We start from the raw sequence: 113,505 nt of genomic DNA, 5'->3' as shown, positions 1-113,505 counted from the left end.
CGACGGATTTCATCGAGGCCGTCGGCGCCGAATATCTCGAGGGCGCTTTTGGCACGTCTTCGGGGACGACCGAGACGGAGTCGACCAAGTATTTCTACGCCAATTACGAGGCTTTCTCGGGGGGCATCGCGCCGTCGGCGCCCGCCGCCGACCGGTCCTATGATGCCGGTGCTATTGTCGGGCTGGCCGTGGCCAAGGCCGGCAAGGCTGAATCCGACGCCATCCGCGATGCGATCCGTTCGGTGGTCGATCCGGCAGGCGAGACGATCTATGCCGGACCCGAAGAGTTCAAGAAAGCACTGGCGCTGATCAATGAAGGCAAGGCGATCAATTACCAGGGCGTCATCGGCAATGTGTCGTTCGACCAGTATGGCGACATTTCCGGTCCGTTCCGGCTCTGGCAGATCAAGGGTGGCGAAGTCGTCACCAATGGCCAGATGACCGCCGCCGATGTTGCCGATGTGAAGGCTTCCATGCAGTAACCCGGCCCCCCGGGGGCGGTTACGCCTGCAGGAATACGAAAGAGGCGCCATCACGGTGGCGCCTCTCACCCCGTCGGAGGCAGTTCCGTCCTGACTGGAGCGAGTTTTACCGCGCGAAGCTGGAGATCCAGTGGCGGTAGAGGTTTTCCCGCATAAGCGAGAGGCTCGCCTCGGCAGCGGAAAGATCGTCGAAGATCCGGTCTGCGTCGTCGCCGATATGAGTGCGGAGCATCTCTTCACATTGTTCGATATCATACCAGTCGGCAAGAGTGCCGGTATCCAGCTCGGCATGGAACTGGAAAGAGTGTGCCGTTCCGCCCCAGACCATGGCCTGAACATTGCAGTGGTCGGAAGATGCAGTGACCTCGGCACCCGGCGGCAAGCGGCTCACCTCCGCACTGTGCCATTGAAAGCACCCGAATTCTTCGGACAGGCCATCGAACATCGGCGGATTGCCGCGCTTGCCCACATGCAGCAACCCGACCTCGGATTTGGCCGCAGGAGCTACCTCGCCGCCGAGCACGTGCGCCAGCAACTGATGGCCGAGGCAGATTCCGAAATAAGGCAACTTGCGTTCGAGGACCGCCTCGCGGATCAGGTCGATCTCGCGTGACAGCCACGGCAGTTCACACGCCTCCCAGACCTGCATCGGGCCGCCCAGAACCCAGAGCCCGTCGATGCCGTTCAGCTCGGCGTCGCCGATCTCGTCGGGCGCCGTACAGGCAATCACCTGATGCCCGTCGCGGGAAAACAGCGGCCTGAACCCGCCGGCATGTTCTTTGCCGGAGTGCTGAATGATGAGGATGCGCATCGGCGTAACCATGTAAGAGTTCGACGTCAGCCCCGGCAAAGGGGCAATCGCTTTTGCAGTCTGTATTGCGGGCCTCAAGCCGTCTGCAGGGTGCGGAGACTGTCGGCGAACGTGTCGCTTGCCATCAGTGTCCTGCAGCGGGCGAAGCGGCCATCCGCATAGGCACGAAAATCGTCGGCCGGATTGCCATTGGCCAGTTGTATCAAACCCCAGAGCGTCCACAAAAGATCGCACATCGCCTTGTAGATGATCATCCGCGCCCGGTCGGCGGCTTGCGGCTCACCGCAGGCATAGGCCTCGAGCAAGGCCTGATCCTGGGCGGCATCGAATTCTCCCTCCACGGAAAGATCGCCCAGATCCCACATCGGGTCGTTCATCCCCGAATATTCCCAGTCGACGATGTAGATCTGCTCGCCGGTATCGAGGAAGTTCTCGCAAAGCGGATCGCAATGGCAGGCAACCAGCGGGACCGGGTTTCGCGCCAGGGCCGCGCGGACCGATTGGGCTTCGCTGACCACGTCATGGTAGCCGTCCGGCAGTGCCACATCCTTGGTCGAAAGGATGCCGAGATACTCGTCGATCATGGCAAAGAGCTCGAATGTGAAGGGAAACTTCGCGCCGGACGTGTGCAGCCGTCGAAAGGCTTGGCCGGCGCGGCGGACGGTGCCGATATCCGCACGGAAACCGGCAGGGGTCATGGTTGCGGCGCCATCGATGAACCGGGTCGCCATGACCCCGGTCTCAGGATCGGCAAAAATGACCTCGGGGCTGACGCCTGCATCCGCCGCAGCCCGGGCGGAAACCGCCTCGTGCGCCCGGTTGATGTATTCCTCGGTTCCGGCACCGGGCAATCGGACACAAGTGTCGCCGACCCGGAACACCAGGTTGGTCAGACCGCCCAGCCGTTCGACCGGGCCGGTGTAGTTCACGAGCGACGGGATTGCGGAGAGGCTGGCGCGCAGCCGGTTCTCTGTTTCATCTGGCATGGCGGTGCGCCTCCTTTTCCTCGTTCAGCTCTTGTGACACAGTTCCACAAAGTCATTGAAATGGCTATGGTAACCGGTAACGGAATGACAGTGGAGCGTGACATGACGACGGATGACAAGACTGCCCGCCTCGGCGCTGTGTACCAGGCTGACAGCACGGAAGATGTCGCGCGGGTCTACGATGCCTGGGCGGAGAACTACGACAGCGACATGTCTCTCGCCGGTTACCGCCATCCTGCCATTTCGCTCGCGCTGCTGGCTCGGTTTGTCTCGAAGGACGCCGGGCCGCTGCTTGATGCGGGTGCCGGGACCGGGCTGATCGGGGAATGGCTGGCGATAACGGGTTACACGCACGTCGAGGGGCTCGATCTCTCCAGGGGCATGCTTGCGGTGGCCGAACGCAAGGGTGTCTACAGGGCGCTGCACCAGGCGGCGCTCGGCACGAGGCTGCCATTTGCCGACAACCATTTCGCCGCGATCATCTCCGCCGGGGTTTTCACATCGGGCCATGTCGGTGTTGAAGGCCTCGACGACCTGCTGCGGATCTGCAAGTCCGGCGGCGTGATCGTGCTGACCATCAAGGACGTCTTGTGGCAGGCAAGCTTCCGTCAGCGTCTCGCCGAGCTTGAAGCGAATGGCGTATGCACTCTGATCGATGATACCGGCCCCTATGTTTCGATGCCCGGCGAGGCGGGCACCACGCCAAGCCGCTGCATTGCGCTGAAAGTCGCCTGATCCGGATTTGCCGGTTCAGGCTTTCACCCTGGCGTTGGCCGGATCGATGAAAGGTTTCAGGCCGATCCGCGCGGAAAAACGCTCCATCGCTATGACCAGTTCGTAGTCTCCGTCTTCAAGGAAGTCGTCGGAGACGCCGTCCTGGTTGCGGACATAGCCATAGCCGACGCTCTTGCCGATGGTGTAGCCGTAACCGCCGGAGGTCAGGTAGCCAACGGGTTGGCCATTGCGCAAAATGGTTTCGCGTCCGACCAGGACGGCGTCTGGATCGTCGATGACGAACCCGGCGAAACGCTTGGTCAGCGGCTGGCCGGCAATTGCCGCCAGAGCCTTCTGGCCGACAAATCCGGTGTTCGAGTTGCGCCGTACCGCCCAGCCGAGGCCCGCCTCGTGGGGCGTGTCGTTGGGGGTGATGTCCGAGCCCCAGGCCCGGTAGCCTTTTTCCAGGCGCAGGGATTCGAGCGCCCGGTAACCGACCGGACGGATATCCCAGGGTTTGCCCGCATCCATCAGCGCGTCGAAAATCTCGCCGGTGGCGCCGATCGGCATGTGCAGTTCCCAGCCGAGCTCGCCGACATAGGTTACCCGCAAGGCGCGGACGGTATGGCCGGCAATGTCGATTTCACGGACATGGCCAAAGGGGAATGCAGCGTTGGAGACATCCGCCGACGTGATCTTTTCCAGAACATCGCGGGCATGCGGGCCCATCAGCGACAGCGTGCCATGGGCTTCGGTGATGTCCTCGATCCTGACATCGGCGCCTTCTGCTATGTGCTCCCGGATCCAGGCCAGATCGTGGGTGCGGAACCCGGTGCCGGTGACGATGTAGAACCGGTCATCTGCGAGGCGCGCCACGGTCAGATCCGCCTCGATGCCGCCCCTGGTGTTGAGCAGCTGGGTGTAGGTCAGGCGTCCGACCGGCTTGGTCACATCATTGGCGCAGATATGGCTCAGCGCCGCGAGCGCATCAGGGCCGCTGACCTCATACTTGGCAAAGGAAGACTGATCGAAGATGCCAACCTTCTCGCGGACATGACGGTGTTCATCGCCGACCGCGTCGAACCAGTTCTGGCGACCCATGGTGGGGATGTCCCGCGGCTCCATGCCCTCGGGCGCGAACCAGTTGGGGCGTTCCCAGCCAAGCTTGGACCCGAACACGGCGCGATGGGCCTTGAGCCGGTCATAGAGCGGGGAGACGATGCGCGGCCGCCCGCTCTCGTATTCGACATGGGGAAAGCCGATGGCGTAATGCTTGCCGTAGGCTTCGAGCGTGCGGTCGTTGACCCATTGCCGGTCCCGGTGCATGTCGGCAAAGCGGCGGATATCAACGACCCAGAGATCAAGCGGCGCCTCGCCGTCGATCACCCATTGCGCCAGCACCCAGCCGGCGCCGCCGCCCGAGGCAATGCCGAAGGCGTTGAAGCCGGCGCCGACGAACATGTTGATGCATTCGGGCGCCGGGCCGAGGATGAAGTTGCCATCCGGGGTGAAGCTTTCCGGTCCGTTGATCATCTGCTTGACGCCGACATGTTCAAGTGCGGGAACACGTGCAATCGCCTGTATCATGTGCTGCTCGAAATGGTGGTAATCATCGTCGAACAGCTGGAACTCGAAATCGTCGGGGATATCGCCGGTGGTCCAGCCCTGCGGGTTGGGTTCGTAGCCACCGAAGGACAGGCCGCCGACCTCTTCCTTGAAATAGGTGCGGCGGTCGGGATCGCGGATGGTCGGCGCATCGGCTGACAGGCCGTCGATCTTCTCGGTGATGACATATTGGTGCTTGACCGGCTGGAGCGGCACATTGATTCCGGCCATGGCGCCGATCTGGCGCGCCCACTGGCCGGCGCAATTGACCACCTTTTCGCAGGCGATGTCGCCCTTGTCGGTCTTCACGGCAAGAATGCGGCCGTCCTTCATGCCGAAACCGGTGACGCGCACGTGTTCGAAGATCTTCGCGCCATGCATGCGCGCACCCTTGGCCAGCGACTGGGTGATGTCGGATGGACTGGCCTGGCCATCGGTGGGAAGCCAGCTGGCGCCGACAAGATCATCGACCTGCATCAGTGGGAACATTGCCCTTGCTTCCTCAGGCGAGAGCAGATGCATGTCCATGCCGAAGCTCTGCGCGGTGGTGGCCAGCCGCCGGTATTCGGTCCAGCGGTCCTGGTTGGTGGCGAGCCGGAGGCAGCCTGACATCTTCCAGCCGGTTTCAAGGCCGGTTTCCTGGTCGAGCCGTTTGTACAGATCGACGGAATATTTGAGCACCTTGGTGATCGATGCCGACGAGCGCAGTTGTCCGACGAGGCCTGCAGCATGCCAGGTCGAACCGGAGGTCAGCTGGCCCTGCTCCAGAAGAATGACATCCGCTTTGTGGTCACGGGCAAGATGGTAAGCCGTCGAACAACCGATGATGCCGCCGCCGATAACGACGATTTGGGCCCGGTCAGGGAGTGTCATGATGATGTCTTTCCATAGGTCGAATGGTACTGGTCGAGAGCCGCATCCAGACGGGTGAGGTTCTCTGCGGTATAGGTTTCGTAGTCGGCACCGGGGGCCTCGAGGTAGAGTTCCGAGACCAGGCTCCACATGGTTTCGCGCAGCAGCGAGGCGCATTGCATGGCGTTCAGCGAACGGGTAACGGCAGCATCGGGCGGAAACCCCAGCGCCACCTCGAGCAGGGAATGAGCCTCGTCTTCGCCCATTTCGGCGTTTGATGCAGCCCCGGCGATGTCGAACATGGCGGTTGAAAACCCGGCATATTCGAAATCGATCAACCAGAGCCTGTGCCCGTCATCAAGAAAATTGGCGGGCAGCAAATCATTGTGTCCGAAGACAATCGGCAGGGGGCATTGGGCGGCTTCCAGCTGATCTGAAAGTTCAAGCCAGCCGGCCAGCCGGTCAGCCATTCGCGAACCGCCGCTGGCGAGCGTTCGGGCATAGTCGCGAATGACATGGAACACCCAGAACATGAAGCCCGGGCCCTCGACATGACGCGGCATGGATGAATGGAAATCGCGGATGAGGCGGCCGACGCGCTCAGCGTTGGCACGCACATCGGCGGCATCGAAAGTGCGGGCATCCAGGAAGGCCGAGACCATGAGACCGGGCTCGGCGTATTCCACGCGGGGAGCAAAACCTGCCTCATGTGCTGCACGTGCGGTCATGACCTCCCGGCGGCGATCGACGTGATGGAACGGGTAATCCTGGCCCAGGCGGACGACATGGCGTCCGGCGGCATCCCTGACCAGCCAGCTTTCATTGCTCAATCCACCCGTCAGCGGCTCGATTTCGATGGAGCCGGAAAAACAGGGCAGGACGCGGATGCGGTCGGTAGAGGCGTTGTCGGTCATGGGTTACTCCAGGCCCAGGCGGCGTCTGGCATGGATGGCGCCGGCCGAGATCAGGCGGTCTGCGATAATGGCAATGGCGGCAATCGAAAGGCCTGCGACGAGGCCGCGGCCGGTGTCGGCCTTTGTCAGAGCGATATAGACTTCCTGGCCAAGATCGCGGGTTCCGACCAGGGCGGTGATGACCAGCATCGACAGGGCAAACATGATGGTCTGGTTGAGGCCGAGCAGGATTTCGGGCAGCGCCAGCTTGAGCCGGATGCGGGTGAGGATCTGCCATTCGGTGCAGCCCATGGCGCGGCCGGCCTCGATCAGTTTGGGATCGACCTTGCGGATGCCGAGCGCGGTGTAGCGGATGGCCGGCGCAATGGCGAAAGCCACGACCGCGATCATTGCGGTGAAATCGCCGACGCGGAACAGCATCACCGCCGGCATCAGATAGACGAAGCTCGGCAAGGTCTGCAGCGTGTCGATGGCAACCTGTACCCAGCTCCAGACCCGGTCACGGGTGGCCGAATAGATGCCGATGGGCAACCCGATCAGTGCTGCGAGCACAGCGGAAATGCCGCAGAGATAAACGGTGATCATGGCCTTTTCCCATTGCCCGGTCACGGCGATGAACAGGGGAAGGCAGGTGGTGAGCAGTGCCAGGCGCCAGCCACCGAGCCGGAAACCTGCAAAGCCCAGCAGTGCGGTTACGCCGAACCAGGGCAGACCGCCCAGGAAACGTTTGAACGGAATCAGCACGTTGAGCAGCATCGCGTTCTTGATGGCTTCCAGAGTGTCAAAGAAGTTGATGTTGATCCAGGTGACGACTTCCGACCAGAAGGTGCCGGTCGACAGCTGCAAGGCCTCGGGATAGGTGCGTATGGCAGGGATCATGTAGCCCAGCGCCGATGTGAAGAGCACCAGCGCCACACCGGCCATCAGATAGGGGTGCCGGGCTGCAAATCCCGAGGCATTGTTTTCCGGCGACGGGGCCGAGAGCTTTTCGGCGGCTGCCTGGCTGAGGCGATCCATGGCGATTGCAAGGGCGACGATGGCGAAGCCGGCCTCGAGACCGGCGCCAAAATCGAGCCGGCGCAAAGCGGCGAGAACGTCGAAACCCAGACCGCCGGCACCGATCATCGATGCGATGATGACCATGTTGAGCGACAACATGATGACCTGGTTCATGCCGACCATCAGGCTTTCGCGTGCTGCGGGCACCATGACCCGCCAGGTCATCTGGCGTTCGGTGCAGCCGACCATGTGGCCCAGATCTATGATTTCGCCCGGGACCGCGCGCAAGGACAGAATGGCAATGCGGATCATCGGCGGGGTCGCGAAGATCAGCGTGGCAATGACGGCCGCCGTCGGGCCAAAACCGAACAGGAACAGCACCGGCACCAGATAGGCAAACACCGGGATTGTCTGCATCAGGTCCAGGAGCGGCATAATCATCCGCTCAAGCCAGCGCCAACGCCAGGCGGCGATGCCGAACAGCAGCCCGAAAAGGACGCCGAGCGGGGCCGCGACGAGGATCGAGGCGAGGGTGATCATCGCGCTGGTCCACTGGCCGAACACGGCCAGGAACAGGAAGCAGGCACCGGACAGCAAGGCCAGAGGCCTGCCGCCGAGCCAGTGCCCGAGCAGCATGACAAGGCCGATGACGGCAATCCAGGACAAGGGCGGTACAATCTGGATGGCCGAAGAGCCGCTGCCTTCGAGGAAGCCGGTGGAGAGCAGGCTGGCTGCCAGGGTGTAGGGCACATCCAGAACAGCGGAAATGAAGCGGGTCAGATCGGTGAAGCTGAACAGGCCGAAACTCGCCTCGTCGATCAGCCATTTCATAGCCGCGCTGATCCACTTGGCAAGCTTGATGACATGTTCCTTCGGATATTCGAACGCGGCCGGCAGATAGGGCCCGGCGAACAGCCAGAAGACGATGAAGCCGCCCAGGACCGTGAGCCATGCGAGCGGCAACCGGCTGGTCATCGGCTGACGCTGCCTCGCATCGGTTCCCGTCATGGGTGGGTTCGAGCTGGTCATGCTCAGCCCTGCAACATCAGCGAGACAACCGCGTCGCGGTCGAGCCGGCCAACGAGTTTGCCGGTGTCATCGGTCACGCCGAGATGGCTGACGCCATCGAGAAACAGCGGGGCAGCATCGGCGATGTTGGACCGGTCGGACACTGTCGGGCCTTCCGCGTCGCCGGGCTTTGCCGCGACCATCAGGCTGCGGGCGCGGATGACCTTGGCGCGGGCCACGCTCCGGGTGAATTCGGCGACATAGGATGTGGCGGGAGTGAGAACGATATCCTCGGGTGTACCAGCCTGGACGATTTCGCCGTCCTTCATGATGGCGATCCTGTCGGCCAGCCGAATGGCTTCGTCGAAATCATGAGTGATGAAGACGATGGTCTTGTGCAGCACGGTCTGCAGCCGCATGAACTCGTCCTGCATCTCGCGGCGGATCAGCGGATCGAGCGCCGAGAAGGGCTCGTCGAGAAACCAGATCTCGGGTTCGACGGCGAGCGAGCGGGCGATGCCGACGCGCTGTTGCTGGCCGCCGGAGAGCTGCCGCGGAAAGGCGCTTTCCTTTCCGGCGAGGCCGACGAGCTCGATCATCTCGCGGGCACGGGCCTCGCGTGCGGCGCGGCTCATTCCCTGGATATCGAGCGGAAAGGCCACATTGTCGAGCACGGTCAGATGCGGCAGAAGCGCGAAGTGCTGGAACACCATGCCCATCTGGTGGCGACGGATTTCGATCATCCGGGCCTGCGAGACCTTCAAGAGGTTCTCGCCCTTGAACAGCACATCGCCGCCGGTGGGCTCGATCAGCCTGGACATCAGCCTGACGAGCGTGGATTTGCCGGATCCCGAAAGACCCATGATGACGAAGATCTCACCCTCGCGGACGTCAAGATCAACCCGGCGAACCGCCCCGACAAGGCCGGCTCTGGTGATTGCATCCGTTTCGGGTTGGCCGTCATGGGCTGTGAGAAAGCCGCTAGCGTCGGCGCCGAACAGTTTCCAGACATTGCGGCAGACAAGCTTGGCTTCGGGAGTGGTCATGGATTACCCGGTGGGGAACACTGTTGTCTTGGCGCCGGATCCGGCCCGGGACAGAGCCGGGAGGATGCGTTGCGGGGTGACCGGCAGCCGGTCCCAAAGATCCGGCTGCCAATGCGATGCGGGTTCGGAAACAGCCCGCTTAGAGAAGGATCACTTCTTGATCCACTCCGACCAGCGGGCTTCATTGGCGGTCATCCATTCACCAACGACCGCAGAGACGGTCTTTCCGTCGAGATCGACCTCGGTGATCATCTTGCCCATTTCGTCATTGTCGATGGTGAAAGCCTTGATCGCGTCATAGGCGCCCGGCCACTTGTCCTTCACGCCGGCCCAGCCAACCTTCCAGATTTCGCCGAACGGTTTGCCGCAGTCATAGGCGGCATCCGGGTTGATGCCCGCTGAAGCATCATTGTAGCACTCGGAGGAGTATTCCGGGAACTCGATCCATGCGCCATCATATTTTGCGGGCGCCCAGTGCGGAGCGTAGATCCACAACATGATCGGCGCCTTGCGCTGATAGGCGCTTTCAAGTTCCGCAAACAGGGCCGCATCGGTGCCGGCGTGAATGACTTCGAAGGGCAGGTCGAGAGCCTCGACACGTTCGTCGTCAAAGCCGCCCCAGGTCACCGGTCCGCCAAGATAGCGGCCCTTGGGTGCAGTTTCCGCGGTCGAGAAGGCCTCGGCGCAGGCTTCGTCCTTGAGCGCTTCCCAGTTCGGAAGACCGGGACATTTCTCGACCATGTAGGACGGGTACCACCACTCTTCCTTTGCCTTCATCCCGGTCGGGCCGAAGTTCTCGACCTTGCCGGTCGCCGTGGCGGCGTCCATGGCTTCGCGGCCGGTGGTTTCCCACATTTCCATGGCGACATGGAGGTCGCCTGATTCCAGCCCGGCAAACTGGGCGAGATAATCGGCCTGGACGTATTCGATGGAATAGCCGGCCTTCTTGAGCACTTCGCCCATGATTTCGGTGGTGATCAGCTGGCCGGTCCAGTCATGGAGCGTCAGCTTGATCGGGTCTGTGGATTCCTGTGCCATTGCCGACGCGGACATGCCAAAGCACGAAGCGCCCGAGATTACGAGCGCTGCGGTGATTTGCCTGAATGTGCGGACGGAAAAGAGATTGGCTGAATGCATGTCGAGCCTCCTGTTCACCCTGTTTTATCCCGCATTCAGGTACATTCCCCGCAGAGCCGAAAAAGGTCAGACGGCAGCGCACCCGTGCGCGACTTGTTAACCTCTTGATCCCACACCACACCCCCTACCTTGTCAATCAATTCTGTGGCTATTTTTTGCTTTGATGACCGGATTGTTTGGTTTTGATTGATAAGGAGGCGGGTCTCGCCTAAAAACAGAGCAGATCAGGAAGGCCTTCATATGCTGTCCAAACGTCACACAGAGATCATGCGGATACTGGCTGATGAGGGCACGGTCACGATTTCCGGGCTCGCAAGCAGGCTGGGTGTTTCACTCGAGACCGTACGCCGTGACGTGCGTCCACTGACCGACAACGGATCGGTGCTCAAGATCCACGGTGCGGTCGGACTGGCGGGGCAGGTCGGCGAAGCGCCGTTTCAGCGCCGGATGCGTGAGAATGCCGACGCCAAGCGACTCATTGCGCGGGCCATGGCGCAGATGATCCATGACGGCGATTCAGTCATGCTCGATACAGGGACCACGACCAGCTTCGTGGCGCGGGAACTGCTCGGTCACCGCAGGCTCACCGTCGTCACCAATTCGTCCGATATTGCCAGGACGCTGGCGACGGTGAACGGCAACAAGGTCTACATGGCCGGAGGCGAGCTCAGGAGCGATTCCGGTGCGGCGTTCGGGGTCTCGGCGATCGAGTTCATCGCCAAGTTTTCGGTCACCCACGCGATCATCTCCGCCGGTGCGATCGACGCTGGATCGGGAGTGATGGACTTCGATCTCGAGGAGGCCGAGTTTGCGCGGATGATGCTGTCGCGCGGCGCTCACAGCTACGTGGTGACCGATCACACCAAGTTCGGCCGCCGTGGCCTGGTGCAGGTGGCGGGATTTGAGGCTATCGGCAATCTGGTGACTGACGAGCCGGTGTCCGACGAGATCGCAGCCACGCTGGAAGGCGGGGGAACGCGGCTGATCATCGGGGATCGCGCCGCGGTACCAGTAAGTGAGGCGCCGGGCGAATGAGACCTTCTTTCGTTGGCTCCACCCGCCCGTGCGGACCCGTCAGCGACGGATGATCATCTCTTCCGGGCCATAGGGGAAATTGGTGATGTTTTCCGCCCCGGTTTCGGTGATGATGAAAATGTCATGCTCGCGATAGCCGCCGGCACCCGGCATGCCTTCCGGGATCATGATCATCGGCTCCATGGAGACAACCATGCCGGGCTCAAGCACCGTGTCGACGTCCTCGCGCAGTTCCACGCCAGCTTCACGGCCGTAGTAGTGCGAAAGCACTCCAAAAGAGTGGCCATAGCCGAAGGACCTGTATTTCAACAAATCCCAGCCGCGGTACATGTCATTGAGTGCCAGGGCGATGTCCGAGCACTTCTTGCCCGGTGCCATCATGTCCGAGCCCGCTTTCATAACCGCGCAGTTCTTTTGCCACAGATCGAGATGGGCATCGGATGCCTCTTCGCAGAACAGGGTTCGTTCAATGGCGGTGTAGTAGCCGAAGATCATCGGAAAGCAGTTGAGCGACAGGATGTCGCCGCGGGCGATCTTCTTGTTGGTGACGGGGTTGTGTGCGCCGTCTGTCATGATGCCTGACTGGAACCAGGTCCAGGTGTCCATCAGTTCGACAAAGGGAAAGCTCGTTCCGATCTCGCGGACCATGGCCTGAGTGGAGGCGAGCGCCACTTCGTATTCCGGCACACCTTCAGCCACCGCCTCCATCACCGCGCGGGCGCCGACGTTGCACACACGCGTGCCTTCGCGGATGAGCGCGTGTTCCTCGGCCGATTTCATCGTGCGCATCCACATCGAGGCTTCGGCCACATCGACGAATTCCACACCCGGAAACGCATCGCCGAGCAGCTTGCGGAAATCGAGCGAGACGTGGTCGAACTCGATGCCGACACGGCGCGCGCCGGAGGGGATCAGAGATTTCAGCGCCGTGAAGAAGTTGTCCCGGCGCCAGTCGGAATAGATGATGTTGTCGCCATGGCTGCGCCGCCAGGGCTGGCCGCCGTCAATTCCCGCCGAGACGGTGGTGGCATTGTCCTGGGTCAAGACGAAGCCGAACTTGCGGCCGAAATAGCAGTAGAGAAAACCCGAGTAGTAGCAGATGCCCTGGTAGGAGGTGAAAACCGCGGCATCGATGTTCTTGGTCGCGAGATGGGCGCGCATCGCGTTCTGACGCCGGTCCATTTCGGCAGCAGAGAATGGCGACCATTCCTTGTCTCCGTTCTTCCATTGGAAGACGTGCAGCATATCGTCAGTGCTGTTTGGCTTTGTCATGTCGGGGATCGCTTCAATTGGGCCTGATGGCCCGCGACCCTATTGCCGCGGACGTTGGCCTGGCCGGGAAGTGAAACCGGCTTTTGTATTATAGGCCATCTGTCCTGTCATGCAGCTACAGAATTTGACATGGTCTGGTACCAGAGCGACACCGGAGCCCGGGCTTTTGTCAGCCCGGTGACAGGCCACGCAGGCGTTCGGACCGGCGGCGCAGCAATTCCACGACAGTCAGCAACATGATCGAAATCACCACAAGGATGGTGGCCACCGCGAGGATGGTCGGGCTGATCTGCTCCCGAAGGCCGGTGAACATCTGCCAGGGAAGCGTCTTCTGTCCGGCCGAACCCACGAAGAGAACGACAACCACTTCGTCAAACGAGGTGATGAAGGCAAACAGGCCTCCCGAGATCACGCCCGGCAGGATCAAGGGCATCTGTACCCGGAAAAACGTGGTGACCGGATCGGCGCCCATGTTGGCGGCAGCCCGGGTGAGGGACTTGTCGAAACCCACCAGTGTAGCGGTCACGGTGATGATGACAAAAGGAATGCCAAGTGCCGCATGGGCGAGGACAACCCCGACATAGGTGCCCTGCAGGCCGATGCGCGAGTAGAAGAAATACATGCCGGCCGCGGAAATGATCAGCGGCACGATCATCGGTGAAATCAGGATCGCCATGATCGCCCGCCGGAACGGCACATGCGGCTGCGACAGGCCGATTGCAGCCAGTGTGCCCAGCGAAACCGAGATAAGTGTCGCCGCCGGAGCAATCTGCACCGAGTTTTTCAGAGCCTGCTGCCAGTCCGGGTTGGTGAAGAAGTCGCGGTAATGCTTGAGCGAGTAACCCTCGGGGTCAAACGACAGCATTGCCGGGGTGAAGGTGAAGAAGTTCTCGGCGTTGAAACTCAGCGGGATGATCGTGAGAATTGGCGCGATGAGAAAAAAGAAGATCGCGCCGCAGATGAACTTGAAGGTGTTGTGCCAAAGCACCTGGCCTGGCGTGGCATAAATCGGCGTGCCGGCGCGGTAGCTGCCGGTGAACAGCCAATAAGACAGCCACGACAGGACGAAGCCGACGATCACGCCGCCGACGATACCGGCTGGGCCGGCGATCATCAGGCCTGCAAGCGCAAACAGTGCGGTGGCTGCGAGGATGCCGGTGCGCGTCGAAGGAACAAAGCTTGCGAGCACCCATGCAAGAGCGACGCCGCAGATCACGCCGAGGATGGCGCCCAGCAGCGACACTCCGTTGGCTGTACCGACAAGGAAACCCATCGCGGCGCCAGCGAGTGCCATAAGTGGCAGGACAAAGCGGACAAGATCGACTGCAGGCTTGGTGTATTTGCTCATTGTTCTTATCCCAGGCTCACATTGTCGATGCCCACAATCCGGTCATAGACCCAGTAGAGCAGCAGCACGACCGCCAGCAGGATCGTCCCCAGCGCGGCCGCGAGGCCCCAATTGAGCGAGGACGAGATATGGTAGGCGATCCGGTTGGAAATGAAGGTGCCCGTCGTGCCACCCACCAGTTCTGGGGTGATGTAATAGCCGATGGACAGGATGAAGACGAGGATCGATCCGGCGCCGATGCCGGGCACTGATTGCGGGAAATACACCCGCCAGAACGCGGTCCAGTTGGTGGCGCCCAGCGATTTTGCCGCCCGCACATAACTCGGCGGGATGGTTTTCATCACCGAATAGAGCGGCAGGATCATAAAGGGCAGCAGGATATGCGTCATGGCGACGATGGTGCCGAACTGGTTGTTGATCATCACCAGCCGGTCCCCGTCGCCGACGAGTCCGAGCCAGACCAGGATATCGTTGATGACACCCTGTTGCTGCAGCAGCACCTTCCAGGCGGAAGTCCGCACCAGCAATGATGTCCAGAAGGGCAGCAGCACCAGGATCAGCAGCAGGTTGGAGGTCCTGAGCGGCAGGTTGGAAAGCAGATAGGCGATCGGATAGCCGAGCCCATGATGACCATGCTCATGAACATCGTGCGGCCGAACAGCAACATGTAGATCTGCTGGTTTTCGGGTTGAGCCTCGACGCCCGCCGGCGTCAGTTGGAGATCGACAGAGGAAAGGAAATAGCCTGCGGTGTAGGGCGAAGAGAAGGCCTTGATGGTACCCCAGATCTGCGCATCGGCCCAGTCCTCGTCGATGTCGAGAAACTGTTCGCGCAGCGAGATGGCCTCGAATCCGTCTACCGCGCTGTCGGCTGTCTGCAGCATCTCTGCCCCGGAGCCCGAATAAGCGGCGACGGCGGAAGCGGGCTGCGCGACCAGATCACGATAGAGCATCGTGTAGATGAAATCTTCCGGCTGTTCTTCCGCCAGCACGTCGTTCTTGTTGGCCACGATCCGCTGCCAGGACTGCCAGGCGGAGGCGGTTTCGGGCAAAATTTCGGCCACCCCGGGCGACTGCATCATTGCCACCCAAACCGCCGGATCTTCCCATTTCGGGTCGAGAGCCTCGAACTGCTTGGTGTACTCGTCAGTGTCCATCCGGCCGATGCCGCGACCGGTCTTGCGCAACAGGGACGACATGCCGGTGGTTTCGTAATTGAGCCGGGACCCAAGGCGTGTATGGGTCTTGAATTCTTCCGCCTCCGACAAGTCCACGTAGAGCGCAGCGTAAACGTCGTCGCTCGGTGCAGCGGCATTGCCGTCTTCGTAATCCCACTGCTCCAGTGCGATCACGGTACGTGGAATGGTCTCGGAGACGATCTCGTTTTCGACCGAGCGGAACAACATGTCCGCGATCGGTGCGATGAAGCTTATCAGAACGAACAGCAGCAGAGGGGCGACCAGCGCCAGGGCCCGCAGTTTCTGGCGGCGAAGCGCGATCTGCAGGCTTTTCTTCAACGGAGTGCCGTCAGCAGAAAGCATGGGGCCAGTTGAAGGGCTGTTCGTGGCATCGGTCATGGGCCGGCTCCGTCCTGCTATCGCGTCAAATCATGCTGCAAACTTGGTGTGGAAGGGGCCGGCTGGCGGCCCCTTCCGATCTTTCTCGTCGATTACTGTGCGAGCCAGGCCTGGAACTTGGCGTCCAGGTCGTCGCGGTAATCAGCCCACCATGTGTAGTTGTACAGGAAGGTGTTCTTCGAGTTTTCCGGATCCGTCGGCATGTGCGGAGCCATATCGATGCCGAGGTCGGCATGCTGACCTACCAGCGGTGCAGACGACTTACGCGCCGGACCGTAGGAGATGTACTTGGCCTGGTCGGCCAGACGCTGTGTGTCGGTGGCGAACTTGACGAAGTCCTTGACACGAGCGAGGCGATCTTCGGGAAGACCGGCCGGGATGATCCAACCGTCAAGGTCGAACACCTGGGCGTCCCAGAGCATGGCGACAGGCTGATCCTGCTCTTCGATCAAGCTGAAAAGACGGCCATTGTAGGTCGAACCCATAACGACTTCGCCGTCAGCGAGAAGCTGTGGCGTATCCGCGCCGGCAGACCACCAGACGACCTGGTCCTTGATGGTGTCGAGCTTGGCCAGCGCCTGTGCCTGGCCTTCTTCCGTTTCAAGCACGTCATAGACGTCCGCCTTGGCGACACCGTCGCAAAGAAGGGCCCATTCCATGTTGTTGATCGGACGCTTTTCGAGCGCGCGCTTGCCCGGGTATGCTTCGAGGTCAAACACGTCGCAGATGTCGGTCGGCGGGGTGTCGCCAACCATGTCGGTGCGGTAGCCGAATGTCGTGGAGTAGACGATCTGCGGGATGAAGCAGTCGCTGACGATCAGGTCGCCGAAATCGTCGGATGCCGATGAACCATCATCGCCCGCGGCCAGCAGCTCATCGGGATCATATTCCATTGCCAGGCCTTCGTCGCAAAGGCGGATGGCGTCCGCAGCAACCACATCGACCAGATCCCAGGTGATGTTGCCTGCCTCGTTCATGGCGCGGAGCTTGGCCACAGCTTCGTTGGAGCTTTCGTCCCAGATCACTTCGACATCAGGATGCATAGCCTTGTAGGGCTCGGCATAGGCATTGATCTGGCTTTTCTGGTAAGCGCCGCCCCAGCTGACAATGGTCATTGAGTCCGCCATGTCGGCGGCATGGGCATGGGCGCCGGTCATCGCAAGTGCGGCTCCGCACATCAGTGTTGCGAGTTTGGATTTCATATCTGTTCTCCTTGTTAGGATACCCGTTTATGGTTCCCCCCATGGATCGGGCCGTCGCTTGGGGGTGTGGTCTAAGGCTTAGGCGTCGAGCGCCCGGCAGTCCTGAGGACGCCAGCCGATCTCGATCATTTCGCCGGGTTTGAGCCGGCGTTGGTCGGGTGCATTACGGGTCTTGACGATGAAATCGTCCTTGCCCGCTACCCGCAGCCGGGTACGGTAGATGTCACCCATGTAGATGAACTCCAGCACTTCGGCCTTCAGCGTGTGCGCGTCCGGTAACAGACGTTCACGGTTGAATTCGACCCGTTCGGGGCGAATTGAAACGAGGGTCCTGTCGCCGACATTGTTGACATTGACAGGAACGGTGTCGATCAGATCGCCATTGTCGAGCCTCACAACCGCGAGGTCCTTGTCGATCTTCTCGACCTTGCCCATCAGCGTGTTGTTTTCGCCGATGAACTGGGCAACGAAGCTGTTCTTCGGTTGCTCGTACAGCTCATCCGGCGGGGCGAGCTGCTGGATCCGGCCATCCTCAAAGACAGCGACGCGGTCCGACATGGTCAGCGCCTCGGTCTGGTCGTGTGTGACGTAGACGACCGTGATGCCGAGATTGTCGGAGATGTGCTTGATCTCGAACTGCATGTGCTCGCGCAGTTGCTTGTCGAGCGCGCCGAGAGGTTCATCCATCAGAACCAGTTCGGCTTCGAACACCAGTGCACGGGCCAAGGCAATGCGCTGCTGCTGTCCGCCGGACAATTGTGCCGGCCTTCTTCCGCCGAAATCGCCCATCTGCACCATGTCGAGCGCCCGCTTGACCTTTGCCTCGCGTTCGCTCTTGCCGATCTTGCGAACTTCAAGCGGGAAAGAGAGGTTCTCGGCCACCGTCATGTGCGGGAACAGAGCATAATTCTGAAAGACCATGCCGATGCCGCGCTTGTGCGGAGGGATGTTGTTGATCTCCTTGCCGCCCAGCCTGATCGCACCGTTGGTGGCGGTTTCAAAACCCGCAAGCATCATAAGGCAGGTCGTCTTGCCGGAGCCCGAAGGCCCGAGCATGGTCAGGAATTCGCCCTTGGCGATGGAAAGGTTTAGATCCTTGACGACGAGGTTTTCGCCGTCATAGCTTTTCTGTACACCGTCGAACACGACGAACGAGTCATCCGTGTTGGTTGAGACCAAAACACGCTCCCTAACTTGCTGCGGGCTGTTGCGCCCTTCCCCTTGTCAGAAGACCCAAGCGCTTCATTGCGCCATGACCCTCCTGTCGATTACGTTGGCGTTCCGTAAAGAACGCTCTTAATGGTTACAGATCATGGCACAGCTGTCCACCCGCACCGCACAATGAATCGAAAATCACCGAAATTGCTGGCTTTTTGCGCGATTTTGGCGGCATTCCGATCAGCTCGGGTTTGATATGGCGATCACGCGAATTGCAGCGGTATCAAGCCTTGAGGCCGGATTTTCGATCGGCTGGAGCCCTGCCGAAGCGTCAGTTTACACGAGAGCGTCTGCGGCAGGATTTCCGCACAGAAGAGGTGATCATACCCGCTAAAGGTGCACTGCACCATCGAGTTAACTCAATTATTGCGTGCAAGACTGGCGCCGTAGATCTCGCGCAGGAGTTTCTGTTTCATGGCCGTTTCGTAGTCCTCGAACTCGGCGGCAACGATGACAAAAGCACCAGGCCCATAGGCGACTTCGGATTGATAGTAGGACACTGGATCCGGATCTGCGCCCTGGATGACCAGCCCGTTGACGGTGACATTGCTGAAGTCGAAGTTCCGGTAGGCGAGATCGGGTCCAAATCCTTCGTTGTTGACGCCGTCGCCGGAGACGTCGATCACGGCACGGGCGCATTGCAGTGGCGCGTTGCGCAACCGGGTTGAGGCATGACCCAGAGCATAGCCCAGCGCGGTCGGGAAATTTTCAAAGACCCGTTGATGAGCTTCTATGCGTCCTGCAAAAGCGAGAATATCCGCATCGGTTGACAGCAGTACCCATGGGGTGATCGTGGCCTGCTGGTAACGGCCGCTCCATTCCAGTGCGGTGGCCTGTATGCCTCCCGTTTCCCTGATTGCCTGCCTGACCTGCGGATCGCGCAAAGCGCCTGCGAGACCGCCGGTTTGCAAGGCGAACTCCTCGGTGTCCACGCTGGATGACACATCCAGCGCAAGCAAAAGCGAAAGCCCGCAAATCGGTTGGGCAAAGGCCTGCGGTTGAGAAGATCCCGTCAAGGCTGTCAGGCCTGAGAAGAGAATGGCTGATATGACCGGAACTCGGATAACTGAACCTTCCGTTGGTCTTGGCATCTGCGCCGATGCCTCAGATGTCTGGGCCGATCATGCCGGACGCGACGGCAAAAGCCAAATGTGACCACCAAGCTTCATCTTTTTCAGGCCTGGGCCAAGCGTGGTCAACCGGTGACGAGTTCCGCGTTGCGGTGTGCTTCGAGCCCCGTGCTGAACTCCGCGATCAGGGATCGGACCACCTCCCTGTGCGCTTCCTTGGTGCTCGCGCCTCCTGCCACCGCGGTGGCGTAGACAGAACGTTGCCGGTCTGCACTGGTGCCGTCTTCGACAATCCTCCGGACGGCCTGTACTTCAGCCCAGCAGCCCAGTTCGATTGCATCTTCGCGCACAAGTTCTATCAGCTCCTCAAGCAGATCAGCAAAGTCTTCAACAGTCCCCTTGCCGAAATCGATCAAGCCGTTGGAAACGCCGTAACGCTGCGCGCGCCAGCGATTCTCGCCGACAAGAAACCGGTCATGGATCCGCCATCTCTGGTTTCTCGTCCGCAGGCGCCAGAGCATGTGCATGATCGACTGGGTCAAGGCGACAATGGCCAGCGTATCATCAAGCCGCGGCGAGACATCGCAAATCCGCGACTCCAGTGTCGGGAAGCGGTCTGAGGGCCGCAGGTCCCACCAGATCTTGGTGCAATCCTCTATCAAGCCGGTATCGATGATTATCTGGACGGACCGGCGATATTCGGACCACGACGAAAAGCGCGGTGGCAAGCCGGTTCTGGGCAGATTGTCGAACACTGTCAGCCTGTAGGAATTCAGCCCGGTATCGTCTCCCTTCCAGAAGGGAGAGGAGGTTGAAAGGGCGAGAAGATGGGGCAGAAAATATGGAAACTGGGCCATCAGATCGATGCGGGTTTCATCGTCGTCAATACCGACATGAACATGCATCCCGCAGATCAGCATCCGCCGCGCGACGCCGCCAAGATCGCGCTCGAGTTCACGATAACGTTCCTTGTCGGTGAAATGCTGCTTGTGCCAGTCCGCGAAAGGGTGACAGGAGACTGCAAGCGGAGCCATGCCGTAATTGCCGGCAATCCTGGCGATTACCGATCGCAGATGCGCGAGGTCCCGGCCTGCCTCGGCCACGGTCTGGCAGACTTGCGTACCCACTTCGATCTGGCATTGGAGGAACTCCGGGCTGACCTGCCCTGCAAGTTCCGCCGCGCAATCGGCCATAAGGGATTCAGGGGCCGCAACAAGGTCGAGCGTCTCGCAATCGACAAGCAGGTATTCCTCTTCCACCCCGAGGGTGAAGCTGGGTTCAGGATAGCTCATGGGAGGATTTGAACCTGAAAACGATCATGGCGCAAGATGGGTCTGTGACGGTTGAGTCGACGGGCCTGAAGGACACCGCAAACTTTCCTAAAGCAGGTCTTTCGGTGTCCGGCCGTTGAAAAACGCGTCGAGATTGTCGAGCGCCCTGAAGCCCATGGCGTCACGGGTTCGCACTGTGGCGCTGCCGATATGGGGCAGCATGAAGATGTTCCTGTGCGCCGAAAAGGAGGGGTTGCCGCCGGGCTCGGTGACAAAGCAGTCGAGACCGGCCGCTGCGATGTGACCGCTCTCGATGGCCGCGAGCAGGGCGCTTTCATCGACCAGCGCCCCCCGTGCGGTGTTGACGACAACCGCGCCGGCTGGCAGCAATGCCAGGCGTTCTGCATTCATCAGGCCGGTGGTTTGGGGTGTCGCCGGGCAGTGCAGTGACAGGAAGTCGGCCTTCTCCAGCAGGCTTTCCACCGATGCATGGTAGGTGGCGCCGTGCTCCTGGTGAGGTGGCAGGCGGGTGCGGTTGTAATAGTGGATGTCCATGTCGAAGCCGCGCGCCTTGCGGGCGAAGGCCTGACCGACGCGTCCCATGCCGACAATGCCCAGACGCGCCCCCGTGACCTGCTTGCCGACCATGAAGGAGGGGCTCCAGAAATTCCAGTTGCCTGACCGGACCAGATGGTCGCCCTCGGCAGCATGGCGGGCAGCGCCCAGCATGAGCAGCATGGCGATTTCGGCTGTGGCGTCGGAAAGCACATCCGGCGTGTTGGTAACAACGATGCCACGGGCTTTCAGGGCGGGAAGATCGCAGTGATCAACGCCGACCGAATGGTTGGCGATGATCTTCAGGCGCGGATCGAGCTTCCTTGCAATTTCGGCTGTGAACCGTTCCGAGTGACAGGGAATGATGGCATCGACCTTAGCGCTCATTGCCACCAGATCGTCGTCCGAACTCAGGCCATCGTCGAAATTTATGATGGCGTCGTAGTCGCGGGCCGCACGTTCAAGGGTCGCGTCGGAGAGCCTTCGCGTGACCCAGAGCTTCGGCTTGCCAGTCATTCCTTGTTCCTGCGCACGCATTCATCCCAAAAGTCGTAGATTGCCATCCCAAGCACGACAATGATGATCATCATGAACGGAAATCCGCCCCAGAAGCCGGCGAAGCCCGTGGAGATACTGTGCGACAAGCCAACCACGAAGATGACAAGCAGCGCTGTCCCGATGAAGCCGGCAAGCAGTTTAACAGTGTAGGACATGATTTTCTCCTTTGGCGGGCTTCATGCTGTTTCCTCTGCCAGTCTGTCCTGCAACCAGCCGGCAGTCCTGAGCAGCCGGTCATCCTTCTCGGCAGGTCCGATCAGTTGCACGCCGATCGGCAAGTCGTTGTCGCCGACCAGTAACGGCAGGGTGACCGATGGCAGGCCCGCGAGCGTCCACAGTGTGCAGAAGACCGGGTCCCCGGTGCCCTGCTCGGACAGTGGAGCCTCGCCCGCAGCGCTTGGTGCGATGATGGCATCGAATTCGACGAAGAAATCCGCGAAGAACTTTTCGGCTGAAGCCTTGACGGCAAGTGCGTCCTCATACTGGGTCTTGCTGATCCGTCGGCCGCGCTCGACAACGCCTTGCAGGAGCGGACTTACCTGGCTCCAGTGGGCGTCAAAACTGTCGGCCAGATGCATGCAGATTTCGTACTCATGGATGGTGGCCTGTACCGCAACCAGCCCGGCCATGGTATCGGCCGGCTGGAGCCGCGTTATCTGTTCGCCGAGAGTTTCCATGACTGCCTCCAGGCCCTCGCGGGCGTCGCTGGCAAGGCGATCGTGAAACGGCATGTCGAAAAAGGCAAAATCGGGTTCCACGGGCGCCGTTTCCGCCGCGCCTCTGGCCATGGCTGGTCTTGGCCTTGCAAAACTTGCCGGATCGGTCTGGTCATGGCCGCCCAGGGCGTCGGCAAGCAGCGCGACATCACCGAGTGAGCGGGCAAAAACACCGACCTGGTCGAGCGAGACCGAGGTCTGCAGGATCCCGCGGCGCGAGATGATGCCCCTCGTCGGCTTGAAGCCATAGACACCGCAGAAGGATGCGGGGCGGATGACCGAGCCGTTTGTCTGGGTGCCAACCGCCAGCGGCACGTGGTGGGCTGCTACCGCTGCGGCGGATCCGCTTGAAGAGCCGCCGGGGGTGCGATCGGCATCGTGCGGATTGCGGGTGTGGCTGGGATTGAGGAAAGCCAGCTCGGTGGTCACCGTCTTTCCCATGATCACAGCGCCGGCATCGCGCAACCGTTCAACGATCCCGGCATCGGCGTCGGGCCGCCTCCCGGCAAAGATAGGTGTGCCGCGCTCGGTCGGCATGCTGGCGGTATCGACGATGTCCTTGAGGCCCACGGGTACGCCATGCAACGCCCCAATGCCGAAGCCTGCACGCTTGATCCGGTCCATCTCCGCTGCCTGCTCAAGAGCCTGCTCCGGATCAAGATGAGCCCAGGCATGGATCGCCCCGTCGGTCTGCTCGATCCGGGCAAGGCAAGCCTTGACCAGATCGACCGAACTGATCAGCCCCTGCCTGATCTGCTGGGCAGCTTCCTGTGCTGTCAGCGATGCGGGATCCATCTTCACGGGATGTACACACCGAAGAGATAGTCGGGGAACCACAGTGCGATACCGGGGAACTGGTACATGATCACCATGGTCAGGATCACGATGCCGAGATAGGGCATGATCCCGCGGAAGATCTCCATGAGTTCGATCTGCTTCTTGAGCACGCCTTTGAGATAATAGGCCGACATGGCCATGGGCGGGGTCAGGAACGAGGTCTGAAGATTGAGCGCCACCAGCATGGCGAAGAAGTAGGGGTTGACCCCGAAAACCTCAAGCAGGGGCAGGAAGATCGGCACGAAGATGATCAGGATCTCCGACCATTCCAGCGGCCATCCAAGCAGGAAGATGATGACCTGGGCGAGGATGAGGAACTGCCAGGGTTCGAGGTCCATGCCGCCGACCCAATGGGCGATGATGTCGTGCCCGCCAAGATAGGAGAAGACGGAGGCAAAGGTCCAGGAGCCAACGAACAGCCAGCACACCATGGCCGTGGCCTTGGCGGTCAGGAAGACGCTTTCCTTGAGCTTCTTCCATGACATCGACCGGTAGAGGATGGCCAGAACGATGCCGCCCAGCGCGCCCATTGCAGCGGCCTCGGCAGGTGTCGCGAGACCGCCGAGGATGGACCCCAGAACAAGCGCGATCAATACCGTCAGCGGAACGAAACTGACGAGCAGGTTCCAGTAGATCTCGCGCGGCGGCGGGACGTCATCCATCTGGGGCTTGGGCGCCAGGCTGGGGGTGATCCAGACCCGAACCATCACATAGACGATGTAGAGGCCAGCGAGCAGCAGGCCTGGAAAGACCGCAGCCGCATAAAGCCGCAGCGGCGACAGGTCGGCGATCGCCGAGTAGACGATCAGCATGATCGAAGGCGGAATGAGTATGCCAAGCGTGCCACCCGCACAAATCACGCCCGAGGCGAAGCTCTTGTTGTAGTTGGCGTTGGCCATGGCCGGGAACGCCAGAAGGCCCATCAGCGTCACCACGGCTCCGACGATCCCGGAAGCTGTCGAGAACACCGCGCAGGTGAGAAGTGCAGCAATCGCCAGGCTGCCGGGCAGGTTGCGCGCGGCCATGTAGAGGGAGAAGAACAGCTTGTCGACGATGTTGGCCCGTTCCACCACATATCCCATGAACAGAAACAGCGGGATGGCCACCAGAGTGGGATTCTCCATCACCGAATAGGTATTCTGGTTCAGGAGATAGAAGATGTTGTTGTTGAAGATGTCGGTGAAGGTCTCGATCGGGTGACCCTGATGGTAGGCGTAATAGCCAAAGCCGACACCCATGGCCAGCAGGGTGAAGGCAATTGGAAAACCCAGCAAGACCAGCACGATAAACAAGCCAAGCATAAGCAGGGCGACTTCGGGATTTGTCATCTCTTACTCTTTCTCACAGCGCCATGCGAAATTTCTATTTGCCAGGAATGACGGAGCGGATCGTGTCCATGTCCGCTTCCGTGAGCAGGTCTTCGGTCTCTTTCACGTCCGCAAGCCTTTCGGGCCAGACGCCGTGCCGCATCGCGATGACACAGCGAACGAGCTCGGCCGCGCCCTGGATCATGAGCAGTGCGCCCGACACCGGGATCAGCGACTTGAAGAAATAGATCTGGATGCTTGCCGGGCTGTTGAAGCTCACTTCCTTGTAGCGCCAGCTGTCGGAGGCGATTTCATAGCCGAACCACACCAATGCGAGGATGCCGGGGAAAAAGAAGAGGAAGTAGAGCACGAAATCGAGGGTGGCCTGCACCCTGACCGGGAACAGGCGGTAGACCACGTCTGCCCTGACATGGGTGTCCTGAGCCAGAGCGTAGGCGCCGCACATCAGAAACAGTGCGCCATACATCTGGATCATCATGTCGAAGGCCCAGACGGTCGGAGCATTGAGCACGTAGCGCACGAAAACCTCGTACGAGACCGACAGGGTGAGGATCAGGATACACCAGCCGAAGGCCCTGCCGACCCAGAGGCTCAAACCCTCCACGGCGTAAACAAATTTCATGAGTTGCCCCTCCAGAATAGCCGGGGTGTTTGTCGCCCACCCCTAGGCGCTGGACGTCCGGGGATCGCAAGGAGCCCCGGACTATCCGATTGTCACGCTTCCAGATCAGCCGAAGTAGTGCTTGTAGGCCTGCTGATAGTTGGGCTGGTTCAGGTTGAGATAACCCATGACATTCTTGGCGTAGGCCATCTGCGATTCCATCACCTTGGCGAAGAAGGGGTCTTCATCGGCAATCCGCTTGGTGACCACATCCCATGCTTCGAGCTGTGCGGCCATCACGCTGTCGGGCGTACGGAAGACGCTGACGCCATCCTGCTCCTGAAGCTTGACGAGGTCGTCAGCGTAGCGCTTGGTGTTGCCCCAATAGAAGCCTGAGTTCTCGGCCATGGACGCGTTGCGGATGATCGCCTGGTGTTCCGGCGACAGCGCGTTGAACTTGTCCTTGTTGATCGTGACCTCGAAGCACTCCTGGCTCTGGTGGTAGGATGCAAGGTGGTAGAACTTCGAGACGTCCTGCATGCCGAAATCGCGGTCGGAGGTCGGGTTGTTGAACTCCGCGGCGTCGATCAGGCCGGATTTCATCGCCGGCTGGATTTCGCCGCCCGGCAGCTGCACCACGGACATGCCCATTTCGAGGAGAACGTCAGCAGCGAGGCCAACGGTCCGGTACTTCAGCCCCTGCATCTGGCTGGCGTCGGTGATCTCCTGCTGGAACCATCCCAGCGGCTGCGCCGGCATCGGCGAGTTGAAGAACGAGACGACGTTCAGACGGAGATTGCTCATCAGCTCGTCGAACAGCTCCTGGCCGCCGCCGGCATAGATCCAGCCCAGCATTTCCTGGCTCGACCAACCAAAGCAGGGGCCGGTGCCGAAGAGCGAAGCCGCCTTGGACTTGCCGTACCAATAGGCCGACACGTAGTGCGCTGCATCGAGCACGCCACGGTGGACCGCGTCCTGCATCTGGCTGGTCTTGACGACGGCGTCGACGGACAAGACTTCGATGACCAGGGATCCGCCTGACATTTCGTTGACACGGGCGGCAAACGACTGAGCGTTCTCGAGAAAGATACCGCCGCCCCAGGCGGCCTGCATCTTCAGCGTGGTCGGTGCGTTCTGGGCGATTGCCGGGGTTGCGAGAGCGGCAGCACCGGCGACAGCCGAACCGCGCAGGAATCTTCTGCGGTTGAGTACGTTGGACATGTTTCCTCCCAAGGAAATATTTTGCTTAACAGTTTTTCGGTGCTGTCTTTATTCGTTCCCTCCGCTTGTTCTGGCTCGATCGGATCGAGCTGAACAATATGACAGCAAATTCATAGTGTCATTTGAATGCATTGATGGCAAGCGCACGATCCTTGCCCCCGCAGGTTTTCACGCTGCAATTCAAGCTCATCCATTGGTCTTTAGTCGCATATGCGATTACGTTGGACTTACACGGCGGATGGCGGTCTGGGTCAAAAACGGACCGACCAACTCAAAGGCAATGGTGCTTGCGACTGCAACGGCGAGCAACTGCTCTCCAATTTCTGGAAAGCGCTCGCTGGCCACGAGGGCCATGCCGATGGCGACGCCCGCTTGTGGCATCAAGCCCAGTCCGGTCATTCTGCTTTCATGATGGGGCAGTCCGGCCAGGCGGCCTCCGGCCCAGCCGCCAAGCAGCCGGGCGAACGCGCGCAAGATGAAATAAGCAGTGCAGATGTAACCCACTTCCATCAGGTTTCCGGTCTTTAGGGAAGCGCCGGCCATGACGAAGAACAGCAGCATGAACGGCCACTCGATTCGTTCGATCTCGTGGAACGGGCGGTCGTGGTGGCGAGCCAGGTTGACGATGGTGGTGCCGCAGACCATGCCGGTCAGCAGGAATGATACCTGGAAGTGCAACGCCAGGCCCGCGCACAGAAAGACCAGGCCGATGGCCTCGATGAGCGTCGGTTCGCCGGGCTTTATCCGCCCTGTTAGAAATGCTGCGGGCAAACCGATGGCAAGCCCCAGCGCGATGGCTCCACCTACCTCTGTCGCCCCGTGGATCAGTGCCATTGTGGCATTTTGATCGACCATGATTCCGGCCAGTGTCATTGCCATCGAAAAGGCAAGCAAGCCCCAGGCGTCATCAATGGCGACAATCCCGAGCAGGTTTGTCGCAAACCTGCCCTTGGCTCCGGCCTGGGTAATGACGTCATGGGTTGCGGCAGGATCGGTGGCGGCCGACATGCCTCCCAGAAGCACCGCGATCCCCACTGGCAGACCGATAAGCCAGAGGCCGGTGGCCACCACAACGACCGACACGGCAACGAGGGTCAGCGATATGATCATGATCTCACGGCCATGAGATTTCAGTGTCTCGGGACTCAGACTGCCACCCAGCAGGAAAGCGACCATGGTCAGGGCTGTCGGAGCATAAAACTCGTCGGACTTGTTGAAGTCATGCGGTAGCCAATCAAGCAGGGGTGGTCCGACGACGGCTCCCAGCAGGATCAGCAGGGTGACACGGGGAACGTGAACGATGCGGCCGATCTTGTCGAGCAAAAGCCCGGCAAGAAACAGAATGCCGACCGCGATGAGTATTTCGGAATTGGCCATCGGTTCCCGCCCTTGGTGTCAGAAGATCATGCGATAGGGAATGAAAAAGCGGCCCGGGAAGTGCCGGACCGCTCGCAATCGGGTCGAGATGGCCTTCAGGGCCTTGTCATTCCGGCCATGTCGACGGCGGCCTTGGAGGAGAGATCCTCGAGGCTGTCATAGGCAAGCTGGATGGCGTAACGCGGATTGTGGGCGTAGGCGCCGGGTTCCTTGGCCAAGAACTGATAGTTATAGGCAGCCCGCAACAGCCGCGGCGTCCAGCTCTTGTAGCTGTTGGGGAACTTGGCTTCGTCCGGATCCGCCTGACCGTTTCCGTTCAGGTCATTGAAGAAATACGGATAGGCGTGCGCATCATACACCACCGGCTTGCCGACCACGTCTTTTGCATACAGCAGGATGGCGTCGCCAAGTCTTTCGTGCAGCGTGCTGATTTCGGCGCTGATGCCTTCTTTTGCATCGCCATCGCCATCAATATCGGCTGGGGTCGTGCGAATTGCGCGGACTGTTTCCGCGCCCTTGTGGCAGGCCACGCATTGATCAATGGCGACGACCTTGGTGGTGTGCGGATTGTGGCATGTGGTGCAGCTGTTGAAATCGGGCACATGGGCGAATTTTTCAGCGTAAGTCTTGCCCTCATACTGGTAGCCGCCACGCACAGCGCCGCCGAACACGGTCGCGGCCGAGGCGGCATAGTGCACGTTGATGAAGCCAAGTTCTGCGTTGATTGTGTCATTCTCGCTGCCAGCTATGGAGGCGTTGACGGTGTCGCCCGATGCACGGCCCTGGTGACAGACCATGCAGATCGCTGAGGGACTGGCTTCGGTCATGATTTCACCCGAAGGGAAGGTGATCTGCTCGAGACTGCTTGCAGCCTGGTTGTGGCAGGCTACGCAATCAACGGGCGATTCGATCGTGCCGGGCGCGTCGACCTTGCCGGCCATCGAGCCATCCGCTCCGAGAAAATCCAGCAAACCGGGGCCGGAATGGCAGGTGGCACAATCCTCGGGCACCGCGCCATCCTTGTTCCAGTGAACAAAGGATTCTGACTTGCGGTCGCCGTGTGGCGAGGCCATCCAGCTTTCGACGATTGCGGTAATCGGCGATGTGTCCTGCGCGTGACCGGCAGGGATGGCGATGATGATCAGCGGGATCAGGGACAGTAAAGTTCGAATTCGGAACACGGCAGACCTCCAGCGGTTCAGACAAATGAATGTTTCCGGCAATTCTGGATGCTCTTCTTGTCCCCCGATAATGACGCCTGATCGCGTGGCTGCATTGATCTCGCTCAATGGAGGCACGGATTGATCCTGATAGTGTCCTTGTACCGTGATTGATCAACAGGGTCTGCTGGTGCTCTCCCAGCGACCTTCTGGTTGGCTGCCGGTAAGGAAGAAACAGAGGGTGGGGCCAGGACGTGTTTCCGGGGTTGAGGACTGACCATACGAGGTTGCCCGCGCAGGTGATCCATGCCGGACCTGCGGTCAGTCGCGTTGCGCTGCTGGGCGCTGATCTGCCGGGACTTCGGCCCCGGCTAATGTGCGACCAGGGCAGCAATGTCATGTGCGGGCAGACGCTGTTCCACGATCGTCTTCATCCGGAAATTGTCTTCGTTTCTCCGGTGTCGGGTGTCGTCGAGTCGATCACGCTCGGACCGCGGCGCAGCCTCTCGGCCCTGGTGATCCGACTGGAAGCCGGCCAGCACGAGCCAGATCCGATCACCATGCCGATGTCGTCTGCCACGGAGGTGCGCGCGGCGCTGCTCGCCAAGGGCTTCTGGCCCGCCTTCCTGACCCGCCCCTTCGGGCGGATCCCCGCACCCGACGCGGAAGCCGAGGCGATTTTCGTGACGATGACGCCTGACAACCCGCATGCGCCTGATCCGCGCGTGGTACTCGCCGACGAGCAGGATGTCTTTGTGGCGGGCCTCAAGGCCGTGGCGTTGCTGACGGCAGGGAAGGTCCATGTCTGCCAGACTCCCGGAACAGACATCGCTGCCGGTCTTGGTGACCGCATTCGCGGCGCCTTCTTCGCGTCTGGCGGGGCTTCCGGCCTGGCCGGGACCCATATTCACCGACTGCATCCGGTCGGTCCGGGGCGCTCGGTTTGGAGCATCGGCTATCAGGATGTCTTGTCCATCGGGAAGATGGTGATGACAGGTGCTCATGATTTCAGCCGCGTTGTTGCCCTGACGGGACCCCGGGCCCGCGCGCTGCGGCTTGTCCGGACCATCACCGGCGCCAGCCTGACTGAGCTGACTGGCGGAGAAGCCCTGCCGGATCCTCGCGGCCTGCCGCCCTGTGTTCTTTCCGGCTCTGCGACAAGTGGACGGCGGGCAGCCTGGCTCGGCCGCTATCACCAGCAGATTACCTTGCTGGATGATGTCCCTTCACGGCGGGAGCCTTCCGCCAAGGGCCTGGTCAAACGGCTGCGCCTTGTATCTTCGCGGCCGGCACCGGTGATACCCACAGCAGCACTCGAAAGCGCCTTGGACTTTGGTGTTCCGGTCATCCCGTTCCTGCGCGCCTTGAGCGTTGGTGATGCAGAGACTGCAAGTCGCCTAGGATGCCTGGAAATGGTCGAAGAGGATCTGGCGGCTGTTTCTCTCGCCTGCACCAGCGGGGCTGATTACGGGCGGATGCTGCGCCATGTGCTTGATGAACTGGCGGAGGATGCATGACCGGCTGGCTCCTTGATCCTCATCTCATGCGACAGCGCAGCGGATGGTCGCCCGCGCGAGTCACGCTGGCCCAGTTGATTGCGCTGGCCGCCCCCGTGGGCGTCAGTGTGGCTGAGCGCGGGGCAGCTCAGATTGGCGTTCTGACAACGGCTCTGGTCACCTGTCTCATCTGGGAAATGGCCTTTGCCCTGATCCGCCGGCGGGCGCTGAGCTGGCATATGGCGACATTGGCTCTGATCTTCACGGTTCTGGCGCCCGAGGCGCTGCCGTTGTGGCAGGTCGCCATGGCTGCGAGTTTCGGGGTTGTGTTCGGCGAACTGGTGTTTGGCGGGCGCGGCTATGGCATCGTACCGGGGGCAGCGGCGGCTGCCGGGTTCCTGGTGTTTTCCTTCACCGGGGCGGGCTTGGCGACGGTGAGTGGCGCCATGGCGCTCGCGACGCTTCCCGGCGCGCTGCTGCTGCTGCTGGGAGGCCTGATCTCCTGGCGGGTGCTGGTCTCGGCGGTTGCCGTGCTGATTGCTTTCGGTCTGGCGCGAGATGGTGCGGACAGCTTGCTGCTGGTGCTGACAACAGCCTTGTTCGGGCTGGTTTTCCTCGTGGCGGATCCCGTGGCTGCCGCGTCCACTCAGCCGGGCCGGCTGGTGTATGGTGTTCTGGTCGGCCTGCTGATTGTCCTCTTCGATACAATTGAGGGTCCGGCGATAGCGCCGGCGGCCATCGTGTTCGCTTGTCTGCTTGCGAGCCTGTTCGCGCCGCTCATCGATTATCTTGATGTAAAACTGGCGGTCAGACGGCGGGAGGCGCGCCATGGCTGAGCTGTTATCACCCGTTCGAAAGTTCTTCGCCCGCTCGAACGATGACCTGGTCAAGATCATCGGCATGGCGGTTCTTGTTGCCCTGGTATCCTCTGCAGCGGTGTCGGTTACCTCGGTCATGCTGAAACCCTACCAGGAGGCCAACCGGGCGGCCGAACGGCAGGCGCGTATCGATCAGATGCTTGATACGCTGCCTGGCATGCGTGACCTGATGATGGAATCGGGTGTCGATACGCTCGAAACAAGGCTGGTCAACCTGGATGATGGCAGTTTTGCGAGCAGCGAGGATCCGGCTGGTTTTGATCTCGACGCGGCGCTGCAAGATTCTGAGGCAAGCATAGCGCTTCAAGCGGATGCAGACATTGCGGGCATCAAGCGCCGGGCAAATCTGTCGCCGGTCTACCTGCTGCAGAAGGATGGCGACCTGAAGCTGATCGTTCTGCCGGTCTATGGCGCAGGCTACCAATCCACCATTCGGGCCGCGCTGGCGATAGAGGCGGACCTGACGACCATTGCGGCGCTGGCGATCGTGGAGCAGGGCGATACGCCCGGATTTGGCGCGCGGATCGAGGAACCGGAATGGCTTGCGCTCTGGCCCGGCAAGAAGATTGCCGACGAGACCGGGGCTGTCCGGATCGAACTGGTGCGCGGTGGGGCTTCGACCCCCTATGAAGTCGACGGGATATCCGGCGCCACGCGTACCAGCAACGGGATCACCAACATGTTGCGGTTCTGGCTGGGGGACCAAGGGTTTGGCCCGTTCCTGTCCAGGCTCAGGCAGGAGGGGCTCTAGGATGTCGCTCAAACATCACCTCATCAGCCCGCTGATCGGGAACAACCCGATTACCCTGCAGATCCTGGGTATCTGCTCGGCTCTGGCGGTAACGACCACCCTGTCGACAGCCATCACCATGTCGGTGGCGTTGACGGTGGTGCTCTGCCTGTCGGGCGGCGTGATCAGCCTGATGCGGCACCACATCCCGCCATCGATCCGGCTGATCATCCAGATCACCATCGTGGCTTCGATCGTGATCGTGATCGACCAGTTCATGCAGGCCTTCATGTTCGAGATGAGCAAGCGGCTGTCGATCTTCGTCGGGTTGATTGTGACCAACTGCCTGGTGCTGGGACGTGCGGAAGCCTTCGCCATGCGCAATCCGGTGGTGCCAAGCGTGCTTGACGGGCTTGGAAACGGCCTCGGGTACAGCCTGATCCTGCTGATCGTCGGGACGTTGCGGGAGTTTCTCGGAACCGGCGGTTTGTTGGGTGTGCCGCTGGTCAAAACCGTAGCCGAAGGCGGCTGGTTCGAGCCACTTGGCCTGATGCAGTTGGCACCGAGCGCGTTCTTCATCCTCGGACTTATGGTCTGGCTGGTGCGGGCGTTGCGTCCCGAGCAGGTGGAGCGGCCCGAGTTCCGGCTGGAAACCGCGGAGGACCGCCGGCCATGAGCGAGTTGCTGATCAAATCGGTCTTTCAGGAAAATCTTGCACTGTCCTTCTTCTTGGGGATTTGCACCTTTCTCGCCGTCTCCAAGCGGGTCGATACTGCTGTCGGCCTTGGGCTGGCGGTCATCGTGGTGCAGGCGATCACCGTCCCGCTCAATTACCTGATCTTCAACCTGCTGCTGTTGGAGGGCGCATGGGCCTGGGCCGGGTTGCCGGAAGTCGATCTGACATTCCTGAAGCTGGTGAGCTTCATCGGCGTCATTGCCGCGATGGTGCAGATCCTGGAAATGACGCTGGACCGGTTCGCGCCGCGGCTCTACCGGGCGCTCGGCATCTTCCTGCCGCTGATCACGGTCAATTGCGCGATCCTCGGCGGCAGCCTTTTCATGGTCGAACGCCGCTATGATTTCGGGGAGTCCGTGGTCTACGGCATCGGCAGCGGCGTCGGCTGGGCACTGGCGATCATCACCTTCGCGGCCATTCGCGAGAGGCTCAAATACAGCGACATGCCGAAAGGCGTAGAGGGGCTGGCCAGTGCTTTCATCGTCACCGGCCTGATGTCACTCGGCTTCTCGGCCTTTGCCCTGGTGACGCCATGACAGAGATCGCTCTTGGTATTGTCCTGCTGACGGTGATCGTGCTGGTGCTGGCGATCACGGTGATGTTTGCCCGATCGATCCTGTCGCCCTCGCGCCCTGCCGTGCTGACAGTGAACGGATCGAGCGAGTTCGACGCAAAGACCGGGGTCAAGCTGCTGACGGCGCTGAACGACAATGGAATTCTCGTGCCATCCGCTTGTGCCGGCGCGGGTACGTGCGGGCTGTGCCGGGTCAAGATCCTCAAGGGAGGCTCCGCACCGCTGCCAACGGAAGCTGCCCGGCTGACCAAAGCGGACCTGAAGGACCATGTTCATCTTGCCTGCCAGGTGGTAATGCGCGGTGACATGGAGGTCGAAGTCGACAACGACCTGATGTCGGCGGAAAAATTCGTCTGCACGGTTGAAAGCGTGCGGGCACTGACACCGCTGATAAGGGAAATCGTGTTGCACCAGCCCGACGGCATGGAACTCGATGTCGAGGCCGGATCCTTCGTGCAGGTTACCGCTCCGCCATTCGAGCACGACTATGCGGATTTCGATGTGCCGGATGCCCATGCCGAGGTCTGGAAAACGCTCAGGGCACTCAAGGTTTCCAGTTCCGAACCCGTGACCCGTGCCTACTCGGTCTCGAACCGTCCCGAAGATACGGAGGCGGGGCGGATCGTGCTCAACATCCGGCTGGCACTGCCACCGCCGTCGCGTCCCGACGTCATGCCCGGCGTGGTTTCCTCGTGGCTGTTCTCGCTCAAGCCGGGAGACAAGGTCGACACCTCCGGGCCGTTCGGCAGCTTCCGGGCACAGCCCGGCGAGGCTGAAATGATCTTCATTGGCGGCGGCGTCGGCATGGCGCCGCTGCGCTCGATCATCTTCGATCAGCTCGAGCGGCTCAAGAGCGACCGCCGCATCAGCTACTGGTATGGCGCGCGCAACAAGGCTGATCTGCCCTATCAGGACGAGTTCGACGCGCTGGCGGACAAGCATCCGAACTTCGGCTGGACGGTGGCGCTCTCCGATCCCCGTCCCGAAGACAACTGGCAGGGAAGCACCGGATTCGTGCACATGGTGGCCTGGGAGAACTATCTCAGGGATCATCCGGCACCTGAGGCCTGCGAATACTATCTTTGCGGGCCGCCGCTGATGATCCGCGCGGTGCTGGCGATGCTGGATGATGCCGGCGTCGACAAATCCCATATCTTCACAGATGATTTCGGAGTCTGATGCCATGCGGATGACACGACGCAGTTTTCTTGTCTCGACCGCAGCCGCGATGGCCTGGACCATGAGGCCTGCAGCGGCCGGGACGGTTGCGATCGGTGGTCCGGCATTCGGCAGCACCTGGCGTGCGGCCTTGCCGGAGGCAAGCCATTCGGCCGCAGTACGCAGTCTGGTTTCTGCCGTCGTCAGCGAGATCAATCAGGCGATGTCGCCCTATCTGGAGCAATCCGAACTCTCTGTTTTCAATCGCACCGAAACGGTTGACTGGCAGAACTGTTCGACCCCGCTTGCCGATGTCGCGGGCCACGCGCTCGAGATCTCCCGGCTGACCGAAGGCGCCTTCGATCCGACGATCGGTCCGCTGGTCAATCGTTTTGGATTCGGGCCTATCCATGGAGAGCGGGCGCATCCGGCAGACCTGTCGGTTTCGTCGAACGGATTGCGCAAGCGATTGCCCGGCCTGACGCTGGATCTGTGCGGGATCGCCAAAGGTTATGCGCTAGACCGGATCATCGAGGAGCTGCCGGCTGTTGGAGTGGATTCGGTGATGTTTGAGCTTGGCGGCGAGGTTCGCACACTCGGTCGTCATCCGGACGGGCGGGCCTGGCGGGTCGGCATCGAACGGCCGGACGCCAAGCCAGGTCTCGTCGAGCATGTTGTTGCACCTGGTCCTCTGGCTCTGGCGACATCGGGAACCGGAAGGCAATACATCAGCCTGGGCGAGGGCGGTGTCAGCCACCTGATCGATCCGCGCTCCGGCCGTCCGGTCGACGCCCTGCCGGCATCGGTGTCGGTGCTGGACGCATCCGCAATGCGCGCTGATGCCCTGGCGACCGCGCTGATGGTGATGGGGATGGAGCGGGGAGCGGCATTCGCCGAGACCCATTCCATTCCGGCGCTTTTTGTCCGGTTTGAGAAGCGTGGCAGCCACGAGATCATGACCGGCGGCTTCGACGCTTACGTGATTGCCTAGGAGGAACAGGCGATGGAGACATTTCTGCTCGCATTTGGACTGGTTCTGCTCTCCGTGCTGGGGCTGGCGCTGGGTGTGATTTTCGGACGCTCACCACTGAAGGGTTCGTGCGGCGGTCTGGCTTGCGCCACCGGGCTGTCGTGCAGTGGTTGCCGCAAGGGTGGGACCGATGAGTGAGCGGCCGCGGATCAGGACCTATATGAGCCGTGAACTGATCACGCTGATGCCAGAGATGGAGATCAACCGGGCGATGAACCTGCTGATCGACAATCGGATTTCCGGCGCGCCGGTGCTCGATGCGACCGGAAATCTTCTCGGCATGCTGTCCCAGAAGGACTGCTTCAAGGCGGCGCTGCATGCGAGCTATTACCGGGAATGGGGCGGCAGTGTTGCCGACTATATGTCCTCCAATCCGGTGTCGCTGGATGCGGATCTCGATCTTGTGGAGGCTGCCGAAGTGTTTCTGGCGAGTTCTTTCCGGCGCTTTCCCGTGATGTCGGAGGGGCGGCTGGTGGGTCAGATCAGCCGATCGGACCTGCTGCGGGCACTGGCCGGCAACTGGCAATAGGCTCAATCAGCCCAACAGCCCGGCCACAGCCTGGGCGATGATGTGTTCCTCGTCGGCTTTGACAATGAAGGCCTGTCTTGCGCTTTCTGGGGCGGTCAGGCGACTAGCTCCTGCGGCATTGGCGGCTGCGTCGAGACTGAAGCCGAGCCATTCAAGCTTTTCGAGAACCATGGATCGGATCGGTGCTGCGTTCTCGCCGATGCCGCCGGAGAAGACCAGTGCGTCGATGCCGCCAAGACTCGCCGCCGCGCCGCCGATCTCCTGAACCAGCCGGTCGACAAACATCTCAACCGCAAAGCCGGCATCGGGTTGCTCGCTCGACAGAAGCGTTCGCATGTCGCCTGACAGGCCGGATACGCCGGAAAGCCCGCTCTGGTGATAGAGCAGCTTGCCGACGGCTGCGGTGTCGCCGCCATGTTGTTCGACCAGCCAGAGCACTGCGCCAGGATCGAGCCGGCCCGGACGCTGGCCCATCATCAGCCCGTCAAGCGGGGTGAAACCCATCGACGTCCAGACACTTTTTCCATCGATCATGCCGCAGATCGAGCAGCCATTGCCGAGATGGCAGGCGATCACCCGGCCCGAGGAAAGGCCCAGGCCAGAAAGGCTGGCGGCGACATGCTCATAGGACAGGCCGTGGAAGCCATAACGAATGAGTCCATCCCTGGCATAATGGCGCGGCAGGGGCATTTCACGGCGCACTGCGGAGATGTCTGAATGGAACGCGGTGTCGAAACAGGCGATCTGCGGAACATACGGAAGGGCCTGTGTGGCCGCGTCGATGCCCGCCAGATTATGCGGCTGGTGGCCAGGCGCCAGAGGTGAGAGTTCTGAGATGCCCGAGCGGATCTCTGGGGTGATCCTGACAGGGGCATTGAACAGTTCGCCGCCGTGAACAATGCGGTGGCCGACACCCTCGATCGCTCCCGCGCGAGGCAGGACGATCTCATTGATCAGCCGCGGCAGCACCTCGGCGTGGCCCTGATCGGGGTCGCCGAATTCCAACTTCTCACCGGCCGACGTTTTTAGCCGTGGCGTCTGGTCGTGGCCGATTGCCTCGACCAGTCCGGAGAAGCTGCGTTCGAGCCGGTCTGTGAATACTGCAAACTTGATCGAAGACGAGCCGCAATTGAGCGCCAGCAGATTCTTGCCCGAGCTGTCGGTCATCCCGATCACGTCCTTTTTAGTTAGCACCGGCGAGGCCGGGTGTTTCGCAGATGCCACCTTTGTGCCGCTTCGCGCGCGATGCGCAACCAAAAATCCGCGCTGGCCTGCCTGACGAAGGTGAATTGGCCTGATTGCCGGGCAAAAGGACGAGATCGCGAGGATTGTGCACAGCAAGTATTACGCTGTTGCCAAGGCGGGATGGGCGTTTTATCATTTGGTCAAAAATAATGACGGGTGCAGCTTAAATCTTTGTCAAACAGGAGCGTCAGCCATGACAAGAACAACCATGTCCAGCCATCCCAATCTCCTCAAACGCCGCCAGGTTCTCGCAGGTGCCGCTGCCGGTGCCGCAGCGCTCGCCATGCCGGGCTTCATGGGCCGGGCGCGCGCCGAAGGGCCGCTCAAGGTCGCCGCGATCTACACGGTTCCGGTCGAACAGCAGTGGGTCAGCCGTATCCACAAGGCCGCCAACGCGGCCGTCGCCCGCGGCGACATCGAGTATGTGTTTTCCGAAAACACCTCGAATAATGACTACGAGCGCGTGATGCGCGAATACTCCGAAGCCGGTCATGACCTGATCATCGGCGAAGTCTTTGCGGTCGAGGATGCGGCTCGCCAGGTGGCCGCCGATTATCCGGAAACGGCCTACCTGATGGGCTCGAGTTTCCTTCCCAAGGACGATGCACCGAACTTCGCTGTGTTCGACAACTACATCCAGGACGCATCCTACCTGTCCGGTATCATCGCAGGCGCCATGACCAAGTCAAACAATATGGGCATGGTCGGCGGTTTTCCGATTCCGGAAGTCAACCGGCTCATGCACGCCTTCATGGCGGGCGTGAAGGAAACGGCACCTGACACCAAGTTCCAGGTTGCGTTCATCGGTTCGTGGTTCGATCCGCCGAAGGCCAAGGAGACCGCTTTCGCGCAGATCGATGGTGGAGCGGACATTCTCTACGCCGAACGCTTCGGTGTGTCCGATGCGGCGAAGGAAAAGGGCATCCTTGCGATCGGCAACGTGATCGACACCCAGGCAGACTACCCCGATACGGTGGTGGCCTCGGCGTTGTGGCATTTCGAGCCGACGCTCGACCATGCCATCGAGATGGTCAAGGCAGGCACGTTCAAGGCCGAGAATTACGGGGTCTATTCTTTCATGAAGGAAGGCGGCTGTTCGCTGGCACCGCTCGGAACCTTCGAGGGCAAGGTTCCCGAAGAGGCGATGAAGCTGGTCATGGAGCGGGAAGCCGCAATCAAGGACGGCTCCTTCGTGGTCGAGATCAACGACGAAGAGCCCAAGTCCAGCTGATGGACGCCAACAATGGCCCGGAGGCGGAGACGGTTCTCCGCCTCTCGGGCATCACCAAGAGATTTGGCCCGCTGGTCGCCAATGACGGCATTTCGCTGTCGCTGAAGCGCGGCGAGGTGGTGGCGCTGCTTGGCGAAAACGGCGCCGGCAAGACCACGCTGATGAACATCCTTTTCGGCCATTACACCGCCGATGAGGGAGAGATAGAGGTGTTCGGCAAGACGCTGCCGCCTGGAGACCCGCACGCGGCGCTGGCTGCCGGCATCGGCATGGTGCATCAGCATTTCACGCTTGCCGATCAGATGACGGTGCTCGAAAACATCGTGCTTGGCACGCGTCCGCTGTGGTCGTTCAACCTGGGCAAATCAGCCGCCCGGGATAAGATCCGGCGTCTGGCCGTGGACTACGGGCTTGAAGTCGATCCGGACCGGATGATCACCGAATTGTCTGTCGGGGAGCGGCAGCGGGTCGAAATCCTCAAGGCGCTCTACCGCGAGGCGCGGATTCTCATTCTCGATGAACCGACCGCGGTGCTGACGCCGATGGAAACCGAGGCGCTTTTTGCCACGCTCGCAAAATTGGTCGCGGCGGGGCTTTCGGTGATCTTCATCTCGCACAAGCTCGGCGAAGTTCAGGCGGTTTCCGATCGCGTGGTGGTTTTGCGGGGCGGCAAGCTCGCAGGCGAGCGCAAGACTTCCGAGGCGACACGCAGGGAACTGGCCGAACTGATGGTTGGCGGGCAATTGCCGGTCAACAAGATCGGACCAGCATCGCCCCGGAATTGCCTGTTCGAACTCAAGGGTGTTTCGACGCGAAGCCTGGGCGGCGCGGCGCTCAAGCAGATTTCCATGCAGTTGCGCGGTGGCGAGATTACCGGCCTCGCGGGCATTTCCGGCAATGGCCAGGCTGCACTGGCGGCGCTGATTTCGGGGACCTTGGAATCTGTGGAGGGTGACATCCTCGTTCATGGCGAGAAGGCCGAGCGATGGTCTCCCGGCGCGGCGCTGGAGCGGGGCCTGGGGCGGATACCGGAAGACCGGCATGCAACCGGCATGATCGGCGACATGAGCGTGGCCGAGAACGTGATTTCAGAGGCCTATCGCAGCCCACGGTTCTCGAGGTTCGGGTTTCTGAACTGGAAGGCCGCGGCAGACTTCGCAACTGACATCATCAAGGCCTACGACGTCAAATGCCCGTCGCCGGATGCCCGAGTGCGGCTCTTGTCCGGCGGCAACATGCAGAAGCTCATTCTGGGCCGGGCGCTTGACGGGGATCCGGACATCATTCTCGCCAGCCAGCCGACCCGCGGGCTTGATGTCGGGGCCGTCGCCTATGTGCATGCGCGGTTGATCGAGGCGCGCGACCGGGGGGCTGCAGTGCTGCTGATTTCCGAGGACCTCGATGAGATCCAGACGCTGTCTGACCGGATCCTGGTTATCCACCGGGGCCAATTGTCGAGGCCATCCCTGCGGGGCGAACTCAGCGTCATGCAGCTCGGCGAACTGATGGCCGGGCACGGGCACGACGAGGGGGCGAGCCATGCGGCTTGAACCGAGACCGGCCAGGTCAGCCGCGGCCAGCATCTTGTGGCCGGCCGGGGCAATCCTGGCGACCGTGGTGTTTTCCTCGCTGCTGGTGATGATCGCCGGCGCGTCGCCGCTGACGGTATTCTGGCTTGTCTTGAAGGGCGCGGCCGGATCGCAGTTCGCGCTTCTGGAAACCCTGACTCGGGCGACACCGCTGATCTTCACCGGGCTTGCCGTGGCGGTGGCGTTCCGAGCCAAGCTCTGGAACATCGGCGCCGAAGCACAGCTTTATCTTGGAGCGGTGATGACCGTGGTGATTGGCACGGGTGCTGTGACCCTGCCATCGGCGGGGCTGATTCCACTGATCATGATCGCCGCGATGCTGACGGGTGCGCTTGCCCTGCTCGGCCCGGCGATCCTGAAGACAAAGTTTGGAGTCGACGAGGTGGTGACCACGCTGCTCTTGAACTTCATCGTGCTGCTGTTCGTCTCCATGCTGCTTGAAGGCCTGCTGAAAGATCCGATGGGTCTTGGCTGGCCGCAGTCCAGGCGGGTGATCGAAGAAGCGCAGTTGCCGCGGCTGATCAAGGGCAAGCGGCTGCATTTCGGGTTCGTCCTCGCCATCGCTTCGGCCATCGTGGTCTGGGTGATCATGAAGAAGACAACGCTGGGCTATGAGATGCGCGCGGTCGGACACAATGCGGAAGCGGCACGCTTTGCCGGCATTCCGGTCAACCGGGTGATCGTCAAGACAGCTCTCTTGTCGGGCGGGCTTGCGGCGCTGGCCGGGTTTTCCGAAGTCGCCGGTCTGAAAGGCAACCTGACGCTCGATTTGTCGCCGGGCTACGGCTACACCGGCATTGTCGTCGCCATGCTGGCGATGCTCAACCCGCTCGGAGTCATTGCCGCCGCGATCTTCGTGGCCGGCATCTTTGTCGGCGCCGATGCGATGAGCCGAAGCGCCAATGTGCCGAGTTACATTGCCGAGGTGATGGTGGCGACATCGCTGCTGACCATGGTCGCGGCGATCATGCTGATGCGCTACCGCGTGCGCTGGAGGTGAATGTGAAATATCGATTCTTAGCAGCGCATCCCCACCCCCCTCTGTCACCTGCGGTGACATCTCCCCCGCAAGGGGGGAGATTGGCCGATTGCCATTCTGCGCTCAGCCCGATGGTCTCACGCGGTGCAGTTTTTGAGGACAAGAGCGGCATGTCCGCATGCCTCCTATCTCCCCCCTTGCGGGGGAGATGTCGGCATCGCCGACAGAGGGGGGTAGCTCACCGCGTTACCAGAGGCTGGCTATGATGGAAGCCTTCGAGATTCTGTTCACCGCCAGTTTCTGGGTTGCGGCGATCCGTATTGCCTCGCCGCTGATCTTCGCCACCATGGGTGAACTGATCTGTGAGCGGGCGGGTGTGCTCAATCTGGGGATCGAGGGCATCATGGTGGCTGGCGCGTTTTCCGGCTGGTTTACCGTCTACATGGGCGGGGACCTGTGGACCGGCGTACTTGTCGCCGCGCTGACCGGGGCGATGTTCGGGTTGCTGCACGGCTTCCTGACCGTGCCGCTCGGGCTGTCGCAGCATGTGACCGGTATCGGGATCACGCTGCTTGCGGCGAGCCTGACCTATTTCACCTACCGGATCCTGCTGCCGGAAGTGTCCTCGCCGCCGAAGATCGAGCCGTTCCAACCTTTCGCGGTTCCGGTTCTGTCGGATATCCCGGTGCTCGGTCCGGCGCTGTTCAATCAGACGCCGCTTACCTATCTCGCCTATTTCACCGTCGCCGCTGTCGCATTCGTCTTCTACCGGACGCCGGTTGGCGTGGCGGTACGGGCGGTCGGCGAAAACCCCTCCGCGGTCGAGGCGCAGGGCATATCGGTGACCGCCGTGCGGATCGGCGCGGTGATGGTCGGCTCGGCGCTGATGGCAATCGGCGGAGCGTTTCTCACCATGTCGGCGTTCAACTCGTTCTTCTTCGAGATGATCAACGGACGCGGCTGGATCGCCATCGCGCTGGTGGTGTTCGGCTCCTGGCGGCCGGGCAAGGCGCTGATCGGCGCCATCCTGTTTGCAGCCTTCGATGCCTACCAGGTGCGGCTGCAGCAGATCACCGGCGGTGTCATCCCCTACCAGATCTTCCTGATGATGCCGTTCGTGCTGTCGATCGTGGCGCTGGTCGTGGTCGCCCGGCGGGCGACCTATCCGAAGGCGCTGATGATCCCCTACCAGAAAGGCGAGAGATGAGTTTTGACACCTTGCTCAAGGGCGGTGTGCTGCCCGACGGGACGACCGCGGACATCGCCATCAATGACGGGCGGATCGCGGCGATCTCGCCAGCCATCGAGGCGGAAGCGGGCGAGATCATCGATATCACGGGCGATCTGGTTTCGCCGCCCTTCGTCGACCCGCATTTTCACATGGATGCGACGCTGTCCTACGGACTGCCGCGGATCAATGCCTCGGGCACACTGCTGGAGGGGATCGGCCTCTGGGGTGAACTCAAGCCGCTCCTGACCCACGAAGCGGTCAAGGAACGGGCGCTTGCCTATTGCGACTGGGCCGCTTCGATGGGCCTGCTCGCCATCCGCACCCATGTCGATGTTTGCGATGACCGGCTGCTGGCGGTCGAGGCTTTGCTGGAAGTCAAAAAAGAGATCGCGCACTACATCGATCTGCAACTGGTGGCATTCCCGCAGGATGGGCTGTACCGGTCATCGACGGCCCGCGCGAATACAATCCGGGCACTCGATCTTGGAGTGGATGTTGTCGGCGGGATTCCGCATTTTGAGCGCACCATGGCGGATGGGCGCGCATCGGTGACGGAGCTTTGTGAAATTGCCGCTGAACGCGGTCTGATGGTCGACATGCATTGCGACGAGACCGATGATCCGTTGTCGCGTCATATCGAGCAACTGGCCTACGAGACGCAGCGGCTGGGGCTGCAGGGCCGGGTGGCGGGGTCGCATCTCACCTCGATGCATTCGATGGACAATTACTACGTCTCCAAGCTGCTGCCGCTGATTGCGGAGGCCGAGGTTGCGGCAATTCCCAATCCGCTGATCAACATCACGCTGCAAGGCCGCCACGACACCTATCCGAAGCGACGCGGCATGACGCGGGTGCCGGAAATGCTCAAGCATGGAATCCGGGTCGGTTTCGGTCAGGATTGTGTGCTTGATCCGTGGTATTCGCTGGGCACGGCCGACATGCTTGACGTCGCCTTCATGGGATTGCACGTGGCGCAAATGACCAGCCCTGAGGACATGCGGCGTTGCTATGAGATGGTCACCACCGAAAGTGCCGCGATCATGGGGCTCGAGGACTATGGCCTTGAGGCCGGCAAGCGCGCCGATCTGGTGGTGCTTGATGCGGGCAACCCGATCGAGGCAATAAGGTTGCGGGCAACGCGGCTGATGGTGATGGCACGCGGCAAGGTCATCGCCCGGCGTGAGCGATCGCCCATGCGGCTTGATATTCCTGGCCGTAAAGCTGACATTGATCGCCGCTTCAGGATTGCTGATCCAAGCTGATCCCGTCTGATCCGGATTGAAGCACATCTTAAGAAACAGGGTTAATACTTACGTAAGGGCGTTTGGCTACACTGTGCAGAGTTGTTCTGCGTCAAGGGTATCCAGTCATGGCAGCCGCCAAGCGTAATCTGTTCAGTCTGTTTCGTGTCTCGCGCAAGCTCGTTTTGCTGTCAGGCGGGTTTCTTTTTGTCCTCGGAGCTTCCGGAACGGCTGCGTTGGTGTTCGCCCCGGCAAACATGATCCCGGGGTTCCAGGAAGAGGCCGGCGGTCATTGCCGGACGGTGTATCAGTCCGAATTCCGGCGCGGCAAGGAAAAGCGGCTGATCGCCCTTGTCGCGGGCGACGATGCCGAGCCCAGGGACCGGGTCAAGACAGGCATGCGCCTTGCGCGCCATCTTTCCGAAAAGCTCGATCCCGATCTCATTATTGTCCAGGTCGCCGATCATCGCGGACCGACTACAAGAGCCGAACTTCGCGGTTCCGCGATCGGTGCTGAAATCGTCTACGCGCCGGTTCCTACGAGGACGCTTGCCGTGTCACAGCCGTGGGAAGTGCGTTACATCAACACAGTGCCAACCAGCACCGGCTACTATTTCGGCGAACGGGTCGATATGCCCCAAACCGAGATCGAAGCCATCGCCCATGAAATCGAAAAGATCGAGGGCTGTGATGGCGACCAGGTCGATGAGGAGGCCCAGACCGTAGCAGCAAGCGAGCCGGCGAAAGCCGCCGGGCATTGATGCCCGGCTTGGGGTTCTGACTATTCGCTGCGCGTCTTGCGGGCTGGGAACAGGATCACATCGCGGATGGACGGCGCATTGGTCAGCAGCATGATCAGGCGGTCTACGCCGATGCCGAGGCCACCTGCCGGCGGCATGCCCTGGTCGATAGCATCAAGAAACTCGTCATCGAGCTGTTTCTCGCTCTCGCCGCGGGCATGGGCCTGCTCGAGCTGTTCGACCATGCGCTTGCGCTGTTCTTCCGGGTCATTGAGCTCGGAGAATGCGTTGCCCAACTCCCAGGCGTTGCAGTAGGTCTCGAAGCGTTCAACCAGGCGCGGTTCGCCCGGCACTTCCTTGGCGAAGGGCGAAATGTCCTTGGGGAAATCGATCACATGGGTTGGCTGAATGAGTGAGGCCTCGACCTTTTCCTCGAAGATGAACGCCAGGCATTCGCCCCAGGTCCAGTCGTCCTCGATCTCAAAACCTGCCGCTTTGGATGCTGCCCTGGCCTCCTCGTCGGTGGCGATCGCGCGGAAATCTATGCCGGTCGCATCCTTTACCGCATCGGGCATGGCAACCCGGCGGAACGGTCCCTTGAAGGAGAGTTGCTCCTCACCGTAGGTGATGTCGGTGGTTCCATGGACCGCCAGGGCCAGCTTTTCGAACAATCGTTCGACCAGCCCCATGATGTCTTCATAGTCGGCATAGGCCCAGTAGCATTCCAGCATGGTGAACTCGGGATTGTGCCGGGTCGACACGCCCTCGTTGCGGAAGTTGCGGTTGACCTCGAAGACCTTGTCGGTCAGCCCGGAGACAAGCGCACGCTTGAGGTAAAGCTCGGGCGCAATGCGCAGGTACATGTCGAGCTTGAGCGTGTTGTGGTGTGTCTTGAAAGGCTCCGCCGTTGCGCCGCCATAGACCGAATGCAGCATCGGGGTTTCAATTTCCATGAAACCTTCGTCTTCCATGAAGCGGCGGATGCCGGAGACGATCTTCGAGCGTTGCTGGAAGCGGAGCTTGGAATCCTCGTTGGTCAGGATGTCGAGATGGCGCTTGCGGTAGCGCAGTTCGATGTCGGAAAGACCATGCCACTTTTCCGGCATCGGCAGCAGCGACTTGGTAAGCATGGTGATCTCGTGGGCGTTGACCGTGAGTTCACCACGCTTGGTGCGCCTGACTTCACCGGTGACGCCGATGATGTCACCCAGATCGATCAGCGGCAGGAGATCGCGCGCCGCTTCCGGCGTAGTATCCTTGTGGCTGAAGATCTGCACCTTGCCCGAGGCATCATGGATATCCATGAACATGCCGGAATTGCGCGAGGAATAGACGCGCCCGGCGACCGTGATGATCTCGCCGGTCAGCGTATCAGGTTCGATGTCAGCGTATTTTTCCGCCAGCTCCTGGTTGGTCATGGTGCGGTGAAAATGCGCCGGATAGACCTCGGCGACCGTCTCGCGCAGTCTGGCGAGCTTTTGGGCGCGCACCTCGGTGACGTCGGAGGAGAGGCCGGCTTCAGGTGTCTTTTCGTTCATTGTTCTACCCGTTGTTGGCTTTGGCTGCTTCAACGCCGGCCTTGACCGCTGTTTCGGCCTGCTTGAGGCGCTGACGCACGACCGAGCGGCCGAGAATGGACATGGAGTCAAAGAGCGGCAATGACCGCGACGAACCTGATACCGCAATGAACAGGGGAGCCAGCAGGTTTCGAAGCTTGATGTCGCTGCGCTCGGAAATGGCGCGCAGTTCCGCCTCGATGGTTTCCGCGTTCCACTCAAAAATCTTTTCCAGGTCCGGCTGAACCGTCTGAAGAATGGTCAGCACGTCTTCCAGCGACACCTTCTTGATGTTGGAGAAGTCCGCCGCGGTCAGGCCGAGGTCACCCTTGAGCAGGAAGCCGGTCAGATCCGGCAGGTCGGAGAGCTTGGTGATGCGGGACTGCGCCAGTTTCATGCCTTCGCGGAAACGGCCGTTTTCCTGGGCCCAGGCCAGAACGCGTGCGACGAAATCCTCTTCGGAAATGCTCTCGCGCAGCCAGCGGCCGTTGAGCCAGTCGAGCTTCTGGAGATCGAAGATCGCGCCGGCCTTGGACAGGTTCTCCGGGTCGAAATTGGCGACCAGCTGATCCATGGTCAGCAGTTCCTCGCCTTCGGCGATCTGGATGAAGAACAGGCCGAGGAAGTTCATCAGCGCCTCGGGAAGGAAACCGAGTGCAGCGTAATAGGAGATCGAAGTCGGATTCTTGCGCTTGGACAGTTTCGACTTGTCGGCGTTGCGCATCAGCGACAGGTGCATGAACACCGGTGGCTCAAGACCCAGATACTGGTAGATCAGGATGTGCTTGGGGACAGAGGCCAACCATTCCTCGCCGCGTGCAACGTGGGTGATCTTCATCAGGTGATCGTCGACCACATTGGCCATGTGATAGGTGGGCATGCCGTCGGCCTTGAGCAGGACCTGCATGTCGACGGCTTCCCAGGGAATTTCGACCTCGCCGTAAACGCCGTCGACAAACTTGCAGGAGCCTTCGGTCGGGATCTTCATCCGGACCACCGATGGTTCACCCGCATTCATCCGTTCGGTGACTTCCTCGACGGTGAGGCTCAGGCAGCGGCCGTCATATTTCGGCGGCTTTCCGGCCGCGCGCTGGGCGGCGCGCATCTCGTCAAGGCGCTCGGGCGTACAGAAACAGCGAAAGCCGTGGCCGTTTTCGACGATCTTGTCGACATAGGGGCGGTAGATGTCCTTGCGTTCGCTCTGCCGGTAGGGGCCGTACGGACCGCCGATATCCGGGCCTTCGGACCAGGACAGGCCGCACCATTTCAGCGCGTCGAGAACCTTCTGTTCAAACTCCGGCGTCGAACGGGCGGCATCGGTGTCTTCGATACGCAGGATGAACTCGCCGCCGTTCTTTTTCGCAAAAAGGTAGTTGAACAGCGCGATGTAGGCGGTTCCGACATGCGGCTCGCCAGTCGGAGACGGTGCGATGCGCACCCGCGTTGCAGTGTTGGCCATTTTTGTTCGCCCGCTTTCAGGTCCGGTTGAATGATGCGCGCGGCGGCTTTTGCCGGCTGCGATCGCTGTCCGGTAACGCTGCAGCCAGGCAAGGCGCGGCGGAGACCGGCAGGCGCTGCCTTAGGCCATATTGTGCCGGTGGCGTCAAGTATAAGGGCCGCTTGCCGGTCTGCCGCGAGAGGATTGGCGTTTTGCAGAGCAGGTGCCGGATCCCGCAGATCTTTGATTTACGTACCTCAAGAATTGCTCTAGAAGACCTCGCAGGAGGAGACAATGCGACCAACCGTTCACGACATCGCGGCTGAGGCCGGAGTCAGCCTGGCGACCGTCGACCGGGTGCTCAATGCCCGGCCGGGGGTGCGGCGGAAGACCGTCGACAAGGTGCAGGCAGCAGTTGAGCGTCTGGGCTATGTGCGCGACGTCTCTGCTGCGAACCTGGCGAAGAAGCGGACCTATCCGCTTGTGTTCATCCTGCCGGAAGGGCCAAACAGTTTCATGCGTGGGCTTGAAGCGGAGATCCGTGCCGCCATGCAGCGCTCGCCGGTAGAGCGGACGGCGATCCGGATCGAAACGGTGCCGCCCTTCGATCCGGCGGCCATTGTCGGTGTTCTCGATTCACTCGATCCGGCAGAGGTAAACGGTGTGGCACTGGTCGCAACCGATACGCCCGATGTGTCGGCTGCGGTGGATCGTCTGGTCGACAGGGGTGTTCACGTGGCCACGCTGGTGTCCGATCTGCCGGGATCGCAGCGGATTCATTTCTGCGGCATCGACAACCTCGCCGCCGGCCGGACTGCCGGCGGACTGATCGGACGGTTCTGCAATGGCCGAGCCGGGAAGGTGCTGGTCGTGGCCGGCTCGATGAAGCTGTCGGACCATATGGACCGGGCTTCGGGCTTTGCCGCCGTGCTCAGAAGCGAATTTCCCGACCTTGAAATCGTTGGACCGGTGGAGACCAATGATGACGCGGACACGGTCAGGCAGGCCGTGACGGCTGCGCTCGACGCCGAAACAGAAATCATAGCTATCTACAGTCTCGGCGCCGGCACGCGCGGACTGATCGAGGCCCTTCCGGACCGCGAACAGCGCAAGCTCGCCGTTGTTGCGCACGAAGTGACGGAGCATTCGCGGCAGGCGCTTGCCGAGGGTCTGTTCGATGCCGTCATCAACCAGGATTGCGGGCATGAAGTGCGCAGCGCGATCCGGGTGCTCAAAGCGCGGGCCGATGGATTGATGCCGATCAGTGCACAGGAGCGCATTCGCATCGATATTTTCCTGAAGGACAATCTGCCATGAGCCCGTGTCCTGAGCCAATCCCGCATCTTGCTGAAAGGATCCGCCGCCATGTATCTCGGACTTGATCTCGGAACCTCATCGCTGAAGGCGCTGCTGATTGATGACAATCAGCGCATCCTGGGTTCGGCCAGTGCGCCACTCACCGTCGAGCGGCCGCATCACGGATGGTCGGAACAGGATCCCTACAGCTGGATCCATGCAACCCGGGCAGCGCTCTCGGAGCTTGGCAAGGCCCATGCTGCGGAACTGGCCAGGGTGCGCGGCATCGGGCTGTCGGGTCACATGCATGGCGCGACGACCATCGACCGCGACGGCAAGGTGATCCGGCCCTGCATCCTGTGGAACGACACACGCAGCTATCATGAAGCCGCGGAACTGGATGCCGATCCGATATTCCGGCGCCTGACCGGCAATATCGTCTTCCCCGGCTTCACCGCGCCGAAACTCAAATGGATGGCTGCCAACGAGCCGGAAGCCTTCGCACGCGTTGCCAAGGTGCTGCTGCCGAAGGATTACCTGCGGCTCTGGTTGAGCGGCGAGGCGATTTCCGAAATGTCGGATTCGGCCGGAACGTCCTGGCTCGACACCGGCAAACGCGCCTGGGATGACAGTCTTCTCGCAGCCACCGGTCTTGACCGGAGCCACATGCCCGCGCTGGTCGAGGGCACGGAGCGGGCCGGGGCGTTGCGCGCCGATGTGGCCGCGGACCTGGGCTTGCCCGCCGGCATCCCGATCGCGGGAGGGGCGGGTGACAATGCGGCCTCTGCCTGCGGTATGGGAACGGTGGGCGACAACCACGCCTTTGCCTCGCTCGGAACCTCGGGCGTGCTGTTTGCGGCCAACAACCGGTATCTGCCCAATCCCGGCAGCGCCGTGCACGCGTTCTGCCACGCGCTGCCCGGGACCTGGCACCAGATGGGCGTGATCCTTTCGGCAACGGATTCGCTCAACTGGCTTGCCGGGGTCACCTCGATGAAGCCTTCGGCGCTGACTTCAGAGCTCGGCGACACCCTGCTGGCTCCGGGCTCGGTGATGTTCCTGCCCTATCTTTCGGGCGAACGGACGCCGCACAATGACGCCGCCATTCGCGGCAGTTTTACCGGTCTCGAACACGCATCCGATCGCACTTCCCTCACCCGTTCGGTGCTTGAAGGGGTCTGCTTTGCCTTCCGCGACAGTCTTGCCGCGTTGGCCCAGGCGGGCACGTCGCTGGCACGGGTCACCGCCATCGGCGGCGGCTCGAAGTCGGACTACTGGCTGGAAGCACTGTCCACCGTGCTGGACCTTCCGGTGGACATACCCGAGGGCGGCGACTTCGGTGCCGCGTTCGGCGCCGCCCGGCTTGGCCTGATCGCGGCGGAAAACGCCGATCCCTTGTCCGTGTGCACGCAGCCGGCCACGGAAAGAACCATTCACCCCAATCGCGATCTCTCGGCGGCCTTCGACGAGGCATACCAGACCTATCGCGCGCTCTATCCCGCTATCAAAGGAGCCATGTCATGAGCACAGGATTTTTCGGAGACGTCACCAGGATCAAGTATGAAGGGCCGGAGAGCAGCAATCCGCTTGCCTTCCACCATTACAATGCCGACGAGATGGTCATGGGCAAGCGGATGGAGGACCACCTGCGCTTTGCGGTCGCTTACTGGCATTCCTTCGCCTGGGAGGGCGGTGATCCGTTTGGTGGCCGCACCTTCGAAAGGCCCTGGTATCCGCAGGACTCGATGGAACTCGCGAAGCTGAAGGCCGATGTTGCCTTCGAGATGTTCTCTGCGCTGGGTGCACCTTTCTACTGCTTCCATGATGCGGACGTGCGTCCGGAAGGCTCCAACTTCGCCGAGAACACGAAGAACCTCGAAGAGATCGTCGACTATTTTGCCGGCAAGCAGGAAGATACCGGTGTGAAACTGCTGTGGGGGACGGCCAACCTGTTTTCCAACCGTCGATTCATGTCGGGGGCCGCGACCAATCCCGATCCGGACGTCTTTGCCTTCGCCGCGGCGACGGTGAAGACATGCATCGATGCCACCCACAAGCTCGGCGGTGAAAACTACGTGCTGTGGGGCGGGCGCGAAGGCTACGAGACCCTGCTCAACACCGACCTGAAACGGGAAGACCAGCAGCTGGGCCGCTTCCTCAACCTGGTGGTCGAGTACAAGCACAAGATCGGCTTCGAGGGCACGATCCTGATCGAGCCGAAGCCGCAGGAGCCGACCAAGCACCAGTATGATTACGACGTTGCCACCGTCTACGGCTTCCTCAAGCGGCACGGGCTCGAAAACGAGGTCAAGGTCAATATCGAGCAGGGCCATGCGATCCTTGCCGGCCATTCCTTCGAGCACGAGTTGGAACTGGCGCAGGCGCTGGGGATCTTCGGATCGATCGACATGAACCGCAACGACTATCAGTCGGGCTGGGACACCGACCAGTTCCCCAACAATGTGCCCGAGATGGCGCTCGCTTACTACGCGATCGTGAAGGGCGGCGGTTTTTCCACCGGCGGCACCAATTTCGACGCCAAGCTGCGGCGTCAGTCGCTCGACCCGCAAGATCTGCTCTATGCCCATATCGGCGGCATGGATACCTGTGCACGGGCGCTGAAGGCGGCGGCGAAAATGGTCGAGGACGGGGTGCTGACGAGCTTCGTCGAGGAACGCTATGCCGGCTGGAACGGTGCAGAAGCCAAGAAGATGCTTGATGGCGGTTTCTCGCTTTCGGAGATCGAAGAGTGGGTACGCAAGGCCGACATCAATCCGCAGCCGAAATCCGGCCGGCAGGAGTACCTGGAGAATGTCGTCAATCGTTACGTCTGACAGACGGTGTTCCTGAAATTGAATTGATGAGGACGGCGGCTCATGGTGACGGGCCGCCGTCTGATTGAACAGTGTTTTGTTTGCGTGCCGGCGTTCTGTCGCGTAAATCAGGCTTCCAATCTGCAGATCATCCCGGAAGGAAGCCTCGCCATGCAATTTGCCCGCCTGAACGGTGTCGTCATCCATCATCAGGTGATCGGCGCGGCCCCGGACAAGCCGACGATCGTTTTTGCCAACTCGCTTGGAACGGATTACCGGATCTGGCGCGACGTGATCGTGCGGATGGTCGGAGACTACAGCATCATCGCCTACGACAAGCGCGGTCACGGGCTCTCGGAACTGGGTGACGCCGAGATCACCATGGATGATCACATCAATGACCTGATCGCATTGATCGAGCATTTCGAAGCCAAGAATGTCATCATCTGCGGACTTTCAGTCGGGGGCATGATCGCGCAAGGGGTGGCCGCCAAAAGGCCGGACCTGGTGCGCGCGATGATCCTGTGTGACACCGGCCACAAGATCGGGACGCCGGACATGTGGAACGCGCGTATCACGGCGATCAGGGAACAGGGAATAGCTGCGATTTCGGACGCAATCCTGGAGCGCTGGTTTGCCAAGGACTATCGCAGGGCCGACAATGCCGACTTTACCGGTTACCGGATGATGCTCGAACGCACACCGGTCGAAGGCTATGTCGGCACCTGTGCCGCGATTCGGGACAGCGATTTCACCAAGTCGAGTTCGGAACTGGTGATGCCGGTCATCTGCGTGGTGGGCACCGAGGACGGTTCGACACCGCCGTCTCTGGTGGGGGAAATGGCGCGGCTGATCCCGGGCGCGATGTACCAGGAGATCCCCGGAGCCGCACACCTGCCCTGCATCGAAAAACCGGTTGAACTGAGCGAGATCATCAAGGCCTTCACCGAACGGCTTTCGACGAACTGAAACCTGCCTCTGGAAGAGCATCACCTGAACGGGATCGACATGACATCCGAGACCTCGCCGCAGAAACTGGCCCGCCGGTTCCCGGACGCATTCCTGTTCGGGGTGGCAACGGCTTCTTACCAGATCGAGGGCGCGGCGACCGAGGACGGCCGCAAGCCGTCGATCTGGGATGCGTTCTCCCACATGCCCGGCCGGGTCAAGGGCGGGGACACCGGCGACGAGGCTTGCGATCATTACAACAGGCTCGACGCCGATCTCGACCTGATGGCTGAACTGGGCGTCGAGGCGTACAGGTTTTCCATTGCCTGGCCGCGGATCCTGCCTGACGGCACCGGTGCGATCAACGCAAAGGGATTCGACTTTTACGATCGTCTGCTCGATGGTCTGGAAGCCCGCGGCATCAAGGCGTTCGCGACGCTCTATCACTGGGACCTGCCGCTGGCGCTGATGGGGCGGGGCGGCTGGACGGACCGGGGGACAGCTGAGGCCTTTGCCGACTATGCCGGGATCGTCACCAGGCGTCTTGGGGACAGGCTCGACACCATCGTTACCTTCAACGAGCCGTGGTGCTCGGTTTATCTCGGCCATCTGATGGGGGTTCACGCGCCCGGCGAGCGGTCGATGCAAGCGGCGATGTCGGCGCTGCATGTCACCAATCTGGCGCATGGTCTCGGAGTGCAGGCGATAAGGGCGGAGCGGCCCGATCTGCCGGTCGGTATCGTTCTCAACGCGATGAGCGTGATGGCGGCCAGCGACAGCGATGCGGACCGCAAGGCCGCGGAACGGGCAAATGACTTTCACAACGGGGTCTTCTTCGGGCCGCTGTTCAAGGGATCCTATCCGCACTCCGTACTTGAGGGATGTCCAGATCTGGCGGGGCACATCAGGGACGGCGATCTCGAGACGATCCACCAGCCGCTCGATTTCTGGGGTCTGAACTATTACACGCCGATGCGGGTGAGCGACGATGCCTCAGCAGAGTTTCCGCATGTGGCTGGCGCGCCGGCGGTCCAACCGGGGAAGACCGACATCGGCTGGGAAATCGAGCCGCTGGGCTTGTCGCACGTGGTCAAGGATCTCTATGGCCGCTACACGCTGCCGGAATTCTACATCACCGAGAACGGAGCCGCCGACAACACGGAAGTCCAGAACGGCGCCGTCAGCGACACGATGCGGCTCGATTACATCGCAACCCACCTCTCGGTGGTTGCCGACCTGATTGCCGAGAACCATCCGCTGAAGGGCTATTTCGCCTGGAGCCTGATGGACAATTTCGAATGGGCCGAGGGCTATTCGCAGCGTTTCGGCATCGTGCATGTCGACTATGAAACGCAGACACGCACCATCAAGCAATCCGGCCACTGGTACCAGTCGCTGATCGCCGCCCACGAGGCAGGCAATAGCTGATCAGCGGACGACGAAACCGTGGGCGAAAGGGTCTTCCTCGTCATCGATGGTGATGGTGTTCAGCCCTGTTTCCACAGCCCAGCCGGCGACCGAAGGGATGATTGCGGGCTTGCCCGCCACTTGGGTTGCCTCCTCCACCCGGCCATGAAACAGCGAGCCGATAATGCTTTCATGGACGAAGTCGTCGCCGGGCCTGAGTTTGCCTTTGGCCGCCCATTGCGCCATGCGCGCCGACGTGCCGGTGCCGCAGGGCGAGCGATCGATGGCCTTGTCACCGTAAAAGACCGCATTGCGGGCATGGGCCTCGGGTCTGGTCGGCGCTCCGGTCCAGAGGACATGGCTTAATCCGCGGATATCGGGCTTTTCCGGATGGACGAACTCGTGCTCGCTGTTGAGGCGTTCGCGCAAAGCCGGACTCATGCGGACCAGATCGCCGGCCGAGAAGTCCGCCATGTCGGCGAAATTTTCCTGGGCATCGACTATGGCGTAGAAATTGCCGCCATAGGCAACATCGACGGTAATCTTGCCCAGACCTTCGCACCAGGTCTTGATACCGGTTGAATGCAGGAATGCCGGCACGTTGGTCAGCCGGACTTCGGTAACCTTGCGGCCGTTCTGCTGATAACGGGCGACGATGCGCCCGGCTGGCGTGTCGATCGCCAGAACGCCCGGTTCGCGCGGTCTGACAAGGCCATTCTCGATCGCCATCGTCACCGTGCCGATGGTGCCGTGGCCGCACATCGGCAGGCATCCGGAGGTCTCGATGAACAGGAAGGCGATGTCGCAATCGTCGCGCGTCGGCGGATAGAGTATGGCGCCCGACATCATGTCGTGGCCACGCGGCTCGAACATCAGGCCGGTACGAATCCAGTCATACTCGGCCAGGAAATGCGCCCGACGCTCGAGCATTGTCCCGCCGTCAAGCTGCGGGCCACCGCCGGTGACGACGCGGACCGGGTTGCCGCAGGTGTGGCCGTCGATGCAGAAGAAACGATTGCGCGCCATGGCTTGCTCTCACTACGGGGTTATCAAAAACGGTCGGGCCGGCAGGCGGCAATGTCAATACTCGGAGTCTGGTTGCCCGCCAGATCAGCTATGAGCCGTCCCATGGCTGCCGATTGGGTCAGCCCAAGATGGCCATTGCCGAAGCCGAGCAGGACCGATGGGTCCTCCGGCAGGGCGCCGATCACCGGCAGGCTGTCAGGCATCGAGGGCCGGAAGCCCATCCATTCGACGCCTCCGGTGGTTTTCAGTCCTGGCAGGAAGGTCGCCGCCTTCTCCAGCATGGATTTCGAGCGGGCAAAATTGGGCGGCAGGTCGAGGCCGCCGAGTTCGACCGCGCCGCCGACCCGCACGCCGGTCGAAAGCGGCGTCATGACGAAGCCATGATTGCCGAAGATCAGCTGGCGCTTGAGGTCGAATGCGCCCTCGGGCAGCGTGGTGTTGTAGCCGCGCTCGGTGTCGAGCGGAATGCGCAGCTTTGTCACCGGGTTGATCAGGCGTGTCGACCAGGCGCCGGCGCAGATGACGATGCGGTCAGCATCGCGGGTGGTGCCGTCGGCAAGCCTGACAGATGGGCCTGCTTCGGACCGTTCCAGACCGACAATCTCGGCTTTCTCGAAGGTTGCCCCGCAGTGTTCCGCATGGGCCCAGAGCGCAAGGGCAAATACCTGCGGTTCGGACACGGTCTTCCAGCCGGGAACATAGGTGCCGGCGACAAAGCGTGAGGACAGTCCGGGCTGAAGCTCGGCCAGCCTCTCGCCGCGGACATGCTCGAAGGCGATGCCGGCCTGTTCCCGCTGCTGCCAGCCGGCAGAAGCGGCTTTGAGCTCTCCTTCGCTTTCGTAAAGTTCCAGTGAGCCGTCATGGCGCACCATCGCACCAATACCGGCCCGGTCGACCAGCGCCATCATCTCGACCTCGGCAAGCCGCATCAGCGCTGTCTGCGTTTCGATGGAAGCCCTGTAGCGGGCGGGAAGGCTGGCCTTCCAGAATTGCCAGAGCCAGGGTGTGAGCCGCGGCAGATAGGACGGACGGATGGTCAGCGGACCCAGCGGATCAAGCAGCCATTTCGGCGCCCTGAGCAAGATCTTCGGCGAGGCCAGCGGCATGATATCGGAGAATGCCAGTGCCGCGGCATTGCCCTTGCTTGTTTCCTGCGCAAGGCCGGATCGATCAATTACGGTGACCTTGTGCCCGGCTTCCGCAAGCAGTGCTGCGGTGGCGATGCCGACCACGCCGCCGCCAACGATGATGATCCGGTTCGGGCTCATGCGTCTTCAGCTTCTGAACGCGCGGTTGCGCGCTCGGCCAGCATCTGCTGGTGGCGCATGCGGAAGCGGACGCGGTCTTCCTCGGTGCGGCTGTGGTAGCAGTGCGGACAGGACGCGCCTTCCTCGTAGAGCGGCGAGGCCTGCTCCTCGGGCGTCACCGGATTGCGGCATGCGCGGCAGAGTATCTCGTCGCTTTCGCGAAGGCCGTGGGTGACAGCCACGCGCTCATCGAAGACAAAGCAGGAGCCCTGCCAGAGGCTTTCGTCTTCGGGAACATTCTCCAGGTATTTCAGAATTCCGCCCTTGAGATGGTAGACATTCTCATAGCCCTTTGCGCGCATGAAGGCGGTTGCCTTCTCGCAGCGGATGCCGCCGGTACAGAACATGGCGATTGGCTTGCTCTTGTCTTCGATGCCGGCCTTTTCCACCCAGTCCGGGAACTCCCGGAAGGTGCTGGTTTCCGGATTGATCGCACCCTTGAAGGTGCCGATGCCGACTTCGTAATCGTTGCGGGTATCGATTACGACGGTGTCAGGATCCGAAATCAACCTGTTCCAGTCCGCCGGGTCGACATAGGCGCCGACACCCTCCAGCGGATCGATGTCGGGTACACCCATGGTGACGATTTCCTTTTTCAGTCGCACCTTCATGCGCCTGAACGGCATCTTGTGGGCACTGCTTTCCTTGTGCTCCAGGGTTTCGAGCCCGGGAATGGCCCGAAGGTGGGACAGCAGGGCATCGATGGCCGAGCGGGAGCCGGCAATGGTTCCGTTGACGCCTTCGCGGGCCAGCAGCAGGGTGCCCTTGACGCCCTGCTCGGCGCATAATTCCGCCAGCGGCGGCTGCAGCGCTTCATGGCCCTCGAGGCGGGCGAAATGGTACAGCGCCGCGACGACCACGGGCTGGTTCGGGGCGGGTGTTTTGGCAGGTGTCTTCATGCCAGCCGCAATAGCGCGTTCGCGCATTTCAGGCAATCGGTCTGTGGTGCCCGGTTGAGGCCGCAGCGTAGACAATCCCTGGACGAAAGGCTATTCGGTGCGCTCCTGTTGATGACGCGAAAGGACAAGCGCCATGGGTGAAAAAACCCAAGCCCTCATTTCCATTCTGAAATTGCAGCCTGTGGTGCCCGTACTTGTCATCAAGGATCTCGCTCATGCGGTACCTCTGGCGCGTGCCCTGGTCGCGGGCGGGCTGAAAGCCATCGAAATCACCATGAGGACGCCGGTGGCGCTGGAGGCAATCCGCGCGGTGGCAGATGAGGTCGAGGGTGCTGTTCCCGGCGCCGGTACGGTGCTGAACGCGAAACAGTACCACCAGGCTGTCGAGGCTGGATCGCAGTTCATCGTTTCACCCGGGACGACGCTTGAACTTCTGGATGTTGCCCGCAAGTCGCCGGTGCCGTTGTTGCCGGGAGCTGCCACGCCGAGTGAGGTAATGGCGCTCAGGGAAGAAGGCTATGAGGTCCTCAAGTTCTTTCCGGCAGAACAGGCAGGTGGCGCCGCCTACCTCAAATCGCTTTCATCGCCGCTGGCCGGAATGATGTTCTGCCCGACCGGCGGGATCACGCCAGACAATGCACGTGACTACCTCTCGTTGCCGAACGTGGTTTGCGTTGGTGGGTCCTGGGTGGCCCCCAATGCGCTGGTCGAAGCCGGAGACTGGGATGGCATCACCCGGCTGGCCACAGAGGCATCGCGGTTTTCTGCCTGAGATCACTGCTTTTTCTTGTCGTCATCGGAGCCACCGGTGCGTGGCCTCGATGCGTCAGTGTCAGAAGTCGACCATGGTTTGAAAGCGGGTCCGCGAATTCCTATCTGATGCTGGAAGCGGCCGGAACGCGCTGCCACACCAGGAAGACAAGGACCTGCACCAATGTTCGATCCCAAAGCCCTGCTTGACCAGTTTCTCGGCTCCAACGTTCCCGGTACCCAAGGTACGGTGCGTGACAAGGCCAGCCAGGCGACGCAGCTTGCCAAAGACAATCCGCTGGCCACGGGTGCGATCGTGGCCGTGCTCCTGGGGACAGGAACAGGACGGGCGATCGGCGGGTCAGCCCTGAAACTTGGCGGCATGGCCGCCATTGCCGGTCTCGGCTACCAGGCCTGGAAAAACTACCAGGCCGGAAAGACGCCGGTGGAGGGGGCAGCCGCACAGCAGCCTGAAATGCTGGCGCCGCCCGCGGATTCGGATTTCTCTGCCGAACCGGCCCGTGTCGACAGCGATTTCGCGCTTTCGCTGATCCGGATCATGATTGCCGCGGCGCGGGCGGACGGCCATGTGGATGATGCGGAGCGCGCGCGGATTCACGACAAGCTGGCGCTGTCGGGTCTCGGCGAAGACGCCATCGCGTTTCTTGATGACGAGCTGTCCAAGCCCGTCGACATGGACGGCATCTTGGCCTCAGCTTCAACCGAGGTTCAAAAAATCGAGATGTTTACTGCTGCGCGGCTTGCGATCGACCCCGACACAAGGGCTGAACGCGGGTTTCTTGACCTGCTGGCAGGCCGTCTTGGGCTGGCCGATCCCCTGGTTGACCATATCGAGGCAACGGTCGCGGCGGCCAAGGTTTGATTATCAAGGTATCTCACTCTCTTGGCTGGGTGTCGCGCCGGGTTTTTTCACCTTGCCCGGGACTGACGCTGCAATGAAGCCGGCTCCCGGGCGACCGTGAAATCCCGTCGCCCGGGAGATTTCCTTTGGCGATGATTGGCTCTAGAGTCAGCCGATGCAATCGCGCGCCGCCATCGAGAGACAATTCCGCCGGTTCAGGTTTGGCCTGTTTGTTGTCTGGGCCATCCTGCTGGCGATCATCGTGGCATGGTCCGTCCGCTCGGCCAGAGAGCGCGCGCTTTCGGAGGTGATGCAGAAGGCTGGCGAGACACTGTCGGTGCAGACCGAAATCCTGTCCGGCGTCCTCGACAAGTACCGCCTGCTTCCGCCATTGCTGTCACGCCAATCATCAATCCGAGCATTGTTCGTTCGCGATGCCGAAGGCAATGCTCAGGCTCTGGATGCGCGCAGGATTGCTGAATCGACTGCGAGCATGTCGGCGGCCATGGATGTGGCCTTCTTCTTTCCCGACGGAGAATTGCTGGCGAATGCTCGGGGTTCACTCGTCGATCGCGCTGAAGGGTTGCCGGAGCTTATCGAGGTCGCCCTTCAGGGCAGGTTGGGCCGTGCAGCTGTTGCCAACAGGCAAGGAGAGCGGACCTATGCTTTCTCTTCCGGCGTTCACCGCGAGGGAAAATTCGTCGGTGTCGTGATCGTCTATGTCGACTTCTATCGGGTCGAAGCAGCCTGGGCGCTGTCGGCGCGCCGTATCTTTGTCACCGACAAGACAGGCACCGTGTTTCTGGCAAATGATGCTGCCTGGCGGCTCAAGAACATCGCCGACCTGCGCGAGACGGCAGAGAGCGACCGGTATCTAATCGATGGCCGTTTCGAACGGCGACTGGATCTTGTTCGCGGCCTGCCTCTGCTGGAATGGGATCTGCATGTGTTGGCCGATCCAGCCCCGGTGGCTGCGGCACGTCTGAGCGCGGCGTCGATTGCGACGCTTGTCGGGCTGCTTGCCGGGATGATCGCCCTCGTGGTTCTCCGCCGCAACGAGGAGGCGATCATCAAGGCGCGCACCGACCGGGCCACCGCGCTGCGTCTTGAGCGCGTTGTCAGGGACCGGACGCGGGCGCTCTCAATCACCAACCAGTCGCTCAGCCAGGAAGTCGAGGTCCGCCGCGAGGCGGAGGAGCGCCTGCGCAAGACACAGAACGAACTGGTGCAGACCGCAAAGCTCGCCGCGCTCGGACAGATGTCTACGGCACTGAGCCATGAATACAATCAGCCATTGGCCGCGATACGATCCTATTCCGACAACGCCTTGCGGTTTCTCGACAAGGGTGCACTTTCCGAGGTTTCGGGCAATCTGGCGCGGATCAACGGACTGGTCGAGCGCATGGCGGAGCTGTCAAGAACGCTGCTTTCCTTCTCGCGCAAGCCGGGCGCCAGCGTTGGACCGGTTCCGCTTGGCACCATTATCGACGAAGCCTTGTTGCTGGCGCGCCCGCGGGCGCGGGCCGCAGGTATCACCGATATTCGCGTCGGTGACGGCGTTTCGGGGCTCTTCGTGCTGGGTGGCAGGATCAGGCTCGGGCAGGTGTTCGTCAATCTCGTCAACAATGCGATCGATGCTCTTTCCGGGCAGGCCGATGCGACAGTGGAGATCGACGCGCGGCGGCAGGGAGACCGTGTCGTCGTCACCGTTATCGATAACGGTCCGGGGGTCGACCCCGCGCAGTTGCCGAAGGTCTTCGAGCCTTTTTTTACCACCAAGGGGGTGGGTGAGGGGATTGGTATCGGCTTGTCCATCGTTGACAATATCATCCGTGATTTTGGCGGAACCATCATGGTGGACAACAGACCGGAAGGCGGGGCCTGTTTCACGATCAATCTGCGGGCAGCGGAGGCTGATGTGGCTGGAAGGAATGACCGTACGGCGCCAGCCGCTGAAGCGGCAATTTAAGCGGCAATGCCATGATGCTGGACAAAACGGCTGCTTCATGATTTCAGGCAGTGCAGAAATTGACCCGGGAGGAGCCCCAATTTGGAAGACAGTTCCGCGCTGAGGCCGCAGGACAGGGTTGTGCATCTGGTCGATGACGATGCCGACCTCAGGCATGCGCTGAAGCAATCGCTGGAACTCGAGGGGTTGAGTGTGAGGTGCCACACCGGCGCAGAGGATATCGGTGATCTGCCGCTTCGCAGTCTCTATGGTGTGATTGTCTCCGATATCCGGATGCCGGGCATGGATGGTCTCGCGCTGATGCGCCACATTCTGGGTGTCGACCCTACTCTTCCGGTCGTGCTCATCACCGGACATGGCGACGTTCAGATGGCTGTCGAAGCGATGCGTGCCGGCGCCTACGACTTCATCGAGAAACCGTTTGCCGCAAATCGCCTGTTCTCGGTGGTCGAGCGGGCGCTCGAGAAGCGCCGGCTGGTGCTGGAAAACCGTTCGCTGCGAAATGCGCTCGAAGGCAGCGACGATCTTTCGTCGCGGCTGGTGGGCCGCAATCCGGCCATCCAGCGGCTGCGGGCACAGATTTCGGCCGTGGCCGATACCGATGCCGATGTGCTGATCACCGGCGAAACGGGAACTGGCAAGGAAGTCGTCGCCCGGGCGCTTCATGATTTCGGTCCACGGCGCAAGGGCAACTTCGTTGCGATCAATTGCGCGGCGCTGCCGGCCGATATCTTTGAATCAGAACTGTTCGGCCACGAAGCCGGTGCGTTCACCGGGGCGCAGAAACTCAGGATCGGAAAGCTCGAACATGCCAATGGTGGCACGGTTTTTCTTGACGAGATTGAATCCATGCCGATCGACCTGCAGGCCAAACTGCTGCGCGCGATCGAGGAAAGGTCGATCGAGCGGCTTGGATCGAACCGGCAGGTGGCGCTCGATGTGCGTTTCGTTGCGGCGACCAAGGCTGATCTGAACAACAACCCAGCGTTCCGAACAGACCTTTACTACCGGCTGAATGTAATCACCCTGGATATTCCAGCCCTGCGCGCCCGCAAGGACGACATTCCGTTGCTGTTCTTCCACCTGGCACGCGAAGCCCGTGCCCGCTACCGCCGCGAGATCCCGGAGATCGCGCCGCAGATCGAGGCCGGGCTGCTTGCCCATGACTGGCCCGGCAATGTGCGCGAGTTGCGAAACGTGGCGGACCGGTTCGTGCTCGGCATGTGGGCGGGTTTCGGCTCCGAGCCCGACACGGGGCTCGAGATCGGAAGCGGCAGTCTCGCAGAGCGGATGGACGCGTTCGAGAGCGCGGTGATCAGGGCCGAGATCAGCCGCAATGGCGGTGCGCTGAAGCCCACCTATGAGAAGCTTGGGGTCTCCCGCAAGGGCTTGTATGAAAAGATGCGGCGGCTGGGGATCTCATCCGGAGAAAGTGCCGATGGGTCGTAGAGTGCCCATGCTTGCCTGCTGACGGGTTGTCTGTTGCCCGTAATCGCGGCCGCGCATCGTGCTTTTCCCCTTCTTGATGCCGTAGCTTGTGCTGTTTGAGCTTATTTTGCTGCTTTTACCCCTTCATTCTTCAATTGGCACGGGCCTTGCAAAGCTCTTACGCTGAATGCGGTGGACGGGAGGTCATCGCCGGGAGGATGCCGGGCCAAAGCCCGGTCCTGCCGCTTCCTCTGGTCTGCGCTTCGCTTGACAAGTTCCGGGCGTATTGCCCCAGTGGAGGATATCTCATGAAAAAGCTACTTCTTGGCGCCGTTTCCGCCGCCGCTCTCCTGTTCACCGCCAATGCGGCTTCGGCCAATTGCGATGACGGCGAGATGGTCATCAAGTTCAGCCACGTGGTGGCTGCAACCGGTCACCCCAAGGGTGACGCCGCCACGCTGCTCGCCGAGCGCGTGAACTCCGAAATGAACGGCAAGGCCTGCATGGAAGTGTTCGCCAACTCGACGCTGTTCGACGATGACAAGGTTCTCGAAGCCCTGTTGCTGGGCGATGTCCAGCTCGCAGCGCCTTCGCTGTCGAAGTTCGAGGCCTACACGCTCAAGTACCGCCTGTTCGACCTTCCGTTCCTGTTTGCAAGCCTCAAGGCTGTCGACAGCTTCACCCAGTCGGATGCCGGCAAGGGCCTGCTGACGGTTATGGAAGATGTCGGCTACACCGGCCTGGGCTACTGGTCCTCAGGCCTGAAGCAGTTCTCGGCCAACAAGCCGCTGCTGGTGCCTTCGGATGCTGATGGCCTGAAGTTCCGCGTTCAGACCTCGGACGTTGCCGTGGCAATGATCGAAGCCATGGGTGGTTCCGCCCAGAAGCTTGCTTTCAAGGAAGTCTACGGCGCGCTGCAGACCGGCGTAGTCGACGGGCAGGAAAATTCCTGGTCGAACATCTACACCCAGAAGTTCTTCGAAGTGCAGGATGGTGTCACCGAAACCAACCACCAGCTGCTGGCCTACCTTCTGGTGACCTCGACGGAATGGCTCAACAGCCTTGAGGCCGATGTGCGTGACCAGTTTGTATCCATCGTCAACGATGTGACCAACGAAGCCAATGCTTCGGTCGCCGCCAAGGAAGCAGCCAACCGCCAGAACATTCTGGATGCCGGTGGCACCATCCGCGAACTCGATGCCACGCAGCGCAAGGCATGGGTCGATGCGATGAAGCCGGTCTGGTCGAAGTTCGAAGGCGATATCGGCACCGACCTGATCGATGCCGCCGTTGCTTCGAACGACGCCAGCTAAACAAGAAGCCAGCTAGGCAAAAAGGGTGGACCCGGGAAAATCCGGGTCCACCCGGACTACGGCTGGGGCATTCGGCATTCTGGGGGACGCAATGTATATCTATCTGCCTTACATCATCATGGGCGCGGTGATTGCGCTTTTCTGGCTTGCGGAACGCCGCAACCCGGATGCGGTCACCCGGTTTGAAGAAAACGTGCTGGCTGTTCTTCTGGCGCTTATCACGATTGTTTCCTTCACCCAGGTGGTGGCCCGTTACGGCTTCAACAGCGGCTGGACCGGAGCGCTGGAATTCACCCGGATCCTGTTTGCATGGATGATCCTGTTCGGCATGAGCTATGGGCTCAAGCAGGGCATGCATCTGGGCGTCGACGCGCTGCTGCGGCTGTTTCCCAAACCGGTGTTCCGGTTCTTCGCCATCTTCGGCGCTGTCTGCGCCTTTCTCTATGCCGCCATTCTGATCGAATCAGCATGGCTCGGGATCTTCGGCGCCAACACCAGCGGCGGCGCGATGGTTTACTGGGCGAAATTCTTCCAGATCGGCATCGGCCTCGATGACCTGCGCTATCCGGAATGGATGCAGGAGACATTCGGCCTGAAGGAGCGGGTACAGCGCTGGATCGCTTATCTCATCCTGCCAATCGGACTGGGTCTTTTCGGGTTCCGTGCACTGCAGGCCATGGTGGCCATCTGGCGCGGCGACCGCGAACTGATCATTGCCGGACATGAGGCGGAAGACCTCGTTGCCGAAAACCGCAACGTGCTGAAGGACTGATCCGTCATGGAAACCGCAATTCTCTTCATTCTCGTCCTCGGGCTTCTGTTTGTCGGCGTGCCGGTTGCAGTGTCGCTGGGTCTTTCCTCGATCATCCTGATCGCCTTCTTTTCCACCGACTCGATGTCCTCGGTGGCCATCCAGCTGTTCACCGCCTCGCAGAACTACACATTGCTTGCCATTCCGTTCTTCGTGCTGGCCTCGGCGTTCATGTCAACCGGCGGTGTGGCCAAGCGCATCATCCGGTTTGCCATTGCGACGGTCGGGCATTTCCGTGGCGGCCTTGCCATGGCGAGCGTGCTCGCCTGCATGCTGTTTGCCGCCCTGTCCGGGTCTTCCCCGGCTACCGTGGTGGCGATCGGCACCATTGCCATCGCCGGCATGCGGCAGGTCGGGTACTCCAAGGAGTTCGCGGCCGGCATCATTGCCAATGCGGGAACGCTCGGGATTCTGATTCCGCCGTCGATCGTCATGGTGGTCTATGCGGCGGCCACGGACGTGTCGGTCGGGCGCATGTTCCTCGCCGGCGTGATCCCGGGCATTCTTGCCGGTCTCATGCTGATGATCGCGATCTACATCGTGGCGCGGATCAAGGGGCTGCCGTCCGAACCCTGGCGCGGATTTGGCGAAATCGTCGCCGGCGGCAAGGACGCAGGCTGGGGCCTGTTCCTGATCATCATCATCATCGGCGGCATCTATGGCGGCGTCTTCACGCCGACCGAGGCTGCGGCCGTGGCTGCGATCTACTCGTTCTTCATTGCCATCTTCATCTATCGCGACATGGGGCCCATGGCGGGCATCACATGGGTCAACGATACGGATTCGCGCCGGGCACGCGCCGGCTTTTCGGGTCTGGTCTATGCGGTGGCTTTCTACTTTGTCTGGATGATCCTGTCGTTCTTTGCCACCAGTGGTTCCGAGACGGTCACCTTTGCGGGCCGCTCAAACCTCGGTCTCGCGATTTCGCTCTTCATTCTCGTGGCCTACACTGCCTGGCGCGGTGAAAAGGGAATTGCCGGTGTGCCAGCCGCGCTGATGGCCGGCTTGCCGATCTGGGGCCGCAACCTGTCGCTGATGGGCAGGAATTTCGGTCGGGCCTTCTTCAACGAAGACACGCGCAAGGTGATGGTGGACGCCTCCAAGACCACCATCATGCTGATGTTCATCATCGTCAACGCGCTGTTGTTCGCCCACGTGCTGACGTCCGAGCGCATTCCCGACGCCATCACCGATTTGATGCTGGGCTACGGCTTCACCTGGTTCACTTTCCTGATCGCGGTCAATATCCTGCTGTTGATCGGTGGACAGTTCATGGAACCGTCGGGCCTGCTGCTGATCGTGGCGCCGGTTGTGTTTCCGATCGCGATGGAACTGGGTGTCGATCCGGTACATCTCGGCATCATCATGGTGGTCAACATGGAGATCGGCATGATCACGCCGCCGATCGGGCTCAACCTGTTTGTCACCTCCGGGATTACCGGGATGAGCCTGGTGCAGGTGGTGCGCGCGGCGCTGCCATTCGTTGCGGTGCTTTTCCTGTTCCTGATCATCGTGACCTATGTGCCGGCCATCTCCACATGGTTGCCCTACAGTCTGATGGGGCCAGAGATCGTGACCAGATAGGCAAGTTGGGTGCCTCAGACAAAGAAAACCCAAAACCAGACTTCTCGGGGCGCGAAAGCGCCCCGTTTTTCATTTGGGGCCGATGCAGGCGGACATGCCAATGGTTGGGCAACGCTTTGGTCTCGATCAGCTTCCGTGATGGCTGGCTTCAGAAAAAGTCATTGTTTGCCGCGTTGTGCTTGCCCCGGTCCGGTGCAATGCTGCCGCCACAATGAGCGATATCAACTTTCCCCTGATCCTGACTGCGGCCTTGCTGGCGACTGCCAGCCCGGGTCCCTCCACCCTTGCGATTGCCGGAACCGCTATGGCCCACGGGCGTGCGCAGGCGCTGGCGCTGGTGGCAGGTATCGCCTGTGGTTCCTGGAGCTGGTCTGTCGCCGCCGCGCTTGGGCTTGGCGCGCTGATGCAAGCCAATGCCTGGGTCTTCGAAGTGCTGCGCTATTGCGGTGCCGGTTACCTTCTGTTTCTGGCTTACAAGAGCGCCCGCAGCGCGCTATCTCCGGGTCATGCAAAGCTCCGTTCGGTTTCCGTGGGAAGTTACCGCGCTTCCTATGGCAAGGGGCTGGCGATGCATCTGACCAATCCCAAGGCGATCCTGTTCTTCGGAGCATTGTTTTCGGTCGGTGTGCCAGTCACAGCCTCGCCGCTTGAGATCGGCTTGGTGGTGGTTGTCGTCGGCTTGCAGAGCTTGGCGGTTTTTGCGGCCTACGCGCTGATGTTTTCCAGCAGCCGGATTGTGGCGATCTATCTGCGTATGCGACGGTGGTTCGAAGGCGCGTTTGCCGTCGCGTTCGGCCTCGCCGGGATAACGCTTCTCGCCCGGCGGATGTGACGCCGCTGCCTGCCAGAGGCCTGCACTGGTGAACCATTACCGATCCCGAATTGGCGCATTCTGGAAGCTGCAGGTCAAATCAGGCCATCGGGCGTTTAGACGTCGTTAACCTTTGAAGCGCACCCTGATCATCAGACATGCCCCTTCACTCCTCCCAAGAACGGCATGACGGATAAGGGCGGCGAAAGCCGCCCTTGATCTGTGGACCGTATCAGGTCTTGCCAGCAGCGAGGAACTCACCGACCCTCTTGATCGCGCTTTCGATGTTCTCGTCGGAATTGGCGCAGGATACCCGGATGTAGCCCTCTCCGAGGATGCCGAAATCAGGCCCTCCGATCAGTGCTACCCCCGCTTCTTCAAGCAATGCGCTGGCGAGCTTCTTGGACTTCCAGCCGGTGGCCGAAATGTTCGGGAACGCGTAGAAGGCGCCTTTTGGCAGAATGCAGGAGACGCCGGGTAAATCGTTGAGCAGGTCGGTGACCAGCCGGCGGCGGCGGTCAAAAGCCGTGAGCATCTCGGCCACCGCGTCCTGCGGTCCGTCGATTGCGGCGATACCGGCGAATTGAGACGGCGCGTTGACGCATGACCAGCAGTTGACCGCGAGCTTGCGAACATAACCGATCAGGCTGTCGGGCCAGATCGACCAGCCCATGCGCCAGCCGGTCATGGCCCAGGTCTTGGACCAGCCATTGAGCACGATCAGCCGGTCGCGGATTTCAGGATAGGTCAGCAGCGAGGTATGGCTCTCGCCGTCATAGGTCATCACATCGTAGATCTCATCGGACAGGATGGCGACCTGCGGGTGTGCGGCGAGGCCCGCCACAAGCTTGTCGATTTCCGCCTTTGGCGTGACGCCGCCGGTCGGGTTTGCCGGTGAGTTCAGAATCAGCAGCCGTGTTTGCGGCGTGATAAGAGCCAGGGTTTCCTCGGCCGAGAAGGCGAAGCCGTTTTCCTCGCGCATCGGCACGGGAATCGGGTTTGCGCCGACATGCTCGATCATCGAGCGATAGATCGGAAAGCCGGGGTCCGGATACAGGATATCGACACCCGCTTCGCCCAGCATGCGGATGGCTGCGTACATGGTGGGCTTGCCGCCCGGCATGATCATCACGCTGTCGGGCGAGATCTCGACGCCGGTCATGAAATGGGTGCGGCGGCATACGGCCTCGCGCGCCTGAAGAAGGCCGTTGGCCGGGGTGTAGCCGTGATGGCCGTCGCGCAGGGCCTTGACGGCGGCTTCGACGATATGCCCCGGAGTTTTGAAGTCGGGCTGTCCGATGCCGAGGTTGATGATGTCGCGGCCCTGGTTGGCAAGTTCTGTGGCGCGCGCCAGAACGGCGAAGGCATTTTCCTCGCCGATGCGGTCGAAGGCTGCAACTGGATGGATCATCGTGGTTTTCCTGCCGAAGGTGGTTGTCTTGTCCGCTGAACTCATGTCCTATCCCGGCGCGAATTTCAATTCAGGTGGCAAAATGCGTGATTTGAGCAAATGGACGCCGAGGGCGGCGCCGGCGGGTTTTTCGTCGACGGGGCGTTATGTGATGGTCGAACCCTACAGGCGGGAAGTCCATGAGAATGCTTTGTGGAATGCTCTCGGCGGGGCAGGCGTCAGCGAGCTGATCCGTTATTTTCCGAACGGACCTTATTCGGAGCCGTCCCAGCTGTGTGACTGGCTGGACCGGTCACAGCGCGAGCTCGGATGGGTGACCTGTATTTTCCGCAGCCGGACAACTGGTAACATCGTCGGCATGGCATCGCTGATGCGGCCCGATCCGGCGAACGGGGTGGTCGAAGTCGGTTCGGTGGCGCATGGCGCGGCGATGGCTCGGACCCCGATGTCGACCGAAGCACACTACCTGATGGCGCGGCACGTCTTCGATGATCTTGACTACCGCCGGTACGAATGGAAGTGCCACAACGAGAATGGACCTTCCAAGGTTACCGCCGCCCGGCTTGGCTTCCAGTTCGAAGGCGTTTTCCGCCAGCATATCGTCTCGAAGGGCGCCAATCGCGATACTGCCTGGTTCTCGATGATTGACGCTGAGTGGCCGGCTCTCAAGACGGCCTTCGAGGCGTGGCTCAAACCGTCTAATTTCAATCAGGACGGAACGCAGAAAAGACGGCTGGAGGACATCAGGGCAGGGCAGGCCTGATGGATTTGCGGCGGGCCTCGACCGAAGACCGCTCTCGTGTAGAGCTGTTTCAGCGAGCTGCCTATGCTCGGACCGAGGCGGCTGTGAGTGCGCGTGCGATCCCTCTTGAATGGGATTACGGGCTGGTGTTCGAACAATGCGAGGTCTGGCTATACGAACGCGAGGGGATGCTTGCAGGCGTGCTGATCCTGCGTGTGCTCGAGGACGAGCTTTTTCTCGAGTCCATCGCGACCGCACCGGATTTTGCGGGAACAGGTTGCGGCCGGCAGATGCTCGAAGCGACATTCCGGCGGGCGGCTGAAATCGGGCTGAACCGCGTCGGGCTGATCACCAACAGCCGAAACCCGGCGCTTGGATGGTATGGTCGCATGGGGTTTTCAGTGATCCATGAAGAGGTCGAGGAAAACCGCCGCATCGTTCACATGACGAGGCCTGTTTCAACGCTTGGAGCGTCCCAAGGATGAATTTCGGGCATCGGAAGCTTCATGTCGAGCCGAAGGTGTTGCAGTGAAGCCGAAAAGGTCTATCTGGTGCAGGAGCACCGATTGCAAAGGAACAGGCCCATGAGCGAACCGACGACCTCCAACCGCTCTGCCGCGATCGCCGCAGCGGTGATCCTGCTCGGCACGGGGCTGGCGTTCTATTTCATGCCGGCGATGATGATGTCGCTTTCGGAAATATCGCCGTGGTTGTCCTATGCGCTGGCGATTTCGTTCGTGCTCGCGTTTTTCGCGGTGTTCTGGCTGCGTGGCAGGCGCCAGCGCAAGGACCAGGGCAGGACAGACTAATTCCGGTCAGGCCTGCAGCGAGGCGGCAAGCAGCAGAAGTCCCAGCAGAAATACCGTAGCGGCGCCCAAGAGTTCTATGGCTGTGCCAACGGTGCCGCCCATGGAGGCGCCGGCGATACGGATCGCCGTGCCCTTGGCCAACACGGCCAGAGTTGCCAGTGCCGATACGGTAATCGCTGTTCCAAGCGCCATTGCGAAGGCCGAAGCGATGCCAGCGATCCAGAGCCCGTTGAGCATGGAGAATGTCAGAACGATGAGCGCGCCGGAACAGGGCCTGAGCCCAACGGCGATGACTGCGCTCCATGCTTCCCGTACACTGAAATCCCGGCCCGATATCATTTTCGGATCGGGCAGGTGCGCGTGACCGCAGGTCGCGCAGACTTCTCCCTCGGCATGGGTGTGATGGTGGTGATGGGCGTGGTCGTGCCCATGATGATGACCTGCGGTCTGCGCAGCCGCCGCATGAGTGCTGATGGTCTGAGCTGCGCGCAATGAGAGCAGCTTCCGCGTGAGCAGCCACAAACCGAAGGCGGTGATCAGCGCATAGCTGGCGATTTCCATGAAATAGGTGGCGCTGGTCATCGAGATCGAGAGGCCACGCAAGAAAAAGAAAGCTGCGGCGACAACAGTCACCGCGGTCAAGGCCTGCAGCATCGAGGAGAGAAGGGCTAGAACCACGCCGCGTTTGAGGGCCACTTCGTTGGCGATCATGTAGGAGGAGATGACTGCCTTTCCGTGACCGGGGCCGGCGGCATGAAACACGCCATAGAGAAATGACAGGCTGACGAGACCCCACATCTGCCAGGGATCAGACCGCATGGCTTTGAGGGCGCCGGTCAGCGAACGGTAAAATGCCTGCTGTTGCTGGTTGATCCAGTGCAGCACCGAGCCGCCAAAACCAGTTGGGGTGATCGCGGGTTCGGCGGAACCGATACCAAGGGATGACTGGGCGTGCGCCGCACCTGCAAGCAGGGCAAGCGCGATGGATGCCGTCAGCAGAAAGCGCGCGGAGCCTGATTTCATCAGCAAGTCAGCTCCAGCCGGGTGGCGAGAAGCTTGGACAGATCGCCGCTTTGCGTGGTTTCGAAGAAGGCTTCGGTCAGCAAGGCCTGGTTCTGGGCAATGATCTCGTCCGGATCGGGCCGGACGACGTTGCGTGCGCATTGTCCCGACGAACCGCCGGTGACCATCATGTCTTCATCATTGATGAAATCCAGCGCCGCATACATTGTCGGGTCGAAAACACCGACGGCAATCTTGCCGCTTAGGCGGAGTTCCTTCGCAGGCACCACCGCAAAGAACATCAGCAACTGGCCGTCCTGGTAATCGACCTTGATGTCTTCAGGCAGTGATATGCCCGCATCCCTGCCGTCGACGGAGAGACTGACATAATAGTCGAATTCCGCCAGCGAGGCGGTCACCATGGTGCTGATCTCGGCGAGTTCAGCTTGATCGAGCTGCAGATCACCGTTCTCGTCAAAATCGAGAAGAACGCTGGAGGAAAAGACCTCATCGAACCGCCAGACGTTGCGCAGCTCGGTGACAAGACCATCCGCGGAAGTATCAATCTCGAGGCGCGCTTCGGCGAACACGTGGGGATGGGCCGATGCAGGGGTTGCCAGAAACAAGCCTGCAAGCACCGCCAATGCCGGTAATTGCCATTTAAAGGGGTTGTTCATGGTGTCCCGACCTGTCGATGATTTCGGTTCAGTTCCCGTGGCACAGAATATGGACGAAATTTCGGCACACGCCAGATCCCGCGACAATTGGAATCATTGCGCTGTCTTGAACCACTGCGTCAGATAATCAACGAAAGCTCGAACCTTGGCAGGCAGATAGCGGCGATGCGGGTAGATTGCGTAGATTCCGCGATCGTTTGACCGGTACTCCTCGAGAATGGGGACAAGCGTGCCGCTCGGCTGACGTTCGCGGAAAATGAAATCCGGCAGCACTGCAACGCCGAGGCCGGCCTCGGCTGCGCGCATGGCGGTGAGCGGACTGTTGACCTCCAGCCGGCCGTGAACCGTGACCGCCACCGTGGCGCCATCGGGACCATCGAACCGCCAGTTGTTGAGAAACCTGCCATTGGTGTCGACGATGCAGGGAATACCTGAAAGCTGCGAAGGGTGGGTTATCGGGCCGTGTTTCTCGATGAATTCGGGTGACGCGCAGGGAATCAATGAAAACGCCGACAGCTTGCGGGCGATGAGTCCTGAATCCTCGAGCTTGGTGATACGGATGGCCACATCGTAGCCCTCCTCGACAAGATCGACGAAACGGTCGTCGGAAATGACTTCGAGCGATATGTCCGGATGGGCGGCGGCAAAATCGATCAGCGACCTGCCGATGGCAGCGTCCGCAAAGGTGCGTGGAGCCGAGACACGAATGCGGCCCTTGAGGTCGGTTGAGCCTTCCCTCACGAGGTCCGCAAGGTTGTCGATTTCCTTGAGGATGTCGGAGGCGGTGCGATAGTAGGTGTGCCCGGCCTCTGTGAGTGAAAACTGCCGGGTTGTCCGGTTGAGCAGCAATGCTCCCAGATCGTCTTCCAGTTCACGGACATATTTCGATAGCAGCGCCTTGGAACGGCCGACTTTTCTCGCTGCGGCCGAAAAGCCCTCCGCCTCAACGACATCGATGAAAGCGCGGATCCGGGTCAATGTGTCCATGGGCTGCAGTTCCTTGCGATACACGCCGGCCCGGATCCGGACCGTCATCATTGTTTGAACGATTACCGGATATTCGTTCAGGAATGATGTTTTTCAAGGGCAGTGCAAGAAAACACTTGATTGCGACAGCGGAAAACCATAAGTCCGAGTTGCCCAAAGTCGCACGTGCCTGTGGGTGTCCGCCGACCCTCGATATGGTGAGGAAATCGGTAAGGTACCTGGAACTAACCCCTCCAGTCGTTTCTCCGGCCATCCGGAAGAGCGAGGACATCTTGAAGCAACGACGGTGCGGGCCTTTCTGGTGTCTGCCGGCTTTCCAACAGCCGGGGTTACTGAAGAGGCACACCTTCATTGCCGGAAGTGCGGTCGGGTTCTCCCTCCAATCCAAGGCAGACAAGAGCGAACCAACGCCCAGACAGGCGTGGTTCATCGACGCATCAAGCGTACACTCATGCTCCGGTTCCTCCAAAGGCCGGGCCTGCAAGTGGCCGTACGATGCTCTGTCTAGATATGGCCCCCGCAAGGGCCGGGAACGGAGCACCCGATGACGACTGCACGCATTCTCGATTTCATTCGCACCCGACGTCCAGATGGCCCTTGCCTGGTGGTCGACCTTGATGTGGTCCGCGACAATTTCCAGTCGTTCCGAAAGGCATTGCCCGACAGCGCGATCTTCTATGCGGTGAAAGCCAATCCCGCGCCGGAAATCCTGCGTCTGCTTGCAAACCTGGGCTCAAACTTCGATTGCGCGTCCGTCGCCGAAATCGAAATGGCGCTGAAGGCCGGGGCGACTGCCAATCGGGTGTCCTATGGCAACACCATCAAGAAGGAACGCGACATCGCCCGCGCTCATGCGCTCGGCGTGTCGCTGTTTGCTGTCGACAGCCACGAGGAAGTTGAAAAGATCGCTCGCGCGGCGCCTGGCGCCCGGGTGTTCTGCCGCGTCCTGACCGATGGGGAAGGCGCCGAATGGCCGCTGTCGCGCAAGTTCGGCTGCGTTCCTCAGATGGCCGTAGACGTGCTCGTCTATGCCCACCAACTCGGCCTTGTCTCGCATGGGGTGTCGTTCCATGTCGGTTCGCAGATGACCAAGCTCGATGCCTGGGATTCGGCGCTCGGCGATGCGAAGCGCGTTTTCGACAAGCTGGCCCAGCAGGGCATCTTCCTCAAGATGGTCAACATGGGCGGCGGTTTCCCGACCCGTTATCTCAAGGATATCCCGACCGCGCAGGCCTATGGTCAGTCGATCTTCGCCTCGCTGCGCAAGCATTTCGGCAACCAGCTTCCTGAAACCATCATTGAGCCGGGCCGCGGCATGGTCGGCAATGCCGGCGCCATCAAGGCGGAAGTCGTGCTGGTGTCGCGCAAGTCCGATGAGGATGACGTGCGCTGGGTGTTTCTCGATATCGGCAAGTTCGGTGGCCTGGCGGAAACCATGGACGAAGCCATCCGCTATTCGATCGTCACCGCACGCGACGGCGACGCGATGGAACCTTGTGTGCTCGCCGGCCCGACCTGCGATTCCGCCGATGTGCTCTATGAAAAGACCCCCTATCCGATGCCGGTTTCGCTGACCATCGGTGACGAGGTGCTGATCGAAGGCACAGGCGCCTACACGACGACCTACTCGGCTGTCTCCTTCAACGGCTTCGAACCTCTCCGATCCTACGTGATCTGAACGGTATCTCCGTTCAGATCTTCCCTTCCGCGTGCATGGAATGCTTGCGGAGGGGTACCTGTGTCCCGTTTTCATGGTGCCGTGGCCGAGGATTTGCCGATGACATCCGATCTCATGAGTTTCAGTGAAAAGAGCTTCGTTGTCGAAGACGAAGCTGAAGGTGATAGGCTGGCGCTTGAAGCCCTGCTTGATTGCGCCATGGGTCCTGGACGGCGGCGCAAGAGTTCCGAGAAGCTTCGCAAGGGGCGGCTACCTTCGAACGGGCTCGCATTTGTTGTGCGCAATGGAACGGGGCAGGTTATCGGCACTGTGCGGCTTTGGGATGTTGCGGCAGGCGGCAGATCATTGCTTCTCCTCGGTCCACTCGCCGTCGATGCGTCGAGCGAGGGGAAGGGTATCGGCTCCGTGCTGATGCGGCATGCCATCACCCGGGCCAAAGAACAGGGCCATGGTGCCATTATCCTGGTGGGCGATGCGCCCTACTATCAGCGTTTTGGTTTTTCTGCCGAAAAGACCGGTTCGCTGATGATGCCGGGTCCGGTCGAGCGCGACCGTTTGCTGGGTGTTGACCTCAAGCCCGGCTATCTCGACGGGCTTGCTGGTTTGCTCGTGGCTTCCGGCCGGCGATCGCTGCGCCGGAACAACAGGGACAACGCCAGAGAGCTGCAAGCTGCCTGAAAGGCCAGTTCCTCAGTATCCTTCGGGACGTTCATCGCTGGTGATGGTGATGTTTCCCTGCCGGCATTTGTAGACGCGCTTGGGGACGTTGCTTTCGGTGCCATAGACTTCAAACGCGGTGGTGCAGTCAGGTGTTGCGGCACCCTGGGTATCCTTGAAATCGACCGCCGGACCAGTTTGCTGAACCACGCCCGGCAGGTTGTTGAAGTCCAGGTCCTGGGCGATGCCGGTGCTGCACATCGAGCCCAGGGCCAGGGCCGCGGATATCAAGCGGAGATGGGTCATGACCTTGCTCCCTTCGGTTTGGCACTGACAGAGTAGGGCAAACCGGTGAAGATGGCCACGTTGCCCCCGCGGCGGTGTCAACGTCCTTATGCTCCTACCTGACAGAGGCGGCGATGGCGTTGACGGAACGCAGTGCAAGTGCCGCGATGGTCAGCGTCGGATTTGCAGTTGCAGAGGTCGGGAAAGTGCCTGATCCGAGCAGGAACAGATTCGGGTGGTCAAAACTGCGCAGGTCGGAATCCACCACCGCACTGGATGCATCGGCGCCCATCCGGACGGTGCCGATGATATGTCCCGCCCCCTGGATGTCCGGGGAGTGTTGGATGTTTCTTGCGCCCAATGCCTTGAACACCTCGTCATGAGCCTTTTCTGCAGCTTCAAGGCCGTTGCGGGTATAGTCATCGAAATCGTAATGTATCCGCGGCAGAGGAACGCCGTTGGCATCGCGCTTTTCCGGATCGAGGGTTATGCGGTTTTCAGCATCGGGTGACTGTTCCACCAGGGAAGCGAGCCGGATCTGCCGGGAGGCGGCATCCTTGAGAGCTGCATCCAGCTCCTCGCCACGCAAACCCTGAGCGGCAAGAGCCGCAGCCGTGGTCGTTGGTGCGCCGGTGGGCCAGCTGTGTCCATCGTTGCCGATTTCGATCCTGAAGGCGCCGCGTTCCTGGCGGAAATCGCCATCGCGGAGATTTTCTATCCCCGAGGTCGAGAGCGGGCCGCGATAGGGGAAAACCGGTTCTGCGGCTTCCGCCCAGCTGAGCCGCGTCGGGTGATCCATGAGGTTGCGTCCGACCTGATCGGAACTGTTGGCGACTCCGTTCGGGGCGTTTTCCTGCGTTGAGTTCAACAACAAGCGGGGCGTTTCGACAGCATGAGCGGCGACGATGACAACCTTGCCGGAAGCGGTTCCGGTGCTGCCGTCGGCCCGCTGGAAATCGACAGAGGAGATCGATCCGTCGCTCCCGACATTAAGTCGGGTTGCCGTGGTTTCGGAATGAACTTGGGCGCCGGCACTCTCGGCCAGCGCGACGTGGACTGTCGCGTCATACTTGGCCTGAATCGGGCATATCGGGATGCATGAATTGTTGCCGCAGCACTCCGGTCTCTCCTGACGGTAAACCGAGTTGCGGCCCTGAGGCGTGGAGCTTACCTGGTAGGGCGTGCCATCCAGCGCTGACGCGAAATGCTTGTCGAGATAGGTCATCGGAATCTGCGGCATGGGGAAATCGCCAGACCGCGGTGAGCCGAGGTCTTCGTTCGAGTTGCCTGCAACCCCGATCTCGTTTTCGGCGGCGAGGTAGAAGGGCTCGAGATCGTCATAGCTGATCGGCCAGTCTACGCCTTGCCCGTAAAGCGATTTCAGTTTGAAGTCGGAGGGAAGGTTACGCAGGGTTGTTCCGAGCCAGTGCCAGGTGGTTCCGCCCAGGACCTTGATATAGGTCGACTTGAACAGCTCAGGCCCCTGCTGCTGGTAGAAGTCCTCGATCCGGTGGGTGAGCGGGTGAGCGGCTTCGGGATCGTTCGGATAGGCGGATTCCGGGACCTTGATCTTGGCGTTCCAGAACCTTTCCACCGCCTCGTACCGATCAATGCGCTTTCCGGATTCGAGGAAGGCGACGGTCAGCCCCTGGGCTGCAAGTTTTGCACCAGCGATGGCTCCCGCCACGCCGGTTCCGATGATCAAGATGTCTGCAGTAATGTCATTGGCCATGAATCTGGCTCCCGGTAGTCAAAAAATCGCGCGGCGGAGAGGTGGGTCAGCCGGCTGGAGGTTCGGCCCAGTATCCCATCGCTCCACCGCAGTAGCCCATAGGCTTGGTGAAACTCATGGCCTGCCACATCAGCGCGTCCGTGTAGGTCAGGACATCGTTGCTGTCCGGATCGGGCGAGACGCCACTGTACCAGGCAGCAACGATTTCATCTGCCAGTTCCTGATTGTCGGTCCCATCCACCAGTGAGACGAGTTCATCTGCGCTGCCGGTTGCCTTGAACGCTTCAAGCATGGCAGTGGCGATGTCACCGGAAAGGTCGTCTTTGCGGGTCAGGCGTTCTGACAGGGCAAGGAAACGCTCCGGATCGAGGTCTGCGGCCGAGGCGGCGCCCGGCCATTGTGCAAAGGCCGCAAGAGCTGTAGCGGACCCGCCGATGAGAAGATGACGCCGTGTGGGCGAATACTGGCTGGGAATCTTGGCTCGGGGCATCCTATCTCCTTGCGTCTTCACTCAGCTAACGCCCGAGGGCACCAAAGGTTCCCGATCAAACCGGAAACACGCTGGCGGCCACGTTCAGGGGCTGGAGCCGTCACTTCGGCTTCTCCGATTGACAATGTGCTTCGGGATCCCTATCTGGGCGTCTTCGGGTCTGGAGCCCCGGCCGTCCGCAGGCGTGAGCCATGGTGAAGCCTCCAGCTTTCGAGCAGTCACCTTTTTCGATGACATGCCAGATGGTGGAATGCGGATACCCCAAAGTCAAAGGCATGTCATGACAGGAGAACTGCCATGCGTGATGACACGCCACTGCCAAATCTGAGTACATTGAAGGATCAGGCGAAGCGCCTGAGAAGCCGGCTGCAGGCCGGCGGCGAAACAATCGGCCACTCTCGCGCGCTGGAACTGATCGCTGCCCAACACGGGTTTAACGACTGGAACACCTTGCACGCCGCGCTGGGCAACCGGCGGGGCCCGGAAAGCCTTGCTCCTGGCGCCCGCGTGACCGGGGCCTATCTCGGGCAGCCGTTCTCGGCGCGAGTGGTCGGCATTCACGCCATCACCTCGTCACCGGGAAGTTACAGGGTGTCGCTGGATCTGGATGAAGCGGTGGACGTTGTCACCTTCGACAGCTTCTCGTCGTTTCGGAAACGGGTCAATGGCGTCATCGGCAAGGATGGCGTGAGCCAGGCCCGAACGTCGAACGGCCGTCCGCAACTGGAGCTGTCCTGGTCGTGACCGGGGCGGCTGTCATCCAGCGATGTCGACAACGCCACAATCGCCTGCTTGCGATCCAAACGCGAGCAGGCGACCTGGCCTGTTCCATGCCAGAGAGGTGATCGGGCCCTTGCCGGGGCGGCGCAACAGCGCTTCCTTGCTGTCGGCAATGCGCACGGCGAGCACCATGCCGTCGCCAAACCCGATGGCGACGAGATCTTCGACCGGATGACAGGCGACGCACGTCACCATGGTGTCAGCCCGCTGGCCGAGTTCGAGTGGAGCCTTGCCCATGGGACCATCCTTGCCCGAAAACGGCCAGACAATTGCGGATGGTGCGCCGGACGAGGCGAGCCACTTGCCCTTGTTCGACCATGACAGTGATTTGACCTTGGCCGGATAGCCGGTCATGCGCATGTGGCGCTGTTCACCGCCCGGCTTGCCATCCAGCTTCCAGCCGTGCAGTGCGTTTTCCTGCATGGCGGTCACGAGGAACCGGTTGTCGGGGCTGAACAGGACCTGGTTGTGGGCACCTTTCCATTCGAAATCCATGGCCGGCGCGCTGCCGTGCACGAAGGTCAGCGACACACCATTGTAACGGGCCATTGCCAGCCGCAACCCCTTGGGGGCAAAGGCAAGCCCCTCGATGGTCCGTGCCTCTTCGAATGTCCGTTCGGTACCATCGGCCAGCAGCACCGTTGCTGCGCGACCTTCGGCAAAGGCAACGGCACCTTGCGGCCCTGCGGCGATGGCACTGACCCATTTGCGGGCCGGGGCACGCAATGTGGTCTCGCTGCCATCGGAGGCGAGCCGCATCACCTTGCCGTCCTCGCCGCCGGTGACCAGGCTCTTGCCGTCCCAACCGACTGCGCTGCACAGCAAGCCGTCATGCAGGGTGTGGCGGTGTGTTCCGTGATCAAGGCGAACAACCTCCCCAGAGGCAAGTGCAAAGACCGGAACGTCGTCCAGGAATGCAGCCGCGAGGCAATGGTCATCAATGTCGATAGGCGCGACAGTCGGCATGAGATTGCTTTCCTCAGGCTTGGCAGGCGAGGAAAGTCCGTTCGAGCTTCTCGCGGTCAAGATCACGGCCGATAAAGACAAGGCGGCTTTCCCGCTTCTCATCTTCCTTCCAGGCCCGCTGGTGATCGCCCTCGACGATCATGTGAACACCCTGGATTACATAGCGATCATCGTCGCCTTCAAAGGCGATGATTCCCTTGAGCCTGAGAATGTTGGGTCCCTCAAGCTGGGTGATCTTTTCGATCCAGGGAAAGAACTTCTTCGGATCGACGGGACCAGCTCGCAACGAAACCGATTGAACGGTGATGTCGTGGATGGCCGCCGGGGCGGCGTAGCCGTGGCCGTGGTGATGATGATCGTGCGTGTGATCATGGTGATCGTGGTGGTGATGACCATGGTCATGATCATGATCGCAATCCGGGCCGCAGGCGTGGTCGGGGTGATCGTGGTCGAGGAAATGCGGATCGTTCTCGAGCGCACGGCTGAGATCGAAGGCACCGCGGTCGAGCACCTTATCGAGCGGGACTGCGGCGCGTTCGGTGCGGTGAATCCGTGCCGACGGATTGATCGCCCGCACTGTGCGTTCGATGGATTCCAGCTCTTCCGGGGTCACCAGGTCGGTCTTGTTCAAGAGCACGACGTCGGCAAAGGCGATCTGGTCCTCGGCTTCGCGGCTGTCCTTGAGCCTTGCTGGCAGGTGTCTGGCGTCGACCAGCGCGACAACGGCATCCAGCCTGGTCTTGGCGCGAACATCATCGTCCATGAAGAAGGTCTGGGCGACCGGCACCGGGTCGGCCAGTCCGGTGGTTTCGACAATGATGGCATCAAACCGGCCAGGACGGCGCATCAGTCCTTCGACGACACGGATCAGGTCGCCGCGCACGGTGCAGCAGACACAGCCATTGTTCATCTCGTAGATTTCCTCGTCGGATTCCACGATCAGGTCGTTGTCGATGCCGATTTCACCGAACTCGTTGACAATGACCGCGTAGCGCTTGCCATGCGGTTCGGACAGGATGCGGTTGAGCAGCGTGGTCTTGCCGGCGCCGAGGTAACCGGTCAGCACGGTCACGGGGATAGGGGCCACGGGAACGGGGAACACGGGGGTGGATGCGGGCGCTTCGCTCATCGGATCTCTCAGTCAGGAAGGAGTTTTTTCCCCATATAGGCGTTTCCTGCGCCTTGCGCCACTCACAAGGTTATGATGTGCCGGGCCAGCGCTTCTCCCGACTGGTGTGCTGCTTCAGCGCGGCCGCCAATGCACCAGTCTCCACAGGCAAACAGGGTGTTTTCAGGATTGCCGACAAAAGCTTGATCGAGCGCCTGTTCCACCAGCGCATAAAGCCAGCGGTGAACCTCGCAATGAACCGGAGCGGGCAGGCGGTCCTTCTGGCCGGTCTGGGTTCCAAAGGCGTCGACCATGGCTGATTTTACTGCATTGCGCTCACTCTCGATGTGCGCGCGGCTCCATTGCGGCGTTGCATGGAGGATGAAGGTCTCGCCGCTGCGTCCGGGCTTGGAACCGTTGCGGGCAACCAGCGCCAGCGTGTCCGGATCCTGCCCACGGATGAGATCCGGCAACCCCTCGAGAGGGGTGTCGAAAGCAAGCATTGCCGACCAGCAGGGAGCCATTTCAACATTGCGGATTTGCTGGAATGCAGGATCAAGCGGCCCGAGCAGATCGATTGCCTGAGGGGCAGGGATGGCTGCGATTACTCTCGACGCAAGATATTTTGGGCCGGCTTCCGACCGGATTTCGGTGTGAACCAGGAATCTCTGTCCCTGCTTTTCAATCCGGGTGGCCCGTGTCTCGAAGCTGATATCGAGGTCCCGGGCGAGGGCCTTGCCAAGGGTCGACATTCCCTGCTTGCCAACCCACCAGGGATGGTCACTGTCCTTGCCTTGTGGGTTCCATTGCGCGAGGTCGCCGGTTTCGGCAAGACGGTTGAGCGTTTTTGTGAAACCGGGTGTGCGGTTGGTCAGGTACTGGGCACCGTGATCGAAACTGCCGAATTCGCTACGGCGGGTAGAGAGCCTGCCGCCCGGTGACCTCGATTTCTCGAGGAGCAGCACCTTTGTGCCTTTCGCGGAAAGCTCCCGCGCCAGCGTCAGTCCGGCCAGGCCTGCGCCAATGACAAGGATGTCGGTTTCAATCATGCTGATAGTTCCAGTTTACCGGAGGCCCGAAATGCCTTGTTTGCGGAACTAGAGAGATCCTGTGCAATTCAAGCCATGGAGAGGGCGGCCAGTGCAATCATGAGGTCTGCACCCAAGCAGCTTTAGCCGAGTTCATCGACATCGAATTCGGCCATGTCGGCGAGCAATTCCGTCAATCCGCTAACCGCGTGGTTGATCAAAGCCTCGCCCTTCTGCGCCGTTGCCCTGCTGGCTTTGCCGGCGGCACCGTCGGCGTTGAGATCGGACATTTTCCAGCCGAACGCATGCGGGCCATAGGCACGCAGATGCCTGAACCGGCTGGCATACTCAGCCTGGCGCGAAGGAAAGTCCGCGATGGCGTCCATGCGAACAAGCTCGGGATGTATGGCCAGCATCACCGAAGTCTCGATGTCGCCTGCATGAATGTCCAAGGCCTTGTCTTCGGGTGGGATGATTTCGGCCGGAAACCCGAACCGGGTCCAGCTGGTCGCCACCACCAGCATGTTGAAGCGGGCGCGGGCCTCGGTGGCAACGATCGTCAACAGCGGTGAATTGCCACCATGGGCGTTGAGCAGCATGAGCCGCCTTACACCACGTGCGGCACAACGCCCGGCAATCTCGATCCAGCGGTTGACCGCTTCGTCGAAAGCCAAGGTTCGCGTACCTGTCACATCCATATGCTCGATGGAATAGCCGACCGATTCGACAGGCAGGAGTTCCGTCATGACGGAGGCTGGAGCTGTATCCCGAAGCCGCTCGGCCACATGTTGCGCAATCAGCGCATCGGTCTCGAACGGAAGGTGCGGACCATGCTGCTCGTGAGCTCCCAGCGGCAATATTGCAATCGGTACGGGTCGTGCAGACATAGGGTGGTTATTCCGATCAGGCATGATTAGTGTCGGGACCGTAGGGTGATGGAGCAAAGGCCGCAAGAAGGAGCTGTCCATGTCCGCCAAAAAGAAGAACAAGATGCCGAAAGCCAAAAAGGGCGATCAGGCCGAGGCCCTGTCGATGATCACACAGGTGGCGCGAAATGCCCGGACAGCGCTGTCGCGGCACCTGCTGGATCTCGGCCTCTACGCGGGCCAGGACGGCGTGATGCTGGCATTGGATGCCAAGGACGGGCAGACACCGGGAGCCATCGCGATCTCGCTCGGGGTCAAGGCTCCGACCGTGACCAAGACCATCGGCCGTCTTGCCGCGCAGGGGTTCGTCCGGCGTGAGGGCTCTCCCGATGACGGACGCATGATGCTGATTTTCCTGACCGGGGCGGGAAGGGACCAGATCAAGTCGATACGCAAATCCCAGCGCAAGACCGAGAAAGCTGCCTTTGCCGGCTTGAAGAAAAAGGAAGTTGCGGAACTTCTCAGGCTGCTTGCGACGGTGGATGCGAACATCTCCGCAACCCTGCGTCCGGATGGAGCCGTGGTACCTGACAGTGCCGAGACCAGCACCCCGGAGCAGCTTCGGACCGGAGGTTCTGCTGCCGTTGACACGAGCTCCGGTGACGCTGCCTGATTGCCAGCCCGGTTTAAACCTTTTAGTTTTGTTTAATTGTTTGAATCGGAGCGGTTTGCTCCGTGAGGGGGAACCGGAATTTGGCTCAAAAGATCAAGCTTTCTACGATAGCGGAGGCGCTCGGACTTTCGACGGCAACCGTTTCCCTGGCCTTGCGCGACAGTCCGCTGGTGGCCGACGTGACGCGCGACCGGATCAAGGAAAAGGCCATCGAACTCGGCTATATCTACAACCGTCGCGCGGCCTCGCTGAGAACGTCCCGGTCGGGAATCATCGGCGTGGTCGTGCATGACATCATGAACCCGTTCTATGCCGAGATCCTCAAGGCGATCGAAACGGAACTCGACCGCAGCCGGCAGACCTTCATCCTGTCCAATCACTATGATTCGGTCGACAAGCAGCGCAACTTCATCGAGACGCTTTTGCAACTGGGCGGGGACGGCGTCATCATGTCGCCGGCGATCGGTACGCCAGCGTCGGATATCCGGTTGGCAGAGGACAACGGCATGCCGGCGATCCTCATCGCCCGTTCGGTGCCCGAGATCGATGTACCCACCTTCCGTGGCGACGATGCCTATGGAACCGCGCTTGCGACCAATCACCTGATCAGTCTAGGACACACCCGCATCGCCATGATCGGCGGAACGGATCACACCTCGACCGGCCGGGACCGCTATGCGGGATATGCCAATGCGCTGAAAAAAGCGGGAATCGAGGTTGATCCTGCACTCCGGATTCCGGGGCCGCGGACAAAGCAGAGCGGATTTGAAGCGGCAGTTAACTTCCTCGCCAACCCGTTGAAACCGACAGCCGCGGTGTGCTGGAACGATCTTGTGGCCATCGGCCTGATGAACGGTATCGCGCGTGCGGGCCTCGTGCCCGGAAAGGATATTTCGGTGACCGGATATGACGATCTCGAGGAGGCGGCGATTGCCACTCCAGCGCTGACCACCGTGTGGAATGGACAGTCGGAGGTCGGCCGCTTTGCGGCGCGGGCGCTGCTTGACAAGCTCAATGGCTCCAGCGAGGCCGACGGGCTTCACCTGATCAAGCCCGAAATGCGGATCAGGCAATCAACCTCGCCACTCAATCCGGGAGCAGGCCGATGAGCAATCCGCGTCCAACCGTTCTTCTCGCCGGCAAGGTTCATCCCCGGGTCCGGGAGCGGGTCGAGGCCGAGTTCGAGGCGATTTCAATCGAGAATGGTGATTCATCGCTTCTGGATGCGGATGCGCGCGCACGCATCCGAGGCGTGGCCGCCGCGACCGCGATTTCGGCGGAGTTCATTGATTCCCTGCCCAATCTGGAGGTTATTGCCAATTTCGGTGTGGGTTACGATGCCGTTGATGCAGCCCATGCGGCCAGCCGCGGGGTGATGGTGACAAACACACCTGACGTGCTGTCGGACGAGGTTGCCGATACCACCGTCGGGCTTTTGCTCAACACTGTGCGCGAGCTTCCGAAAGCGGAGGCTTACCTTCGTGACGGCAATTGGGAGAGCCAGGGTGCCTATCCGCTGACGTCCTTGAGCCTCAGGGGACGGACCGTCGGCATCTTCGGGCTGGGTCGGATCGGTCTTGCGATCGCACGGCGGCTGGAGGCGTTCGGCTTGGGGATCCATTATCACACGAGAAACAAGCGTGCGGATGTCGACTACCCCTGGCACGCACGGTTGATTGATCTGGCTGGAGCGGTGGACACGCTTGTGGTGGTGGTTCCGGGTGGTGCCGCTACCGAGAAGGCGGTGAACGCGGAAGTTCTGAATGCGCTTGGTCCGCAGGGCGTGCTGATCAGCGTCGGTCGTGGATCCACGATTGACGAGCCTGCCCTGATCGCGGCGCTCCAGGAAAAGAGGATCGCGGCCGCGGGGCTCGACGTGTTCGCGCATGAGCCGCATGTGCCGCAGGAGCTGATGGATCTGCCGAATGCCTGCCTGTTGCCACACGTGGCGTCCGCCTCGGTGTCGACGCGCAACGCCATGGCGGATCTTGTGGTGGATAATCTGGCGGCATGGCTTTCCGGACGTCCTGCACTGACACCGGTTCCCGAATGCACCGGTCTTGACCGCGCATCCAGCTGACAGTGAGCCAGTTGCACGCCATGTGAATTGATCAAGCCGGTGGCTTGTGATCGCTCTGCGGCTTCGATTGCGCCATGCAGTCGAAGCCGGTTGAGTGTCATTGGCCGGTCTGCGCTACTCCGCGGCCGCGGCCGCGGCCGGATGCGCGTGGCGGGCGCGGACGGCGTCTCCAAAGGCCGCAAAAATCTTGTCGGAGATCTCGTCGTTTCCGACCCAGTATTCGGGGTGCCACTGTACGCCAATGGCAAAGCCCTTGGCATCGATGACGCTGACGGCTTCGATCGTCCCGTCTTCGGCGACCGCCTCGACCGCCAGCCTCGGCGCCAGTTCCGAAATCGCCTGGCGGTGCAGCGAGTTCACATTCACATCGCCATGGCCAACGATGGAGGCGAGACAGCTTCCCTCCTTGACCTTGATGGAATGGCGGATGGCGAAAGCCGCATCCCGGTCTTCGGTCTGGGGCTTGCGGTGATCCATCCTGCCCGGAAGGGCCTGGATCTCGGTCGCAAGCGAACCGCCCAGCGCCACGTTGAGTTCCTGGATGCCGCGGCAGATGGCAAGCAGCGGAATGCCGCGCTCGATTGTGCGGCGAATGAGCGCGATACTGAGCAGGTCGCGGGCAGGATCGAAGGGGCCATGGTGTTCGGTTTCCGGCTCGCCGTAATTGGACGGGTGGACATTGGTGCGTGACCCGCTGATCAGCACGCCATCGACACGGTCCAGCACCATGTCGACATCAGTCCCATCCGCCAGCGCCGGCACAATCAGTGGCAACACATTCGAGCCTTTGACGGCTGCCATGATGTACTGATCGGGGGCGGCGTGCCAACTGTATCCATCGAATTCGCGGATATCCGCCGGTATTGCGACTAGTCCACTGTGCATCGCCCGTTTCCCTTGGTTCGCCCGATCGGCCACACCGACCTGCAGTCTGAGGTTTTTGCGTTTCGCGGGTTCTTTGTCAATTCCGCAGCGCTTGAGGCAGCGCCTGAGAATTACGAAAATTTTTACTCAAATTTGCCTGGGTTCGAACTGGCAAGAAAAATTGACCATTGTGGCCGAAATTGACCTCTTTTGCTTGAAAGGCCTGCCGCAACATGGTTAGGTCAGCCCATGTCGCTGGGGTGCAATTGGTAGACAAATCCCTTGCCTCGCGGCGTTACTTCAACTGGGAGGTTTTTATGGATCGTCGTTCCTTTATCAAAAAGGCTGGGGTAGCCGGTGCAGGCGCTGCAGCCGCAACAACCCTGGCCGCTCCGGCCATTGCTCAGACAATGCCGAAAGTCACATGGCGCTGTTCGTCGGGTTTCCCGAAGGCGCTCGACACCATCTACGGCGCTGCCGAAGTTTTCGCGCAGGCTGTTGCTGAAGCAACAGATGGCAATTTCGAAATCCAGACCTACGGCGCTGGCGAGATCGTTGGCGCGCTTGAAGGCGCTGACGCGGTTCGCGACGGCACCATCGAGATGGCACATACCGCATCTTACTATTTCTTCGGCAAGGACCCGACCTGGGCGTTCGGAACGGGCGTTCCCTTCGGCCTGAACCAGCGCATGACCAATGGCTGGCTCTATGAAGGCGGCGGTCTCGACCTGCTCAACGAGTTCTATGCCAAGAACGGCATGATCGCATTCCCGGCCGGTAACACCGGCGCCCAGATGGGCGGTTGGTTCCGCAAGGAAATCAACACCGTGGCTGACATGCAGGGCCTCAAGATGCGTATCGGTGGCTTCGGCGGCCGGATCATCCAGGAAGTCGGCGTTGTGCCGCAGAACATTCCTGGCGGCGACATCTATGCTGCGCTTGAAAAGGGTACCATCGACGCGGCCGAATTCGTTGGCCCGTACGATGACTCCAAGCTGGGCTTCAACAAGGTTGCCCCGTACTTCTACTACCCCGGTTGGTGGGAAGGCGGCGTGACGCTGATGAACCTGATCAACATCGACAAGTGGAACGAACTGCCGAGCGCCTACAAGGGCGTCGTCAAGTCGGCTTCGGCTCTGGCCAACAGCGTGATGATGGCGCGTTACGACACACTCAACCCGCCGGCTCTGAAGAAGTTGGTGTCGGAAGGCACCAAGCTGCGTCCCTACAGCCTCGAGATCCTGGAAGCCTGCTTCAATGCAGCCAACAAGGTCTATGCGGAAATCGGCGCGGAAAACGCTGACTTCAAGAAGCTGCATGACAGCTACATGGGCTATCGCGGCGACGGCTACCTCTGGTTCCAGCTGTCCGAATACAACATGGACACCTTCATGATGATCCAGCAGCGCGGCGGCAAGCTCTAAGCCACGCCACTTCGCAAAATGCCTTCAAGGCCCCGGAGCTGAAAAGCTCCGGGGCTTTTCTGTATGAAAATGATTGCGGCCCGAAAGGCAGCACGGCTCATTCCTGGGGTCTTGGCGGCAGTGCCTCAAACGGAGTGCCGGCGTTTCCGTTGCCTTTCCCGCAGCGCCTTTGCCGGCAGCCCATGCCGGGTGGTTCATGGCAGCTTCGCAGACAGTTGCAGGATAATGGACGTCAGATCCCACCTGTCCTGGCGCGCCTTGGCAAAGGCTCGGACGAGGTACAGTTCTTCGCCCTAAGTGACAGACAAAAAACCCGGCAAATTTCTTTGCCGGGTCTTGAGGGGTACCGCGCGACTTCAGTCGCGCGGTTGGTGTGTTTCCATCAATCGAAGTTCGGCAAACCGGTCGCTCCGCCCGGAGCAGGCAAGCCGCCAGGCGCAGGGGCTGCGCCCTGATCGGCCGGAGCGGGCTGTTCGCCGAAGCTTGGCATCGCCGGCATGCCGTTTCCGGGTTCTCCAAGGCTGGGCGAGCCGGGCAGGCTGAGGCCACCATCGAGGCTGAGACCCGAGCCCGGCAGGCCAAATCCGCCGCCGCCGATGTTGTTGATCTCCTCGTTGATGTCGCCCTGGTTCATGATCACCGGTTCGGTCTTGTAGTGCGTCACAAGGCCCGGGAAGGCGATCAGGATGCCAAGCATGACGATCTGGATCACGATGAACGGCAGGGTGCCCGTGTAGATCGCCCTGGTCGAAATCGGCTCGATCATCCGGTCTGTGGTTTTGTCGTACCAGGCTTTGATTGGTGCCACCGACCGCAGGTAGAATAATGCGAACCCGAAGGGCGGCGTCAGGAAGCTGGCCTGCAGGTTGAAACCGAGCAGGACACCGAACCAGATCAGATCGATCCCCAGCTTCTCGGCCACCGGCGCCAGCAACGGCACCATGATGAAGGCAATCTCGAAGAAATCGAGAAAGCAGCCGAGAATGAAGACGACGATCGAAACGGTGATCAGGAAGCCGACCTCTCCACCGGGCAGCGCCAGCAGAAGCTCTTCCACCCAGCGGTCCCCGGAGATACCGTAGAAAGTAAGGGCGAAAACGCGCGCTCCGATCAGGATGAACATCACGAAGGTTGCGAGCTTGGCGGTCGAATCCAGTGCCTGCAGAAGTGTCTTCCGATCAAGCCGGCCCTTCATCAGCGACATGATCAGAGCGCCGGTTGCGCCCATCGCGCCACCTTCGGTGGGTGTGGCGATGCCGAGGAAAATCGTTCCGAGAACGAGGAAGATCAACGCCAGTGGCGGGATCAGCACGATAACAACCTGCTCAGCCATTTTCGACAGATAGCCGAGATTCATGCTGCGATTGAGCAGCGCGAAGGCGTAGGGGATCATGGTGGCGACGAGGGCTGACCAGACTACTCGCGTTTCATAGCGAAGATCGTCGAAGACGAAGTAATCGCAGACGAAGAACAATGCGACTGCCAAGCCGATAATGACATAAAGCGAGCGTCCGCCGTCACCAAGCGGACGGGCTTCCGGCGGCAGGGCAGGGACCCATTCCGGCTTGATCAGGGTGATTGCGAAGATGTAGGCACAGTACATGCCGACAATGATCAGCGCAGGGAAGAAGGCGCCTACATACATGTCGCCGACTGACCGACCGAGCTGATCGGCCATCACGATAAGGACCAGAGACGGCGGGATGATCTGTGCAAGCGTGCCGGATGCCGCGATGGTGCCTGCCGCCAGACCGGGATGATAGTTGTAGCGCATCATGATCGGCAGGGAGATGAGCCCCATCGCGATGACGGATGCGGCGACGACGCCAGTGGTTGCTGCAAGCAATGCCCCGACGACGACCACGGCGAAGGCGAGGCCGCCGCGAAGTGTGCCGAAAAGCTGACCAATGGTGTCGAGCAGATCTTCGGCCATGCGCGACCGTTCGAGGATCAGTCCCATGAAGGTGAAGAACGGGATCGCCAGCAGCGTGTCATTGCGCATGATGTCGAAGACACGGTTCATGTTCGCCTGGGCGAGCGGCCAGAACAGACGGATTTCCGGAGAGATGTGGCTGAGTTCCACACCAACGACGAAGAAGTACATGCCGCCGGCGGCGAGGGTGAAAGCTACCGGATAACCGATCAGCAACATCGCCATAACGGTGACGAACATGATGGGTGCGAGGTTGTGGGCAATGAGATCAAGCATTGTTGCCGTCCTTCATTTCAGAGGCTGCTTCGACCTGTGGCGGCATGGAGTGATCATGCCCAGGCTCTTCGTTGATGATGCCGCGAAGAACCGCAATGCGTTTGATGATCTCGGAGAAGGCCTGTGCGGTCAGCAGGATGAAGCCTATCAGAATGCTCAGCTTGGCTGGCCAGATGATCAGGCCGCCTGCATTGCTCGACATTTCTCCGGAGCTGAAGGAGCGCCAGAAGAACGGCCAGGCGAGGTAGGTCATCATCAGGCAGAACGGGAGCAGGAACAGGAAGTGGCCGAACAGATCAATCCAGTCTCGGGTTCTCTTCGACAGGTTGCCGGCGATCACGTCGATCCGGACATGCTCGTTCTTGCGCAGGGTGTACCCCGCTGCCAGCATGAAAACGGCTCCGAAGAGATACCATTGCACCTCCAGCCAGGCATTTGACGACATGTCGAACATTTTGCGGATCGTCGCATTGCCGGCACTGATAAGCACCGCTGCCAGGACAAGCCACGACACGTTGCGTCCAACGAATTCATTGATCCGGTCGATGAGCCGGCTCAATGCCAAAAGACTTCCCATATTGCCCTCCCGATGATTTCACCCCTGTTTGTACAAGGTGTGATCAACCATGGTTCCCGTTTTGCATCACCCATAGCATTTGCAGGATGCTGCGCCAGCCCATATCAGGAAAAACACGCGAAAAGCAACGAGTGGTGCATTAATTTTACCAGTCGATGGGATCGCGGGCGGTGGCTTCAAACCCCGACTGCCGCTATACCGCTTGTTGCATGTGGCAGGAAGAGGTGGATGGTGCTGGCAAGCGAATTGTTCAATGTGTCCGAAGAGGTTGCGCTGGTGACGGGTGGTGGCACCGGAATGGGGTTTGCCATGGCGAGGGCACTGGCGGTCAATGGCGCAAGGCTTGCGCTTGCTGGCAACGATCCGGAAAGCCTTGAAGCCGGGGTGAACTCTATTCTGGAACTTGGCGGACAGGCCGTGGCGGTGCCGATGGATGTGCGCGATGACGACACGATCAGCGCGGGGTTCGACCTTGCCGAGGCAGCCCTCGGCCCGGTGAGCGTGGTGATCAACAATGCCGGTGTCGCGCATCGCGACAAAGCGACACATCTTGCTCGCGAGACACTGCGCAACCTGATGTCCATCAATGTGGAAGGCGCCTTCATGGTGGCCCAGGAAGCTGCGCGGCGGATGATCCGCGACGGTCGCGGTGGGTCGGTCATCAATGTGTCGAGCGTGCTTTCGGAGATGCCGATGCGGCAGGTGTCGGCCTATGGAGCGTCAAAGGCAGCGGTCAGCCAGATGACGCGATGCCTTGCGCTGGAATGGGCCAAACACGGGATCAGGGTCAACGAGATCCGGCCTGGATGGTTCGAAACCGGACTGACGGCGCCGTTTCTCAAGGGGCCGGGAGCCAAGATCATGGCCGACCAAAATCCCACGGGACGGCTTGGCGAGACACATGATCTTGACGGTGTCGTGCTGTTGCTAGCGTCAAAAGCGGGCGCCTATCTCACCGGTAGCTCCATAACCGTCGACGGCGGGCATTCGATCGGCCGTTGAATCGGTCGCGAAAAAGCGTTGTAACGAAAGATAATTTCGTTTCGGCGTATGGGCCGCCAGTCTGATTGCGCAATGGAAGGGCGGTCATGAAATCGATTGACCGTTTCGAGCTCAGGCCCAAATATCACTTCAAAGTTCACGGGTTGGGAGTAGCCCGTAGCAGGCCGGGATAGCGGTGAGCCCGGCTGCACAGGTTTGAGGAGACCGGAAATGACAGTCCATGATGTTTCGCTCGACGACAAGTTCGACCTGACCAAGGAGCGCATCTTTGTCACTGGATCCCAGGCAGTGGTTCGCCTGCTGATGATGCAACATGAGCGGGACCGTCGGGCAGGCCTCAACACCGCGGGCTTCGTTTCCGGCTATCGTGGATCTCCGCTTGGTGGCCTCGACCAGCAGATCCTGCGTGCGCAGCGCTCCCTGACGGAGCGTAATATCGTGTTCCAGCCGGGTCTGAACGAAGAGCTTGCCGCGACAGCTTGCTGGGGAACGCAACAGTCCGGCCTGGATGGAACCGGCAAGTATGACGGCGTGTTTGCGCTCTGGTACGGCAAGGGGCCTGGCGTCGACCGTTCGGGCGACGTGTTCCGTCACGCAAACCTTGCCGGGTCATCCCGGTATGGCGGCGTGCTGGCGCTGATGGGCGATGACCATACGGCGGAAAGTTCGACCAATGCGCACCAGACCGAGTTCAATTTCATCGACACGATGATTCCGATTCTCAACCCGGCCGGCGTGCAGGAAATGATCGATTACGGCCTGCACGGGTTTGCCATGTCCCGGTTTGCCGGAACCTGGGCCGCTCTCAAATGTGTCAAGGACAACGTCGAATCGACTGCATCGGTGGATGCGGGTGTTGACCGTCTTAAGATCATCCTGCCTGATTTCACAGTGCCTCCGGGCGGGCTTAACATCAGGGCCAACGACCTCGATTTTCTCGGTCAGGAAATGCGGCTGCATGAATACAAGCGCGATGCGGCGAGTGCCTATATTCGCGCAAACGGCCTCAACAGGATCATCTATTCAGGCGGGACCAATGCCAAGATCGGCATCCTGACGGTTGGCAAGAACTATCTGGATGTGCGCCAGGCTCTTGACGACCTGGGGATCGACGAGGCGCGGGCCAACCAGATCGGCGTCCGGCTGTTCAAGGTGGCCTGTCCGTGGCCGTTTGATTTGCCCGACATGGCCGAATTCGTCGATGGTCTCGACATGGTGATTGTCGTCGAGGAGAAGCGGTCGCTGCTGGAAAGCCAGTTGCGCGAAGCGCTCTACGGCACCGCGCGCCAGCCGGTGGTGGTTGGCAAGCGCGACGAGCGCGGCGACTGGCTGTTCCCGGTGAAGGGGGCGCTCGATCCCAACGATATCGCCGTCGCCGTCGGCGAACGCGTCCTGAAGGTTATCGGATACGCTGAGGACATTGACGCCAAGGTGAAGCGCATCCGCCAGTTCCAGAGCATGCTGGCGACTGTTTCGGACGTGTCGACGCGCACGCCCTATTTCTGCTCGGGGTGCCCGCACAATTCCTCGACCAAGGTTCCGGAGGGCTCGGTTGCCGCAGCCGGGATCGGATGTCATTTCATGTCGTTGTGGATGGATAGGGATACAAGCGGGTTCACGCAAATGGGCGGCGAGGGGGCGCAGTGGGTCGGCCAGGCGCCATTTACCACGCGTGAGCATATCTTCCAGAACCTCGGGGACGGTACTTACAACCATTCCGGTGTTCTGGCGTTGCGGTTTGCGATCGCCTCGGGCGCCAACATCACCTACAAGATCCTCTACAATGATGCCGTTGCGATGACGGGTGGACAGACCCATGAAGGCGGGCTGACCGCTGACGCCATTGCGCGCCAGGTTCGCGCCGAAGGTGTCGAACGTATCGCTCTGGTCAGCGATGATCCGGACAGGTATCCGGCAGGCACGGCCTGGCCGTCCGCAATGAGCATTCATCACCGCTCCGAGATGGATGCCGTGCAACGCGAACTGCGGGACGTGCCGGGTGTGACGGTTCTGATCTATGATCAGACCTGCGCTGCCGAGAAGCGGAGGCGCAGGAAGCGGGGCACCTATCCCGATCCGGACAAACGGGTCTTCATCAATGAACTGGTCTGTGAGGGTTGCGGTGACTGCGGTGTCCAGTCGAACTGCGTTTCGATCCAGCCTGTCGAAACCGAATTCGGGCGCAAGCGCAAGATCGACCAGTCCAGCTGCAACAAGGACTATTCCTGTATCGAGGGGTTTTGTCCGTCGTTCGTAACCGTGCATGGCGGACGCATCCGCAAGGCGGACACCACTGTGCTCAAATCGGCGCCCGATCCCCTGGAAGGGCTGCCGGATCCCCAAGTTGCCTCCCTCGACCATGGTTGGGCATCGATCATCGATGGCGTTGGTGGAACCGGCGTGGTGACAATTGGCGCCATTCTGGGCATGGCCGCGCATCTGGAAGGCAAGGGATGCGGCATGATCGACATGGCCGGCCTGGCGCAGAAGGGCGGGGCGGTGTTTTCCCATGTCCGCATCGCCAGCAAGCCTGAAGACATTCACGCCATCCGAATTTCCGCGGGCAAGGCCGACTTGGTGCTTGGCTGTGATCTGGTTGTTTCGGGATCCCGGAAGGTGCTGACGTCGGTGCGTGAAGGTGAAACCGCGTTCCTGGTCAACACCAGTGAGGTCATGCCGGGCGATTTCACCCGCAATGCGGACTTTTCCCTGCCGACGGAGCGGCTGAAGCGGGCGATCGTAAAGGCTGCCGGAGCGGATCGCACCAGTTTCTTCAACGCGACGCTCGCAGCCACGCGCCTGTTCGGCAACGCCATCGCGGCCAACATGTTCATGCTGGGAATGGCGTCGCAAAAGGGTGCCCTGCCTCTGACACCTGCCTCGGTGGAGGAAGCCATTCGTCTCAATGGCCAGGCGGTGACGATGAACATCGCGGCTTTCCGCTGGGGCAGGAAGGCGGCGCATGACCCGCAGTCCGTCGAGGCGCTGATGTCCGACCAGCTTGGGGCCGCGGAGCCTGCGGCCAAGGAAACCGTTGCCGACATCATCGACCGCCGAGCGGAGTTTCTCCGCGGCTACCAGAACAAGGCCTGGGCCGTGAAGTACCGGGAAACGCTGCAACCTCTTGTGGAAGCCGAAGTGCTTGCCTGCGGCGAAGCGGGGCCGGTTTCCGAGGCTGCCGCGCGTTCGTTGTTCAAGCTGATGGCGATCAAGGATGAGTACGAAGTGGCGCGTCTTTACAGCGATGGCAGCTTCAAGCGGCAGCTGGGTAGACAGTTCGAGAGTTACGACAAGCTCGAATACCACATGGCACCCCCGGTACTTCGACGCAAGGACGCCAACGGCCACCCGAAGAAAACCTCTTTTGGTGGAGCAATGAGGGTGCTGTTTCCTGTTCTGGCGACGCTCAAGGTGTTGCGAGGAACGCCTCTTGATATGTTCGGCTACAGTGACGAACGGCGTATGGAGCGTGAGATCCTAGCAGTGTTTGTGGATGAATTGAAGCAGATCTGCGTTGCCCTGCGGAGGGATAATTCTGACCAGATTTCGGAGTTTCTTGCATATCCCATGAAAATAAAAGGTTACGGGCACGTCAAGAAGCGTAATTTCAAGTCAATATTTCCCGAGAAAGAGAAATCCAAGAAGTCAATCCTTGAAGGAGTTTCCAGACCTGCTTCAATTGCTGCGGAATAACTTTTCAATTTACTTTAGTAATTCCTAATTATTAACTTGTTAACCGAGATTTTGGAAACGATAATTCATTGAGATTGTTGTCCAAAATGGGTGTCGGATAAATGTGTTCTTAATTTCCCTCTGGTACGTTGCTGTCTCAGATTCAGGGATTAGTGTTCATGCAGCCCGCAGACAACACAACATTTGCAGACGAGGTTCGTCTGTCCTTCGTTGCCTCGCTTTATCAAAAGCGGGGCACGTTGGCTGCAGGGATGGTGGCCCATCTCGTCACGACCCTGGCGATCTATCTGCGTATCGATGATCCTTTCTATCTGTATGCCGCCCTGGCTCTGTTCGTGACCTGGGCAGCGCGGACCCTCGACATGATGGCCTTCGACCGGAAGGACAAATCGACTTTCAAGCTGGCAGACACGTTGCGTTGGGAGAAGCGCTATGTCGCCGGCTCCCTCGTAGCGGCCTTCATCCTGGGGACCGTTTGTGGTCATGCGCTTGTCATGGCGCAGGATCCGTTTGCCGAACTTGCGGCCATTTCGGTCACCATCGCCACGATGATCTCGGTGGTCGGGCGAAACTTTGGCTCTAAACTCAACGTTGACATGATCATTCTCGCCGCCTGCCTGCCGATGATGGCTGGCTTCCTGATGGCGCGGGACCCGTTCATGATGGTTCTTGCGGTGCTGCTGCTGCCGCTTTTCCTGACGACACGTTCGATGGCCAATGGCGTGCGTGATTTCCTTTTCAACTCGGTTACCGCCGAACGGAAGACCGCGGAAATTGCCGAAAGATTTGATACTGCTCTCAACAACATGTCCCATGGCCTGTTCATGCTTGACGGGGACGGGCGGATAGAAGTCGCCAACCGCAAGGCACGCGAATTCTTCAGCATTGACAGGAATACGGACCTGACCGGGCGCGCGCTCAAAGCCGCGTTGAGGCTGGGTACCCGCAATGGAGTGATCGCGAAAGAGAATTTCGGGCAAATCAACCAGCATCTCGACAGTCTCGTCAGCGGTCGGGATGATCGGGCCCTGGTGCGGTTTGACAAGACAACCTGGCTTGAATTCACCGCGCGCTATCGCGGCGAAAAGGGCGTAGTGCTGATATTCGAAGATGTGTCCGAACGGATCCAGTCCGAGAAGCGTATCCTGCACATGGCGCGGTTTGACAATCTTACCAACCTGCCAAACCGGTCCTGGTTCAAGGAAGTGGTTGGTATGAAGATTGCCAGCGCAAAGCCGGGCCAACAATTGGCGCTGGCCGTGCTGGACATTGATGATTTCAAGCATGTCAACGACACGATGGGTCACGTCAACGGCGACAAGCTGCTGTGTGCGATCGCCAACAGGCTCCGCTCGCTGTCGCGGCCGAAATTCGTGGTTTCGCGTTTCGGTGGTGATGAGTTCGTGCTGTTCCTGCCCGAGGTGAAGGATCTCGATGATCTTCACGCCACGATGGATCACGTGATCGACACGTTGCGCGGAACCTACATCATTGACGGGCACAAGCTCTTCATCAGCCTTTCGGGCGGTGTGGTGATGGCGCCGGTATCGGGCGTTCAGATCGAGGAAATGCATATCCAGGCCGATCTTGCGCTGTATGAGGCAAAGCGGCGGGACAAGAACCGATGGACCCTGTTCGAGGCTTCCATGGACCAGCGCTATTCGGAGCGCCAGGGCATGAAGGCAGCGTTGCGCGAGGCGATCCGGACCGGGGCAATGGACCTGTTCTATCAGCCGATGTTCAACACCCAGGGCACCCGGATCGTGGGTGCTGAAGCGCTTTCCCGCTGGATTCATCCTGAGCTGGGGCCGGTCTCGCCGGCGGTCTACATTCCGCTTGCCGAAGAAATGGGAATCATCAGCGAACTGACGCGGTGCGTTATCGAGCGTGCCTTGCAGGATGCGGCGAACTGGCCGGCGAACCTTCAGGTCTCGGTCAATCTTTCCGCTCATGATCTCAATGACAGGGCGATCATTTCGGTGATTGCCGACGCTCTCGACCGCACCGACCTGCCGCCGGGCCGGCTGCAACTGGAGATCACCGAAAGTGGTCTCATGAATGACCTGAAGACCGCGCGCGAAATCCTCACGGAACTTCGTTCCATGGGCCTGTCGATCGCCATCGACGATTTCGGTACCGGTTACTCCAGCCTGAGTTATCTCGACATGCTGCCGCTCAACAAGGTCAAGATCGACCGGTCGTTCGTGCGGGATCTGACCAAGGATCCGAAGAAGCTGAAGCTGCTGCGGGGAGTGGTCCACCTTGCCCGTGAGCTCGGACTTGAGGTGGTTGTCGAGGGTGTTGAAACCGAAGATCAGCTGGTGATGATCAGCGACAACAATTGCGCCGATATCATCCAGGGGTACATTTTCGGCACCCCGATGCCGCACGGATCCTTCATCGAGCTGGCAAACAAGCTGTCCAGCAACCCGCGACGGCTTAGCGTTGTCGGCGAGGCGGAGCAGGTGCGGAAGTCCGGCAACTAAGGCGTTCGCCGCACATACAGTCACAAGCTCTCGTCTGGTTGTAGGCAAAACGAGCTTGCAATTAGGCCGATGAATTCTCCCCGGCATTTTTTCATAGCGTCATTGTTTTTCCATCGCAATTTCAGGTTTCGTTAACCTTAATGAAGGGTTAGCGCGCTGAAGCCGGCCTGGCGCGATTGATTAAGACAAATTTAACGATAAGCTTTCGTCGTACGCAACGATGAGGACTTGTCATCAATGGCCAATGCGGCTCAAGGCAAAATTACGGGCTTCAGTGCAAGCGTCATGCGCTTCCTGGAGAGCATCGAGTATCGCCGCGTCGACAACGCGAACGATCTCGAGGATGTTGCCCGTATTCGCTACAAGGCCTTCACCATGGTGGGGCTTGCGCCGCAGAATGGCTCATTGCTGATCGACGACCTTGATTTCAAGCCCAATGCCCATGTGATGGGCATCTATTTCGACGAACAACTGGTGTCGACCATCCGCGTTCATCACGTGACCTCCGCAGAGCGCGATAGCGTTGCGGTTTCGCATTTTCCCGACGTTATGAACCCCTTGCTGGATGCCGGCCAGACGTTCATCGATCCAGTCAGGTTCGCAGCTGACCCGGATATCATGCGCGAGTATCCTGCCCTGCCGTACCTGACCCTCAGGGTCGCGACCATGGCCACAGATTACTTTCACACGGACTACTGCCTCTCGGTAATCAAGCCGAATCATCGGGCTTTCTACAAGCGGATCTTCAATTCCCATCCGCTTGTGGAGCCGAGGTATTTTGAAAAATACGACAGCAATATCGAGCTGCATGCGTCCAATGCGCATGTCGAATTGCAGAAGATCTATGACCGTTTTCCATTTTTCAATTCCCAACTCTGCGAGCGCCGACTGATGTTCGCACCCAGGCAGGAACTGTACATGCCGCCGCTGACCATCCGGCCGACGGCACGCTATGCACTCCAGCAGGCCGGCTGATCAATCGGCACGTTCATGCGGCTGTCTGGCTGAGGCGCGGGTGAGAATGCGCCGGGGCTTTGCCGCCGTCCTGTGACCTGATGTCCATTGCACAATGGTCGCGGTTTGTGTAATCCGTGCATGAATTGCCAATTGGGGAGCTACAGTATGGCTGAACAGATGAACGGTCCTGCCGAAACCGGGGCTGCTATGGATTATTCCGAGCATGAAAAAACCTATGCGCTGTTTCTGGCAGGCGCCAAGTACGGGACAATCGTGATTGTCGCCTTGCTCATCGCAATGGCCGTGTACTTCTTTACCGGCGCAGGTGCGATAACCGGTATCCTGTCATTCATCGTTCTGAGCATCGGCGGCAGCCTTCTCGCCCGTTGAACGTTCGCCGCGTGTTGGTATCGGATCCCGTCTGATCCGTCTCGACTCGTCTCATCCTGTTTGCCAAAGGAGGGGCTCTCGTGGGCGCCATCGTTTTTGTAGCCAAAGAATCAGATTCTCTGGAATCGCGCGTTGCCGCGTCGCCGGAGACCGTAAAGAAGATGACCGCGCTTGGTCTTGATGTCATCGTGCAGAAAGGTGCCGGCGAGAAATCGCGGATTGCTGACGCGGACTTCGTTGCAGCCGGCGCAAAGGCCGGGACGGCCGCGGATGCGAAGAAGGCCGATGTCGTGCTTCGTGTGCGGCGTCCGTCCGAGACCGAAATCAAGTCTCTCAAATCCGGCGCGATCGTGCTGGCGCAGATGGATCCTTACGGCAACGAGAAGGCCCTTGCGGCTCTGGCCAAGGCAGGTGTTACCGCTTTCGCCATGGAACTGATGCCGCGGATCACGCGCGCTCAATCGATGGATGTGCTGTCCTCGCAGGCAAACCTTGCGGGATACCAGGCCGTGATCGAAGCGGCGCATGTGTTTGACAGGGCGATGCCGATGATGATGACCGCAGCAGGCACGGTCCCTGCCGCCAAGGTGTTCGTCATGGGTGCCGGCGTGGCAGGACTGCAAGCAATTGCAACAGCCCGCCGTCTCGGAGCGGCGGTTTCGGCGACCGACGTGCGGCCTGCCGCCAAGGAACAGGTTGCCTCGCTTGGTGCCAAGTTTATCGCCGTCGAGGACGATGAGTTCAAAGCAGCGGAAACCTCGGGCGGGTACGCCAAGGAAATGTCGAAGGAATATCAGGCCAAGCAGGCCGCCTTGGTCGCAGATCACATTTCCAAGCAGGACATCGTCATCACCACGGCACTTATTCCCGGGCGTCCGGCGCCCAAGCTGATCTCCAAGGACATGCTCAAGAGCATGCGTCTCGGCTCGGTCGCGGTCGATCTCGCGGTCGAGCGTGGCGGCAATATCGAAGGCTCCAAGGCGGGAGAAACCGTCACGGTCGATGGAGTGACAGTGATCGGCATCCTCAACATGCCTGGCCAGATCGCGGCAAGCGCATCGCTTCTTTATGCGAAGAACCTGCTGACATTCCTTGACACGATGATCGACAAGGAAGCCAAGACGGTCTCTGTGAACATGGAAGACGAGCTGGTCAAAGCAACCGCGCTTACCCATGGTGGTGCCGTCGTCCATCCGGCCTTTGGTGGCGAAACAAGCAAGGGAGCAGCATGATGGCAGGGTCCGCACTTGATACCGCTCTTGAAAACCTGGAGCAGGCCGTAAGCGCTGTCCGGGCAGCTGCGGAAAATGCCGCTCCCGCCGGTGATGGCGTGGCTGCCGCGGTTCATGCCGCAAGCGGCGGCGCGATCGATCCGTTCGTCTTCCGGCTGGCGATCTTCGTGCTGGCGATCTTCGTGGGATACTACGTGGTCTGGTCGGTGACGCCGGCGCTGCACACACCGCTGATGGCGGTCACGAACGCGATCTCCTCCGTCATCGTCGTCGGTGCGTTGCTCGCAGTCGGTGCTTCGCTTTCGGGTTGGGCAACCGGGTTCGGATTTGTTGCGCTGGTGCTCGCGTCGGTCAACATCTTTGGTGGCTTCCTCGTCACCCAGCGGATGCTGGCCATGTACAAGAAAAAAGAGAAGTGAGGGCCGGCTGATGTCAGAAAATTTTGCCGCATTCGCCTACCTCGTTTCGGGCGTTCTTTTCATCATGGCTCTGAGGGGCCTTTCGCATCCGACCACCAGCCGCCAGGGCAACCTCTACGGCATGGTCGGCATGGCGATCGCCATCGTGACGACACTGCTTCTGGCGCAACCGTCGTTCGGCGGGTTTGTGCTGATCATCGCGGGTCTTGCCATCGGTGGCGGCGCGGGTGCCTACATTGCCCGCAAGATCGCCATGACGTCGATGCCACAGCTGGTCGCAGGCTTTCACAGCCTTGTCGGTCTTGCCGCCGTGCTGGTTGCCGCTGCGGCGCTCTATTCGCCGCACGCCTTCGGTATCGGCGAGGTGGGCGAGATCCATGCGCAGGCACTCATCGAGATGTCGCTTGGCGTTGCAATCGGTGCCATTACCTTCACCGGATCGATCATCGCGTTCCTGAAGCTGGACGGCCGGATGTCCGGCAAGCCGATCATGCTGCCCATGCGCCATGTCATCAATGCGGCGCTTGCCATTGGCATTGTCGTACTTGTCGGGATGCTGGTGGCGACCGAAAGCTACACCGTTTTCTGGCTGATCGTCGTGCTGTCGCTTGTCCTGGGCGTGCTGATCATCGTTCCGATCGGCGGAGCCGACATGCCGGTGGTGGTGTCGATGCTCAATTCCTATTCGGGCTGGGCTGCGGCCGGTATCGGCTTCACACTCGGCAACCTGGCGCTGATCATCACCGGTGCGCTGGTGGGATCTTCCGGTGCAATCCTGTCCTACATCATGTGCAAGGGCATGAACCGGTCGTTCATATCCGTCATTCTCGGCGGGTTTGGCGGCGAGAGTGCGGCGGCAGGCGACGACGACATCGACCGTACGGTCAAGCTCGGCTCCGCCGACGATGCCGCATTCCTGATGGCCAATGCCTCCAAGGTGATCATCGTGCCAGGCTACGGCATGGCAGTCGCCCAGGCGCAGCACGCAACCCGCGAACTGGCAGACAAGCTCAAGGAGCAGGGCGTTGAGGTGAAATACGCCATCCATCCGGTGGCCGGCCGCATGCCGGGTCACATGAACGTGCTGCTGGCGGAGGCGAACGTTCCTTATGACGAGGTCTTCGAACTCGAAGACATCAACTCGGAGTTCGCACAGGCCGACGTTGCTTATGTGATTGGCGCCAACGACGTGACCAACCCTGCAGCACGCGACGACAAGTCCTCGCCGATCTACGGCATGCCGATCCTGGATGTCGACAAGGCCCGTACCTGTCTCTTCGTCAAGCGGTCGCTTGGTTCCGGCTATGCCGGCATCGACAACACGCTGTTCTACAAGGACGGCACGATGATGCTGCTGGGCGATGCCAAGAAGATGACCGATGACATCGTCAAGGCGATCGAACACGGCTAAGCCTAAAGCGCGAAACTGACATGGAAAGGCCCGGAGCAATGTCCGGGCCTTTCTGCATTGTGGATGCTGATTGTTCGATCAGTCGGCGATCGAGCGTAGCTGCAGTTCCGCAATGCCGATGGCGACATTGACGCCTTCCTGCGCCTGAACGCTCACAGGCTGGAGCGAGAATGTTTCATCCGAACCGCCGACCAGCAGGTTGACGCCGGCGCCGGCCGCTGCGGTGGCTTCGGCAGAGACGCCCTGATAATCGCCGGAAAGCGAGCCGGGCTGGTACTCGTAGTCCGTGGTCGGTGCAAGAACGATCCACTGGATGACGGTGGTCCCGGTCACACCAATGTCCAGTCCGAATTTGTTGATGACGCCGAAATAGGCTTCAGTAGGGGCGGTGGCGTTTGCCGGCGTGTACTCGCAGGAAAGGTCCTTGGAGGAGCCGAAGATGAAGCCAGTGCCGCCATCGACGACGCATTCCAGCAAACCCAGTTCAACGCTGTCCGCCTGTGAGGGAACGGCTGAAGCGCCAAGTGCGATGGTAGCGATGACTGCAGCCGCAGCCGAAATTTTCGTCTTCCCGATCATGTCGAACTCACTTTTCTGTTTGTTGGTTCGACACCACAACGTGCTCGGGTTTCAATGGTTCCGCGGACCTGCTTTTGGATAAGGAGTGAAATCGATCAGCCGCCTGCCTCTGGTCACCAACATGCGCGGTCTCCGCTTTTAGTGTCCGGCAGAGTGTTGCGGCTGAGAATGCAACGGAAATGTCAGCGGACGCGGGCAAGCCCATCGACCGCTGGGCGGTACTTGGGATCAAGTTGAGCCGCGCGGGCGTAGGATTTTGCAGCCCGTGCCTTGTCACCGCGACGCTCATAAATCAGCGCCTGATTGGCCCAGGATTCTGCTACCCGCTGGTTGAGCTCGATGGCCCGGTTGAAGTCGGCGAAAGCATTTTCATCGTCGTTCAGCGCGACGTAGGAAATGCCCCGGCCGTTGTAAGGTTCGGGCGAATTCGGAGCCAGCGAAATGGACGCGGAGAAATCCTCGATCGCCTGCGTATGTTCGTTGCGCAGCTGTTTGATCAGTCCGCGATTGTGGTAGGCACGCGGATCCGTGGTCTGCAGGCTGATGGCGCGATTGAAATCATTCATCGCCTCGTTGGTCCGCCCGGCCTGGCGATAGAGGTTGCCCCTGCCGATATAGGCTACATCGTAGCGCGGATTGATCTGGAGCGCGCGGTTGTAGTCATTGGCGGCCTCGACCAGGTTGCCCATCGACCGGTGGATCAGGGCGCGGTTCGAATAGGCCTGAAAAAAGGACGGGTTGAGTTCGATGGCGCGGTTGAAATCGTCCAGAGCGTTGCGGAACTGACCGGAGCGCCCGTAGGCCGACCCGCGCACATTGTAGCCCTCGGGATCGGAAGGGTTCCGCCGGATAACATCGGTCAGCGAGGAGATGTTTTCTTCCGTGCCCTGGGTCCGGTCGATCGAGATCGTGTCGACCGGTGCTGTTGTGTTGCAGCCTGTCAGAGCGATGGAGATTGCGGACAACGCAGCCATCAACAACAAGGAACGGATGCCGGTCGGCCCCCTTCGTTTTGTTTCAACGGCTGAAATCAAGCCCATCGTTCACGCCCCATCATTTGCTTGCCCGGCATCAAGCCGGCCCACCACACGGAAAAAGGCGGAGACGAATACTCGTCTCCGCCTCCAATTCATGCAACCCTAAAAGGGCAAAAAAACGGCTGGATCAGCGAGAAGGCGCTGCGGGGCGACCGCCACCGATAAGACCTTCGCGCTGCGCCCGCTTGCGGGCCAGCTTGCGGACGCGGCGAACGGCTTCTGCCTTCTCGCGAGCCCGCTTCTGCGACGGCTTCTCATAAAAATCACGCATCTTCATTTCGCGGAAAATGCCTTCACGCTGCATTTTCTTCTTGAGAGCGCGGAGCGCCTGATCGACATTGTTATCGCGGACAAGTACCTGCACGTTGATCCCGTTCCTTCGAGTTTTCGGTTGGCTGAAGCAACCCTGGCAAACAAAAATTCCGTTCGTTCGGCCGAGGGCGTTACGATTGAGGTGGCAGATACCAGTTTCGAACGCTCAAGTCCAGTCCCCGGCAACTTGACAATGCAGGTGCCGGAGTATTTTTCATTGCCGTGCAAAACATGCAGGTTTCCAAGGACAGGCTGGAAGGTCCGGGTGCGACAAAGCGCACTGCGACATTCATGGTGGTCCGGAAGTCGCAAAAGAGCCGATGCGGAGCATTCGAATTTGCTCTTGCTTGGTCACGTAATACCAAACCCGTTTGGAGCCAGACAGATATGCGCAAGTACTCTGCTTTTGCCGTTGCCCGCGAGGCAATGCGCGGCCACAAGGGCTGGCCCGAGCAATGGAGCTCGCCCGAGCCGAAAAAGGACTACGACGTTATCATTGTCGGCGCCGGCGGCCACGGGCTTGGAACCGCCTACTATCTGGCCAAAGAGCACGGTATCACCAATATCGCCGTAATCGAAAAGGGCTGGCTCGGCGGCGGCAACACCGGCCGCAACACCACGATTATCCGCTCAAACTATCTCTATGATGAAAGCGCGGGGCTTTACGACCACGCGCTCAAGCTTTGGGACGGGCTGTCGCAGGACCTCAATTACAATGTGATGTATTCGGCGCGTGGCGTGATGATGCTGGCGCACAATGTCCATGACACGCAAGTTTTCAAGCGGCATATCCATGCCAACCGGCTCAACGGCATTGACAATGAATGGTTGACGCCGGAACAGGCCAAGGAATTCTGCCCGCCGCTCAATATCAACCAGTCGGCACGCTATCCGGTAGTGGGTGCGGCCTTGCAGCGCCGCGGCGGCACGGCCCGCCATGATGCGGTGGCCTGGGGTTATGCGCGCGCCGCGGCCGACATGGGCGTTCATATCATCCAGAACTGCGAAGTCACCGGCGTGCGCCGTGCGGCGGACGGATCAGTTTCGGGTGTGGAGACCAGCCGCGGTTTCATCGGCGCCAAGAAGGTCGGCATCGTGGCGGCCGGGCACACCTCGGTGATCATGGAAATGGCCGGTGTGCGCATGCCGCTCGAGAGCTACCCGCTGCAGGCGCTGGTGTCCGAGCCGGTCAAGCCGGTTTTCCCTTGCGTCGTGATGTCCAATACGGTGCATGCCTATATCTCGCAGTCGGACAAGGGCGAACTGGTGATCGGGGCTGGAACCGACCAGTACACGTCCTATTCGCAGACCGGCGGGCTGCACATTCTCAGTCATACGCTCGATGCCATCTGCGAGATGTTCCCGATGTTCACACGGATGAAGATGCTGCGCTCCTGGGGCGGCATTGTCGATGTGACGCCCGACCGCTCGCCGATTCTTTCGAAGACCCCGGTGAAGGGGCTCTATGTGAATTGCGGCTGGGGCACCGGCGGCTTCAAGGCCACCCCCGGATCGGCCAATGTTTTTGCGCATACGATCGCGCGTGACGAGCCGCACAAGATCAACGCTCCGTTCACGCTGGAACGATTCCAGACGGGCCGGTTGATCGACGAAGCCGCGGCAGCGGCCGTGGCGCATTGAGGCGCGGGTGATGAACATGCAATCCATCAATCTGGCTGAGAAACTCTCAACCTTCGGCGAGCTTTGGTCCCCCAGGATCGTCGCCGGGTTCAATGGTCATGACGTGATGGTGGTGAAGGTGAATGGCGAGTTCAACTGGCACTCGCATCCCGATACCGATGACCTGTTCCTCGTGCTCTCAGGCAGGCTGACCATCCAGATGCGCGATGGCGATGTCGTGCTGGGGCCAGGCGAGATGTACGTGGTGCCGAAGGGTGTCGAGCATTGCCCGCGCGCCGATGAGGAAACCCATCTCATCATTATCGAGCCTGCCGGCACACCCAATACCGGCGACCCCGAAACCGCCGTGATCAAAACCAAGATCTGACCAAGGACCAAGCGATGCTTCTGATCCATTGTCCCTACTGCCAGGAAGAAAGGCCCGAGCTCGAATTCCGCAACACGGGCGAGGCACATATCGAACGGCCGAAAGACATCGCCGGTATCAGCGACGAGGAGTTCGAGAAGTTCTTCTTCATTCGCGCCAACCCGAAGGGTGTCACCTATGAGCGCTGGCGGCATATTCACGGCTGCGCGCGGTTCTTCAACGCGGTACGCGACACGGTGAGCGACCGTTTTGTCACGACCTACAAGGCGGGCGAACCGCGGGCCGAGGTCGAGCGTGGTGACGACGGTGTGCTGACCGTCAAGGGAGCGGCACAATGAGCGGCGCAAACCGGATCAAGGGCAAGGGCCGGCTGACGCCGGCGAAAACCCTGCGTTTCAAATTCGACAACAGGATTCTGACCGCTGTGGAAGGCGATACGCTGGCTTCGGCGCTGCTTGCCAACGGCATTCACCTGACCGGGCGGTCGTTCAAGTACCACCGGCCGCGAGGCATGCTCTCAGCCGGGCCGGAGGAACCCAATGCGCTGATGGATGTCGGCCGCGATGCGGTGCGGCGGACACCGAATATCCGGGCGACGGTGCAGGAAGTCTATGACGGCATGCAGACCCGGTCGCAGAACCGCTGGCCGTCGCTCGCCTTCGATGTCGGCGGACTCAACAATCTCGCGTCGCCATTCTTCGCGGCTGGCTTTTACTACAAGACCTTCATGTGGCCGAAGGCTGCCTGGAAGAAGATCTACGAACCGGTGATCCGGGCTGCGGCCGGCCTCGGCGTGGCTCCGAGCGAACCGGATCCGGACCATTATTCCAACCATTTCGCCCATTGCGATGTGCTGGTGATCGGTGGCGGCGCCACCGGTCTTTCGGCAGCCCTTGCGGCGGCCCATGCCGGTGCGCAAGTGATCCTGTGCGACGAGCAGCCGGAGACCGGCGGCGCGTTTCACCACGAAACCGATGCGACGGTGGATGGTCAGCCGGGCTGGGACTGGGCGCAGGCGGTGACGGCAGAGCTTCGCGCCATGGACAATGTCCGGGTACTGACACGGACCACGGCATTCGGATACCAGGCACAAAACCATGTCGGCCTGGTCGAACGGGTGACCGAGCATCTCGCCAATCCCGATCCGTCCCTGCCGCGCGAGCGGCTCTGGCAGGTCCGGGCCAGGCAGGTGGTGATCGCCACCGGCGCGATCGAGCGGCACATGGTGTTTGCCAACAACGACCGGCCCGGCATCATGCTTGCCTCGGCGGCACGGACCTATCTCAATCACTTCGGTGTCGCGGTCGGCGCCAAGGTCGGGGTCTACACGGCCTGCGATTCGGCCTGGAACGCAGCCTTCGATCTCAAGCAGGCGGGCGTATCGGTGCCGGCGATCGTCGATGTGCGTCCCGATCCCGATCCGGCGCTGGTGGCGCGGGCCAAGGAACTCGGTATCGAGGTGTTCGCCGGTCAATCGGTTCTCAACACCTCCGGGAAACTCCGCGTCAAATCTATGAAGGTTGGCAAGGCGTCGGGCGGGTCGATACGGGATATCCCGGTCGATGCGTTGATCATGTCGGCCGGTTGGACACCTTCGGTGCACATGTATTCGCAATCGCGCGGCAAGGTGGTCTGGGACGAGGAAAGCAAACGCTTCCTGCCGGGCCGCAATGTCCAGGATTGCATCAGCGTCGGTGCCTGCAATGGCGTTGACGATTTGGCCGAAGCGATTGCCGGTGCGATGAAGGCAGGCCATGAGGCGGCACTCTCCGCAGGAGTTGAGGCCGGCAAACCGCCCGCTGCGCCAGACGCGGAGACACAAACCTCCTGGGCCGGAAGCATGATGGGCTCGGCGGGCGGCGCGGGCCCGGACACGACAGTGAAGGCTTTTGTCGACTTCCAGAACGATGTGACCGCCAAGGATATTCGTCTCGCCGTGCGCGAAGGGATGCACTCGATCGAGCACGTGAAGCGCTTCACCACCAATGGCATGGCCACCGATCAGGGCAAGACCTCCAATATTCACGGCCTGGCAATTGCCGCCGAAATGCTCGACAAGCCCTTGCCCCAGGTGGGACTGACCACGTTCCGCTCGCCCTACACGCCGGTGACGTTCGGCGCGATCGTCAATCATTCGCGCGGAGCCCTGTTCGACCCGACCCGGCTAACGCCGATGCAGGGCTGGGAAGAAGCGCAAGGTGCTGTGTTTGAGGATGTCGGCCAGTGGAAACGGGCATGGTATTACCCGCGTGCCGGCGAGGACATGCACCAGGCGGTCAACCGCGAGTGCCGCACTGTGCGCGAGGTTGCCGGCATGTTCGACGCCTCGACGCTGGGCAAGATCGAGGTGGTCGGTCCCGACGCAGCTGAGTTCCTCAATCTGATGTACACCAATGGCTGGGACAAGCTGGAGCCGGGCCGCTGCAAATACGGCATCATGCTGCGCGAGGACGGCTTCATCTATGATGATGGCGTGGTCGGGCGTTTGGCCCAGGACCGCTTTCATGTGACCACGACGACGGGCGGCGCGCCGCGGGTCATGCACCATATGGAAGATTATCTGCAGACCGAGTTTCCCCATCTCAAGGTCTGGCTGACATCGACGACCGAACAATGGGCGGTAATCGCCGTGCAGGGGCCGAAAGCGCGTGAGATCATCGCGCCACTGGTCGAAGGCGTCGACCTCTCCAATGAGGCGATGCCGCACATGAGCGTGCGTGAGGGCAAGATCTGCGGTGTGCCGACACGGCTTTTCCGGATGTCGTTCACCGGCGAAGCCGGCTTCGAGGTCAATGTTCCGGCCCATTACGGTGAGGCGGTCTGGAAGGCGCTCTGGGAACGTGCAGAGCCGCTCGGTGCCTGCGCCTATGGCACGGAAACCATGCATGTGCTTCGCGCCGAGAAGGGCTATATCATCGTCGGCCAGGATACCGATGGCACGGTGACACCTGATGACGCAGGCCTGAACTGGGCGGTTGCCAAGAAGAAGGCCGATTTTGTCGGCATCCGCGGCATGAAACGGCCGGATCTGGTGGCAAGCGGCCGCAAGCAGCTTGTCGGTCTCGTCACCAAGGATCCGAACACGGTTCTCGAGGAAGGCGCTCAGATCGTTGCCGATCCGAACCAGACGGTTCCCATGACGATGATCGGTCACGTGACATCCTCCTACTGGTCGGAGAACTGTGGCCGGTCGATTGCAATGGGTGTGGTCATTGACGGGCGGTCAATCAAGGGCAAGACGCTTTACGTGCCGATGCCCGACAAGACCATCGAAGTGGAAGTCACGGACACCGTGTTCATCGACAAGGAAGGAGTGCGCCTGAATGGCTGATATCGCTCACGCCAATCGCATCGAACCGTTATCAGGCCGCGTCGGCGGAGCCGCGGGTGTCAGCTTGACGCCTGCTGGTGCCGCTTATCGCGTTTCGTTGCGTGTCGACCCGGCCGCAGCCAAGACCGTTTCCAAGAAGCTTGGTCTTGAGTTGCCGATGACCCCGAAGACATCCGTTCAGAACGACAAGGGGCGGCTGGCCGCATGGCTTGGCCCGGACGAATGGCTGATCATCGATGAAAACGCCGATCCGCTGAAGGATCTTGAGAAAATCACCACGCTACATTCCGCGGTCGACATCTCTCACCGCAACACAGCGGTACTTGTCAGCGGCAATGGCGCGCGGGCAACGGTGCAAAGCGGCTGTCCGCAGAACCTGAGCGACAGGGTCTTTCCGGTCGGTTCAGCCACCCGTACGGTGATGGGTAAGATTGAGGTGGTGATCATTCGGACCGGCGAGGACGACTACAGGGTGGAATGCTGGCGTTCGTTTTCAGATTATGCCTTCACGCTGCTTTCGGAAGCGGCGAGGGACTGCCTGGCCTGATTGCCGGGTAGGAATTCCAGCGGAGGCAGCAACTCGTTTGGGATCGTCAGAAGGCGCTCAATCGTCCGAAGGGCGATCCTTGGGGTCAAACTGGATGATGGTCTGCCAATTGGCGACCAGCGCCGGCTTTTTGGAATTCTCGATCTCGATGGTCACCACATAAGTGGTCATCAGCATGCCGGCGCCGCGAAACCGGGCCGATTCCAGCACGAAGCGGCCGCGGACACGCACGCCAGCAGGCACCGGGGCCATGAAGCGGATCTTGTCGAAGCCGTAATTGATCCCCATCGTCTGCTCACGGATCCTGGGGACGCAATTGTAATTCATCGCCGAAAGCAGCGAGAGGGTCAGGAAACCATGCGCAATGGTTCCGCCAAAGGGAGTCCCTGCTGCACGTTCGGGATCGACGTGAATGAACTGGTGGTCGTCGGTGGCATCGGCAAACTTGTCGATGCGGGATTGCGGGACCTCCATCCAGTCGGACAGTCCGAGCTCGCTGCCGACGAGGCCCTCGACTTCTGAAAGTGAAATTTCTCGCTGCACAGGTTTCTCCCGATCTCATATGCGGAGGCGTTTTGGTGCGGAGGCGTTTTGGCCCATCCAGGCGGTGACATCAATCCATGCATCAGCTTAATGAAATGAAAATGGACGGGTAACTGCGGTCTTTAGGTGCTCAGCCGCTTGTTTCGCGCCAACAGACGACCGAACGGGCCGGAATCGCCTTCTCCACCGAAGCTTCCGGGCTGGCGGGGCGCCACAGTCCGGGAGTGGCGGGCAGCGCGCACTGGATTTCCGATTGCCCGCGATTGAAAACCACCGTCAGCCGTTCACCGGGTGGCCCCAGAACCATCATGAATCCCTGACGCTCGGGGTCTTCCCAGTGGACCGGTTGCATCGGATGGCCATCGGCAGTCAGCCAGGAAACCTGGTCGGGCTCGGCGGAGCCATCACTGTCCTTGAGGAAGCGGGTGCCGGTCAGCGGGGGAGACTGGGCCCGCAACTCGGCCCAAGCGCGGGTGTATTCCAACCGGCCCTGATTGAGCTCGTCCCAATGACGCCAGGTGATCGTATTGTCCTGGGCGTAGGCGTTGTTGTTGCCGCCCTGGCTGTGGCCGAATTCATCCCCGGCGGTGAGAAGAATGGTGCCACGGCTGGCAAACAGGCTGGCGATCAGCGCTCGTGCATCGGTTTCGCGAGCTGCAATTGTCGTCGGGTCGTCGGTCGGCCCTTCCACCCCATTGTTCCAGGAATAGTTGGCGCCATGGCCGTCACGGTTGTCCTCGCCGTTCGCCTCGTTGTGCTTGTTCTGGAAGCAGACAAGGTCGCCCAGCGGAAAGCCGTCATGCGCGGCAATGAAATTCACGCTGCGCGTCCTGTTCCGGCCGGAGTCATGGAAGATATCGGATGAGCCGGACAGCCGCGTCGCCAGGGCGCCAGCCATGCCGTGATCGTTTCGCCAGTAGCGCCGCATGTCGTCGCGGGCGCGGTCGTTCCATTCGAGCCAGGGCGGGCCAAAATTACCGAGCTGGTAGCCGCCCGGACCGATGTCCCAGGGTTCGGCGATCAGGATGCGGTCATGCAGCACCGGATCATCGGCGATGTATTGCAACAGCCTTGCATCTTTCGAGAAACCGTTGGCATCCCGTCCGAGAACGGGTGCGAGATCGAAGCGGAACCCGTCAATCCCGGCCTGGGTCACGAAGTGGCGCATGGCAGCGAGCACGAGTTCCTGAACCTCGGGCCTGTCACAGGCCAGCGTGTTGCCGCAGCCGGTGTCATTGACCAATGTTCCCGGATCATCCCGGTCGTGGCGATAATAGGTGGCGTTGCCCAGTCCGCGCAGGGAAAGGGTCGGTCCTTCCTTGTCGCTTTCACCGGTGTGGTTGAAGACGACATCGAGAATGACACCGATATCCGCAGCATGAAGCGCGTCGACCGCGTAGCGCAAGTCGGCAATGCCGCCCGGTGCGAGGCGGGGATCAAGCGCCAGCATGGTGACGGGGTTATAGCCCCAGGCGTTGGTCAGTCCGAGAGGGGGGAGATGCCGCTCATCGATCCAGGCCGTGATCGGCATCAGTTCAACGGCGCTGACATGAAGCTTGCGCAGATGGTCGATGATCGCGGGATGCGCCAGCGCCCGCAGAGTGCCACGCTCCGCACGCGGCAACTCCGGATGCAGCATGGTGAAGGCGCGGACCGGCACCTCGTAGATCAGCCCCCCGGGTTCGAACCTCGGGCGGCCCGGATTGATCGGCGGCAATGGTTCTTCGAGAACCGCCTTGGGGACAATACCAGCAGTATCTTCACCGAATGCCGCCAGACGCGGGTCGTAAACAAAGGGTCGGTCAAGCCGCACTGCATAAGGATCAACCAGCAGTTTGGACCGGTCAAACCTGTGGCCGTTTTCCGGTTGCCAAGGCCCATCGGCGCGAAAGCCGTACCGGACGCCAGGCTCAAGCCCTTTCACCATGGTGGTGAAGGTGCCATCCCCGTCCTGACCAAGATCATGACGCCCTGTTTCATGACCGGACCGATCGAAAAGACAGAGCGTGACACTTGAAGCCGATGGCGCCCGCACGGTGAAGCGCGTACCCGCCGTACTCAGTTCAACGCCGGCTTTTCCCGGTAGGCCGATGTCTGTGAAGCGGGTCATCAGGTGATGACGGTGGGAGCTGTGCGGCCGGTCCGACCGGCTATGCCTGCCAGATTCTCTGCAGCTTCGATGAGCGGTGCAAGCGCAGCCTGGGTTTCCTGGTCGTGCCGTGCGGAGTCGGGTTCGTAGCGTTCCATGTAAACCCGGAGTGTGGCGCCGGAAGTGCCGGTGCCCGACAGACGGAAAACCAGACGCGAGCCACCTTCGAAGAAGATCCGAATGCCCTGATTGCGGCTCACCGAACCATCGACCGGGTCGTGATAGGTGAAGCTGTCGGCCCGTTCAACGACCATGGATCCGGTCTGCCGGCCAGCCATGGTGTCAAGTGTCTCCTCAAGGGCAGCCATCAGCTCGTTGGCCTTGTCGGTTTCGATCGCCTCGTAGTCATGACGGGAGTAATAGGTGCGGCCATATTCGGCCCAGTGATCCTCGACGACCTGCTTCACGCTCTGGCGACGTGCGGCGAGTATGTTGAGCCAGAGCAGAACCGCCCAGAGCCCGTCTTTTTCCCGGACGTGATCCGAGCCGGTGCCGGCGCTTTCCTCGCCGCAGATGGTGCAGCGCCCGGCATCGAGAAGATTGCCGAAGAACTTCCAGCCAGTGGGTGTCTCGTGCATCTCGACGCCGAGTTTCGCGGCAACGCGGTCAGCGGCACCGCTGGTCGGCATCGAACGGGCGATGCCCTTCAGTCCATCCTTGTAGCCCGGGGCGAGATGGGCATTGGCAGCCAGCATGGCAAGCGAATCCGAGGGGGTGACGAACACGCCTTTGCCGATGATCAGGTTGCGGTCGCCATCGCCATCCGATGCGGCGCCGAAATCGGGGGCATCAGGACCCATCATCAGATCATATAGCGCCTTGGCGTGAACCAGATTGGGATCGGGATGGTGGCCGCCGAAGTCATCGAGCGGCGTGGCATTGAAGACAAGTGCCGGATCGACGCCGATCCGCCGGACGAGAATTTCGCTTGCATAGGGGCCTGTAACGGCGTGCATGGCGTCGAAAGCGACCTTGAAACCGCCTGCGACCATTGTGCGGATGGCGTCGAAGTCGAACAGGGTTTCCATCAAGTCGGCATAATCGCTGACCGGATCGACGACCTCGATGGCCATGCCGCCCGCTTCGAACGTGCCGATCAGGTCGAGATCCACATCGTCGAAATCTGCGATCATATATCGGTCGATGACCTGCGATCTGGCATGTATCGCCTCGGTGATCTTCTCCGGGGCAGGGCCGCCATTGGAGATGTTGTACTTGATGCCGAAATCCTCGGTGGGGCCGCCGGGATTGTGACTGGCCGACAGGATCAGTCCGCCAAAAGCCTTCGTCTTCCGGATCAGGTGGGAGGCGGCAGGGGTCGACAGTATGCCGCCCTGACCAACCAGAACGCGACCGAAACCATTGGCTGCGGCCATGCGGATCGCGGTCTGGATGACCTCGCGATTGTAGAACCGTCCATCCCCACCAATGACCAGCGACTTGCCCTCGAAGCCGTCGAGACTGTCGAATATCGACTGTATGAAGGCTTCGGTGTAGCCGGTTTTTTGGAACACTGGTACTTTCTTGCGGAGACCTGATGTCCCGGGTTTCTGGTCTGAAAAGGGGGAGACGGATATGGTCCGGTTCATGTGTCGCTCTTTGCATTGAGAAGTTCGGCATAAAGACTGGCGTAGCGCAGGGCGCTGCGATCCCAGGAGACGTCGGCCTTCATGCCCTGGTTCTGCAGCTGCGCCCATACCTTGGGTTCGGCAAAGGCGCGGATGGTGCGGCGCAGGGCCTCGCGCAGGGCATCGGGTGTAATTGGCGAAAATTGAAAGCCGGTTGCCACCTCGGCCGCGCTCGCGGCCTCGTTGGCGTCGATGATCGTGTCAGCAAGGCCACCGGTGCGCGCAACCACCG

The 113,505-nt window shown here is 60.7% G+C and carries 104 protein-coding genes (2 of these 104 cut by a window edge); 54 read left to right on the top strand and 50 right to left on the bottom strand.

The features are described from left to right. Window positions 1–482 carry the final stretch of an ABC transporter substrate-binding protein gene (locus tag SPHINGO391_RS19755; protein ID WP_152010446.1) on the top strand. The gene continues 775 nt to the left of window position 1, outside the view, so only the last 482 of its 1,257 coding nucleotides appear in the window; its start codon lies beyond the left edge, outside the window; the stop codon is at window positions 480–482. Between the two features lie 106 nt (window positions 483–588). On the opposite strand, the gene SPHINGO391_RS19750 is transcribed toward SPHINGO391_RS19755, so the two are convergent. Together SPHINGO391_RS19750 and SPHINGO391_RS19745 are read right to left on the bottom strand one after the other, a co-directional pair. Next, window positions 589–1,293 carry a type 1 glutamine amidotransferase gene (locus tag SPHINGO391_RS19750; protein ID WP_193217351.1) on the bottom strand — a complete coding sequence of 235 codons (705 nt, stop codon included), beginning with the start codon at window positions 1,291–1,293 and terminating at the stop codon, window positions 589–591. Between the two features lie 74 nt (window positions 1,294–1,367). Then, on the bottom strand, window positions 1,368–2,279 hold the full coding sequence (locus SPHINGO391_RS19745; RefSeq protein ID WP_152010444.1) for a phosphotransferase: 912 nt from the start codon (window positions 2,277–2,279) through the stop codon (window positions 1,368–1,370). Between the two features lie 102 nt (window positions 2,280–2,381). Here SPHINGO391_RS19745 and SPHINGO391_RS19740 point away from each other — a divergent pair, with 102 nt between their 5' ends. Then, window positions 2,382–3,014 (top strand): class I SAM-dependent methyltransferase, encoded by a 633-nt coding sequence (locus SPHINGO391_RS19740; protein ID WP_152010443.1) that lies wholly within the window; start codon window positions 2,382–2,384, stop codon window positions 3,012–3,014. A gap of 15 nt (window positions 3,015–3,029) precedes the next feature. Here the strand turns inward: SPHINGO391_RS19740 and SPHINGO391_RS19735 are convergent, their stop codons facing one another. The 5 genes from SPHINGO391_RS19735 to SPHINGO391_RS19715 form a co-directional block, all read right to left on the bottom strand. After that, complete coding sequence (locus SPHINGO391_RS19735) at window positions 3,030–5,471, bottom strand: FAD-dependent oxidoreductase (RefSeq protein ID WP_152010442.1); 2,442 nt, start codon at window positions 5,469–5,471, stop codon at window positions 3,030–3,032. Continuing rightward, window positions 5,468–6,364 (bottom strand): phosphotransferase, encoded by an 897-nt coding sequence (locus tag SPHINGO391_RS19730; RefSeq protein ID WP_152010441.1) that lies wholly within the window; start codon window positions 6,362–6,364, stop codon window positions 5,468–5,470. Before SPHINGO391_RS19730 ends, SPHINGO391_RS19735 begins: the two co-directional genes overlap by 4 nt. 3 nt (window positions 6,365–6,367) lie before the next feature. Further along, entirely contained in the window at window positions 6,368–8,392 is a 2,025-nt protein-coding gene (locus SPHINGO391_RS19725; RefSeq protein ID WP_244615269.1) for an ABC transporter permease subunit, read from the bottom strand. A 2-nt stretch (window positions 8,393–8,394) separates the two neighbouring features. Further along, the gene (locus SPHINGO391_RS19720; RefSeq protein ID WP_152010440.1) at window positions 8,395–9,417 is read right to left on the bottom strand and encodes a betaine/proline/choline family ABC transporter ATP-binding protein; all 1,023 of its coding nucleotides are present in this window, start codon (window positions 9,415–9,417) and stop codon (window positions 8,395–8,397) included. A 150-nt stretch (window positions 9,418–9,567) separates the two neighbouring features. Next, window positions 9,568–10,470, bottom strand: a complete 903-nt coding sequence (locus SPHINGO391_RS19715; protein ID WP_152011644.1) for an ABC transporter substrate-binding protein — start codon at window positions 10,468–10,470, stop codon at window positions 9,568–9,570. A 324-nt stretch (window positions 10,471–10,794) separates the two neighbouring features. Here SPHINGO391_RS19715 and SPHINGO391_RS19710 point away from each other — a divergent pair, with 324 nt between their 5' ends. Beyond that, complete coding sequence (locus SPHINGO391_RS19710) at window positions 10,795–11,589, top strand: DeoR/GlpR family DNA-binding transcription regulator (RefSeq protein ID WP_152010439.1); 795 nt, start codon at window positions 10,795–10,797, stop codon at window positions 11,587–11,589. Between the two features lie 39 nt (window positions 11,590–11,628). Here the strand turns inward: SPHINGO391_RS19710 and SPHINGO391_RS19705 are convergent, their stop codons facing one another. From SPHINGO391_RS19705 to SPHINGO391_RS19635, 16 genes are all read right to left on the bottom strand, one after another. Further along, complete coding sequence (locus SPHINGO391_RS19705) at window positions 11,629–12,861, bottom strand: M24 family metallopeptidase (protein WP_152010438.1); 1,233 nt, start codon at window positions 12,859–12,861, stop codon at window positions 11,629–11,631. Between the two features lie 169 nt (window positions 12,862–13,030). Continuing rightward, a complete protein-coding gene (locus tag SPHINGO391_RS19700; protein ID WP_244615455.1) occupies window positions 13,031–13,870 on the bottom strand; it encodes an ABC transporter permease in 840 nt (279 codons plus the stop codon). Between the two features lie 344 nt (window positions 13,871–14,214). Continuing rightward, window positions 14,215–14,760 (bottom strand): ABC transporter permease, encoded by a 546-nt coding sequence (locus SPHINGO391_RS19695; RefSeq protein WP_343200333.1) that lies wholly within the window; start codon window positions 14,758–14,760, stop codon window positions 14,215–14,217. Window positions 14,761–14,765: 5 nt separating this feature from the next. Then, on the bottom strand, window positions 14,766–15,785 hold the full coding sequence (locus SPHINGO391_RS25365; RefSeq protein ID WP_343200332.1) for a hypothetical protein: 1,020 nt from the start codon (window positions 15,783–15,785) through the stop codon (window positions 14,766–14,768). Between the two features lie 92 nt (window positions 15,786–15,877). After that, a complete protein-coding gene (locus tag SPHINGO391_RS19690) occupies window positions 15,878–16,987 on the bottom strand; it encodes an extracellular solute-binding protein (protein WP_152010436.1) in 1,110 nt (369 codons plus the stop codon). Between the two features lie 78 nt (window positions 16,988–17,065). Then, window positions 17,066–18,166, bottom strand: coding sequence for an ABC transporter ATP-binding protein (locus SPHINGO391_RS19685; RefSeq protein ID WP_152010435.1), 1,101 nt, complete (start codon window positions 18,164–18,166; stop codon window positions 17,066–17,068). 398 nt (window positions 18,167–18,564) lie between these two features. Then, entirely contained in the window at window positions 18,565–19,221 is a 657-nt protein-coding gene (locus tag SPHINGO391_RS19680; RefSeq protein ID WP_280177932.1) for a DUF1194 domain-containing protein, read from the bottom strand. Window positions 19,222–19,400: 179 nt separating this feature from the next. Beyond that, the gene (locus SPHINGO391_RS19675; RefSeq protein WP_152010433.1) at window positions 19,401–20,567 is read right to left on the bottom strand and encodes a carboxylate-amine ligase; all 1,167 of its coding nucleotides are present in this window, start codon (window positions 20,565–20,567) and stop codon (window positions 19,401–19,403) included. A gap of 87 nt (window positions 20,568–20,654) precedes the next feature. Next, window positions 20,655–21,617, bottom strand: a complete 963-nt coding sequence (locus tag SPHINGO391_RS19670) for a D-glycerate dehydrogenase (protein ID WP_152010432.1) — start codon at window positions 21,615–21,617, stop codon at window positions 20,655–20,657. Continuing rightward, on the bottom strand, window positions 21,614–21,814 hold the full coding sequence (locus SPHINGO391_RS19665; protein ID WP_152010431.1) for a hypothetical protein: 201 nt from the start codon (window positions 21,812–21,814) through the stop codon (window positions 21,614–21,616). Before SPHINGO391_RS19665 ends, SPHINGO391_RS19670 begins: the two co-directional genes overlap by 4 nt. 21 nt (window positions 21,815–21,835) lie before the next feature. Continuing rightward, window positions 21,836–23,170: an amidase gene (locus SPHINGO391_RS19660; RefSeq protein ID WP_244615454.1), complete on the bottom strand. Its 1,335-nt coding sequence runs from the start codon at window positions 23,168–23,170 to the stop codon at window positions 21,836–21,838. A gap of 2 nt (window positions 23,171–23,172) precedes the next feature. Next, window positions 23,173–24,540, bottom strand: coding sequence for a TRAP transporter large permease subunit (locus SPHINGO391_RS19655; RefSeq protein WP_152010429.1), 1,368 nt, complete (start codon window positions 24,538–24,540; stop codon window positions 23,173–23,175). A gap of 34 nt (window positions 24,541–24,574) precedes the next feature. Then, complete coding sequence (locus SPHINGO391_RS19650) at window positions 24,575–25,162, bottom strand: TRAP transporter small permease subunit (RefSeq protein WP_152010428.1); 588 nt, start codon at window positions 25,160–25,162, stop codon at window positions 24,575–24,577. Between the two features lie 105 nt (window positions 25,163–25,267). Then, window positions 25,268–26,362: a TRAP transporter substrate-binding protein gene (locus SPHINGO391_RS19645; RefSeq protein WP_152010427.1), complete on the bottom strand. Its 1,095-nt coding sequence runs from the start codon at window positions 26,360–26,362 to the stop codon at window positions 25,268–25,270. Between the two features lie 216 nt (window positions 26,363–26,578). Next, entirely contained in the window at window positions 26,579–27,739 is a 1,161-nt protein-coding gene (locus SPHINGO391_RS19640) for a cation:proton antiporter (protein ID WP_152010426.1), read from the bottom strand. A 95-nt stretch (window positions 27,740–27,834) separates the two neighbouring features. Further along, window positions 27,835–28,920 carry a cytochrome c3 family protein gene (locus tag SPHINGO391_RS19635; protein ID WP_244615267.1) on the bottom strand — a complete coding sequence of 362 codons (1,086 nt, stop codon included), beginning with the start codon at window positions 28,918–28,920 and terminating at the stop codon, window positions 27,835–27,837. A gap of 233 nt (window positions 28,921–29,153) precedes the next feature. On the opposite strand from SPHINGO391_RS19635, the gene SPHINGO391_RS19630 reads away from it, so the two are divergent. The 9 genes from SPHINGO391_RS19630 to SPHINGO391_RS19590 are packed head-to-tail and all read left to right on the top strand — an operon-like array spanning window position 29,154 to window position 36,030. Continuing rightward, window positions 29,154–30,416: an NADH:ubiquinone reductase (Na(+)-transporting) subunit A gene (locus tag SPHINGO391_RS19630; RefSeq protein ID WP_152010425.1), complete on the top strand. Its 1,263-nt coding sequence runs from the start codon at window positions 29,154–29,156 to the stop codon at window positions 30,414–30,416. Further along, window positions 30,413–31,231, top strand: coding sequence for an RnfABCDGE type electron transport complex subunit D (locus tag SPHINGO391_RS19625; protein WP_152010424.1), 819 nt, complete (start codon window positions 30,413–30,415; stop codon window positions 31,229–31,231). Before SPHINGO391_RS19630 ends, SPHINGO391_RS19625 begins: the two co-directional genes overlap by 4 nt. After that, window positions 31,224–32,024, top strand: coding sequence for an NADH:ubiquinone reductase (Na(+)-transporting) subunit C (gene nqrC / locus SPHINGO391_RS19620; protein ID WP_152010423.1), 801 nt, complete (start codon window positions 31,224–31,226; stop codon window positions 32,022–32,024). Before SPHINGO391_RS19625 ends, nqrC begins: the two co-directional genes overlap by 8 nt. A 1-nt stretch (window position 32,025) precedes the next feature. Then, on the top strand, window positions 32,026–32,679 hold the full coding sequence (locus tag SPHINGO391_RS19615; RefSeq protein WP_152010422.1) for an NADH:ubiquinone reductase (Na(+)-transporting) subunit D: 654 nt from the start codon (window positions 32,026–32,028) through the stop codon (window positions 32,677–32,679). Continuing rightward, a complete protein-coding gene (nqrE, locus tag SPHINGO391_RS19610; protein WP_152010421.1) occupies window positions 32,676–33,275 on the top strand; it encodes an NADH:ubiquinone reductase (Na(+)-transporting) subunit E in 600 nt (199 codons plus the stop codon). Before SPHINGO391_RS19615 ends, nqrE begins: the two co-directional genes overlap by 4 nt. Then, window positions 33,272–34,492 carry an NADH:ubiquinone reductase (Na(+)-transporting) subunit F gene (nqrF, locus tag SPHINGO391_RS19605; protein ID WP_152010420.1) on the top strand — a complete coding sequence of 407 codons (1,221 nt, stop codon included), beginning with the start codon at window positions 33,272–33,274 and terminating at the stop codon, window positions 34,490–34,492. The genes nqrE and nqrF overlap by 4 nt, the downstream gene beginning before the upstream one ends. Window positions 34,493–34,496: 4 nt before the next feature. Continuing rightward, window positions 34,497–35,462 (top strand): FAD:protein FMN transferase, encoded by a 966-nt coding sequence (locus SPHINGO391_RS19600; protein ID WP_193217349.1) that lies wholly within the window; start codon window positions 34,497–34,499, stop codon window positions 35,460–35,462. 12 nt (window positions 35,463–35,474) lie between these two features. After that, the gene (locus tag SPHINGO391_RS19595) at window positions 35,475–35,639 is read left to right on the top strand and encodes a hypothetical protein (RefSeq protein ID WP_193217348.1); all 165 of its coding nucleotides are present in this window, start codon (window positions 35,475–35,477) and stop codon (window positions 35,637–35,639) included. Then, window positions 35,632–36,030: a CBS domain-containing protein gene (locus tag SPHINGO391_RS19590; protein WP_152010418.1), complete on the top strand. Its 399-nt coding sequence runs from the start codon at window positions 35,632–35,634 to the stop codon at window positions 36,028–36,030. Before SPHINGO391_RS19595 ends, SPHINGO391_RS19590 begins: the two co-directional genes overlap by 8 nt. A 6-nt stretch (window positions 36,031–36,036) precedes the next feature. On the opposite strand, the gene SPHINGO391_RS19585 is transcribed toward SPHINGO391_RS19590, so the two are convergent. After that, window positions 36,037–37,197, bottom strand: coding sequence for an acetate/propionate family kinase (locus SPHINGO391_RS19585; RefSeq protein WP_152010417.1), 1,161 nt, complete (start codon window positions 37,195–37,197; stop codon window positions 36,037–36,039). A 271-nt stretch (window positions 37,198–37,468) separates the two neighbouring features. Between SPHINGO391_RS19585 and SPHINGO391_RS19580 the strand changes: the two genes are divergently transcribed. The 6 genes from SPHINGO391_RS19580 (at window position 37,469) to SPHINGO391_RS19555 (ending at window position 44,307) form a co-directional block, all read left to right on the top strand. Next, complete coding sequence (locus SPHINGO391_RS19580; protein WP_244615265.1) at window positions 37,469–38,506, top strand: BMP family protein; 1,038 nt, start codon at window positions 37,469–37,471, stop codon at window positions 38,504–38,506. After that, window positions 38,506–40,056: an ABC transporter ATP-binding protein gene (locus tag SPHINGO391_RS19575; RefSeq protein WP_152010416.1), complete on the top strand. Its 1,551-nt coding sequence runs from the start codon at window positions 38,506–38,508 to the stop codon at window positions 40,054–40,056. The genes SPHINGO391_RS19580 and SPHINGO391_RS19575 overlap by 1 nt, the downstream gene beginning before the upstream one ends. Continuing rightward, window positions 40,046–41,095, top strand: a complete 1,050-nt coding sequence (locus SPHINGO391_RS19570) for an ABC transporter permease (protein ID WP_152010415.1) — start codon at window positions 40,046–40,048, stop codon at window positions 41,093–41,095. The genes SPHINGO391_RS19575 and SPHINGO391_RS19570 overlap by 11 nt, the downstream gene beginning before the upstream one ends. A gap of 244 nt (window positions 41,096–41,339) precedes the next feature. Continuing rightward, entirely contained in the window at window positions 41,340–42,281 is a 942-nt protein-coding gene (locus tag SPHINGO391_RS19565) for an ABC transporter permease (protein ID WP_152010414.1), read from the top strand. Then, a complete protein-coding gene (locus SPHINGO391_RS19560; RefSeq protein ID WP_152010413.1) occupies window positions 42,278–43,567 on the top strand; it encodes an amidohydrolase family protein in 1,290 nt (429 codons plus the stop codon). Before SPHINGO391_RS19565 ends, SPHINGO391_RS19560 begins: the two co-directional genes overlap by 4 nt. A gap of 107 nt (window positions 43,568–43,674) precedes the next feature. Beyond that, on the top strand, window positions 43,675–44,307 hold the full coding sequence (locus tag SPHINGO391_RS19555; RefSeq protein WP_152010412.1) for a hypothetical protein: 633 nt from the start codon (window positions 43,675–43,677) through the stop codon (window positions 44,305–44,307). A 20-nt stretch (window positions 44,308–44,327) separates the two neighbouring features. On the opposite strand, the gene lysS is transcribed toward SPHINGO391_RS19555, so the two are convergent. Together lysS and gltX are read right to left on the bottom strand one after the other, a co-directional pair. Beyond that, window positions 44,328–45,824, bottom strand: a complete 1,497-nt coding sequence (gene lysS, locus SPHINGO391_RS19550) for a lysine--tRNA ligase (RefSeq protein ID WP_152010411.1) — start codon at window positions 45,822–45,824, stop codon at window positions 44,328–44,330. Between the two features lie 4 nt (window positions 45,825–45,828). Further along, complete coding sequence (gene gltX / locus SPHINGO391_RS19545; protein ID WP_152010410.1) at window positions 45,829–47,301, bottom strand: glutamate--tRNA ligase; 1,473 nt, start codon at window positions 47,299–47,301, stop codon at window positions 45,829–45,831. Window positions 47,302–47,574: 273 nt separating this feature from the next. On the opposite strand from gltX, the gene SPHINGO391_RS19540 reads away from it, so the two are divergent. From SPHINGO391_RS19540 to SPHINGO391_RS19520, 5 genes are all read left to right on the top strand, one after another. Then, window positions 47,575–48,597, top strand: coding sequence for a LacI family DNA-binding transcriptional regulator (locus SPHINGO391_RS19540; protein ID WP_152010409.1), 1,023 nt, complete (start codon window positions 47,575–47,577; stop codon window positions 48,595–48,597). 48 nt (window positions 48,598–48,645) lie between these two features. After that, complete coding sequence (gene xylB / locus SPHINGO391_RS19535; protein WP_152010408.1) at window positions 48,646–50,100, top strand: xylulokinase; 1,455 nt, start codon at window positions 48,646–48,648, stop codon at window positions 50,098–50,100. Further along, window positions 50,097–51,410, top strand: a complete 1,314-nt coding sequence (gene xylA / locus SPHINGO391_RS19530) for a xylose isomerase (protein WP_152010407.1) — start codon at window positions 50,097–50,099, stop codon at window positions 51,408–51,410. Before xylB ends, xylA begins: the two co-directional genes overlap by 4 nt. Before the next feature lie 150 nt (window positions 51,411–51,560). Further along, on the top strand, window positions 51,561–52,358 hold the full coding sequence (pcaD, locus tag SPHINGO391_RS19525; RefSeq protein WP_152010406.1) for a 3-oxoadipate enol-lactonase: 798 nt from the start codon (window positions 51,561–51,563) through the stop codon (window positions 52,356–52,358). A gap of 39 nt (window positions 52,359–52,397) precedes the next feature. After that, on the top strand, window positions 52,398–53,765 hold the full coding sequence (locus tag SPHINGO391_RS19520; RefSeq protein ID WP_152010405.1) for a GH1 family beta-glucosidase: 1,368 nt from the start codon (window positions 52,398–52,400) through the stop codon (window positions 53,763–53,765). On the opposite strand, the gene SPHINGO391_RS19515 is transcribed toward SPHINGO391_RS19520, so the two are convergent. The 3 genes from SPHINGO391_RS19515 to SPHINGO391_RS19505 are packed head-to-tail and all read right to left on the bottom strand — an operon-like array spanning window position 53,766 to window position 56,976. Then, window positions 53,766–54,770 (bottom strand): 4-hydroxyproline epimerase, encoded by a 1,005-nt coding sequence (locus SPHINGO391_RS19515; protein WP_152010404.1) that lies wholly within the window; start codon window positions 54,768–54,770, stop codon window positions 53,766–53,768. It lies immediately after the preceding gene. Between the two features lie 23 nt (window positions 54,771–54,793). Next, a complete protein-coding gene (locus SPHINGO391_RS19510; protein ID WP_152010403.1) occupies window positions 54,794–56,038 on the bottom strand; it encodes an FAD-dependent oxidoreductase in 1,245 nt (414 codons plus the stop codon). Further along, complete coding sequence (locus SPHINGO391_RS19505) at window positions 56,035–56,976, bottom strand: rhodanese-related sulfurtransferase (RefSeq protein ID WP_152010402.1); 942 nt, start codon at window positions 56,974–56,976, stop codon at window positions 56,035–56,037. Before SPHINGO391_RS19505 ends, SPHINGO391_RS19510 begins: the two co-directional genes overlap by 4 nt. 133 nt (window positions 56,977–57,109) lie before the next feature. On the opposite strand from SPHINGO391_RS19505, the gene SPHINGO391_RS19500 reads away from it, so the two are divergent. From SPHINGO391_RS19500 to SPHINGO391_RS19465, 8 genes are all read left to right on the top strand, one after another. Further along, window positions 57,110–57,748: a 2-dehydro-3-deoxy-phosphogluconate aldolase gene (locus tag SPHINGO391_RS19500; protein ID WP_152010401.1), complete on the top strand. Its 639-nt coding sequence runs from the start codon at window positions 57,110–57,112 to the stop codon at window positions 57,746–57,748. Window positions 57,749–57,910: 162 nt separating this feature from the next. Continuing rightward, window positions 57,911–58,609 carry a tellurite resistance TerB family protein gene (locus SPHINGO391_RS19495; protein WP_152010400.1) on the top strand — a complete coding sequence of 233 codons (699 nt, stop codon included), beginning with the start codon at window positions 57,911–57,913 and terminating at the stop codon, window positions 58,607–58,609. Window positions 58,610–58,763: 154 nt separating this feature from the next. Then, entirely contained in the window at window positions 58,764–60,557 is a 1,794-nt protein-coding gene (locus tag SPHINGO391_RS19490; protein WP_152010399.1) for an ATP-binding protein, read from the top strand. A gap of 81 nt (window positions 60,558–60,638) precedes the next feature. Then, window positions 60,639–62,006: a sigma-54 dependent transcriptional regulator gene (locus tag SPHINGO391_RS19485; protein WP_244615263.1), complete on the top strand. Its 1,368-nt coding sequence runs from the start codon at window positions 60,639–60,641 to the stop codon at window positions 62,004–62,006. 287 nt (window positions 62,007–62,293) lie between these two features. Next, window positions 62,294–63,298: a DctP family TRAP transporter solute-binding subunit gene (locus tag SPHINGO391_RS19480; RefSeq protein WP_152010398.1), complete on the top strand. Its 1,005-nt coding sequence runs from the start codon at window positions 62,294–62,296 to the stop codon at window positions 63,296–63,298. Window positions 63,299–63,389: 91 nt separating this feature from the next. Further along, window positions 63,390–64,070 (top strand): TRAP transporter small permease, encoded by a 681-nt coding sequence (locus tag SPHINGO391_RS19475; protein ID WP_152010397.1) that lies wholly within the window; start codon window positions 63,390–63,392, stop codon window positions 64,068–64,070. A 6-nt stretch (window positions 64,071–64,076) separates the two neighbouring features. Beyond that, complete coding sequence (locus tag SPHINGO391_RS19470; protein ID WP_152010396.1) at window positions 64,077–65,693, top strand: TRAP transporter large permease; 1,617 nt, start codon at window positions 64,077–64,079, stop codon at window positions 65,691–65,693. Window positions 65,694–65,904: 211 nt separating this feature from the next. Next, window positions 65,905–66,525: a LysE family translocator gene (locus SPHINGO391_RS19465; RefSeq protein WP_152010395.1), complete on the top strand. Its 621-nt coding sequence runs from the start codon at window positions 65,905–65,907 to the stop codon at window positions 66,523–66,525. Window positions 66,526–66,736: 211 nt separating this feature from the next. Here SPHINGO391_RS19465 and SPHINGO391_RS19460 read toward each other — a convergent pair whose 3' ends face one another. After that, window positions 66,737–67,915 (bottom strand): pyridoxal phosphate-dependent aminotransferase, encoded by a 1,179-nt coding sequence (locus tag SPHINGO391_RS19460; RefSeq protein WP_152011640.1) that lies wholly within the window; start codon window positions 67,913–67,915, stop codon window positions 66,737–66,739. 82 nt (window positions 67,916–67,997) lie between these two features. Here SPHINGO391_RS19460 and SPHINGO391_RS19455 point away from each other — a divergent pair, with 82 nt between their 5' ends. From SPHINGO391_RS19455 to SPHINGO391_RS19445, 3 genes are all read left to right on the top strand, one after another. Then, window positions 67,998–68,678, top strand: coding sequence for a GNAT family protein (locus SPHINGO391_RS19455; RefSeq protein ID WP_152010394.1), 681 nt, complete (start codon window positions 67,998–68,000; stop codon window positions 68,676–68,678). Then, the gene (locus SPHINGO391_RS19450) at window positions 68,678–69,142 is read left to right on the top strand and encodes a GNAT family N-acetyltransferase (RefSeq protein WP_152010393.1); all 465 of its coding nucleotides are present in this window, start codon (window positions 68,678–68,680) and stop codon (window positions 69,140–69,142) included. The genes SPHINGO391_RS19455 and SPHINGO391_RS19450 overlap by 1 nt, the downstream gene beginning before the upstream one ends. A 99-nt stretch (window positions 69,143–69,241) precedes the next feature. Next, window positions 69,242–69,466, top strand: coding sequence for a hypothetical protein (locus tag SPHINGO391_RS19445; protein WP_152010392.1), 225 nt, complete (start codon window positions 69,242–69,244; stop codon window positions 69,464–69,466). 6 nt (window positions 69,467–69,472) lie between these two features. On the opposite strand, the gene SPHINGO391_RS19440 is transcribed toward SPHINGO391_RS19445, so the two are convergent. The 3 genes from SPHINGO391_RS19440 to SPHINGO391_RS19430 form a co-directional block, all read right to left on the bottom strand. After that, window positions 69,473–70,489: a nickel/cobalt transporter gene (locus SPHINGO391_RS19440; RefSeq protein ID WP_152010391.1), complete on the bottom strand. Its 1,017-nt coding sequence runs from the start codon at window positions 70,487–70,489 to the stop codon at window positions 69,473–69,475. Further along, window positions 70,489–71,145: a DUF1007 family protein gene (locus tag SPHINGO391_RS19435; RefSeq protein ID WP_152010390.1), complete on the bottom strand. Its 657-nt coding sequence runs from the start codon at window positions 71,143–71,145 to the stop codon at window positions 70,489–70,491. The genes SPHINGO391_RS19440 and SPHINGO391_RS19435 overlap by 1 nt, the downstream gene beginning before the upstream one ends. Before the next feature lie 93 nt (window positions 71,146–71,238). After that, window positions 71,239–72,132 (bottom strand): LysR family transcriptional regulator, encoded by an 894-nt coding sequence (locus tag SPHINGO391_RS19430; RefSeq protein ID WP_152010389.1) that lies wholly within the window; start codon window positions 72,130–72,132, stop codon window positions 71,239–71,241. Between the two features lie 544 nt (window positions 72,133–72,676). Here SPHINGO391_RS19430 and odc2 point away from each other — a divergent pair. Then, window positions 72,677–73,810 carry an ornithine/lysine decarboxylase gene (odc2, locus tag SPHINGO391_RS19425; protein ID WP_152010388.1) on the top strand — a complete coding sequence of 378 codons (1,134 nt, stop codon included), beginning with the start codon at window positions 72,677–72,679 and terminating at the stop codon, window positions 73,808–73,810. A gap of 99 nt (window positions 73,811–73,909) precedes the next feature. Next, window positions 73,910–74,488, top strand: coding sequence for an N-acetyltransferase (locus SPHINGO391_RS19420; protein WP_152010387.1), 579 nt, complete (start codon window positions 73,910–73,912; stop codon window positions 74,486–74,488). Window positions 74,489–74,500: 12 nt separating this feature from the next. Here the strand turns inward: SPHINGO391_RS19420 and SPHINGO391_RS19415 are convergent, their stop codons facing one another. From SPHINGO391_RS19415 to SPHINGO391_RS19405, 3 genes are all read right to left on the bottom strand, one after another. Beyond that, complete coding sequence (locus SPHINGO391_RS19415; RefSeq protein WP_152010386.1) at window positions 74,501–74,773, bottom strand: hypothetical protein; 273 nt, start codon at window positions 74,771–74,773, stop codon at window positions 74,501–74,503. Between the two features lie 94 nt (window positions 74,774–74,867). After that, complete coding sequence (locus SPHINGO391_RS19410; RefSeq protein ID WP_152010385.1) at window positions 74,868–76,484, bottom strand: GMC family oxidoreductase; 1,617 nt, start codon at window positions 76,482–76,484, stop codon at window positions 74,868–74,870. A 46-nt stretch (window positions 76,485–76,530) separates the two neighbouring features. Then, the gene (locus tag SPHINGO391_RS19405; protein WP_152010384.1) at window positions 76,531–76,974 is read right to left on the bottom strand and encodes a sugar dehydrogenase complex small subunit; all 444 of its coding nucleotides are present in this window, start codon (window positions 76,972–76,974) and stop codon (window positions 76,531–76,533) included. Between the two features lie 297 nt (window positions 76,975–77,271). Here SPHINGO391_RS19405 and SPHINGO391_RS19400 point away from each other — a divergent pair, with 297 nt between their 5' ends. Continuing rightward, window positions 77,272–77,718, top strand: coding sequence for a glyoxalase superfamily protein (locus SPHINGO391_RS19400; protein ID WP_152010383.1), 447 nt, complete (start codon window positions 77,272–77,274; stop codon window positions 77,716–77,718). A gap of 12 nt (window positions 77,719–77,730) precedes the next feature. On the opposite strand, the gene SPHINGO391_RS19395 is transcribed toward SPHINGO391_RS19400, so the two are convergent. The 4 genes from SPHINGO391_RS19395 to SPHINGO391_RS19380 form a co-directional block, all read right to left on the bottom strand. Beyond that, window positions 77,731–78,720 carry a WD40 repeat domain-containing protein gene (locus tag SPHINGO391_RS19395; protein ID WP_152010382.1) on the bottom strand — a complete coding sequence of 330 codons (990 nt, stop codon included), beginning with the start codon at window positions 78,718–78,720 and terminating at the stop codon, window positions 77,731–77,733. Window positions 78,721–78,733: 13 nt separating this feature from the next. After that, window positions 78,734–79,849 (bottom strand): GTP-binding protein, encoded by a 1,116-nt coding sequence (locus SPHINGO391_RS19390; protein WP_152010381.1) that lies wholly within the window; start codon window positions 79,847–79,849, stop codon window positions 78,734–78,736. A gap of 62 nt (window positions 79,850–79,911) precedes the next feature. Further along, on the bottom strand, window positions 79,912–80,877 hold the full coding sequence (locus SPHINGO391_RS19385; RefSeq protein WP_152010380.1) for an FAD-dependent oxidoreductase: 966 nt from the start codon (window positions 80,875–80,877) through the stop codon (window positions 79,912–79,914). A gap of 122 nt (window positions 80,878–80,999) precedes the next feature. Further along, window positions 81,000–81,743, bottom strand: a complete 744-nt coding sequence (locus tag SPHINGO391_RS19380; RefSeq protein WP_152010379.1) for a creatininase family protein — start codon at window positions 81,741–81,743, stop codon at window positions 81,000–81,002. A gap of 79 nt (window positions 81,744–81,822) precedes the next feature. Here SPHINGO391_RS19380 and SPHINGO391_RS19375 point away from each other — a divergent pair, with 79 nt between their 5' ends. The 3 genes from SPHINGO391_RS19375 (at window position 81,823) to SPHINGO391_RS19365 (ending at window position 84,475) form a co-directional block, all read left to right on the top strand. Further along, window positions 81,823–82,395, top strand: a complete 573-nt coding sequence (locus SPHINGO391_RS19375) for a MarR family transcriptional regulator (protein ID WP_152010378.1) — start codon at window positions 81,823–81,825, stop codon at window positions 82,393–82,395. An 80-nt stretch (window positions 82,396–82,475) separates the two neighbouring features. Then, window positions 82,476–83,504, top strand: a complete 1,029-nt coding sequence (locus tag SPHINGO391_RS19370; protein WP_152010377.1) for a LacI family DNA-binding transcriptional regulator — start codon at window positions 82,476–82,478, stop codon at window positions 83,502–83,504. Then, a complete protein-coding gene (locus SPHINGO391_RS19365; RefSeq protein WP_152010376.1) occupies window positions 83,501–84,475 on the top strand; it encodes a 2-hydroxyacid dehydrogenase in 975 nt (324 codons plus the stop codon). Before SPHINGO391_RS19370 ends, SPHINGO391_RS19365 begins: the two co-directional genes overlap by 4 nt. Window positions 84,476–84,589: 114 nt before the next feature. Here SPHINGO391_RS19365 and SPHINGO391_RS19360 read toward each other — a convergent pair whose 3' ends face one another. Next, a complete protein-coding gene (locus SPHINGO391_RS19360; protein ID WP_152010375.1) occupies window positions 84,590–85,360 on the bottom strand; it encodes a gamma-glutamyl-gamma-aminobutyrate hydrolase family protein in 771 nt (256 codons plus the stop codon). Window positions 85,361–85,656: 296 nt separating this feature from the next. Here SPHINGO391_RS19360 and SPHINGO391_RS19355 point away from each other — a divergent pair, with 296 nt between their 5' ends. Next, window positions 85,657–86,763 carry a TRAP transporter substrate-binding protein gene (locus SPHINGO391_RS19355; protein ID WP_152010374.1) on the top strand — a complete coding sequence of 369 codons (1,107 nt, stop codon included), beginning with the start codon at window positions 85,657–85,659 and terminating at the stop codon, window positions 86,761–86,763. A gap of 382 nt (window positions 86,764–87,145) precedes the next feature. Here SPHINGO391_RS19355 and SPHINGO391_RS19350 read toward each other — a convergent pair whose 3' ends face one another. Both SPHINGO391_RS19350 and SPHINGO391_RS19345 read right to left on the bottom strand, forming a co-directional pair. Continuing rightward, on the bottom strand, window positions 87,146–88,972 hold the full coding sequence (locus SPHINGO391_RS19350; protein WP_152010373.1) for a TRAP transporter large permease subunit: 1,827 nt from the start codon (window positions 88,970–88,972) through the stop codon (window positions 87,146–87,148). Next, window positions 88,965–89,549: a TRAP transporter small permease subunit gene (locus SPHINGO391_RS19345; protein ID WP_152010372.1), complete on the bottom strand. Its 585-nt coding sequence runs from the start codon at window positions 89,547–89,549 to the stop codon at window positions 88,965–88,967. Before SPHINGO391_RS19345 ends, SPHINGO391_RS19350 begins: the two co-directional genes overlap by 8 nt. Before the next feature lie 231 nt (window positions 89,550–89,780). Here SPHINGO391_RS19345 and SPHINGO391_RS19340 point away from each other — a divergent pair, with 231 nt between their 5' ends. The 8 genes from SPHINGO391_RS19340 (at window position 89,781) to SPHINGO391_RS19305 (ending at window position 101,139) form a co-directional block, all read left to right on the top strand. Then, entirely contained in the window at window positions 89,781–90,551 is a 771-nt protein-coding gene (locus SPHINGO391_RS19340; RefSeq protein ID WP_152011639.1) for an SDR family oxidoreductase, read from the top strand. 210 nt (window positions 90,552–90,761) lie between these two features. Further along, window positions 90,762–94,244 (top strand): indolepyruvate ferredoxin oxidoreductase family protein, encoded by a 3,483-nt coding sequence (locus tag SPHINGO391_RS19335; RefSeq protein ID WP_152010371.1) that lies wholly within the window; start codon window positions 90,762–90,764, stop codon window positions 94,242–94,244. Between the two features lie 158 nt (window positions 94,245–94,402). Then, window positions 94,403–96,730 (top strand): EAL domain-containing protein, encoded by a 2,328-nt coding sequence (locus tag SPHINGO391_RS19330; RefSeq protein WP_152010370.1) that lies wholly within the window; start codon window positions 94,403–94,405, stop codon window positions 96,728–96,730. Window positions 96,731–96,967: 237 nt separating this feature from the next. Next, on the top strand, window positions 96,968–97,705 hold the full coding sequence (locus tag SPHINGO391_RS19325) for a hypothetical protein (protein ID WP_152010369.1): 738 nt from the start codon (window positions 96,968–96,970) through the stop codon (window positions 97,703–97,705). A 147-nt stretch (window positions 97,706–97,852) separates the two neighbouring features. After that, window positions 97,853–98,077 (top strand): aa3-type cytochrome c oxidase subunit IV, encoded by a 225-nt coding sequence (locus SPHINGO391_RS19320; RefSeq protein WP_152010368.1) that lies wholly within the window; start codon window positions 97,853–97,855, stop codon window positions 98,075–98,077. Between the two features lie 80 nt (window positions 98,078–98,157). Beyond that, entirely contained in the window at window positions 98,158–99,309 is a 1,152-nt protein-coding gene (locus SPHINGO391_RS19315; RefSeq protein WP_152010367.1) for a Re/Si-specific NAD(P)(+) transhydrogenase subunit alpha, read from the top strand. Further along, window positions 99,309–99,728 (top strand): NAD(P) transhydrogenase subunit alpha, encoded by a 420-nt coding sequence (locus tag SPHINGO391_RS19310; protein WP_152010366.1) that lies wholly within the window; start codon window positions 99,309–99,311, stop codon window positions 99,726–99,728. The genes SPHINGO391_RS19315 and SPHINGO391_RS19310 overlap by 1 nt, the downstream gene beginning before the upstream one ends. A 10-nt stretch (window positions 99,729–99,738) precedes the next feature. After that, window positions 99,739–101,139, top strand: coding sequence for an NAD(P)(+) transhydrogenase (Re/Si-specific) subunit beta (locus SPHINGO391_RS19305; protein ID WP_152010365.1), 1,401 nt, complete (start codon window positions 99,739–99,741; stop codon window positions 101,137–101,139). Window positions 101,140–101,217: 78 nt separating this feature from the next. Here SPHINGO391_RS19305 and SPHINGO391_RS19300 read toward each other — a convergent pair whose 3' ends face one another. The 3 genes from SPHINGO391_RS19300 to rpsU form a co-directional block, all read right to left on the bottom strand. Further along, complete coding sequence (locus SPHINGO391_RS19300; RefSeq protein WP_152010364.1) at window positions 101,218–101,718, bottom strand: DUF992 domain-containing protein; 501 nt, start codon at window positions 101,716–101,718, stop codon at window positions 101,218–101,220. A gap of 182 nt (window positions 101,719–101,900) precedes the next feature. Then, window positions 101,901–102,692: a tetratricopeptide repeat protein gene (locus tag SPHINGO391_RS19295; RefSeq protein WP_244615259.1), complete on the bottom strand. Its 792-nt coding sequence runs from the start codon at window positions 102,690–102,692 to the stop codon at window positions 101,901–101,903. A gap of 190 nt (window positions 102,693–102,882) precedes the next feature. Beyond that, the gene (rpsU, locus tag SPHINGO391_RS19290; RefSeq protein ID WP_152010362.1) at window positions 102,883–103,119 is read right to left on the bottom strand and encodes a 30S ribosomal protein S21; all 237 of its coding nucleotides are present in this window, start codon (window positions 103,117–103,119) and stop codon (window positions 102,883–102,885) included. Between the two features lie 335 nt (window positions 103,120–103,454). On the opposite strand from rpsU, the gene SPHINGO391_RS19285 reads away from it, so the two are divergent. The 5 genes from SPHINGO391_RS19285 to SPHINGO391_RS19265 are packed head-to-tail and all read left to right on the top strand — an operon-like array spanning window position 103,455 to window position 108,953. Further along, the gene (locus SPHINGO391_RS19285) at window positions 103,455–104,708 is read left to right on the top strand and encodes a sarcosine oxidase subunit beta (protein WP_152010361.1); all 1,254 of its coding nucleotides are present in this window, start codon (window positions 103,455–103,457) and stop codon (window positions 104,706–104,708) included. Window positions 104,709–104,718: 10 nt separating this feature from the next. Beyond that, window positions 104,719–105,075 carry a cupin domain-containing protein gene (locus tag SPHINGO391_RS19280; protein WP_152010360.1) on the top strand — a complete coding sequence of 119 codons (357 nt, stop codon included), beginning with the start codon at window positions 104,719–104,721 and terminating at the stop codon, window positions 105,073–105,075. Window positions 105,076–105,089: 14 nt separating this feature from the next. Beyond that, the gene (locus SPHINGO391_RS19275) at window positions 105,090–105,413 is read left to right on the top strand and encodes a sarcosine oxidase subunit delta (RefSeq protein WP_152010359.1); all 324 of its coding nucleotides are present in this window, start codon (window positions 105,090–105,092) and stop codon (window positions 105,411–105,413) included. Continuing rightward, window positions 105,410–108,406 carry a sarcosine oxidase subunit alpha gene (locus tag SPHINGO391_RS19270; RefSeq protein ID WP_152010358.1) on the top strand — a complete coding sequence of 999 codons (2,997 nt, stop codon included), beginning with the start codon at window positions 105,410–105,412 and terminating at the stop codon, window positions 108,404–108,406. Before SPHINGO391_RS19275 ends, SPHINGO391_RS19270 begins: the two co-directional genes overlap by 4 nt. Continuing rightward, a complete protein-coding gene (locus SPHINGO391_RS19265) occupies window positions 108,399–108,953 on the top strand; it encodes a sarcosine oxidase subunit gamma (RefSeq protein ID WP_152010357.1) in 555 nt (184 codons plus the stop codon). Before SPHINGO391_RS19270 ends, SPHINGO391_RS19265 begins: the two co-directional genes overlap by 8 nt. 57 nt (window positions 108,954–109,010) lie before the next feature. Here the strand turns inward: SPHINGO391_RS19265 and SPHINGO391_RS19260 are convergent, their stop codons facing one another. The 4 genes from SPHINGO391_RS19260 to glgA form a co-directional block, all read right to left on the bottom strand. Continuing rightward, window positions 109,011–109,496, bottom strand: coding sequence for a MaoC family dehydratase (locus SPHINGO391_RS19260; RefSeq protein WP_152010356.1), 486 nt, complete (start codon window positions 109,494–109,496; stop codon window positions 109,011–109,013). A 130-nt stretch (window positions 109,497–109,626) separates the two neighbouring features. Continuing rightward, window positions 109,627–111,606, bottom strand: coding sequence for a glycogen debranching protein GlgX (gene glgX, locus SPHINGO391_RS19255; RefSeq protein ID WP_152010355.1), 1,980 nt, complete (start codon window positions 111,604–111,606; stop codon window positions 109,627–109,629). Next, window positions 111,606–113,234, bottom strand: coding sequence for an alpha-D-glucose phosphate-specific phosphoglucomutase (locus SPHINGO391_RS19250; protein WP_152010354.1), 1,629 nt, complete (start codon window positions 113,232–113,234; stop codon window positions 111,606–111,608). The genes glgX and SPHINGO391_RS19250 overlap by 1 nt, the downstream gene beginning before the upstream one ends. Then, on the bottom strand, window positions 113,231–113,505 hold the 3' portion of the coding sequence (gene glgA / locus SPHINGO391_RS19245; RefSeq protein WP_152010353.1) for a glycogen synthase GlgA. 1,174 nt of this gene lie beyond the right edge of the window; 275 of the gene's 1,449 nt are visible here — the last part of the coding sequence; its start codon lies beyond the right edge, outside the window — the gene reads right to left on this strand; its stop codon occupies window positions 113,231–113,233. The genes SPHINGO391_RS19250 and glgA overlap by 4 nt, the downstream gene beginning before the upstream one ends.

Origin of the sequence: Hoeflea sp. EC-HK425, assembly GCF_902498795.1 — a bacterium.
GTDB lineage: Bacteria > Pseudomonadota > Alphaproteobacteria > Rhizobiales > Rhizobiaceae > Hoeflea > Hoeflea alexandrii.
Note: the sequence above shows the minus strand (reverse complement) of the source record. Positions and strands in the feature narration are given on the sequence as shown.

What these genes read in the sequence shown, in the direction of transcription:
- SPHINGO391_RS19415 (WP_152010386.1), bottom strand. Translation starts at nt 74,773, where the DNA reads ATGACCCATCTCCGCTTGATATCCGCGGCCCTGGCCCTGGGCTCGATG.
- SPHINGO391_RS19390 (WP_152010381.1), bottom strand. Translation starts at nt 79,849, where the DNA reads ATGAGCGAAGCGCCCGCATCCACCCCCGTGTTCCCCGTTCCCGTGGCC.
- nqrC (WP_152010423.1), top strand. Translation starts at nt 31,224, where the DNA reads ATGGCTGAGCTGTTATCACCCGTTCGAAAGTTCTTCGCCCGCTCGAAC.
- SPHINGO391_RS19665 (WP_152010431.1), bottom strand. Translation starts at nt 21,814, where the DNA reads ATGTCCTACACTGTTAAACTGCTTGCCGGCTTCATCGGGACAGCGCTG.
- SPHINGO391_RS19320 (WP_152010368.1), top strand. Translation starts at nt 97,853, where the DNA reads ATGGCTGAACAGATGAACGGTCCTGCCGAAACCGGGGCTGCTATGGAT.
- SPHINGO391_RS19480 (WP_152010398.1), top strand. Translation starts at nt 62,294, where the DNA reads ATGAAAAAGCTACTTCTTGGCGCCGTTTCCGCCGCCGCTCTCCTGTTC.
- SPHINGO391_RS19365 (WP_152010376.1), top strand. Translation starts at nt 83,501, where the DNA reads ATGAGCAATCCGCGTCCAACCGTTCTTCTCGCCGGCAAGGTTCATCCC.
- SPHINGO391_RS19575 (WP_152010416.1), top strand. Translation starts at nt 38,506, where the DNA reads ATGGACGCCAACAATGGCCCGGAGGCGGAGACGGTTCTCCGCCTCTCG.
- SPHINGO391_RS19735 (WP_152010442.1), bottom strand. Translation starts at nt 5,471, where the DNA reads ATGACACTCCCTGACCGGGCCCAAATCGTCGTTATCGGCGGCGGCATC.
- SPHINGO391_RS19715 (WP_152011644.1), bottom strand. Translation starts at nt 10,470, where the DNA reads ATGTCCGCGTCGGCAATGGCACAGGAATCCACAGACCCGATCAAGCTG.
- SPHINGO391_RS19265 (WP_152010357.1), top strand. Translation starts at nt 108,399, where the DNA reads ATGGCTGATATCGCTCACGCCAATCGCATCGAACCGTTATCAGGCCGC.
- SPHINGO391_RS19650 (WP_152010428.1), bottom strand. Translation starts at nt 25,162, where the DNA reads ATGAAATTTGTTTACGCCGTGGAGGGTTTGAGCCTCTGGGTCGGCAGG.
- SPHINGO391_RS19465 (WP_152010395.1), top strand. Translation starts at nt 65,905, where the DNA reads ATGAGCGATATCAACTTTCCCCTGATCCTGACTGCGGCCTTGCTGGCG.
- SPHINGO391_RS19435 (WP_152010390.1), bottom strand. Translation starts at nt 71,145, where the DNA reads ATGAACAACCCCTTTAAATGGCAATTACCGGCATTGGCGGTGCTTGCA.
- SPHINGO391_RS19410 (WP_152010385.1), bottom strand. Translation starts at nt 76,484, where the DNA reads ATGGCCAATGACATTACTGCAGACATCTTGATCATCGGAACCGGCGTG.
- SPHINGO391_RS19720 (WP_152010440.1), bottom strand. Translation starts at nt 9,417, where the DNA reads ATGACCACTCCCGAAGCCAAGCTTGTCTGCCGCAATGTCTGGAAACTG.
- SPHINGO391_RS19740 (WP_152010443.1), top strand. Translation starts at nt 2,382, where the DNA reads ATGACGACGGATGACAAGACTGCCCGCCTCGGCGCTGTGTACCAGGCT.
- SPHINGO391_RS19280 (WP_152010360.1), top strand. Translation starts at nt 104,719, where the DNA reads ATGAACATGCAATCCATCAATCTGGCTGAGAAACTCTCAACCTTCGGC.
- SPHINGO391_RS19330 (WP_152010370.1), top strand. Translation starts at nt 94,403, where the DNA reads ATGCAGCCCGCAGACAACACAACATTTGCAGACGAGGTTCGTCTGTCC.
- SPHINGO391_RS19750 (WP_193217351.1), bottom strand. Translation starts at nt 1,293, where the DNA reads ATGCGCATCCTCATCATTCAGCACTCCGGCAAAGAACATGCCGGCGGG.
- SPHINGO391_RS19380 (WP_152010379.1), bottom strand. Translation starts at nt 81,743, where the DNA reads ATGTCTGCACGACCCGTACCGATTGCAATATTGCCGCTGGGAGCTCAC.
- SPHINGO391_RS19310 (WP_152010366.1), top strand. Translation starts at nt 99,309, where the DNA reads ATGGCAGGGTCCGCACTTGATACCGCTCTTGAAAACCTGGAGCAGGCC.
- SPHINGO391_RS19285 (WP_152010361.1), top strand. Translation starts at nt 103,455, where the DNA reads ATGCGCAAGTACTCTGCTTTTGCCGTTGCCCGCGAGGCAATGCGCGGC.
- SPHINGO391_RS19515 (WP_152010404.1), bottom strand. Translation starts at nt 54,770, where the DNA reads ATGGCGCGCAATCGTTTCTTCTGCATCGACGGCCACACCTGCGGCAAC.
- xylA (WP_152010407.1), top strand. Translation starts at nt 50,097, where the DNA reads ATGAGCACAGGATTTTTCGGAGACGTCACCAGGATCAAGTATGAAGGG.
- glgX (WP_152010355.1), bottom strand. Translation starts at nt 111,606, where the DNA reads ATGACCCGCTTCACAGACATCGGCCTACCGGGAAAAGCCGGCGTTGAA.
- lysS (WP_152010411.1), bottom strand. Translation starts at nt 45,824, where the DNA reads ATGAACGAAAAGACACCTGAAGCCGGCCTCTCCTCCGACGTCACCGAG.
- SPHINGO391_RS19305 (WP_152010365.1), top strand. Translation starts at nt 99,739, where the DNA reads ATGTCAGAAAATTTTGCCGCATTCGCCTACCTCGTTTCGGGCGTTCTT.
- SPHINGO391_RS19250 (WP_152010354.1), bottom strand. Translation starts at nt 113,234, where the DNA reads ATGAACCGGACCATATCCGTCTCCCCCTTTTCAGACCAGAAACCCGGG.
- SPHINGO391_RS19570 (WP_152010415.1), top strand. Translation starts at nt 40,046, where the DNA reads ATGCGGCTTGAACCGAGACCGGCCAGGTCAGCCGCGGCCAGCATCTTG.
- SPHINGO391_RS19705 (WP_152010438.1), bottom strand. Translation starts at nt 12,861, where the DNA reads ATGACAAAGCCAAACAGCACTGACGATATGCTGCACGTCTTCCAATGG.
- SPHINGO391_RS19495 (WP_152010400.1), top strand. Translation starts at nt 57,911, where the DNA reads ATGTTCGATCCCAAAGCCCTGCTTGACCAGTTTCTCGGCTCCAACGTT.
- SPHINGO391_RS19520 (WP_152010405.1), top strand. Translation starts at nt 52,398, where the DNA reads ATGACATCCGAGACCTCGCCGCAGAAACTGGCCCGCCGGTTCCCGGAC.
- SPHINGO391_RS19660 (WP_244615454.1), bottom strand. Translation starts at nt 23,170, where the DNA reads ATGGATCCCGCATCGCTGACAGCACAGGAAGCTGCCCAGCAGATCAGG.
- nqrE (WP_152010421.1), top strand. Translation starts at nt 32,676, where the DNA reads ATGAGCGAGTTGCTGATCAAATCGGTCTTTCAGGAAAATCTTGCACTG.
- xylB (WP_152010408.1), top strand. Translation starts at nt 48,646, where the DNA reads ATGTATCTCGGACTTGATCTCGGAACCTCATCGCTGAAGGCGCTGCTG.
- SPHINGO391_RS19275 (WP_152010359.1), top strand. Translation starts at nt 105,090, where the DNA reads ATGCTTCTGATCCATTGTCCCTACTGCCAGGAAGAAAGGCCCGAGCTC.
- SPHINGO391_RS19500 (WP_152010401.1), top strand. Translation starts at nt 57,110, where the DNA reads ATGGGTGAAAAAACCCAAGCCCTCATTTCCATTCTGAAATTGCAGCCT.
- SPHINGO391_RS19670 (WP_152010432.1), bottom strand. Translation starts at nt 21,617, where the DNA reads ATGACTGGCAAGCCGAAGCTCTGGGTCACGCGAAGGCTCTCCGACGCG.
- SPHINGO391_RS19555 (WP_152010412.1), top strand. Translation starts at nt 43,675, where the DNA reads ATGGCAGCCGCCAAGCGTAATCTGTTCAGTCTGTTTCGTGTCTCGCGC.
- SPHINGO391_RS19625 (WP_152010424.1), top strand. Translation starts at nt 30,413, where the DNA reads ATGACCGGCTGGCTCCTTGATCCTCATCTCATGCGACAGCGCAGCGGA.
- SPHINGO391_RS19675 (WP_152010433.1), bottom strand. Translation starts at nt 20,567, where the DNA reads ATGAGCTATCCTGAACCCAGCTTCACCCTCGGGGTGGAAGAGGAATAC.
- SPHINGO391_RS19470 (WP_152010396.1), top strand. Translation starts at nt 64,077, where the DNA reads ATGGAAACCGCAATTCTCTTCATTCTCGTCCTCGGGCTTCTGTTTGTC.
- SPHINGO391_RS19475 (WP_152010397.1), top strand. Translation starts at nt 63,390, where the DNA reads ATGTATATCTATCTGCCTTACATCATCATGGGCGCGGTGATTGCGCTT.
- SPHINGO391_RS25365 (WP_343200332.1), bottom strand. Translation starts at nt 15,785, where the DNA reads ATGACCGATGCCACGAACAGCCCTTCAACTGGCCCCATGCTTTCTGCT.
- pcaD (WP_152010406.1), top strand. Translation starts at nt 51,561, where the DNA reads ATGCAATTTGCCCGCCTGAACGGTGTCGTCATCCATCATCAGGTGATC.
- SPHINGO391_RS19645 (WP_152010427.1), bottom strand. Translation starts at nt 26,362, where the DNA reads ATGTCCAACGTACTCAACCGCAGAAGATTCCTGCGCGGTTCGGCTGTC.
- SPHINGO391_RS19505 (WP_152010402.1), bottom strand. Translation starts at nt 56,976, where the DNA reads ATGAAGACACCTGCCAAAACACCCGCCCCGAACCAGCCCGTGGTCGTC.
- SPHINGO391_RS19420 (WP_152010387.1), top strand. Translation starts at nt 73,910, where the DNA reads ATGACATCCGATCTCATGAGTTTCAGTGAAAAGAGCTTCGTTGTCGAA.
- SPHINGO391_RS19580 (WP_244615265.1), top strand. Translation starts at nt 37,469, where the DNA reads ATGACAAGAACAACCATGTCCAGCCATCCCAATCTCCTCAAACGCCGC.
- SPHINGO391_RS19460 (WP_152011640.1), bottom strand. Translation starts at nt 67,915, where the DNA reads ATGATCCATCCAGTTGCAGCCTTCGACCGCATCGGCGAGGAAAATGCC.
- SPHINGO391_RS19440 (WP_152010391.1), bottom strand. Translation starts at nt 70,489, where the DNA reads ATGAAATCAGGCTCCGCGCGCTTTCTGCTGACGGCATCCATCGCGCTT.
- SPHINGO391_RS19600 (WP_193217349.1), top strand. Translation starts at nt 34,497, where the DNA reads ATGCGGATGACACGACGCAGTTTTCTTGTCTCGACCGCAGCCGCGATG.
- SPHINGO391_RS19560 (WP_152010413.1), top strand. Translation starts at nt 42,278, where the DNA reads ATGAGTTTTGACACCTTGCTCAAGGGCGGTGTGCTGCCCGACGGGACG.
- SPHINGO391_RS19445 (WP_152010392.1), top strand. Translation starts at nt 69,242, where the DNA reads ATGAGCGAACCGACGACCTCCAACCGCTCTGCCGCGATCGCCGCAGCG.
- SPHINGO391_RS19510 (WP_152010403.1), bottom strand. Translation starts at nt 56,038, where the DNA reads ATGAGCCCGAACCGGATCATCATCGTTGGCGGCGGCGTGGTCGGCATC.
- SPHINGO391_RS19395 (WP_152010382.1), bottom strand. Translation starts at nt 78,720, where the DNA reads ATGCCGACTGTCGCGCCTATCGACATTGATGACCATTGCCTCGCGGCT.
- gltX (WP_152010410.1), bottom strand. Translation starts at nt 47,301, where the DNA reads ATGGCCAACACTGCAACGCGGGTGCGCATCGCACCGTCTCCGACTGGC.
- SPHINGO391_RS19585 (WP_152010417.1), bottom strand. Translation starts at nt 37,197, where the DNA reads ATGACCGACAGCTCGGGCAAGAATCTGCTGGCGCTCAATTGCGGCTCG.
- SPHINGO391_RS19270 (WP_152010358.1), top strand. Translation starts at nt 105,410, where the DNA reads ATGAGCGGCGCAAACCGGATCAAGGGCAAGGGCCGGCTGACGCCGGCG.
- SPHINGO391_RS19295 (WP_244615259.1), bottom strand. Translation starts at nt 102,692, where the DNA reads ATGGCTGCGTTGTCCGCAATCTCCATCGCTCTGACAGGCTGCAACACA.
- SPHINGO391_RS19615 (WP_152010422.1), top strand. Translation starts at nt 32,026, where the DNA reads ATGTCGCTCAAACATCACCTCATCAGCCCGCTGATCGGGAACAACCCG.
- SPHINGO391_RS19325 (WP_152010369.1), top strand. Translation starts at nt 96,968, where the DNA reads ATGGCCAATGCGGCTCAAGGCAAAATTACGGGCTTCAGTGCAAGCGTC.
- SPHINGO391_RS19490 (WP_152010399.1), top strand. Translation starts at nt 58,764, where the DNA reads ATGCAATCGCGCGCCGCCATCGAGAGACAATTCCGCCGGTTCAGGTTT.
- nqrF (WP_152010420.1), top strand. Translation starts at nt 33,272, where the DNA reads ATGACAGAGATCGCTCTTGGTATTGTCCTGCTGACGGTGATCGTGCTG.
- SPHINGO391_RS19655 (WP_152010429.1), bottom strand. Translation starts at nt 24,540, where the DNA reads ATGACAAATCCCGAAGTCGCCCTGCTTATGCTTGGCTTGTTTATCGTG.
- SPHINGO391_RS19745 (WP_152010444.1), bottom strand. Translation starts at nt 2,279, where the DNA reads ATGCCAGATGAAACAGAGAACCGGCTGCGCGCCAGCCTCTCCGCAATC.
- SPHINGO391_RS19400 (WP_152010383.1), top strand. Translation starts at nt 77,272, where the DNA reads ATGCGTGATGACACGCCACTGCCAAATCTGAGTACATTGAAGGATCAG.
- SPHINGO391_RS19385 (WP_152010380.1), bottom strand. Translation starts at nt 80,877, where the DNA reads ATGATTGAAACCGACATCCTTGTCATTGGCGCAGGCCTGGCCGGACTG.
- SPHINGO391_RS19710 (WP_152010439.1), top strand. Translation starts at nt 10,795, where the DNA reads ATGCTGTCCAAACGTCACACAGAGATCATGCGGATACTGGCTGATGAG.
- SPHINGO391_RS19405 (WP_152010384.1), bottom strand. Translation starts at nt 76,974, where the DNA reads ATGCCCCGAGCCAAGATTCCCAGCCAGTATTCGCCCACACGGCGTCAT.
- SPHINGO391_RS19455 (WP_152010394.1), top strand. Translation starts at nt 67,998, where the DNA reads ATGCGTGATTTGAGCAAATGGACGCCGAGGGCGGCGCCGGCGGGTTTT.
- SPHINGO391_RS19345 (WP_152010372.1), bottom strand. Translation starts at nt 89,549, where the DNA reads ATGGGAAGTCTTTTGGCATTGAGCCGGCTCATCGACCGGATCAATGAA.
- SPHINGO391_RS19640 (WP_152010426.1), bottom strand. Translation starts at nt 27,739, where the DNA reads ATGGCCAATTCCGAAATACTCATCGCGGTCGGCATTCTGTTTCTTGCC.
- SPHINGO391_RS19565 (WP_152010414.1), top strand. Translation starts at nt 41,340, where the DNA reads ATGGAAGCCTTCGAGATTCTGTTCACCGCCAGTTTCTGGGTTGCGGCG.
- SPHINGO391_RS19725 (WP_244615269.1), bottom strand. Translation starts at nt 8,392, where the DNA reads ATGACCAGCTCGAACCCACCCATGACGGGAACCGATGCGAGGCAGCGT.
- SPHINGO391_RS19350 (WP_152010373.1), bottom strand. Translation starts at nt 88,972, where the DNA reads ATGCTTGATCTCATTGCCCACAACCTCGCACCCATCATGTTCGTCACC.
- SPHINGO391_RS19595 (WP_193217348.1), top strand. Translation starts at nt 35,475, where the DNA reads ATGGAGACATTTCTGCTCGCATTTGGACTGGTTCTGCTCTCCGTGCTG.
- SPHINGO391_RS19450 (WP_152010393.1), top strand. Translation starts at nt 68,678, where the DNA reads ATGGATTTGCGGCGGGCCTCGACCGAAGACCGCTCTCGTGTAGAGCTG.
- SPHINGO391_RS19355 (WP_152010374.1), top strand. Translation starts at nt 85,657, where the DNA reads ATGGATCGTCGTTCCTTTATCAAAAAGGCTGGGGTAGCCGGTGCAGGC.
- SPHINGO391_RS19430 (WP_152010389.1), bottom strand. Translation starts at nt 72,132, where the DNA reads ATGGACACATTGACCCGGATCCGCGCTTTCATCGATGTCGTTGAGGCG.
- SPHINGO391_RS19335 (WP_152010371.1), top strand. Translation starts at nt 90,762, where the DNA reads ATGACAGTCCATGATGTTTCGCTCGACGACAAGTTCGACCTGACCAAG.
- SPHINGO391_RS19375 (WP_152010378.1), top strand. Translation starts at nt 81,823, where the DNA reads ATGTCCGCCAAAAAGAAGAACAAGATGCCGAAAGCCAAAAAGGGCGAT.
- SPHINGO391_RS19540 (WP_152010409.1), top strand. Translation starts at nt 47,575, where the DNA reads ATGCGACCAACCGTTCACGACATCGCGGCTGAGGCCGGAGTCAGCCTG.
- SPHINGO391_RS19690 (WP_152010436.1), bottom strand. Translation starts at nt 16,987, where the DNA reads ATGAAATCCAAACTCGCAACACTGATGTGCGGAGCCGCACTTGCGATG.
- SPHINGO391_RS19730 (WP_152010441.1), bottom strand. Translation starts at nt 6,364, where the DNA reads ATGACCGACAACGCCTCTACCGACCGCATCCGCGTCCTGCCCTGTTTT.
- odc2 (WP_152010388.1), top strand. Translation starts at nt 72,677, where the DNA reads ATGACGACTGCACGCATTCTCGATTTCATTCGCACCCGACGTCCAGAT.
- SPHINGO391_RS19590 (WP_152010418.1), top strand. Translation starts at nt 35,632, where the DNA reads ATGAGTGAGCGGCCGCGGATCAGGACCTATATGAGCCGTGAACTGATC.
- SPHINGO391_RS19300 (WP_152010364.1), bottom strand. Translation starts at nt 101,718, where the DNA reads ATGATCGGGAAGACGAAAATTTCGGCTGCGGCTGCAGTCATCGCTACC.
- SPHINGO391_RS19360 (WP_152010375.1), bottom strand. Translation starts at nt 85,360, where the DNA reads ATGCACAGTGGACTAGTCGCAATACCGGCGGATATCCGCGAATTCGAT.